At 61.9% G+C, this 113,656-nt stretch carries 111 protein-coding genes and 5 pseudogenes (2 of these 116 cut by a window edge); 61 read left to right on the forward strand and 55 right to left on the reverse strand.

Annotated elements, in window-relative coordinates; translation table 11 throughout:
* A pseudogene (locus CH285_RS03870) lies at positions 1-251 on the forward strand (amidase family protein) (its annotated part extends 676 nt beyond the left edge of the window); the annotation flags it as partial.
* Positions 252-1,464: 1,213 nt separating this feature from the next.
* Here CH285_RS03870 and CH285_RS28180 read toward each other — a convergent pair.
* The 6 genes and pseudogenes from CH285_RS28180 to CH285_RS03895 form a co-directional block, all read right to left on the reverse strand.
* A pseudogene (locus CH285_RS28180) lies at positions 1,465-1,572 on the reverse strand (transposase); the annotation flags it as partial.
* A 113-nt stretch (positions 1,573-1,685) separates the two neighbouring features.
* A complete protein-coding gene (locus CH285_RS03875; RefSeq protein ID WP_032371193.1) occupies positions 1,686-2,090 on the reverse strand; it encodes a YybH family protein in 405 nt (134 codons plus the stop codon).
* A 33-nt stretch (positions 2,091-2,123) separates the two neighbouring features.
* Positions 2,124-3,314, reverse strand: coding sequence for an acyl-CoA dehydrogenase family protein (locus CH285_RS03880; protein ID WP_080729340.1), 1,191 nt, complete (start codon positions 3,312-3,314; stop codon positions 2,124-2,126).
* A gap of 62 nt (positions 3,315-3,376) precedes the next feature.
* Positions 3,377-3,883 (reverse strand): flavin reductase family protein, encoded by a 507-nt coding sequence (locus CH285_RS03885; protein ID WP_032371191.1) that lies wholly within the window; start codon positions 3,881-3,883, stop codon positions 3,377-3,379.
* Between the two features lie 33 nt (positions 3,884-3,916).
* Positions 3,917-4,705: an SDR family NAD(P)-dependent oxidoreductase gene (locus tag CH285_RS03890; RefSeq protein WP_032371190.1), complete on the reverse strand. Its 789-nt coding sequence runs from the start codon at positions 4,703-4,705 to the stop codon at positions 3,917-3,919.
* 431 nt (positions 4,706-5,136) lie between these two features.
* Positions 5,137-6,336 carry a helix-turn-helix transcriptional regulator gene (locus tag CH285_RS03895; RefSeq protein ID WP_080731187.1) on the reverse strand — a complete coding sequence of 400 codons (1,200 nt, stop codon included), beginning with the start codon at positions 6,334-6,336 and terminating at the stop codon, positions 5,137-5,139.
* Positions 6,337-6,369: 33 nt separating this feature from the next.
* Between CH285_RS03895 and CH285_RS03900 the strand changes: the two genes are divergently transcribed.
* On the forward strand, positions 6,370-7,380 hold the full coding sequence (locus CH285_RS03900) for an LLM class flavin-dependent oxidoreductase (RefSeq protein ID WP_052066964.1): 1,011 nt from the start codon (positions 6,370-6,372) through the stop codon (positions 7,378-7,380).
* Positions 7,381-7,449: 69 nt separating this feature from the next.
* Here the strand turns inward: CH285_RS03900 and CH285_RS03905 are convergent, their stop codons facing one another.
* Positions 7,450-8,148: a GntR family transcriptional regulator gene (locus tag CH285_RS03905; RefSeq protein WP_032371188.1), complete on the reverse strand. Its 699-nt coding sequence runs from the start codon at positions 8,146-8,148 to the stop codon at positions 7,450-7,452.
* A 226-nt stretch (positions 8,149-8,374) separates the two neighbouring features.
* Here CH285_RS03905 and CH285_RS03910 point away from each other — a divergent pair, with 226 nt between their 5' ends.
* From CH285_RS03910 to CH285_RS03950, 9 genes are all read left to right on the forward strand, one after another.
* Positions 8,375-9,463, forward strand: coding sequence for a carbon-nitrogen hydrolase family protein (locus CH285_RS03910; RefSeq protein WP_052066981.1), 1,089 nt, complete (start codon positions 8,375-8,377; stop codon positions 9,461-9,463).
* A gap of 22 nt (positions 9,464-9,485) precedes the next feature.
* Positions 9,486-10,628 carry a cupin domain-containing protein gene (locus CH285_RS03915; protein WP_032371187.1) on the forward strand — a complete coding sequence of 381 codons (1,143 nt, stop codon included), beginning with the start codon at positions 9,486-9,488 and terminating at the stop codon, positions 10,626-10,628.
* A gap of 78 nt (positions 10,629-10,706) precedes the next feature.
* Positions 10,707-11,603: a fumarylacetoacetate hydrolase family protein gene (locus tag CH285_RS03920; RefSeq protein WP_032371186.1), complete on the forward strand. Its 897-nt coding sequence runs from the start codon at positions 10,707-10,709 to the stop codon at positions 11,601-11,603.
* 51 nt (positions 11,604-11,654) lie between these two features.
* Positions 11,655-12,407 carry a maleate cis-trans isomerase family protein gene (locus CH285_RS03925; protein WP_032371185.1) on the forward strand — a complete coding sequence of 251 codons (753 nt, stop codon included), beginning with the start codon at positions 11,655-11,657 and terminating at the stop codon, positions 12,405-12,407.
* 29 nt (positions 12,408-12,436) lie between these two features.
* On the forward strand, positions 12,437-13,234 hold the full coding sequence (locus CH285_RS03930) for a cyclase family protein (protein ID WP_032371184.1): 798 nt from the start codon (positions 12,437-12,439) through the stop codon (positions 13,232-13,234).
* Positions 13,231-13,866: a hypothetical protein gene (locus CH285_RS03935; protein WP_032371183.1), complete on the forward strand. Its 636-nt coding sequence runs from the start codon at positions 13,231-13,233 to the stop codon at positions 13,864-13,866. Before CH285_RS03930 ends, CH285_RS03935 begins: the two co-directional genes overlap by 4 nt.
* Before the next feature lie 16 nt (positions 13,867-13,882).
* Complete coding sequence (locus tag CH285_RS03940; RefSeq protein WP_032371531.1) at positions 13,883-15,529, forward strand: thiamine pyrophosphate-binding protein; 1,647 nt, start codon at positions 13,883-13,885, stop codon at positions 15,527-15,529.
* Positions 15,530-15,536: 7 nt separating this feature from the next.
* Complete coding sequence (locus tag CH285_RS03945) at positions 15,537-16,085, forward strand: flavodoxin family protein (RefSeq protein ID WP_052066963.1); 549 nt, start codon at positions 15,537-15,539, stop codon at positions 16,083-16,085.
* 57 nt (positions 16,086-16,142) lie between these two features.
* Entirely contained in the window at positions 16,143-17,186 is a 1,044-nt protein-coding gene (locus CH285_RS03950; protein ID WP_176458559.1) for a 3,4-dihydroxy-2-butanone-4-phosphate synthase, read from the forward strand.
* 92 nt (positions 17,187-17,278) lie between these two features.
* On the opposite strand, the gene CH285_RS03955 is transcribed toward CH285_RS03950, so the two are convergent.
* From CH285_RS03955 to CH285_RS03965, 3 genes are all read right to left on the reverse strand, one after another.
* On the reverse strand, positions 17,279-18,310 hold the full coding sequence (locus CH285_RS03955; RefSeq protein WP_032371182.1) for an ABC transporter permease: 1,032 nt from the start codon (positions 18,308-18,310) through the stop codon (positions 17,279-17,281).
* Positions 18,307-19,866, reverse strand: a complete 1,560-nt coding sequence (locus tag CH285_RS03960; RefSeq protein WP_052066979.1) for a sugar ABC transporter ATP-binding protein — start codon at positions 19,864-19,866, stop codon at positions 18,307-18,309. Before CH285_RS03960 ends, CH285_RS03955 begins: the two co-directional genes overlap by 4 nt.
* 103 nt (positions 19,867-19,969) lie before the next feature.
* Positions 19,970-20,989, reverse strand: a complete 1,020-nt coding sequence (locus CH285_RS03965) for a sugar ABC transporter substrate-binding protein (RefSeq protein ID WP_176458558.1) — start codon at positions 20,987-20,989, stop codon at positions 19,970-19,972.
* Between the two features lie 280 nt (positions 20,990-21,269).
* Here CH285_RS03965 and CH285_RS03970 point away from each other — a divergent pair, with 280 nt between their 5' ends.
* Together CH285_RS03970 and fmdA are read left to right on the forward strand one after the other, a co-directional pair.
* Positions 21,270-21,902: a DJ-1/PfpI family protein gene (locus CH285_RS03970; protein WP_052066960.1), complete on the forward strand. Its 633-nt coding sequence runs from the start codon at positions 21,270-21,272 to the stop codon at positions 21,900-21,902.
* Positions 21,903-22,454: 552 nt separating this feature from the next.
* The gene (gene fmdA / locus CH285_RS03980) at positions 22,455-23,711 is read left to right on the forward strand and encodes a formamidase (protein ID WP_032371180.1); all 1,257 of its coding nucleotides are present in this window, start codon (positions 22,455-22,457) and stop codon (positions 23,709-23,711) included.
* A gap of 61 nt (positions 23,712-23,772) precedes the next feature.
* Here fmdA and fgd read toward each other — a convergent pair whose 3' ends face one another.
* On the reverse strand, positions 23,773-24,786 hold the full coding sequence (fgd, locus tag CH285_RS03985; protein ID WP_094644619.1) for a glucose-6-phosphate dehydrogenase (coenzyme-F420): 1,014 nt from the start codon (positions 24,784-24,786) through the stop codon (positions 23,773-23,775).
* Between the two features lie 323 nt (positions 24,787-25,109).
* Here fgd and CH285_RS03990 point away from each other — a divergent pair, with 323 nt between their 5' ends.
* Positions 25,110-26,060, forward strand: coding sequence for a GlxA family transcriptional regulator (locus CH285_RS03990; protein ID WP_306436722.1), 951 nt, complete (start codon positions 25,110-25,112; stop codon positions 26,058-26,060).
* Positions 26,061-26,133: 73 nt separating this feature from the next.
* Here CH285_RS03990 and CH285_RS03995 read toward each other — a convergent pair whose 3' ends face one another.
* A complete protein-coding gene (locus tag CH285_RS03995) occupies positions 26,134-27,222 on the reverse strand; it encodes an SDR family oxidoreductase (RefSeq protein ID WP_141214987.1) in 1,089 nt (362 codons plus the stop codon).
* On the opposite strand from CH285_RS03995, the gene CH285_RS04000 reads away from it, so the two are divergent.
* The 6 genes and pseudogenes from CH285_RS04000 to CH285_RS28190 form a co-directional block, all read left to right on the forward strand.
* Positions 27,157-27,855 carry an SRPBCC family protein gene (locus tag CH285_RS04000; protein WP_373454717.1) on the forward strand — a complete coding sequence of 233 codons (699 nt, stop codon included), beginning with the start codon at positions 27,157-27,159 and terminating at the stop codon, positions 27,853-27,855. The two genes, CH285_RS03995 and CH285_RS04000, sit on opposite strands and share 66 nt — an antisense overlap.
* A gap of 5 nt (positions 27,856-27,860) precedes the next feature.
* Positions 27,861-28,378: pseudogene (locus CH285_RS28605) on the forward strand (aromatic-ring-hydroxylating dioxygenase subunit beta).
* Between the two features lie 14 nt (positions 28,379-28,392).
* Complete coding sequence (locus CH285_RS04010) at positions 28,393-28,668, forward strand: hypothetical protein (protein ID WP_255032498.1); 276 nt, start codon at positions 28,393-28,395, stop codon at positions 28,666-28,668.
* Entirely contained in the window at positions 28,665-29,453 is a 789-nt protein-coding gene (locus CH285_RS04015; RefSeq protein WP_052068921.1) for an SDR family oxidoreductase, read from the forward strand. Before CH285_RS04010 ends, CH285_RS04015 begins: the two co-directional genes overlap by 4 nt.
* Before the next feature lie 1,599 nt (positions 29,454-31,052).
* The gene (locus CH285_RS04020) at positions 31,053-31,226 is read left to right on the forward strand and encodes a transposase (RefSeq protein WP_080729332.1); all 174 of its coding nucleotides are present in this window, start codon (positions 31,053-31,055) and stop codon (positions 31,224-31,226) included.
* Positions 31,227-31,875: 649 nt separating this feature from the next.
* Positions 31,876-32,037, forward strand: a pseudogene (locus CH285_RS28190) (methionine synthase); the annotation flags it as partial.
* 102 nt (positions 32,038-32,139) lie between these two features.
* Here the strand turns inward: CH285_RS28190 and CH285_RS27735 are convergent.
* The 5 genes from CH285_RS27735 to CH285_RS04045 form a co-directional block, all read right to left on the reverse strand.
* The gene (locus CH285_RS27735; protein WP_155288487.1) at positions 32,140-32,280 is read right to left on the reverse strand and encodes a hypothetical protein; all 141 of its coding nucleotides are present in this window, start codon (positions 32,278-32,280) and stop codon (positions 32,140-32,142) included.
* Positions 32,281-32,328: 48 nt separating this feature from the next.
* The gene (locus CH285_RS28195) at positions 32,329-32,457 is read right to left on the reverse strand and encodes a hypothetical protein (protein WP_255032497.1); all 129 of its coding nucleotides are present in this window, start codon (positions 32,455-32,457) and stop codon (positions 32,329-32,331) included.
* A 257-nt stretch (positions 32,458-32,714) separates the two neighbouring features.
* Complete coding sequence (locus CH285_RS04035; protein WP_032371175.1) at positions 32,715-34,304, reverse strand: FAD-binding oxidoreductase; 1,590 nt, start codon at positions 34,302-34,304, stop codon at positions 32,715-32,717.
* A gap of 290 nt (positions 34,305-34,594) precedes the next feature.
* Positions 34,595-35,269, reverse strand: coding sequence for a DedA family protein (locus CH285_RS04040; protein ID WP_052068920.1), 675 nt, complete (start codon positions 35,267-35,269; stop codon positions 34,595-34,597).
* 2 nt (positions 35,270-35,271) lie between these two features.
* Positions 35,272-36,174, reverse strand: coding sequence for a phosphatase PAP2 family protein (locus CH285_RS04045; RefSeq protein ID WP_052068919.1), 903 nt, complete (start codon positions 36,172-36,174; stop codon positions 35,272-35,274).
* Positions 36,175-36,194: 20 nt separating this feature from the next.
* Between CH285_RS04045 and CH285_RS04050 the strand changes: the two genes are divergently transcribed.
* Positions 36,195-36,875 carry a response regulator transcription factor gene (locus CH285_RS04050; RefSeq protein WP_032371174.1) on the forward strand — a complete coding sequence of 227 codons (681 nt, stop codon included), beginning with the start codon at positions 36,195-36,197 and terminating at the stop codon, positions 36,873-36,875.
* 96 nt (positions 36,876-36,971) lie between these two features.
* On the opposite strand, the gene CH285_RS04055 is transcribed toward CH285_RS04050, so the two are convergent.
* From CH285_RS04055 to CH285_RS04065, 3 genes are all read right to left on the reverse strand, one after another.
* Positions 36,972-38,204 (reverse strand): phosphodiester glycosidase family protein, encoded by a 1,233-nt coding sequence (locus tag CH285_RS04055; RefSeq protein ID WP_032371173.1) that lies wholly within the window; start codon positions 38,202-38,204, stop codon positions 36,972-36,974.
* Between the two features lie 157 nt (positions 38,205-38,361).
* Positions 38,362-38,745 carry a hypothetical protein gene (locus tag CH285_RS04060; RefSeq protein WP_176458555.1) on the reverse strand — a complete coding sequence of 128 codons (384 nt, stop codon included), beginning with the start codon at positions 38,743-38,745 and terminating at the stop codon, positions 38,362-38,364.
* Between the two features lie 129 nt (positions 38,746-38,874).
* On the reverse strand, positions 38,875-39,111 hold the full coding sequence (locus CH285_RS04065) for a hypothetical protein (protein ID WP_032371172.1): 237 nt from the start codon (positions 39,109-39,111) through the stop codon (positions 38,875-38,877).
* Between the two features lie 169 nt (positions 39,112-39,280).
* On the opposite strand from CH285_RS04065, the gene CH285_RS04070 reads away from it, so the two are divergent.
* The 6 genes from CH285_RS04070 to CH285_RS04090 all read left to right on the forward strand — a co-directional run bounded on the left by CH285_RS04070 (position 39,281) and on the right by CH285_RS04090 (position 46,142).
* The gene (locus tag CH285_RS04070; protein WP_032371171.1) at positions 39,281-40,684 is read left to right on the forward strand and encodes a sensor histidine kinase; all 1,404 of its coding nucleotides are present in this window, start codon (positions 39,281-39,283) and stop codon (positions 40,682-40,684) included.
* A 214-nt stretch (positions 40,685-40,898) separates the two neighbouring features.
* Positions 40,899-41,645, forward strand: coding sequence for an ABC transporter permease (locus CH285_RS04075; RefSeq protein ID WP_032371170.1), 747 nt, complete (start codon positions 40,899-40,901; stop codon positions 41,643-41,645).
* An 81-nt stretch (positions 41,646-41,726) separates the two neighbouring features.
* On the forward strand, positions 41,727-42,977 hold the full coding sequence (locus CH285_RS04080) for a COG4705 family protein (RefSeq protein ID WP_032371518.1): 1,251 nt from the start codon (positions 41,727-41,729) through the stop codon (positions 42,975-42,977).
* A 375-nt stretch (positions 42,978-43,352) separates the two neighbouring features.
* Positions 43,353-43,847: a hypothetical protein gene (locus CH285_RS27740; RefSeq protein WP_176458547.1), complete on the forward strand. Its 495-nt coding sequence runs from the start codon at positions 43,353-43,355 to the stop codon at positions 43,845-43,847.
* Positions 43,772-44,227, forward strand: coding sequence for a hypothetical protein (locus CH285_RS04085; RefSeq protein WP_176458554.1), 456 nt, complete (start codon positions 43,772-43,774; stop codon positions 44,225-44,227). The genes CH285_RS27740 and CH285_RS04085 overlap by 76 nt, the downstream gene beginning before the upstream one ends.
* Before the next feature lie 739 nt (positions 44,228-44,966).
* Positions 44,967-46,142 carry a site-specific integrase gene (locus CH285_RS04090; RefSeq protein WP_094644529.1) on the forward strand — a complete coding sequence of 392 codons (1,176 nt, stop codon included), beginning with the start codon at positions 44,967-44,969 and terminating at the stop codon, positions 46,140-46,142.
* A 37-nt stretch (positions 46,143-46,179) separates the two neighbouring features.
* On the opposite strand, the gene CH285_RS04095 is transcribed toward CH285_RS04090, so the two are convergent.
* From CH285_RS04095 to CH285_RS04115, 5 genes are all read right to left on the reverse strand, one after another.
* Positions 46,180-47,154 (reverse strand): XRE family transcriptional regulator, encoded by a 975-nt coding sequence (locus tag CH285_RS04095; RefSeq protein ID WP_094644530.1) that lies wholly within the window; start codon positions 47,152-47,154, stop codon positions 46,180-46,182.
* Positions 47,151-47,744 carry a hypothetical protein gene (locus tag CH285_RS04100; protein ID WP_255032496.1) on the reverse strand — a complete coding sequence of 198 codons (594 nt, stop codon included), beginning with the start codon at positions 47,742-47,744 and terminating at the stop codon, positions 47,151-47,153. The genes CH285_RS04095 and CH285_RS04100 overlap by 4 nt, the downstream gene beginning before the upstream one ends.
* A gap of 230 nt (positions 47,745-47,974) precedes the next feature.
* A complete protein-coding gene (locus CH285_RS04105) occupies positions 47,975-48,319 on the reverse strand; it encodes a WhiB family transcriptional regulator (RefSeq protein WP_255032495.1) in 345 nt (114 codons plus the stop codon).
* A 46-nt stretch (positions 48,320-48,365) separates the two neighbouring features.
* Positions 48,366-49,007: an RraA family protein gene (locus CH285_RS04110; protein ID WP_094644532.1), complete on the reverse strand. Its 642-nt coding sequence runs from the start codon at positions 49,005-49,007 to the stop codon at positions 48,366-48,368.
* A gap of 26 nt (positions 49,008-49,033) precedes the next feature.
* Positions 49,034-49,402, reverse strand: a complete 369-nt coding sequence (locus CH285_RS04115) for an NAD(P)-dependent oxidoreductase (protein ID WP_094644533.1) — start codon at positions 49,400-49,402, stop codon at positions 49,034-49,036.
* Here CH285_RS04115 and CH285_RS04120 point away from each other — a divergent pair.
* Complete coding sequence (locus tag CH285_RS04120; protein ID WP_094644534.1) at positions 49,401-50,561, forward strand: IclR family transcriptional regulator domain-containing protein; 1,161 nt, start codon at positions 49,401-49,403, stop codon at positions 50,559-50,561. The genes CH285_RS04115 and CH285_RS04120 overlap by 2 nt on opposite strands.
* Positions 50,562-50,947: 386 nt before the next feature.
* Here the strand turns inward: CH285_RS04120 and CH285_RS04130 are convergent, their stop codons facing one another.
* From CH285_RS04130 to CH285_RS04160, 7 genes are read right to left on the reverse strand one after another with little or no spacing between them, the layout of a single operon-like run.
* The gene (locus tag CH285_RS04130) at positions 50,948-52,108 is read right to left on the reverse strand and encodes a thiolase family protein (RefSeq protein ID WP_094644536.1); all 1,161 of its coding nucleotides are present in this window, start codon (positions 52,106-52,108) and stop codon (positions 50,948-50,950) included.
* The gene (locus tag CH285_RS04135; RefSeq protein WP_094644537.1) at positions 52,108-52,551 is read right to left on the reverse strand and encodes a MaoC family dehydratase; all 444 of its coding nucleotides are present in this window, start codon (positions 52,549-52,551) and stop codon (positions 52,108-52,110) included. The genes CH285_RS04130 and CH285_RS04135 overlap by 1 nt, the downstream gene beginning before the upstream one ends.
* Complete coding sequence (locus CH285_RS04140) at positions 52,548-53,768, reverse strand: MFS transporter (RefSeq protein WP_094644538.1); 1,221 nt, start codon at positions 53,766-53,768, stop codon at positions 52,548-52,550. The genes CH285_RS04135 and CH285_RS04140 overlap by 4 nt, the downstream gene beginning before the upstream one ends.
* A gap of 28 nt (positions 53,769-53,796) precedes the next feature.
* Positions 53,797-55,209 (reverse strand): MFS transporter, encoded by a 1,413-nt coding sequence (locus CH285_RS04145; protein WP_094644539.1) that lies wholly within the window; start codon positions 55,207-55,209, stop codon positions 53,797-53,799.
* A 29-nt stretch (positions 55,210-55,238) separates the two neighbouring features.
* Entirely contained in the window at positions 55,239-55,682 is a 444-nt protein-coding gene (locus CH285_RS04150) for a Zn-ribbon domain-containing OB-fold protein (RefSeq protein WP_255032494.1), read from the reverse strand.
* Positions 55,679-56,845, reverse strand: coding sequence for a thiolase family protein (locus tag CH285_RS04155; RefSeq protein ID WP_094644540.1), 1,167 nt, complete (start codon positions 56,843-56,845; stop codon positions 55,679-55,681). Before CH285_RS04155 ends, CH285_RS04150 begins: the two co-directional genes overlap by 4 nt.
* Positions 56,842-58,800, reverse strand: a complete 1,959-nt coding sequence (locus CH285_RS04160; protein WP_255032493.1) for an AMP-binding protein — start codon at positions 58,798-58,800, stop codon at positions 56,842-56,844. The genes CH285_RS04155 and CH285_RS04160 overlap by 4 nt, the downstream gene beginning before the upstream one ends.
* 319 nt (positions 58,801-59,119) lie before the next feature.
* Between CH285_RS04160 and CH285_RS04165 the strand changes: the two genes are divergently transcribed.
* On the forward strand, positions 59,120-60,364 hold the full coding sequence (locus CH285_RS04165; RefSeq protein ID WP_176458553.1) for a PucR family transcriptional regulator: 1,245 nt from the start codon (positions 59,120-59,122) through the stop codon (positions 60,362-60,364).
* 1,384 nt (positions 60,365-61,748) lie between these two features.
* On the opposite strand, the gene CH285_RS28610 is transcribed toward CH285_RS04165, so the two are convergent.
* The 4 genes from CH285_RS28610 to CH285_RS04185 form a co-directional block, all read right to left on the reverse strand.
* A complete protein-coding gene (locus CH285_RS28610) occupies positions 61,749-62,051 on the reverse strand; it encodes a WhiB family transcriptional regulator (protein WP_094644542.1) in 303 nt (100 codons plus the stop codon).
* Positions 62,052-62,242: 191 nt separating this feature from the next.
* Positions 62,243-63,292, reverse strand: coding sequence for a 4-hydroxy-2-oxovalerate aldolase (gene dmpG, locus CH285_RS04175; protein WP_094644543.1), 1,050 nt, complete (start codon positions 63,290-63,292; stop codon positions 62,243-62,245).
* Positions 63,289-64,236, reverse strand: a complete 948-nt coding sequence (locus tag CH285_RS04180; protein WP_094644544.1) for an acetaldehyde dehydrogenase (acetylating) — start codon at positions 64,234-64,236, stop codon at positions 63,289-63,291. Before CH285_RS04180 ends, dmpG begins: the two co-directional genes overlap by 4 nt.
* Before the next feature lie 40 nt (positions 64,237-64,276).
* On the reverse strand, positions 64,277-65,068 hold the full coding sequence (locus CH285_RS04185; protein WP_094644545.1) for a 2-keto-4-pentenoate hydratase: 792 nt from the start codon (positions 65,066-65,068) through the stop codon (positions 64,277-64,279).
* A gap of 46 nt (positions 65,069-65,114) precedes the next feature.
* Here CH285_RS04185 and CH285_RS28780 point away from each other — a divergent pair, with 46 nt between their 5' ends.
* Together CH285_RS28780 and CH285_RS04195 are read left to right on the forward strand one after the other, a co-directional pair.
* Positions 65,115-65,864: an IclR family transcriptional regulator gene (locus tag CH285_RS28780; RefSeq protein ID WP_441347010.1), complete on the forward strand. Its 750-nt coding sequence runs from the start codon at positions 65,115-65,117 to the stop codon at positions 65,862-65,864.
* Between the two features lie 63 nt (positions 65,865-65,927).
* Entirely contained in the window at positions 65,928-66,494 is a 567-nt protein-coding gene (locus tag CH285_RS04195; RefSeq protein ID WP_094644546.1) for a winged helix DNA-binding protein, read from the forward strand.
* Here the strand turns inward: CH285_RS04195 and CH285_RS04200 are convergent.
* Positions 66,477-67,328: an alpha/beta fold hydrolase gene (locus CH285_RS04200; RefSeq protein ID WP_255032492.1), complete on the reverse strand. Its 852-nt coding sequence runs from the start codon at positions 67,326-67,328 to the stop codon at positions 66,477-66,479. The two genes, CH285_RS04195 and CH285_RS04200, sit on opposite strands and share 18 nt — an antisense overlap.
* A gap of 281 nt (positions 67,329-67,609) precedes the next feature.
* On the opposite strand from CH285_RS04200, the gene CH285_RS04205 reads away from it, so the two are divergent.
* From CH285_RS04205 to CH285_RS04240, 8 genes are all read left to right on the forward strand, one after another.
* Positions 67,610-68,401: an IclR family transcriptional regulator gene (locus CH285_RS04205; RefSeq protein WP_176458551.1), complete on the forward strand. Its 792-nt coding sequence runs from the start codon at positions 67,610-67,612 to the stop codon at positions 68,399-68,401.
* Positions 68,402-68,557: 156 nt separating this feature from the next.
* Entirely contained in the window at positions 68,558-69,541 is a 984-nt protein-coding gene (locus CH285_RS04210; RefSeq protein ID WP_094644548.1) for a VOC family protein, read from the forward strand.
* Between the two features lie 5 nt (positions 69,542-69,546).
* Entirely contained in the window at positions 69,547-70,767 is a 1,221-nt protein-coding gene (locus CH285_RS04215) for an NAD(P)/FAD-dependent oxidoreductase (protein ID WP_094644549.1), read from the forward strand.
* A 72-nt stretch (positions 70,768-70,839) separates the two neighbouring features.
* The gene (locus CH285_RS04220) at positions 70,840-72,138 is read left to right on the forward strand and encodes an aromatic ring-hydroxylating oxygenase subunit alpha (RefSeq protein WP_094644550.1); all 1,299 of its coding nucleotides are present in this window, start codon (positions 70,840-70,842) and stop codon (positions 72,136-72,138) included.
* A gap of 1 nt (position 72,139) precedes the next feature.
* Entirely contained in the window at positions 72,140-72,694 is a 555-nt protein-coding gene (locus tag CH285_RS04225; RefSeq protein ID WP_094644551.1) for an aromatic-ring-hydroxylating dioxygenase subunit beta, read from the forward strand.
* A 78-nt stretch (positions 72,695-72,772) separates the two neighbouring features.
* A complete protein-coding gene (locus CH285_RS04230; RefSeq protein WP_255032491.1) occupies positions 72,773-73,084 on the forward strand; it encodes a non-heme iron oxygenase ferredoxin subunit in 312 nt (103 codons plus the stop codon).
* Positions 73,085-73,151: 67 nt separating this feature from the next.
* The gene (locus tag CH285_RS04235) at positions 73,152-74,753 is read left to right on the forward strand and encodes an MFS transporter (RefSeq protein WP_176458550.1); all 1,602 of its coding nucleotides are present in this window, start codon (positions 73,152-73,154) and stop codon (positions 74,751-74,753) included.
* Between the two features lie 27 nt (positions 74,754-74,780).
* The gene (locus CH285_RS04240) at positions 74,781-75,650 is read left to right on the forward strand and encodes an alpha/beta fold hydrolase (protein ID WP_052066401.1); all 870 of its coding nucleotides are present in this window, start codon (positions 74,781-74,783) and stop codon (positions 75,648-75,650) included.
* An 823-nt stretch (positions 75,651-76,473) separates the two neighbouring features.
* On the opposite strand, the gene CH285_RS04245 is transcribed toward CH285_RS04240, so the two are convergent.
* Positions 76,474-77,835 carry an FAD-binding oxidoreductase gene (locus tag CH285_RS04245; protein WP_141214985.1) on the reverse strand — a complete coding sequence of 454 codons (1,362 nt, stop codon included), beginning with the start codon at positions 77,833-77,835 and terminating at the stop codon, positions 76,474-76,476.
* 435 nt (positions 77,836-78,270) lie between these two features.
* Between CH285_RS04245 and CH285_RS04250 the strand changes: the two genes are divergently transcribed.
* The 9 genes from CH285_RS04250 (at position 78,271) to CH285_RS04285 (ending at position 85,693) form a co-directional block, all read left to right on the forward strand.
* Positions 78,271-79,161 (forward strand): polysaccharide deacetylase family protein, encoded by an 891-nt coding sequence (locus CH285_RS04250; protein ID WP_176458549.1) that lies wholly within the window; start codon positions 78,271-78,273, stop codon positions 79,159-79,161.
* Positions 79,121-80,851: an NAD-dependent malic enzyme gene (locus CH285_RS04255; RefSeq protein WP_255032500.1), complete on the forward strand. Its 1,731-nt coding sequence runs from the start codon at positions 79,121-79,123 to the stop codon at positions 80,849-80,851. The genes CH285_RS04250 and CH285_RS04255 overlap by 41 nt, the downstream gene beginning before the upstream one ends.
* Positions 80,848-82,317 carry a class II fumarate hydratase gene (gene fumC, locus CH285_RS04260; protein WP_094644556.1) on the forward strand — a complete coding sequence of 490 codons (1,470 nt, stop codon included), beginning with the start codon at positions 80,848-80,850 and terminating at the stop codon, positions 82,315-82,317. Before CH285_RS04255 ends, fumC begins: the two co-directional genes overlap by 4 nt.
* A gap of 76 nt (positions 82,318-82,393) precedes the next feature.
* On the forward strand, positions 82,394-83,092 hold the full coding sequence (locus tag CH285_RS04265) for an SDR family oxidoreductase (RefSeq protein ID WP_255032490.1): 699 nt from the start codon (positions 82,394-82,396) through the stop codon (positions 83,090-83,092).
* Entirely contained in the window at positions 83,089-83,676 is a 588-nt protein-coding gene (locus CH285_RS04270; protein WP_094644558.1) for an ester cyclase, read from the forward strand. The genes CH285_RS04265 and CH285_RS04270 overlap by 4 nt, the downstream gene beginning before the upstream one ends.
* A 52-nt stretch (positions 83,677-83,728) precedes the next feature.
* Positions 83,729-83,917: a hypothetical protein gene (locus CH285_RS04275; RefSeq protein WP_094644559.1), complete on the forward strand. Its 189-nt coding sequence runs from the start codon at positions 83,729-83,731 to the stop codon at positions 83,915-83,917.
* 36 nt (positions 83,918-83,953) lie between these two features.
* Complete coding sequence (locus CH285_RS04280) at positions 83,954-84,838, forward strand: LysR family transcriptional regulator (protein WP_094644560.1); 885 nt, start codon at positions 83,954-83,956, stop codon at positions 84,836-84,838.
* Between the two features lie 32 nt (positions 84,839-84,870).
* Positions 84,871-85,035 carry a hypothetical protein gene (locus CH285_RS27745; protein WP_155290188.1) on the forward strand — a complete coding sequence of 55 codons (165 nt, stop codon included), beginning with the start codon at positions 84,871-84,873 and terminating at the stop codon, positions 85,033-85,035.
* Between the two features lie 10 nt (positions 85,036-85,045).
* Positions 85,046-85,693 carry a TetR/AcrR family transcriptional regulator gene (locus tag CH285_RS04285; protein WP_094644561.1) on the forward strand — a complete coding sequence of 216 codons (648 nt, stop codon included), beginning with the start codon at positions 85,046-85,048 and terminating at the stop codon, positions 85,691-85,693.
* Between the two features lie 8 nt (positions 85,694-85,701).
* Here CH285_RS04285 and CH285_RS04290 read toward each other — a convergent pair whose 3' ends face one another.
* On the reverse strand, positions 85,702-87,081 hold the full coding sequence (locus tag CH285_RS04290) for an alpha/beta hydrolase family protein (RefSeq protein ID WP_094644562.1): 1,380 nt from the start codon (positions 87,079-87,081) through the stop codon (positions 85,702-85,704).
* Positions 87,082-87,240: 159 nt separating this feature from the next.
* Here CH285_RS04290 and CH285_RS04295 point away from each other — a divergent pair, with 159 nt between their 5' ends.
* A complete protein-coding gene (locus tag CH285_RS04295) occupies positions 87,241-87,783 on the forward strand; it encodes a TetR/AcrR family transcriptional regulator (RefSeq protein WP_176458548.1) in 543 nt (180 codons plus the stop codon).
* A 21-nt stretch (positions 87,784-87,804) separates the two neighbouring features.
* Here the strand turns inward: CH285_RS04295 and CH285_RS04300 are convergent, their stop codons facing one another.
* Positions 87,805-88,551, reverse strand: a complete 747-nt coding sequence (locus CH285_RS04300; protein WP_373454718.1) for a ferredoxin reductase — start codon at positions 88,549-88,551, stop codon at positions 87,805-87,807.
* A gap of 7 nt (positions 88,552-88,558) precedes the next feature.
* On the reverse strand, positions 88,559-89,158 hold the full coding sequence (locus tag CH285_RS04305) for a sulfite oxidase-like oxidoreductase (RefSeq protein WP_094644565.1): 600 nt from the start codon (positions 89,156-89,158) through the stop codon (positions 88,559-88,561).
* 167 nt (positions 89,159-89,325) lie between these two features.
* Between CH285_RS04305 and CH285_RS04310 the strand changes: the two genes are divergently transcribed.
* Entirely contained in the window at positions 89,326-89,811 is a 486-nt protein-coding gene (locus CH285_RS04310; RefSeq protein ID WP_094698368.1) for a nucleoside deaminase, read from the forward strand.
* Between the two features lie 60 nt (positions 89,812-89,871).
* Positions 89,872-91,197 (forward strand): alpha/beta hydrolase, encoded by a 1,326-nt coding sequence (locus CH285_RS04315; RefSeq protein WP_141214984.1) that lies wholly within the window; start codon positions 89,872-89,874, stop codon positions 91,195-91,197.
* A 31-nt stretch (positions 91,198-91,228) separates the two neighbouring features.
* On the opposite strand, the gene CH285_RS04320 is transcribed toward CH285_RS04315, so the two are convergent.
* Positions 91,229-92,104 carry a helix-turn-helix transcriptional regulator gene (locus CH285_RS04320; RefSeq protein WP_094644567.1) on the reverse strand — a complete coding sequence of 292 codons (876 nt, stop codon included), beginning with the start codon at positions 92,102-92,104 and terminating at the stop codon, positions 91,229-91,231.
* Between the two features lie 101 nt (positions 92,105-92,205).
* Here CH285_RS04320 and CH285_RS04325 point away from each other — a divergent pair, with 101 nt between their 5' ends.
* Positions 92,206-92,901: an SDR family NAD(P)-dependent oxidoreductase gene (locus tag CH285_RS04325; protein ID WP_032383916.1), complete on the forward strand. Its 696-nt coding sequence runs from the start codon at positions 92,206-92,208 to the stop codon at positions 92,899-92,901.
* A gap of 21 nt (positions 92,902-92,922) precedes the next feature.
* Here CH285_RS04325 and CH285_RS04330 read toward each other — a convergent pair whose 3' ends face one another.
* Positions 92,923-94,368 carry an amidase gene (locus CH285_RS04330; protein ID WP_094644568.1) on the reverse strand — a complete coding sequence of 482 codons (1,446 nt, stop codon included), beginning with the start codon at positions 94,366-94,368 and terminating at the stop codon, positions 92,923-92,925.
* Between the two features lie 33 nt (positions 94,369-94,401).
* Positions 94,402-94,842 (reverse strand): DUF3237 family protein, encoded by a 441-nt coding sequence (locus CH285_RS04335; protein ID WP_094644569.1) that lies wholly within the window; start codon positions 94,840-94,842, stop codon positions 94,402-94,404.
* A gap of 157 nt (positions 94,843-94,999) precedes the next feature.
* Here CH285_RS04335 and CH285_RS04340 point away from each other — a divergent pair, with 157 nt between their 5' ends.
* From CH285_RS04340 to CH285_RS04350, 3 genes are all read left to right on the forward strand, one after another.
* Positions 95,000-95,674 (forward strand): TetR/AcrR family transcriptional regulator, encoded by a 675-nt coding sequence (locus CH285_RS04340; RefSeq protein WP_094644570.1) that lies wholly within the window; start codon positions 95,000-95,002, stop codon positions 95,672-95,674.
* Between the two features lie 56 nt (positions 95,675-95,730).
* Entirely contained in the window at positions 95,731-96,525 is a 795-nt protein-coding gene (locus CH285_RS04345; RefSeq protein ID WP_032388820.1) for an SDR family NAD(P)-dependent oxidoreductase, read from the forward strand.
* Between the two features lie 79 nt (positions 96,526-96,604).
* Positions 96,605-97,360: an alpha/beta fold hydrolase gene (locus CH285_RS04350; RefSeq protein ID WP_094644571.1), complete on the forward strand. Its 756-nt coding sequence runs from the start codon at positions 96,605-96,607 to the stop codon at positions 97,358-97,360.
* A 9-nt stretch (positions 97,361-97,369) separates the two neighbouring features.
* Here the strand turns inward: CH285_RS04350 and CH285_RS04355 are convergent, their stop codons facing one another.
* A complete protein-coding gene (locus tag CH285_RS04355; RefSeq protein WP_094644572.1) occupies positions 97,370-98,656 on the reverse strand; it encodes a competence/damage-inducible protein A in 1,287 nt (428 codons plus the stop codon).
* Between the two features lie 140 nt (positions 98,657-98,796).
* Here CH285_RS04355 and CH285_RS04360 point away from each other — a divergent pair, with 140 nt between their 5' ends.
* The gene (locus tag CH285_RS04360) at positions 98,797-99,204 is read left to right on the forward strand and encodes a DoxX family protein (RefSeq protein ID WP_032364793.1); all 408 of its coding nucleotides are present in this window, start codon (positions 98,797-98,799) and stop codon (positions 99,202-99,204) included.
* A gap of 30 nt (positions 99,205-99,234) precedes the next feature.
* On the opposite strand, the gene CH285_RS04365 is transcribed toward CH285_RS04360, so the two are convergent.
* The 5 genes from CH285_RS04365 to CH285_RS04385 all read right to left on the reverse strand — a co-directional run bounded on the left by CH285_RS04365 (position 99,235) and on the right by CH285_RS04385 (position 104,260).
* Positions 99,235-100,722, reverse strand: a complete 1,488-nt coding sequence (locus CH285_RS04365) for an FAD-dependent oxidoreductase (RefSeq protein ID WP_032368842.1) — start codon at positions 100,720-100,722, stop codon at positions 99,235-99,237.
* Positions 100,723-100,785: 63 nt separating this feature from the next.
* A complete protein-coding gene (locus tag CH285_RS04370; RefSeq protein WP_094644573.1) occupies positions 100,786-101,844 on the reverse strand; it encodes a GGDEF domain-containing protein in 1,059 nt (352 codons plus the stop codon).
* Between the two features lie 49 nt (positions 101,845-101,893).
* Complete coding sequence (locus CH285_RS04375; RefSeq protein ID WP_027496150.1) at positions 101,894-102,427, reverse strand: DUF6924 domain-containing protein; 534 nt, start codon at positions 102,425-102,427, stop codon at positions 101,894-101,896.
* 42 nt (positions 102,428-102,469) lie between these two features.
* Positions 102,470-103,420: an alpha/beta hydrolase gene (locus CH285_RS04380; RefSeq protein ID WP_027496151.1), complete on the reverse strand. Its 951-nt coding sequence runs from the start codon at positions 103,418-103,420 to the stop codon at positions 102,470-102,472.
* A gap of 45 nt (positions 103,421-103,465) precedes the next feature.
* Positions 103,466-104,260: an SDR family NAD(P)-dependent oxidoreductase gene (locus CH285_RS04385; RefSeq protein WP_027496152.1), complete on the reverse strand. Its 795-nt coding sequence runs from the start codon at positions 104,258-104,260 to the stop codon at positions 103,466-103,468.
* 79 nt (positions 104,261-104,339) lie between these two features.
* On the opposite strand from CH285_RS04385, the gene CH285_RS04390 reads away from it, so the two are divergent.
* On the forward strand, positions 104,340-104,906 hold the full coding sequence (locus tag CH285_RS04390; protein ID WP_094644574.1) for a TetR/AcrR family transcriptional regulator: 567 nt from the start codon (positions 104,340-104,342) through the stop codon (positions 104,904-104,906).
* A gap of 25 nt (positions 104,907-104,931) precedes the next feature.
* Here CH285_RS04390 and CH285_RS04395 read toward each other — a convergent pair whose 3' ends face one another.
* The 4 genes and pseudogenes from CH285_RS04395 to CH285_RS04410 all read right to left on the reverse strand — a co-directional run bounded on the left by CH285_RS04395 (position 104,932) and on the right by CH285_RS04410 (position 108,366).
* The gene (locus tag CH285_RS04395) at positions 104,932-105,405 is read right to left on the reverse strand and encodes a hypothetical protein (protein WP_094644575.1); all 474 of its coding nucleotides are present in this window, start codon (positions 105,403-105,405) and stop codon (positions 104,932-104,934) included.
* A gap of 41 nt (positions 105,406-105,446) precedes the next feature.
* Entirely contained in the window at positions 105,447-106,208 is a 762-nt protein-coding gene (locus CH285_RS04400; protein WP_255032499.1) for a hypothetical protein, read from the reverse strand.
* A 403-nt stretch (positions 106,209-106,611) separates the two neighbouring features.
* Positions 106,612-108,009, reverse strand: a pseudogene (locus CH285_RS04405) (LLM class flavin-dependent oxidoreductase); the annotation flags it as partial.
* 69 nt (positions 108,010-108,078) lie between these two features.
* Positions 108,079-108,366: a hypothetical protein gene (locus CH285_RS04410; protein ID WP_032368847.1), complete on the reverse strand. Its 288-nt coding sequence runs from the start codon at positions 108,364-108,366 to the stop codon at positions 108,079-108,081.
* Between the two features lie 172 nt (positions 108,367-108,538).
* Here CH285_RS04410 and CH285_RS04415 point away from each other — a divergent pair, with 172 nt between their 5' ends.
* The 4 genes from CH285_RS04415 (at position 108,539) to CH285_RS04430 (ending at position 113,067) form a co-directional block, all read left to right on the forward strand.
* Positions 108,539-109,198 carry a response regulator transcription factor gene (locus CH285_RS04415; protein ID WP_032368848.1) on the forward strand — a complete coding sequence of 220 codons (660 nt, stop codon included), beginning with the start codon at positions 108,539-108,541 and terminating at the stop codon, positions 109,196-109,198.
* A gap of 1 nt (position 109,199) precedes the next feature.
* Positions 109,200-110,615, forward strand: coding sequence for a sensor histidine kinase (locus CH285_RS04420; RefSeq protein WP_255032489.1), 1,416 nt, complete (start codon positions 109,200-109,202; stop codon positions 110,613-110,615).
* Positions 110,616-110,738: 123 nt separating this feature from the next.
* Positions 110,739-112,103 (forward strand): MFS transporter, encoded by a 1,365-nt coding sequence (locus CH285_RS04425; RefSeq protein ID WP_032372988.1) that lies wholly within the window; start codon positions 110,739-110,741, stop codon positions 112,101-112,103.
* 25 nt (positions 112,104-112,128) lie between these two features.
* Positions 112,129-113,067, forward strand: coding sequence for a TAXI family TRAP transporter solute-binding subunit (locus CH285_RS04430; RefSeq protein ID WP_052061684.1), 939 nt, complete (start codon positions 112,129-112,131; stop codon positions 113,065-113,067).
* A gap of 18 nt (positions 113,068-113,085) precedes the next feature.
* On the opposite strand, the gene araA is transcribed toward CH285_RS04430, so the two are convergent.
* Positions 113,086-113,656, reverse strand: the 3' end of a protein-coding gene (gene araA, locus CH285_RS04435) for an L-arabinose isomerase (RefSeq protein WP_176456999.1). Its footprint extends 914 nt past the window's final position; 571 of the gene's 1,485 nt are visible here — the last part of the coding sequence; its start codon lies off the right edge, out of view; it ends in the stop codon at positions 113,086-113,088.

A 113,656-nucleotide genomic window follows, 5' to 3' on the forward strand; every position in this document is an offset into this window, starting at 1 on the left:
TCCAGGACGATCCGGATTCCTCCAATGATCTGTGGCGCGAGCAGACCGCTGTCGAACTTCCAGCAGCCTCGGAAGTCCGACCACAGCGATACGACGAATTGGCACAGGAAGACTCGCTCGACGGACTGCGATTCGGTGTCCCGAAGATGTACATCGGTGAGGACCTCGGCGGCACGAACCCGATCACTGTTCGCCCGTCGATCCGCGCACTGTGGAACCAGGCGGCAGAGGACCTTCGAGCCAAGGGCGCGCCTGCGAAATAGTCGCCGCTGCGCCGTCGTCGACGCAACCCAGCGCTCGGTGATCTCGTCCGCGCAGGAGGGCGGCGGCAACTACCCGAGGAACGATTCTCGGGACACGTCCCTCGGGGGTAACGACTTTTCCGCGGACAGACCGAACAATTGGCTTCGTCGGTAACCCCTCGGCTTCGACTGCCCTTCCGAATATTCTGAAGGGGTGACGCTCTGGATCAAGAGATCGAGTGAACGGCTCGCCTCTGTTTCCCCGCTCGGATTATGTTCGATCTAAAAATTCTCCGGGCATTGTCAAGGTTTCTTCGGCGGAGCGCTCGCTACTGGCTCTGGTAAAAAGTGCGGCCGTTCGCTCAACTGACTGGCCTATCGTCTAGAAGGTCGAGTTGACGAACCGTGCAGTTCAGACTGTTGCGCAACAAACTTTCAGCCCATGCCCTGGCGCTGTCCTGTTTGGTCGTCAATTCCCAGGAAGCCGCCGTCAGCTATCCGTGACTAGGATCTCGTCACGGATGACGAGTGGCTCGGCCCAGGGCGGATCCTATGTAAGACGCATCGTCATCGGGCTCGCGTCATGTCTGCGAACCCTTCCCATTTGCACGCGCAGCATGCTGCATAGGCATTTGTCAGATGCTCACCTGTGCTCAGGGTGCGCCCCACGATCTCTGCAGTACACGCACCTCCGCAAGCCGGGCACTGCCTGGTGAAGAAGCCGCCCGGAATACCCAGGTATTCGTAGAACATTTTGCGATCCTTAAACCCCGACCCTATTTATCTCCTTCAGCGTCAGACCCCGTTGTGAGAAACCCTTCGCCTTACACCCTCTCGGGTTCGTCTACAGGGGCACTCATAGTAAGCACGTCGCCGTGGCGCTCCAGAAGGCGAATTCTGCGCCGCCGGAGTTTAGTTTGTTGTTGAACCTCGAAGCGCGTCCACATTCGACGATTATTGGTCCGAATCCGAGGCGAACTAAAAATACGCACACCGTATTCGAGTGGGAGCCAAAGCCCGGTGGCGATCGTGCAAACACTCGCGTGGTACCGCCGACGAAGAAACTTGATGGGAGCCCGTCTCCGGTACCGATCCATGTCGATCATCACCGCACCGCTGTCATCCTGCGTACTGGTCGCCTCGCGAGCTCGGAGGCACATCGGGGAGCCCTGTGCGGGAGTGCCGGGTCAGGTCCACCGCGTTGCGATAGACCATAGACGTTGATGGCCAGTTCACGGGCGACCTCGGCGATGGTGCGGCCGGAATCGATCACCCGGCGTGCGGCCTCGACCTTGTACTCGGTCGTGAGCGACCTGCGTTTACGGGACATGAAGACATCCTTCCAGCGGAACCTGTGGCCCTGCTAGCTCGGTGTTCACTATCCGGAGGGAACTTCACCGGGCTTGGCGCGGTAACGACGACTAACCCTGAACGTGGCGAATGCTAACCGTTTCCCGCCCACACACAATCAATGAAGAACCGCCAGGCGCCATCGACCCCGCGGTGCACGACATCTGCGCTACGGCCCTTGATTTCTAATGGGCGGCTGTCGGGGCCATCTGCCGTGATCGTGTAGTCGTGCAGGATGAGTGCGTAGTCACCGACCTGCTGGACCCACGTGACGACCCCTTCCACCGCCGGCGGCGGGTCTGTCATCGTGGTGATCAACTCGCGAATTTCTTCGGTACCTCGTGCCAACGTTCCCGGCTCGGGTGAGAAGGTGGCGTCCTCGTCGTACATCGTCATGAGCCCGGCGACGTCGCCGGCGTTGAGGTAGCCCGAATAGATCCGAACAACGTCGTGCGGAGTCGCTGCGGTCTCGTAGTTGCGGCTCGTCGTGTTTGTCATGTGCTCTCCTGTGGTCGGGGTATGCAAGTCGGCTCAGAAGTAAGGGTCGCGCGTGGGTGGCTCGAGGCCGAGCTCCAAGCGCCCGTAGAACTCACCGACGGTCTGGAAATTGAAGACGACATGAGTTGCGATTGCGTGCGCGTCTCGCCATGCACGTTGGATCGGATTGCTCACGTACATGCCGCGCGCCCCGGCCATTCGCTGCATCCGATCCAGTGCGCTGAGGATGACCTTGACCGAGTACACGTTGTCCCGTCGGCATTCGACGCGCGTCTTGAGGTCGAGATCGGCGGGGTTCAGTATTCGGCGTCCGGTGCGTTCGAGCAGCAGCTGCGCTGCGTCGAGCTCCACCGCGGTTTCGGTCAGCTCGGCCTGGGTGGCGGGATGTTCTGCTACTCCGGCACCAGTGACGCTCGAGGCACGGGATTTGGTCCATTCCCGAAGGTATTCATAGGCACCACGGGCCGCGCCCAGCGCAACATACGCGGCGTTGTAGGAAAAACCGGGGGCCAGGGGCACCTGATACAGGGTGCTCCCGAGGGATTCGACTCCCGGTCCGACGCCGTCGCGTGCCCATTCGAAGGGAATGACTCGATGTGTGGGTACGAAGGCGGCCTCGACGACTGTGTCATTGCTGCCGGACGCGGACAGTCCTACGTTGTGCCAGGTGTCCTCCCACGTGAAATCGCCCGGGGCGACGAGGAACATGTGCAGCTTGGGCGGTGTCTGGCCCTCTATGAAGGCACCGAGGATTGTCCATTCGTCGTGAATGATTCCGCTGCTCCACGGCCAGCGGCCGTTCAGTACATAGCCACCGTCGACTGCCTTTGCCTTACCCATCGGTGCAAAGATGCCGCCGATGCTCACGTCGGGGCCCTTCGACCAGACATCGGCCTGCGCCTGCTCAGGAAAATGGGACAGCAGCCACGCATGAGCACCGAGGAACGAGGCGAGCCACGCCGATGAGGTGCAGCCCTTGGCCAGCTCCATGCAGGTGTCGCTCACGGTCTCGAAGCCGAGCTCGTAACCGCCCCATTTGCGGGGGGTCATCACACGACCGAGTCCCGCAGCGACGATGTCGGCCATGGTCTCTGCGGAGACGTTCCGGTCCAGCTCCGCGGGGACCGCGCGTTCACGCAGAATTGGGGCCAGTGCCCGCGCTCGATCGACGAGTTCGTCGTGGGTTGCCATCGTTGCCGGGGCTTGAATATCCATCGTGGTCATGAAATCTCCTTATTCTAGAAAGTTCCTGTTGCTGGGGATATGCGGTGGTCGATGTGCGCCGACTACTTCTCTTGCGAAGCGTCGAACGTTCCGTATTTGCCACGGAAGAACACAAGGGGGTCAACCACCTCCGATACGCCCACGTCGAGGACGTCGGCCACAACGATGGTGTGATCACCCGCATCGTGTTCGTCGCGGACGGCGCACTCGACCCACGCCATCGCACTCTCGAGCGCCGGGCCTGTCGGCCTGTCGATCCAACCGATGTCGGCGAATCGATCGAGTCCTTTCTGGCTGAATCGTTTTGTCACAGCGGCATTCTCACGGCCCATGATGTTGATGCAGAACCTACCCGCGTCTCGGATGGCCGGCCACGTCGATGAACTGCGGCCGGGACACAGCAGGATCAACGGCGGGTCGAGCGATACCGAGGTGAACGAATTGGCTGCCATACCGATCGGACCGTCGCCACCGTGTGCTGTGACGATTGTGACGCCAGTTGCGAAGTGGCCGAGCACAGTTCGAAGACGGTCTGCTGTCAGAGCCGGTGCAGTGTGGATTGTGGTCATGGACTTCTCTCCTGGTGGCCGTGCACGAGTCGATCAACGAGCGAGGTAACCACCGTCGGCAACCCACGCCGCACCGGTGACGAACGATGCCTCGTCCGAGGCGAGAAAGACCGCCACAGCGGCGATTTCCTCCGGTCGAGCAACACGTCCGAGGGGAATTACCGCGTCCCCTGCGTGCCAGATTTCGTTCTCGACTTCCTGCGTCATGTCCGGAACGAAGTGTCGAAGCTGGTTCGTACGAGTGGTACCCGGAACGACCGAATTGACCCGGATGCCATCTCGGGCGTACCGAGTGGCCAACGACGTTGCCAGCTGCCGGCCCGCGGCCTTCGATGCGTTGTACGCGAAAGAGCTTTGAGAACCGTCTTTTTCGCTGTCGAACTCCTGTCCGACGAACGCCGATACCGAAGCCACGTTGACGATGGATCCGGATTTCTGAGCGATCATGGCCGGCAGCACGTGCTTGCAGGACAGGAATTGGCCGCGCACGTTGGTTTCCATGACGAGATCCCAGTCCTCCACGCTCGTCTGGGTGATGTCGCCGAAGAACATCATTCCGACATTGGTCACCAAAACATCGATGCGGCCCCAACTATCGAGTGCTGCGTCGGCAAGTGACTTTGCTACCAACTCTTCGGAGATGTTGCCGGCAATGGCGATGTGACCGTCGCCAGGCAAAGTCTTGATCAATTCGTCGAGATAAGAACGTCGCAAATCGTTCAAGACCAGTCTCGCCCCCTCGTCGGCAAGGCGACGCGCCACTGCGGCACCAATTCCGCTACCCGCACCAGTAATGATCGCTACCTGTGATTCAAATCTCATGTGTGTCAACCTATTCGAACCAGGCGCACCGTAGCTAGGCCTCGTCCGGGTGCTACATCCGCTCCCTCGAACGGGGGAATCCGAATCAAGGTGAGCGCCACGCTTCCGCCGCGAGTGATTGCTGATCTACCGATTCGAACGATCTTCTGCGTGAGGTCGTCCGAAGTGCACATGGCCGTCCGAGATACTTTTCTTGCTCGGTGCGCTGTCGTTCGTCTGAGGGTTGGTCACGGCGAAGAGTCTGCGTCGCATTACTATCCGACGGTTCGCAGGCCGACGACGGTGCCGTGGTCGGCCCGTCGCGGCGGACTTCTGTTGCGGACAGTCCCGCGGACCATATGGCCGCTGGGCGCATCCGCGACGGGGCGCGCCCGGGCGGAAGATCGGCGAATTTTCAGCCCTGACTTCGTAGGACGCATTCACGCCTCTTGTTACTTCATCCCCTGAAGAAAAACGAGGCGGACCAGATCGACGCGAGAGTTCACGCCAAGTTTGCGATAGACGGATTTGAGATACTGCTTCACGGTGTGCTGACTGATCGACAGTTTTTGAGCGATGTCGACGTCGTGTAGACCGTCGACCACCAGCGTGGCGACATCGAGTTCACGCCTACTCAGCAGGTGCGCGTAGACCTCGGGGATGTTGCACTGACCGTGCGTACGCAACCTCAACATGGTAATCGTCGTGCTGGGGTCGTCGTCGGCGAGGACGGACTGGACGGAGAGGTGCAGCTGACCCCGGTCCGACTCCGCTACGCGCACTTCGATAGCCGTGACACCGTCCTGCCGCGGCCGTTCGGTGAGCAAGTCGTCGAAGTGGGTGATGCCCAAGCGGCTCAGCGTGTCGAGCAGAGTTCTCGCCTGCCGGTTGTGATGACGCTGTCCTGTCTGGGCATCGGTCACCACTACTGCTTCGTCCACGAGTTCGAGCGCGCGGACGACCTGATCCCGATGCCGCTCCGCAGCGTCGCAGCGGCGCTGGCCGATCAGAGCAGTTCCCACGATGCGGCCGATGGCGGACGCAGCCGATCGCAACTTTTCGCGACCCTCCCAATGTCCGGTGCCGGCAAAGATGGCAATTCCTGAGATTTCGCCGGCGCACAGTACCGGTATCTGGAGGATGTAGTCGAAGCTGTGGAGGTGCAGAACTTGCTGATACAGGGCACTCGCCCGCCACTCCTCTTCGTTCATCAATTCGTGGTTGTCGACTGCCAGTTTGGTTTCGAGCACCCGCTGCAGGACGGGATCGAGATTGCGCCCGAATTCTTCGTACCGGCTGAGGAAAAAGTCACTCACCCCGTACATCGCGACGCCTTGTACAGATTGTGACTGTGGTTTGAGCAAGTACAAGGCTGCGGACGGCGCACCGATCACATCGCGGCCGAACTGCAGGAATCGGTTGCTGAGGTCCGCGGCGTCAGTTGCCTCGGACAGCGTTTCTGTGAGCGAGGCAAGCCAGCCCAGGGTTTCGTGAGCGTCAGTCATAGGAGCCCTTACTGAAGTCGATTCGGGCGGGTCGGGTGGGGAAATCGAACGATTACCTCCGTTCAGGGTGGACAGTCGAGGCTCATACTCTATGATTTGATCACATTGTCGCCTTCCGGCGAGTCTCTGCGATGTTGCAGAGTTCATCAGAAATGACCATAGAACCAGGGGGCTTCGAAAATGAAGCTTGGAGTTTTCTTACCATCTCGTGGACGTATCGCAACTCTTCCCGCACTGAAGGAGACCGCGCTGGCCGCTGAGCGCCTCGGTTACGAGTCGGTCTGGGTCGGCGACCACCTGAGTTACGGGGAGTCGCACGCCAATCACAGCCCTTCGTACCAGAAGGATCGGGCCGACAACGCCGAGATGAATTACTACGAAGGCCACACAACGCTCAGCTATCTGGCGGGACTCACCGAACGTGTGAAGCTGGGGATGGCAGTGCTGGCGGTTCCGATCCGCGATCCAAGGGTCTATGCAAAGGAAGCGTTGACCCTGCAAACACTGTCGGACGGCCGACTCGTCATCGGCTGCGGCATGGGCGATTACGTGGGGGATTTCGCGCTGACCGGCAGGTCCAAAAAGAACCGCGTCTCCATGACCGAGGAATATTTGGACTGCCTGAACTCCCTCCTTCAGGGAGGGGAAGTGAGCTTCGAGGGTGAAACCGTGAGCGTGGAGAAGGCGTACTTCTTCCCGAAGACCGCCAAAATTCCGTTGTTGTACGGAGGTGGCGTCAGGTTCGTGGGTGAGGGTGACGACCGTGAGTTTGCGCTCGCGGACAAAGCAATTCGACGCGCGGCCCAGTTCTGCGACGGCATGATGCCGTACGGACCTCCTGAGCTCGTTGTGCGGATTCAGGATACGGCGCGAGAGATCGCTGCGAACGAATTCGGCCGCTCCATGGAGCACGAAACGGTGGTCATGGGCCATCATGCTCTGGTGTATCGGACCGACGAGGCGGCGAACCAGGCGGCAGCTCCCTTCCGGGAGAATTCTGCAATCCCGTTCCACGAGACCGACATCATCGGCGGTGTAGAGACCGCCGCAGCGAAGCTCCAGAACTACGTCGACAGTGGAATCGATCACCTCATACTGATGTTCAGCGTCGCGACCGTCGAAGAGCAGCTGGAGATGATGGGCATCATCGCCGAGGAAGTCGTGCCGCTCCTGAAGCCGCGATCTTCCTGAAAGCTGTAGTCCCTCAATTCCATTTCCGCAGTGGTGCCGTTCGGTACCACTGCGGAGTGCTCGACAGCGTCAGTAATTGTGTTCGGCGAGCTTCTGCCGAATCTGCGCGGCAATCTTCGGGTTGACACCCTCGACGGTTGCCAACAGATGTTCCTGCAAGGCGTGGACGGCGGCGTCGGAGTCTCTGGCCGTGCACGCGGCCAGAATGGATTCGTGTTCTCGGCGGCGGATCGCAACCTCGGCCTCGTCGGAGAGCGAATGAGCTCGGTAGCGCTCACTGTTCTGCCACGTCGGACCGATCGATCGCATCAACCAGCTGAGGTCTGCTGCGCGGTAGATCGTGAAATGAAATCTCTCGTGTGCAATCCGCGCAGCATCGCGATCACCGAGTCGAAGGGCCAGCTGCTGGGCGTCCAGTGCATCCGACGCCTCCTTCGCTGCCGTCGCGTCGAGCGAGTGCGCGGCCTGCCGGACAAGAGTGCCCTCCAGCACGATTCGAGTGAAATAAGTATCGGCCAGATCCTCGTCGCTCAGCGGCCGAACGCGCGCTCCGCGGTGCCGCTCGACCTCGATGATGCCGGTCGCCTCCAAGTGTCTGATCGCCTCTCGGATAGGCATCATCGACATTCCGAGGTCGTCGGCCAGTTGCTGCAGACGCAGTGGACTTCCCGACGGAATTCGGCCGTCGAGGATGGCCCGGAGGATCGCATCTCGCGCTTGATCTGTGGTCGTCGTCCGTTCGGGGGCACTCAGTCCGTGCTTGCTCATGGAACACCTCTTACTCTCTCGTTGCTCATTGGTCGCTTCACCCGCCTAGCGATTCGCTGTACAGATTCGCGTCTTCTATCCAGAGAACCCCGAACAATTACATCAAATGCTATGACATCACATTCGGTGCCGATCGAGGCGTTGACAGCCAACGAGTTGCTGCTAGGATCGCCACATCAAACGATTTGATCATATAATAGGAAATGCTGATGGATTGGAGCCGATCTTGAGTGCCCAGGCCGTAGATCATCGCGCAGACGACGAGTTTCCCCGTTTTCGTGCGGCGGCGGTGCAGGCATCGCCTGTGTTCCTCGACCCGAACGCAACGGTCGACAAAGCCTGTTCTCTTATTCGCGAGGCCGCTGACAACGGTGCAACCCTCGTCGCATTTCCGGAGGTCTTCGTCGCCGGTTACCCCTACTGGAACTGGACCATGACACCGATTCAGGGGAGTCCCTGGTTCGAGAAGCTCTACCGAGCGTCGATCAAGATCGATGGGCCCGAGGTGGCCACCTTGTGTGCCGCAGCCAAGAACGCTCACGTCACCGTGGTTATCGGAGTCAACGAGCGACCAGCCGTGGGCGTCGGCACGCTGTACAACACCACCGTGACCATCTCCGACGACGGTGCGGTGCTGGGTGTTCACCGAAAGCTGGTGCCCACCTGGGCGGAGAAGCTCACCTGGGGGCAGGGTGACGGCAGCTCGCTGAAGGTGCACAAGACTGCGGTCGGACCACTCGGAGTTCTTGCCTGTGGCGAGAATACGAACACGCTGGCTCGCTTCGCACTGTTGGCACAGGGGGAGATGGTTCACGTCGCCGGCTACATCGCACTGCCGACCGCACCCGCCGACTACGACATGGTCGAGGCAATCAAGACCCGATCCGCTGCCCACGCCTTCGAGGGGAAAGTTTTCAATGTGGTGGCTTGTTCCACCATTTCCCGCGAGATTGTCGATGCCGTCGCCGGTACCGACGACGCCGCTCGGTCCATGTTGACCAGACGACATAGCGCGTTCAGCGGAATCTTCGGACCCGACGGACGATTGATGACAGAACCGCTCATTGATGACGAAGGAATCGTCTATGCAGACATCGACCTCGCAAAGTGCATACAGCCCAAGCAGATGCACGACATCATCGGACATTACAACCGTTTCGACATCTTCGACTTCCGCGTCGACACTCGCGTAAGGAGCGCGGTGTCGATTGCCGACGGCGGTGCCGACGCGCTGCGGCAGCCGGGTATCGGGGGTGCGACTAGCGCCGGTCGGCGTGACGAGAGCGACACCGCTCCGACAACACCACATCAGTGAATCGCGACAGGAGACCAATCGCATGACGACCAACGAAGCACGAGTAGACGGCGACGCGCTTGCCGACGACCAGATCGGTCGCGCTCGTGTGCAGCAAACCGACGAGCTGCGGCGGTTTTACGAGAGCCTCGAAGAATACGAAGCAGGCGCTCTCTGGACCGTCGCCAACGATATCGAGCCTTGGTTCCCGCAGCCGAAGGGCGTTCCCATGCTGTGGTCCTACAAGGCTTTACGACCGAAGCTGCTCGAGGCAGCAAGGTTGGTCACCGGAGATGACGCAGGCCGCCGTGTCATCTACATGGCCAACCCTGGCCTACGACACATCGCCGCTGCTGCCGGCCTGCTCTACACAGGTCTGCAGATCATGAACCCCGGCGAGTCCATGACCGCTCATCGGCATGCGGCCTCGGCGCTGCGGTTCGTCCAGGAGGGCGAAGGCGCGTGGACCATCGTCGACGGAGACAAGCTCGAGGTCGGACCGCGCGATTTTGCGATCACCCCGCGTGGCACCTGGCACGAGCACGGCAATGAATCGACCACGGATCCGGTCATCTGGCAGGACGGACTGGATATCCCCCTCACCAATGCGTTGGACACCAATTTCTATGCAGTGCACCCAGATCTACATCAGGTGCCGGGTAAGGAGGTCAACACCTCGTTGCTTCGATACGGCGCAGGCACGTTGCGACCTATCAATGCCCCCACGTGGACCCGTCGGTACTCTCCGCTGTTCGCCTACCCGTGGGAGAAGTCCTACGAATCCCTGCTGAACTTGGCGAAGATCGCCGACGGTAGCCCCATCGACGGACACGCTCTCGAGTTCGTCAACCCGGTGACCGGCGGATCGGTGATGCCAACGATGGGGGCGCAGATCCAGCTCCTCGATCCTGGATTCGAGGGAAGCGCACACCGCCACACCGGAAACGTCGTCTACACCGTCGCCAAGGGGGCCGGACACTCGATCATCCAGGGTAAGCGATTCGACTGGACCGAGAAGGATATCTTCGTCGTCCCGGCTTGGGCATGGCACGAGCACCACAACGCAAGCGCGACCGAAGACGTAGTTCTCTTCCAGTTCAACGACTTTCCTACAGTGAAGGCTCTTGACCTCTACACCGAAGAAACATACGACGCCAACAGCGGTCAGCAGTTCCTCGACTTCTGACCACGCCCCCCATATTTCCGGTCGCTTGCGCGTCGTGTGCAAACGGCTACCGAAACATGCTTATCAGAAAGTAGTCCTGTGAAGATCTTGTCTTACCGAATCGGCCGAGAATGCCCTCGATCCGGGGTGCTGATCGACGACGACCACGTCCTCGACATCGCGGAGATCGCTGCGGCCACACGTACCGCACTCCCCGACAGCGTCTTCGAGCTCATCGGCGATCCCGAAGCGTTGCACCGACTCAGTGGACTCGTCCAAACATCGCAGTATCCCGACTCTGCAGTCAAGGCGTTGCGGGATCTCACACTGACCGCGCCGATGCGGCCGGGTAAAGTAGTCGGCGTCGGACTCAATTACGTTGCACACGTTGCAGAGTCGAGCAGAACGCTGGATACCGACAAGGACAAGCCGACTCGACCGGTGTTGTTCTCGAAGCCCAGCACAGCGGTCATCGGGCACGGAGAACCTATCAGGCACGACGGCGATCTAACGGCTCAGCTCGACTGGGAGTGCGAACTCGCGGTCGTAATCGGAAAGCGTGCCAGCCGGGTTTCGGTCGGCGACGCCCTCGACCACGTCTTCGGGTATTCCATCGTCAACGACATCAGTGCGCGCGATCAGCGGCGTTCGGGCCAATGGTTCTTCTCCAAAGGTCAGGACAGTTACGCGCCTTTCGGACCGTGGATCGTCACGGCGGACGAGATCGATGATCCGCAGAATCTGGACTTCAGCCTGACAGTGAACGGCGAACAGAAGCAGAATTCCAACACGCGACACATGTTGTTCTCCATCGCCGAACTGATTGCGGACATCAGTTCCGGCGTAACGCTCGAGCCGGGTGACGTGATCGCCACCGGAAGCGCAGAGGGGGTCGGTGCAGCCCAGACGCCGCCGCAGTTCCTGCAGCCGGGTGACAACGTTGTACTCACGATCGATCGCATCGGCACCCTCGCCAACCCTGTCGTCGGAGTCTGACACCCGCCACGTCCGGGATCCACTAACAACACTCTCCCCGAGGACTATTGCATGACAACCACGTATCGCATCGGACAGATCGTACCCAGCTCCAACGTGACGATGGAAACAGAGATTCCCGCTATGTTTCGTGCTCGTGAAGCGATCCGACCCGAACGTTTCACCTTTCACTCCAGTCGAATGCGGATGACTCAGGTGACCAAAGAGCAGCTTGCGGCGATGGACGACGACTCAGGGCGGTGCGCCGTCGAACTCGTGGACGCCCGCGTGAACGTCATGGGCTACGCGTGCCTGGTTGCGATCATGAGCCGCGGTAGCGGCTACCACGAGGTCTCTCGCACCAAGCTCGAGAAGGTCGCCGTCGATCACGGAGTTCCGACACCCGTGGTCACCAGCGCCGGGGCCTTGGTAGAGGCGCTGCATGCGCTCGGGGCCAAGACGACATCCCTCATCGCTCCGTACATGGAGCCGCTGACTCGGGAAGTCGTCGCGTACATCGAGAACGAGGGAGTTCGTGTGCTGGACTATATCGCGCTCGAAATCCCGGACAACCTCGAGGTGGCGGCGCGTGATCCGCGAGCGCTGATCGACATAGTCAAGTCTCTCGATCACGCAGAGGCCGATGTTGTGGTGCTGTCGGCGTGTGTGCAGATGCCCTCGCTCGAAGCCGTGCAAGATGTCGAAGATGCAATCGGCAAACCCGTGATCACCGCGGCGATAGCTACGACGTGGCAGATGCTTCGTGCGCTCGGGCTGGAGACGCACGTGCCAGGGGCAGGATCCCTGCTGTCCGGTCGATACTGACAAACTCCAAGATCAGAGACGAGAACATTATGAGCGCACCAAGGCAATCAGGTCACGGGTCGATCGAAGACATGCTGGCGGCGCTGTCCGACGGCCGTCTGCGCGTGGTCGATCTGACCAACGAGTTGAGTTCCGAGACACCGACGCTGACGCTTCCTGAGCCGTTCTCGAACCTGATCGATTTCAGCCTCGAAGAGGTCAGCGCCTTCGACGACTCCGGTCCGTTGTGGCGACACAACAACATTCACACCGGGGAACACATAGGCACCCACCTCGACGCGCCGCGACATTGGATATCCAACCGCGACGGTGCAGGCGTCTCCGAGATCCCGGTCGGGCGGCTGGTGGGACCGGCTCAGGTCATCGACATCAGTGAGAAGGTGAAGTTGAATCCGGACTACCTGCTCGAAGTCGACGATCTGCTCGCCTGGGAAGCGGAACACGGACCACTGCTCCCCGGAAGTTGGCTACTGGTGCGTAGTGGGTGGGATGAATTCGCCCGCAACGAGGCAGCATTTCTGAACGTCAGCGAGGGCGTAAGCCACACACCGGGAATTTCCGCTGCCGCAGCGCGATGGTTGGCCGAGCAGTCGCCGATCGTCGGATACGGGGTGGAAACCGTCGGCATCGACGCAGGCAACGCTTTCGTGCTCGAGCCGCCGATGCCGGCACATCACTTCCTGCTGGAGGCGGACAAGTATGGTGTGACATCGTTGCAGAACCTCGCATCCCTTCCCGCGACCGGTGCCGCAGTCATCGTCAGCCCCCTCCCCATCGTCGGTGGAACTGGAAGCCCCGCAAGGGTATTGGCGATCATCGCTTCATGAAGATCTATCCGGTGATTCACGTTCACGATGTAGATGTGCACAGGGAGGTCGATATCGCGCGCCGTCACGACGTCGCCGGTGTCTTCCTGATCGATCACGACGAGGACGATGCGCGGTTGCTGAAAGCCGTTGCAGCCGTGACATACGCACACCCGGACTTCTTCGTCGGAGTCAACGTGATGCGAAGACCGCTGGCAGCCGCGATCGGCGTTCTCGAGGGCATGTTCGGCGACGAGCTTCCAGTCAGTGCCATCTGGACGGATTTCATTGATATCGACGGGCCACCTGCCCCGAAACACTGGCGTGGTCTGCATTTCGGCGGTGTTGCCTTCAAGCATCAGCCGCCGGTCGTCCTCGCCGATCTACCGGAGGTCGGTGCGGCGGCCCGTAATCGCGTGGACGTTGCTACGACGTCAGGGGAAGGAACGGGCAAAGCCGCCGACCCAGTTCGGCTTCGAGCACTTCGCGAGGGTCTTGCCGGTCGGCCTTTGGCGTTGGCCAGCGGGGTCACGCCGGACAACATCGTCGACTACCACGGTCTCGTCGATCACATACTCGTGGCGTCCGGAATAGCCGGCCCCAGTGGGATCGACGAGAACGAACTCGCTCGTTTGATGGCTTCAGTTGCATGATCAGAAAAGGAACAACGTGAACGTTGCACAGGCAATCGGAGTCGCACTCGGTCGCTTCGGGGTGCGCCGATCCTTCGGAGTCGTCGGAAGTGGAAATTTCCACTTCACGAACGGATTAGTCGACTCCGGCGTCGATTTCGTGGCCACGCGACACGAGGGTGGTGCGGCGACCATGGCCGATTCGTACTCGCGGATGACAGGAGAGGTCAGCGTTGTATCTCTGCACCAAGGGTGTGGCCTCACCAACGCCATGACAGGTCTGGGGGAAGCCGCGAAGAGCCGGACTCCCCTCGTCGTCGTCGTGGGCGAAGCTACTGACCCGGCATCGAACTTCCACGTCGACCAAGATGCGATGGTGCGCTCGGTGGGAGCGACAAGCATCCTCGTCCGAACAGCCGAGACAGCAGTCTCAGACACCCGTCGAGCGTATGTCACGGCACTCAACGGACGACGAACCGTCGTCCTCCGTATGCCTCTCGATGTTCAGGAGCACGACTTCGACGCATCCCTCCTCGATGACCTTCACCCGGTTCCGGTGCAACCACAACCCGTCGCCGCCGCCGAAGACATCGACGCCATGGCAACACTTCTCGTCGCAGCGCAGCGCCCGGTGTTCATCTGTGGACGCGGCGCGCGGGGCGAGTCGGCACGCGCGGCATTGACCGCGCTGGCCGAGACGACCGGGGCACTGCTCGCCGAGGGAGCAGTCGCCAAAGGGCTCTTCGCCGGCCAGAAGTGGGCCATCGACGTGTCCGGCGGATTTTCGTCACCGACCACTGCTGCACTCATTGCCGATGCCGATGTCGTAGTGGGATGGGGTTCGGCACTGAACAACTGGACCACCGGACACGGCACCCTGATCGGTCCTACAGCCACACTGATCCAGGTCGATCTGGAGGCCTCCGCACTCGGTCGACATCGTCCGATACGCCTAGGTGTGGTCGCAGATGTTGCGCGGACCGCTGAGGCGCTGAACCGACAGCTCGTCGCTGCGAATCATCGCAGCGTCGGCTATCGAACCGATGTTGTAGCCGAGGACATAGCGACCCGAATTCTCTGGCGGGACCACCCGTACGAGGACGTCGGTACTGCCGAGGCGATGGATCCCCGGACGTTGTCGATCGCTCTGGACGATGCCCTGCCCGCCGACCGCGTCATCGGTGTCGATTCGGGTAACTTCATGGGCTACCCAAGCATGTACCTTGCCGTGCCGAACGAACAGTGTTTCTCGTTCACCCAGGCGTTTCAATCGATCGGGCTCGGCTTGTCGACCGCCATCGGTGCAGCTCTCGCGCAGCCGGACCGTTTTCCGGTCGCGGCGTGCGGCGACGGCGGGTTTCTCATGGGTATCTCGGAGCTCGAAACGCTTGTCCGACTGGATATCAAGATGCTCGTCGTCGTATACAACGATCACGCTTACGGTGCCGAAGTTCATTTCTTCGGGCCGGACGGCTATCAGACGGATATCGTCACGTTCCCGGAGACCGATATTGCCTCCATCGCAACGGGATTCGGCTGCGATGCGATCACGGTTCGCACGCAGGAGGACCTGCGCGAGCTTGCGGCCCGGGTTTCGAGAGGGCTGGAGCGCCCCCTCGTCGTCGACGCAAAGGTCATCGGCTTCAGTTCCTGGTGGCATCGAGCAGCAATGCTCAACCACTGACGAGCACATGACCGATACCGAGGACACAATGGTGCGCGAGAACAACTCCGGCGAGATCCTCATCATCGTCGAATCACACTTCGGGAACACGGTGGCACTGGGCGAAGCGATGGCCGCTGCGTTGTGCGCCAACGGTGTGCACTGCGTAGTCCGGCTCGCCCACGAGGCCACCTCGACGCTGTCCGAAGGCGTCCATACGCTCGTGGTCGGCGCGCCCACCCACAACGGAATGCTGTCCACACCCGCCACCCGCAAGCGCGCGGCGGGTATCGGTGCCAAGGATTCGACTGATACACAGGGTGTCCGCGAATGGTTGGCCAAGGTCGAGCTCACTACGAAACCGGATATAATCCTGTTCGACACGGTCGAAAGTAGCTGGGGGGAAGCGCCTTCGGCAGCAGACGAAGCTTTCTTCCTGAGCGGCGTCCAACGGTACACGTCCGTCACACGAGGATTGTCCTTCTCTGTCGGGGGAGTAGCCGGTCCGTTGTGCTCTGGTGAGCTGGTTCGAGCCCGGAGCTGGGCGCTCGGTGGCTTTGCTGTGACTCGTCGATGACCTGATGCCGGCTGTACGGCGCTCGGTCGAAGAAGTGAAATGGAACGGGAGTCTGCCATGTTTCGTTCGGATGCTGCAGAGCGCGCGATAGTCGATATTGCCGCAGGCCGGCCAATTGTTCTGGCCGATGAAATAGGCGGTGAGTGGAGTGGAGATATTCTCTTCGCCGCAGAAAACTCCACCGCCAAGACAATGGCATTCACCGTCCGACATACCAGCGGTTTGGTGTGTGCAGCGACGCCGGGCGAGCTACTCGACCGGTTGAAGATTCCGCTGATGAGTTCTGCTGGTGGGCAATCCGCGTTCACCGTGTCATTCGATGCTGCTTCCGGCGTATCGACCGGAATCTCGGCAACCGACCGCGCTCGTACCGTGCGCGTGCTGGCAGACCCGAGTGCGACGGCAGAGGATTTTCATCGTCCGGGTCATGTAATGGCGCTGAGATCCTGCGCCGGTGGAGTTCTCGGCAAGCACGGCCGTGCAGAGGCGGCGGTGGATCTTGTTCGGTTGGCAGGGCTGGCTTCGGTCGGGGTCTTGGCCGAACTGGTCAATGACGACGGGACGGTGAAACGTGATGCGCAGCTGCGCGAATTCGCTCGAATGCAGAATCTGTCGGTAGTGTCGATCGCCTCCCTCGTCGAATTTCGTAGAAAAAGGGAAGTTCTGATCGATCGAGTGGCCGCAACCCGGCTGCCGACGCGCCATGGGCTATTCACGGTATTCGGGTACCGACGAGCGCATAGCGGAGATGAGATTGTCGCCCTGGTGAGAGGCTCTGTGGCGGGTCCTCGGTCGGTGGTCACCCGCATCCACCGCGAGTGCCCGGTCGGTGATGTGTTTCGAACAATCGGGTGCCGGTGCGCGGCAAATCTGGATGTCGACCTGGCCCGACTGGCTGCTGCTGATGCTGGTGTGCTGATCTACTTACGACGCTCAGGAGGCTCTGGAATCGGTGGGACGTGCCCGACAGTCGATGGAAGCGTCTGCGACGAAGTCGGTCAGATCCTCCGCGACCTCGGAGTGAGCGCGGTTGAGGTCGACGGTTCCAATGCCGCTGTCACCGTTCATTTGAGAGCCGCGGGGTTCGAGGTATTGCACTGACCCCATCGAAAACCCTCACCGGTAATACCGTTGCGCGTGAAGTTGTTGCTGTCCTTGTCCAACGATCATCGCCGAAAGGTGAAGTTGCCGCACTACTCAGCATTCACAATGCGGGTTTTACGACGACGCGGCCGCCATTGGACCTGGTCTGCCAGTACAGCAGCGAGCAGAATGACTCCGGTGATGATCTGCTGCCAGAACGTGGGGACATCGGACAGACTCAGTCCGTTTTGGAGCACCCCGATGAAGAGCACGCCCAACATTGAACCGCCGACGCCGCCGACTCCGCCGGCGAGGGCTGTTCCGCCGATGAGGATGGCGGCCACGGCATTGAGGGGGAGCGTGTTGTCAGGCGATGGCGTCGATGCACCAATTCTTCCTACTGCGATCACGGCAGCAAGGGCAGCCATTCCTCCTGCGACCGCGTACACGGTAATATGAGTCCGGGCGGTCCTGATGCCGGAAAGCTTTGCGGCCGTCATACTTCCACCGACTGCATAGACGTCACGACCGAAATAGGTTCTGTTCTGCACAAACGAGAACACCAAGAGTGCGCCGATCATGATGAATATCGGCATCGGTAGTCCGAAGAACTGATCGATTGCGATCAGGTTCACCGCGTCGGACTGCACGAACTGCGCCTTGGTTCCGGACCACAGGCTGACTACACCCGTCAAGGCCGTCATCGAGGCCAGCGTCACGACGAACACATTGAGACCGAAGTACCCGACCATAAGGCCGTTGGCCACCGCGCCGACGAGAGCGCCGAAGACAATTGTGAGGAGAATGGCAACGATTCCGGGCACTCCCTGATCGAGCGTCGTCGCCAGGAATACTCCGCAGAGCGCGACTACGGCACCGGAGGACAGGTCGATCCCGCCACTGATCTGAACCAGAGTGGCACCCAACGTGACCAGCCAAAGGACGGACATCGAGGTTGCGATATTGATGAGGTTGGTCTGATTGAGAAAATTGTCTTGATAGACCGACATGAAGACGATGAGAAGGACGAGCAGGATGAGGACGGGTCGAAACAACCGCGTCGTTGCCCATGCCTGGCTCAGAATATTGCTTGTCGCAGTCTCGTGTTCGGGCTTTACGGTGCGCTCGTCGGTGGTGCTCACAACTGTCCTCCTGCGGCTACGGTCGCGATAGCAACCTCGGTCATATCGTGGGATTCGAAGCGGCGGACAATCGCGCCGCGGTACATGACTACGATCTCGTCGCACAAATCGATGAGCTCGGGGACCTCGGACGAGGACACCAGCAGAGCGAGGCCGCCGTCGGCTGCGTCGCGTAGCGCCGCGTGCAGTTCGGCCTTGGCCGCCACGTCGACGCCGCGGGTCGGCTCGTCGAGTAGAAGAACTCTGGGTTGTGAGGCCAGCCATTTGGCGAAGAGGACCTTCTGTTGGTTTCCCCCGCTCAACGATCGCACCGGCATTGCCGCAGAGGCGAATCGGAGTGCGAAGGTTGCCACCGCGCGCGCGACCAGTCCGGATTCGGTTCGCCCTTTGATGATGTTCCAGCGGGCTGCGGAATGGGTGCTCACCATCGCGGCGTTCTCGGTGATGGACATCGACAGGACGAGGCCTTGTAGTTTGCGATCGGGTGGGACGTAACCGATCCCGGCAGCGATCGCCGTACGCGGTGAGCGTTTCCCGCTCTGAGTTCCGAGAATATTCAGGGCACCACCGGTGACGTCGCGACTACCGAAGATCACTTCGAGGAGCTCGCTTCGTCCCGACCCTTCCAACCCCGCAACTCCGATGATGCGTCCGTGGTGGAGTTCGAGATCGACTCCGCGCACGACCTCTGCGGAATCGACCCGGTCGAGCCGGACTGCTGCAGTGTGATTCGGGTTCGCGAATCGACGTCGGCCGCTGTCGGAATTCACCTTCGCCATCTCGGTCCCCACCATTGTTGCAACGAGAGAATCCGGAGTGAAGTGCGAAGTCGGACCGCTCGCGATCGTCAGGCCGTTCCGCATGACCGTCACGGCGGACGATATCTCGAACACTTCCGGTAGACGGTGCGAGACGAACACGATGCTGACCTCACTGTCCGCAAGGGTGCGCAGCGCCGTGAAGAGTTCCTTTACTTGACCTTCGGTCAGTGAGCTCGTCGGCTCGTCGAGAATCAAGATGCGGCTGTTCAAGGAGATGGCGCGCGCGATTTCCACCATCTGCTTCTGGTCGGGCCGCAACGTACCGACAATTTGCGCGGGATCGTAATGGATTCCGATCCTTGACATCACCTCGGTCGCACGACGGCGTGATTCCCGCCAATCCACCATTCCGTGGGTTCGCGCGAGGCGACCAAGAAGAATGTTCTCCGCGACCGTGAGGTGTTCGGCGACGGCAGTCTCCTGTGACACCATTGCGATTCCGTGTCTCACTGCATCGGCCGCATCATGAAACCGAAGGGGTCGGCCGTCGATGAGGATCTCGCCGGCGTCGGGTTGGATTTGGCCGGAAAGAACTCCGAGCATCGACGACTTTCCGCATCCGTTCTGTCCAATGAGGGTGTGAATTACCCCGGACCGTTCGACGACGAGTGAAGCGCCTCTGAGAGCAACTGAGCCTCCGTAAGATTTTTCGATGCCCCGGAGTTCGAGCAGCGGAACGCCGCCGCCCGTAGTACCGGACTCCGGTTGCTGAGTCGGTGCGAGTCCCGCCACCATCACCACGTCCTTCTTGTCGATCGTTGTCGATGCATATGGGCGTCAGTAATGTCTGGGGTAGACCGAGTGACCAGTGCGAAGAGCGTGGCGCGGGTGCATCGCTTCAGTCGAACCAGACGGCCTGGTCGAGATTATCGGCCGACACGATGTACGAGGGGACCACGATGTACGGCTCGATCGGTACACCCTGTTCGGTGACGGCTTTGTACGCGGCTATGGCGGACTGCTTTCCGATTGCCTCGAAGGGCGTGCGATATGCGATGTCGACGCGTCCCGCCTCGATTGCGTCGCCGGTAATAGATTGGCCGGCGCTAGGATTGATGACCATGGCGTCGGACCCCTGCGTTGCCACAGTCGTGCTGAGAGCAACCGATGACTGGTCATTATACGCGGCAATGACATCTACATTCGGATACTTCGTCAGAATCGTCGATGCTGCAGTGCTGTAACCGGAAGGCGTGTCGTCAGTGGAGTCGACATTGCCGAGGTACTCGAGTCCCATTTCTTCAGCCCAGAATTGTTCGCGCTCAACCAGATAAGAGAGCACTTTTACTGGGAGGCCGAGCCCCATGGTCGCGAAGCTGGCTCCTGGGGTCTCGTCGGCTACCGCCTTCACCGTTCGGTATGCGGAGTAGTCGAAGCCTTGGGATATCGATGCCACTGCGCCCGCAACGGTGTCCTCCGGCCCGGCCGATCCGATTACGGTGACGAACGGGATTCCTTTCTCTTTTGCCTGTGCGATCGACGGAGACAACGCTTCGGCGAATACCGGGCTACAGATGATCGCATCGACTCCTGCCGCCAACAGCTCGTTCATTTGGCTGACTTGCTTCTGTGGGTCCAGCTGCGCATCTTTCGGGACGAAGCTTCCACCGAGCGAGGTCACTTCTGCCTCGATCGCATCTTGTATCGCCACCAGCGACGGTTGAGCCGTACTGACACCGAGGTAACCCACGGTGAACGACGCGTTCGGTGTGATCGTCGGATCGGCGAGAGTCTGGAAACGTCCTGCATCGGGCCCCGTGTAGTCAGTCGGTACTTCGACCGAAAGCTTGCTGACCACCGAGGTTTTCGTTTCGCTGGCTGTGCCGTTGCTGCAGCCGATCAGCGCGGTGACCGCCACGGCTGAAACGGAGCAGATTCGCAACACTTTGCTCGTGATCATCATTCGTCCATTCGATGCGTAGGCAGTGGTGTTCGGGTAGTAGAGTGCGACTGTACTTGATCTTCGCATATTTGATCAAGTAATATCTCAAGGAGGTCAGTTTTACTCGACCGCCCCTCCTCAATGTCCCGATTCGAGGGAAAAGGGTCGTTGTGCAGTCAGGAGAGGTGTGCAAACCTGCGTTGCAGACGCACGCACCATTATCGCCCGTACCGGTCCACTGAAATTGGGAGTTCCTATGCAGATCGCGATTGTTCTCTACCCGGGTTTCACGGCACTCGATGTCGTCGGACCCTACGAAGTACTCAAGCTCATGCCCGACGCGGAGGTTCGCTTCGTGGCGCACGAGGAAGGCCCGGTGCTCGCCGATAGCGGCGCGCTGTCAATACTGGCAACAGGCACTTTCGCCGATGTCGAACGGCCGGATATCGTATTGGTGCCGGGGAGCTCGAATTCCACCACGGCCGCAATGGAGGACCCCGTCCTGCAGGAGTGGCTTGTCAAGGTGCACGAAACCACCACGTGGACAACGTCTGTGTGTACAGGAGCTCTTGTCATCGGTGCCGCAGGTATCCTCCGAGGACTTCCTGCTACGACGCATTGGACAGTGCAGGACCAGCTTGCAGATCTCGGAGCAGAGTCGCGACCGAACGATCGCATTGTTCGTGATGGAAAGGTCGCCACGGCAGCGGGAGTCTCGGCGGGAATAGACCTGGCGTTGTGGCTGGCCGGCGAAATTTGTGGGGAGGATCGAGCTCGGATGATCCAATTGGTGATCGAATACGACCCGCAACCACCGTTCGATTCCGGCCACCCGCGGAAGGTCACCGAAGACTTCATCAACAGAACGTTCGAGGCCATGGTGCCGTGATGGATCCTGCGAAATTGCGTCTTTTCCAGTGTCTCGGCGGTTGATGTCGGATTCCGGGTGCCCAGCGACCGAGGCCAAGGCGCTGAACGGGATTGGTTTGCCCAGGCCAGGCCCGACCAGGTCAGGGTCTCGGTAGCTTTCGGTGCAGCGGGTTGGTGCTGCTCGACCTCCTGGCTCCACCCCCTGGGAGTGAGCGAACGGTGGAGGGCGACTCTGCGGTAGCACGCGTTGCGTCATGCAAACGCATTTCTCGCGTGTTCCCGCGACCGAGCGCGGGCGCGCTTATTGTCCGCCGCGCGGAGGTGGAGCAGATATGGCAGGGGACCTCGAGTGGAATGTGGTTCATCGGATGCTGTTCTTCGGTTGGTTCGCATCCGCCTGAGCAGCGGAAGGTGTAGGTCGGCATAAGATCATTTTAGCGCGGGATGTATCGATGTGCACGACTCTTCCGGAGAGGTTCGAGACGTTTCGTAATTAAACAGGAACCTGGAAGATACACTGACGCAAAAGAATTAAACTAACGTGATACTGAACCGCGCAGCGAGGAGATCCATGCCCGAGCTTCTTTTTCCCCTGGATTCGTCCAAGAGTTTCACCGAACAAAAATTGGTAGGACACAACCGGTGGCACCCCGACATTCCCGCCGCTGTGACGGTCAAGCCCGGTGACAGTTTCCGAGCCCATTGCCGTGAGTGGTTCGACGGCGCGATCCGGAATGACGACTCGGCCGATGACATACGCAATGCCCCCCTCAACAACGTTCACACGTTGTCCGGTCCGTTCGCTATCGAAGGCGCTGAACCGGGAGACCTCCTGATCGTCGATATTCTCGATATAGGTCAGATACCGCAGGAGGATTCGGGTCCGCTCGCAGGACAGGGATGGGGTTACACCGGTATCTTCGCGAAGCGCAACGGCGGCGGCTTTCTGACCGATCAGTTCCCTGACGCGTACAAAGCCATCTGGGACTTTTCCGGTCAGCAGGCAACGTCGCGCCATGTGCCACACGTCCGGTTCACCGGCATGGTTCACCCGGGCTTGATGGGCACAGCGCCGTCTCACGGCCTGCTGGGAAGATGGAACACGCGCGAAGCGGTGTTGATTGCCACAGACCCCGACCGTGTTCCTCCACTGGCTCTGCCACCGGAACCGGACGGCGCGATCCTGGGATCGCTGACGGGTGCCGATTTTGCACGGGTCGCCGGCGAGGGGGCCCGTACTGCGCCGCCACGAGAGAATGGCGGGAACCAGGACATCAAGAATCTGACAAAGGGATCACGGATCTTCTATCCGGTCTTCGTTTCCGGTGCCAACCTGTCTTTCGGCGACCTCCATTTCTCCCAGGGTGACGGTGAGATCACATTCTGTGGGGCAATCGAGATGGGAGGCTTCATCGACCTCCGTGTCGACTTGATCAAAGGTGGAATGGAGACCTATGGGGTGAAAGAGAATGCCATTTTCATGCCAGGGAATACCGACCCGCTCTACTCTGAATGGATCGCTTTCTCCGGAACGTCGGTAACACTCGACGGAGAGCAGCGTTATCTGGACTCGGATCTTGCGTATCAGCGGGCGTGCCTTCATGCGATCGATTACTTGACGAAGTTCGGTTACAGTCCCGAGCAGGCCTACTTGCTTCTGGGATCTGCACCTATAGAAGGACGTCTGTCCGGGGTGGTCGACATTCCGAATTCATGCGCGACGGTCTATATTCCAACCGCAATTTTCGATTTCAGTCTGGAACCGACGTCTGCCGGTCCGATCCGAATCGATCCGGGGATGGGGGCACCCATGGCATCAGGCGATTGAACACTAGTCCAATAGCCCCCCGTGTCGCGTGGGCTCTTCGAGTACGCGACACGGGGTAGGTTCACGCCAGACGCCGTAGGCGCGGTTCGAGGTCAGCCTTGAATAGCTCCAAGAAGCGCCGTTGATCGTGGCCGGGCGCATGGAAGACCAGGTGGTTGAGCCCTGCGTTGATATACGGCTTGATCTTTTCGACTGCTTCGTCCGGGTCGGAAGCAACGATCCATCGCTTCGCGACCTGCTCGATCGGCAATGCGTCGGCGGCCTTCTCCATTTCTATGGGGTCCTCTATAGAATGTTTTTGCTCCGGGGTCAGCGATAGCGGTGCCCAAAACCTGGTGTTCTCCAACGCCGCCACCGAATCAGTGTCGTAGGAGATCTTGATTTCGATCATTCGGTCGATGCTGTCGGTCGATCGGCCCGTTTTTTCTGCTCCTTCCGCTACTGCAGGGATCAATTTTTCGGTATAAAGGCTCATACCTTTCCCTGATGTGCAGATGAACCCATCACCGCTACGGCCGGCGTAACGTGCGACGACGGGCCCGCCGGCCGCGATGTAGACGGGAACTCCACTGTCGGGAACATCGTAGATCGATGCCCCTTTTGTGCGGTAATAGTCGCCTTCGAAATCAACCCGACGCCCACCCCATAATTCACGCATCAGCGACACGGCCTCGCGTAATCGTGCAAATCGTTCTTTGAATTCGGGCCAATCACCGTCGAATCCGGCCGCAATTTCGTTCAGCGCTTCACCAGTACCGACACCCAAGAATATGCGGTCCGGGTACAGGCATGCCATTGTTGCAAACGCCTGTGCGATCACTGCAGGGTTGTATCGAAACGTCGGGGTCATCACGGACGTGCCCAATTGAAGGGTGCTTGTGCGTTCCCCCACGGCGGTCATCCATGCGATAGAGAACGGCGCGTGGCCACCTTCGTGACGCCACGGCTGAAAATGGTCACTTACCGTCGCGGAGTCCATATTCGAGGACTCCGCCAGCACGGCGAGCTCAATAAGTTCGCGCGGACCGAATTGCTCGGCCGAAGCCTTGAACCCTAATTTTAGTTCTCGTGTCACGCTCAACTCCAACTTTCAGAAATCACGTCAACATCCCGCTGCGCTCATCGCAGTATTGTTGTGCGTGTGGGGTTTTCTTTGATCCTAGAGCATCACGTTCTATTCTGATTGCTGTTCGCGCAGTGCGTCGCGTCGTTGAACCGCTCGATGGCTACCTTCGTGCCGGTCCGCGAAAACATCAGCCTCGTCAGAGTGCGCCCACATCGTGGCATGTCTGAAAACGAGGGTTACACACTTAAATAGACATAGTGCGCCGGTTCTGCAATCTTGGGGCAATGTACAACGAGCGTTTGGTGGTGATAGTGGTTTTCGATGGCGTCCAGATGCTCGACGCCATCGGGCCCGCGGAGGTGTTCGCCTCCGCGTCACGGCACAGTGGCTCGGGCACTTACCGCCTTCTGATCGCCTCCCTCGACGGTCTACCGGTCCGATCGGATTCGGGATTGCATCTCGGTGTAGACGTTGCCCTGGACTATGTCGGCGAGCCGGTGGACACCTTGATCGTGGCAGGTGGGCAGGGAGCGGTAGCTGCCGCCGCTTCACGCCAATTGCTCTCGACATTTGCGACGGTAAGTCGGCGGTCGCGTCGTGTTTGTTCGGTGTGCACGGGCGCATTCGTTCTTGCTGCAGGAGGGTGGCTGTCCGGGAAATCGGCGACTACGCACTGGTCGGCCACGCAGGCTTTAGCGCAACAGTTTCCCGATATCTCTGTTGAGCCCGACCGCATTTTTGTCCAGGACGGTGACGTCTTCACGTCCGGTGGCGTCAGTGCAGGGATGGATCTGGCTCTGACACTTGTCGAGACCGATCACGATGCACACGTCGCGCGAGCGGTCGCGCAGGAGTTGGTGCTGTTTCTGCAGCGACCGGGCGGACAATCGCAGTTTTCCGAACATCCGGTTCATCGAATTCCTGCGAAATCCCCGCTTCGGGCGGTCGTCGACACTGTGGTCGCGGAGCCGGCCGCCGATCACCGGCTGGTTCAGATGGCCGCGCGCGCCGGTGTTTCCGAACGTCACCTCACTCGGCTCTTCCGCCTCCATGCGGATATGACTCCAGCTGAGTTCGTGGAACGGGTACGGATCGGAGTCGCGCGCGAGCAGCTCGAACGGACCACACTCGGAATGAACACGGTGGCCACTCGTAGCGGGTTCGGAAGTAGCGAGACGCTACGACGAGCTTTTATCCGCACCCTTGGAGTACCCCCCTCGGAGTATCGGCAGCGTTTCAGCACCGCAGGCCTGATATCCGCTCGAACGAGACAAATCTCTTGAGTCGGAGGATCGGACGTCGGGCCGGGGCGGAGTTCCTGAGCATCGCAACCTGATAGCTATTCAGCACGATCGGCTAACGAAAAGGGACCTGTGCGTGACGTTCGGGTTCGGGTTGGGTTCGAAACTGGGAATCACGAGCGGCAAGTTGTTGTAGTAGTGCGTTCGATACACCCGGTAGCTGAAAATATTCATCGGCAGAGATTGGTGCAGCCCAATCACTTTCGTGGATATCACGTGAATGCACCATGGAACACCAGGCCGAAATCAGCTGCTTGTGTTCATCCGCAATAGCTTCGGACATTTCGATGAGTGTCTGCCATTGCTGGATCGTCACGCCGTGATGCGATCGATCGATCAGACCGACCGCACGAACGATGTCCACGAACCGCGTCGAGCTCGGTGGGCCGATGGTGCGGACGACGCCGGAGACAGGTGACTTCAGCGCCAGCTCCACGATCGCCGCTGTGACGTCGTCGACGCAACTGAGCGGCTCAGCGATATCGACGACAGGATAGAAGCCGGTGACCGCACACGCCCGCAAGACGGTCCACAGAGCGTCCTCGGTATTGACTGCACCCGCTTTTCGCGGACCAACCACCCGCCCAAGACGGATGATCGAGCTCGGCAAACCAGCGAGTCCTGCTTCGCGGACGATTTCCTCGGCAATAGCTTTGCTAGCCAAATATCCTGTCAGGTCCTGGCTTTCGATGAACTCGAGGGTTGTCCCATCAAAAGCGACGCCAATGGTGGAGATTTGGTGAAACACGGCCCCGCCGCTGTCACGGCACAGTGCAAGCATGTCGGATACCGCGACAGTATTGACCGGTCTTACGCTCGTGTAGGGCCGTAGAGGGCTCACTACCGCGGCGCAATTGGTTACGAAGGTCGCCTCAAGCGCAAGGACTGGTCGCTCGTCTCCGTTCGCATCGACTCGTACGAGGGCTTGATCTTTGGCACGCTCGACCCCGAATCGGAGTCGCTGGACGACTATCTCGGCGACTTCCGGTTCTACTTGGACCTTTATCTCAAGCACGGGGAACAGGGCTGCGAGGTACACGGTCCGCCAGACCATTGGCTTGCAAATACAGATTGGAAGATCTGTGCCGAAAACTTCGCAGGCGACGGATATCACACCCCTGTCGCGCATCAATGGGGTTTCCACCTCGGCTACTTCCCGTCCTCCGGGGCGACACACAGCCAGGGCTGGGCCGCGAGTGTGCCAGGGCGTGGGCACGGAGTTGGGTTGGGCCACAGTCCCAACTTCCCTCCGTTCGGGGGCTTTCCTCCTGAACTCGCCGAGGAGATGAAGGGTGTTTTCAGCCCTGAACAGACTGAGGTGTTCTCGAAGGTTCGGACCGCCGTCGGTACCGTATTTCCTAATCTGTCGTTCCTGATGCAGCCGTTCAGTTTGGTGCCGGGCGAGCCCGGTGTGCGATTCGTGACAATGCGCCTGTACCACCCTGTCGGACCGGGGCGAATGGAAATGTATTCGTGGTGCCTCGTCCCCAAGGGTGCATCACAGGAATACAAGGAAGCGGCATATCGCGCGTACACACTGGCTTTCGGCCAGGCCGGAACCTTCGAGCAGGACGATTTCGAGAATTGGGCAAAGGTGACGCGATCAGCGGCGTCAACGATGGTCAAGGATGTCGATTTCCCGTATTCGATGGGAATGGACAGCGTACCGGACCCGGACTTCCCCGGACCCGGTCGCGTCGTCACCCCGTACGTGAACGACACCAACTTCCGTAATCTATGGTCCCGCTGGGGCGACTACCTCGCGAAAGAGGTGTGACCGCGATGCCTAAGACAGAGTCGGTACCGCGCGAAATCGTCTGGGATATTCAAGAGTTTCTCTACCGAGAAGCTCTCGCTGTCGACGAGCGGCGTTTTCGCGACTGGTTGGCATACCTCACCGTCGACATCCGATATGAAGTTCCGGTCCGGGTAACGCGGGAAGCGTTGGCGGAATGGGAGTTATCCCCAACCTCGCGAATCTTCGACGACGACCGAGAGACGCTGGAAGTACGGGTCCGTCGCCTCGAAACCGATTTCGCTGGGCTGAGCAGCCCCCGTCACGAACACGCCACTACGTCACGAACGTTCTCGTCGACCACACCGAGGTTGAGGGTGAATATCTCGTCTCTTCGAACTGCTTGATATACCGCAGTCGCGGTGACGATCCCAATCCGAGTCTTTACTCGATGTTCCGCAAGGACACCGTTCGGCTCACGGAGGACGGATGGCGACTGGCACGCAGATGGGCGGCATTCGACCAAGCCCTGATCAATGCGCACAATCTCTCGATATTTATCTGACAGCGAGGTCTGAAATGAACGACGACGCACCCGAACCAATTTTCGAGAGTCCCGAAATCGGCGAAGTATCGGAATACCCGACGCACGGTAGATCCGAGGGTCCCATCGTCATCGCCAACGAGTTCGCGGACGTCGTCGTTCGGAAGGTCGCAACGAGGAACGGCGTACGGCTCGACATCTGGTCGCCGAGGCGGGGAACCAGAGTGCTGCTCGACGCGGTGGCGTTGGACTGCCTCAGTTTTCAAGAACCCAGCCTCATCTCCGGATTGTTGTCGAGGAAGCCGCAATGACCTCGGCGGACAACCGATTGACCGGCTGCAATATCCTGGTCCTCGGTGGCGGTTCGGGGATCGGTCGCGGCGCCGCAGAGGGCTACCGTAGAGCGGGCGCTCACGTGACCGTGGTGGAACGGTCGGCGCAGAACGCACGAAGGCTGTCCCAGGAAGCCGATGTCTCCGTCATCGTCGGCGATGCCACATCCCCCGCCGTAGTGGGGGATGCGATTCGATCGGTTGTGGAGTCGCGAGGGTCGATCGACAACCTGACCTGCTGCGTCGGAGTCTTCGACCACTACGCCTCGCTTCGCACTCTGACCGACCAGGAATTCGAGCAGGCCGCCGAAGAGATGTGGCGCGTGAACGTGCTGAGCACGCTCCACTCGGTCAAGCAGGCCTGGGCGTCGTTACAAGAGGCTGGGGGCTCGGTGACACTGACGTTGTCCGAGTCGGCCTTTCACCCCACCGGGGGCGGCGTCCTGTACGCCGCCTCGAAGTGGGCACTGCGTGGCGCGGTGTCCCATCTCGCTACCGATTTTGCACCCCGGGTGCGGGTGAACGGAGTCGCTCCCGGCGGTACGACGGGCACGGCGTTCTCCGGATTGCAAGCGCTCCGGCAGGACCACGTCACAGTTGACGCGGTCGAAGGCCGTGAGGAGCGAATCGCGGGAGGTTCGTTGATGGGTTTCGCAGCCACCCCGGACGATCACGCCGCGGCGTACGTCTATCTGGCCGATCCGGTAGGAGCCCGTGTGGTGACCGGAACAGTCATCAATTCCGATGGCGGGCACGGGCGGTGAAACCCGGACTCATGTGGATGCGGTTTCTGAAGCTTATGCGATTCGGGTCTTACTCGAGGCTGATCGACGCGCCTGAAACCATGCCACCCCCACTGAGCGCAATCTCAGGATGGGCGGTCGCCCATGGAGCCGTAGGTAGCTATGTATACGTTGCGCCACAGTAGGAACTACTTCGTCTGCATGGCGGGCAGGTCGTCGTGGCGTTCACGCCACCCTCTCGACTCAAATCGCTCTTGATGTGTTCCGCAACAATGAAATACGACTCGAAAGGACAATTTTTTGACCACGTCCAACGCTGCTACCGACACCGCACATGATCCACTCGTATCGATACCACCCATCGGTAATTTGAGTAGCCGACGCGACTCCGGACCGGAGGGAACACCATCTCTCCTAGGTTCTCAAATGCTTGAATTGGCACGCCGATGGGCACCCTACGGCGGCGTGGAAACGGGCCAGGCTCTCGTTGAGTTCGGGCTCGATAGACCCCAGTTTTATGCTCGGGTACAGCTTATCCGTGAGGAACTCGAGGGATGAGCCTGAATCGGAACTGTGCCGTGGCCGGTCACCCGCATAGAGATTGCCGGCCAGATAAGGGTTGGTTGAGTGGCACCAAGATTGGAAAGCACATCTGGTCGAGCGAGGGTATCACCGCATATCCGGATGGGTGGTCAAGCCATTCCCGGCATCCGGCGGTTTGAATCTGATGGCTTGAGATGGCCGCAGATACTGCGCTTCACGAGTAGCAGTTCCGCATACTGGAAGAGATGGAGCGAGGCCTTGAAGGGAGTGTGATTTGGTGTAATCGATATCCGATGATGCGTGGCATACCAAGCCAGGTACTACGTGAGGCGACGATGACCCGTCCTGCTGACCTAACAAAACAAAAATCCTCGACTCACCCTCGACTGGATTCCTGTCAACGTGTCGACGGTGTAGATCTAGGGTTCACTTACTCACGCGAACGAGGCCACAACGGCGCATCGGAGCAATGTCTCCTCCCATCGGCCAGAGCGCATGGAAAAAGCGTTTATCAACTAACGGCACCGTTGTCGCAGGTGAAAGGAGATATCTCCATCTAAAATTTTAGCTTTAAGTCGTTAAATTGCTGTAGGTCGGGGCGGGAGGTGAGAAGAATGCCCAAATATCAGTCGACCGGAATTCAAAGATTTCACAGGTGCTGCCCAGCCTGTGGTAAGCCATGTCTCGGAGAAACGGTGCGGCGAAGGCTATCCGCCAACGAGCACATCACAAACGACTACGCAGCATGTGCGTCCTGTACGTGGGAAGGATTTGCCGACATGACCCGTCCATGCAAGTTGCCATAACCTCGATTCTCTCGCTCACCGCACAAAGATCCGGCCAGGCGATGCAGGTCGGTCGTTCATCGACATCGGTTTACTCTTTCGCTCGGTCTACGGACACCCCAGGCCCGGCGAGCTACAGGCTGCTGACCCCTGATGCTGGATGCTATGACTTATGCGTCGACTTGGTGACCGAGTGAGACAGCGCTGTTCGGCTTACTTGAACTGTGCGGTTGCCCCCGTATAGTGGACACCGAGCTAGCAGGGCCATAGGTTCCGCAGGAAAGATGTCCTCGTGTCCCTCAAACGCAGGGAGTTCACGACCGAGCACAGAGTCGAGGCCGCACGTCGGCTGATCGATTCCGGCCGCACCATCCCCGAGGTCGCCCGTGAACTGGCTATCAACGAAGCATTGCTCGGACGCTGGGTCGCCGACGAACGCCGCCGTATCGAAGCCGCCGGCGTATGAGTGATCAGCCGCTGACCGCCGCGGAGCGCACCTAGTTCTCTCGGCTTAGCAAGCAGGTTTACGAGTAGGAGAAAGACATCGCGTTCTTAAAAAGTGTCCGCGTACTTCGCAGCAAATCAACAAAAAGTAGCAATCATGGACGACGCTTCCTACCTAGGTGACTGATACGTCGGAGCGCCGCGAAACGCTGTATGTGGATAGAAGATGGGTCCAATGGCATTCGATCGATCCAGACCGACAGTCATCGTAGGCGGCGGATGCTGCTGCGGCACTGCTGACAAGCATCTGGACATCGACCACGACGCCGAACTCGAGAGTTTGCGTCACCTGGTCGATGGTGTCGCTGACTTTCGGGTCACCGAGTGCGTTGGACCATGCGAACGATCGAACGTTGTCTTGGTTGCCCCATCGAGATACGGACATCGAACCGTTGGCAGACCAACGTGGCTCGGTTTCGTTCTGGGCGTAGGAATGAAGGAAGAGATTGCAGGTTGGCTCTGCAACGGAGGACCGGGGCTTGCCGAGATTCCGACGCCTCTTGCTTCGCACTGCTTCGAGCGGCGTCAAAAATAAGCTCAGGGTGCGGACTTCCCTACCGGTGTACCGCAGCGTCGCTGCGGTCAGTTGTTCCGCCGAGTCCGTCTAATAAGTCGCCGAAACTCTCAGTCGCGCAATTGCGTTCGTCGACGCAAACAAGCCCTACCTGAGTACCAATTGCGGTATGGCCCCACTCGCTCGACGCGTCGCGCGAGACAAGATGGTCGCGCTCGCAGCTGGCACGGAACTCCTGCGACGTCGGTTGTCGGAGTAATTTCCGTGATCCGGCCACATCCGAGTCCGGATGGCATCGGCGCTGTGGGTGCCTGTGCTGCTGTGGACGAACTGCTGGATTCGTGCGTCTCGTAAATAGCGCCTACACCACGGCGTAGGCTTTCTCCGCGTTGCCGTGGGACAGCCCGCGAGCGATGGTGTCCCGGGTCAACAGCCGCATCACGACGCCGGCCACGAGCACGAGGCCCTCGCTGACGGGCAGTGCCCAAATCAGGCCGGTCACGCCGAACTAGAGGCCGGCGAGGACGACGATCGGGATGACCACGACTCCTTAGGGCGTCGACGTGATCGTCGCCGGAAGTATTCGTCCGGTGGCCTCGAACAGCGAGGTGATGAGGCCGGCGAAGCCGTTCAAGACCATCGACAGAAATTGCGCCGTGATGATGGTGGCACCGAGCACAATCCGGTGCAGTACAACTGATGTCAGATTCGACTGCAATTCTGAATGTCATTACTGATCGGACTGCCCAGCCTGTTCGGCAGCTCGGAATGAGACCAATTCGAGTCGAGGTCTCGCAGTCGGCACCTGGCTTGTCCGACTCGATGTCGATGGCCGATCGTGTTATCGCGACTGACTCGAGTCCGCTCGACGTTCCTCCGAGCCGTGGAAGCGATCATCGGAGTGTTGTTCCGGAATGCGACGCGCACTTGATTCGATCAGGTGCGGGGGAGTTCGATCGACAAGTCGTGCCGGAACAGATTGCCGGGATCCCACGCCGCCTTGATCTCCTGCAGCCTCGAGTAGTTGTCCCCGTAGTACAGCGTGGACCACGGTACCCCCGAGGTGTTCCAGGCGGGATCTTTCAAGTCGGAGTCCGGATAGTTGATGTAAGCGCCGGCGTTGGCGTCGTTCGGTACCGGAACGCCGCCGGTGTCGGCGTAGATGTCGCGATACATGTTTCGTGACCACTCGACATGGGCGGCCTCGTCCGCGGGATTACGCCAGGCAGCGACGAAAACGACCTTCATGAACGAATTTCGGGTCGGCATCGCCGTCGCGTCTGCGGATCGGTCGTTGATTGCACCACCGGCAGGGAAGAGCTCGATCCCCGAGTCCAGGCTCTGAAAACGGGGGTCCGACAGATACCTGTGCAGGGTGCGCAGCTGCTCGTCGGTGTGTGCCCGACGCAAATTCGCACTCTTGTATTTGCCCGAGAACGGTGCCCGGCCACGGGGTGCCGACAATTGTGTCGAAACATCCATGAACGGTCCTTGCGAAGCGGGCACCGCGACCGGTGGTGGCCGCACACCCTCGCCCAGTGCGGCGACGAACTCGTCGAGCAGCGCGCGTGAGTTGGGCAGGTCGGCATCGAGCCGTGGGGTGAGCTGGCACAGGTGTGCGCTGGCGAAGAACTGCGCGTACAGGCTCGCGAACCTCGACCCCGGTTCGCTGTTGCGCTCGAAGAATCGCTGAAAATTACCGACGAACCGCACGAAAGCGTCTTCGCTGACCACGGGCAGTACGACCTGTGTGCTGAGAAGGTTCGCCGGAGGGGTCGGTAGGGCCAGTGTGGGATCCGACCCGTCCGCGTCGTGCGTGCGGAGGAGGTAGCGGGTCACGACCCCGAAGTTTCCTCCGCCGCCGCCCGTGTGCGCCCACCACAGATCCGTGTTCCGACCGTCGCGAGTTGCCAGGACGGACGAGGCACGGCCGTCGGCGTCGACGATGACAACTTCCACGCCGTAGATGTGGTCGACAACAGACCCGAAGGCGCGCGACAGGGGACCGAAGCCGCCTCCCGCGGCGTGGCCTCCCATGCCGACGCCCAGGCAACTTCCTCCGGGTAGCGACACACCCCAGCCTCGGTATAGCTGCTCGTACACTGTGCCCAGATCCGCTCCGGCCCCGACGGAGAAGGCGTTGTTTTCTGCATCGAACTCCACGGTTGTGAGCCGACTCAAATCGATGATGGCCTGAGTGGAGGCGTTGTCGACGAAGCTCTCGACGCAGTGTCCACCCGATCGGACGGCGATGCGCAGACCGCGCGCGACCGCTGTCTCGACCGCGGACACGGTCTCTTCGGTGTTGGTAGGCACGAAAAGAGTTTCGGGATTCGCGAGGAATCTCGGGTTGTAACCGCGCTGCAACAACCGCACGAATTCCGGGTCCGGAGGGCTCAATTGCGTGATGGTTGTCGACGCGACGAGCGGATCGGCGGACGCACCGAAGGGACGCAGGTTCGGCAGTGCACCACCGGCCAAGGCGGCTGCACCGAACAGCAGGTGGCGTCGCGTCAGTTTGGGCATCGCACGAGTGTACTTCCGACGCGTACGCAATCGGTCGTTGCTCGTCGTCAGTCGAACAGTAGATCGGCTGACGCAGGCACCGATCGGTCTGCGGTGCACGTATCCCTGTGCGCAGTCGCATGAACCTGGCAACAGCCCCGAGTGCAGCTATGTCGAGCGAGGTCATGAGTGTCACTTTTCTGTTTGACGTCGAGGCAGCAGGTGTAGATCGAGGACGTTCGACGGCGGACATGGCACCACAACGGTGCTCGAGTCGCCCGGTCTGTCGAGGTGCCCCGGTCATCCGTCGTTCAGTGCCGGGCGGCGGAACTGGTATCGGGGTCGGGGCGGTGCCCGGGTCGGGATGGTGTTCTGCCTGCTCTGGAACGGGAGCGCAGGTAGTCGACGGCGATCGGGAGTATCGACAGGACGACAACCCCGATGAGGATGACCTCGATGTGGTTGCGCACGAACGGGATTCCGCCGAGTAGGTAGCCGAGCGCAGGTACGCCGACACCCCATACGACGGCCCCGATGACGTTGTAGACGAAGAACGTTCGGTATCTCATGCCCGACGCCCCCGCCATGACGGGTGCGAGTGTCCGGACGACGGGAACGAACCTGGCGAGTACGACAGTGCGGGCACCGTAGGTGTCGAAGAACGACTGCGCGCGTGCTAGCTGTGCAGGGCCGAGCCGTTTGGCACCGGGGCGGTCGAAGACTGCAGGCCCGGCTGCGCGGCCGATCAGGTAGCCGCACTGATCGCCGAGTACGGCTGCGATCGGCGCGGACACTAGGATCACCCACAGTGGAACGAACGGATCGGCCTGCGCAACGAGCACTCCTGCGGTGAAGAGCAGAGAGTCGCCGGGGAGAAAGAACCCGATCAGTAGACCGGTCTCGACGAACAAGGCGACGAGCAGCCCGATCAACCCGAATGTCGCGACGAGGGTGCCCGGGTCGAGGACGCCGCCGGTCAATCCCATCGTCACAGCGAGATCCTGTTCATGAGCAGGCGAGGTGGCACCGCATCGGTGGCGCCGCCGGAGTCGAGCCGATGGAGTGCGTAGCTGCCGAGGGTGACCGCGCAGGCTGCGAGGAGCGCGCCGGCGAGAACGTCGGTGAGCCAGTGGACGCCGAGGTACATCCGTGTGCAGGCAACGGCAACGGTGAGAGCGACAGCAATCCCGAGGAGCAGTGTCCGTACCGCCCTCGATCGCCGCGTGCCTGCGAGGAGGGCGAGCATCAGTGACAGGGCAGCGGTCCCGGTGACGTGACCCGACGGGAAGGAGAAATCGGTTTCGAGCATCAACTGGATCGACTGCGGTGGCCGTTCGCGTCCGACGATCATCTTGACGATGGTGCACAGCATCGATGCCGAGGCGACGGTCGCCAGCAGCACCAGTGCAGGGCCGTAGCGTTTGGTTCTCCACACCAGAAGCACCGCGACCACGAGGCCCAACGCGGCGGTCTCGGCGGGGCCACCGGCTGTGGTGACGGCAAGGGCAAGATCATCGAGCGCGTGCGATCGGTGATCGACGAACCAAGTCGCGACAGGTGCGTCGGCCCGAGTCAGCCACCCGTTGCTGTGTACTGCGAAGGCGAGCACCACCACTGCGAACGCGAAGCCGAGCGTGCCGAAGATCGTCGCTCCGGCCCGGTCGGAGCGGACGCGGAGCATGATCCCGGCAGCGAGAAGGCCAACTGCGATCACCAGCCCGGCGATCTCGACGTCGGCGGTCGCGGCTTCGGTGAACACTTCGGTGGCCGTTGCGTGAACGGCGGACATCGATGAGGAGAGGAGCACGCCGATCAGTGTGCCGAGCAGCTCCTGAAGAACCGCTGAGAGCGGCTCGTCGGCGTCGGCGTGGGTCTGTTGTACTTGCGTCACATACACGGACGGAGCTGTCGATGCGGGTTCTGGTGGTCGAGGACGAAGTGCGCCTGGCGGAGATGGTCCGGCGCGGTCTGGTGGCCGACGGGTTCACCGTCGAGGTCGAGCACGACGGTGACAACGGGTTCCACAGTGCCGCGACCGGCGAGTTCGACGTTCTCGTTCTCGACATCATGCTGCCGGGCAGACACGGGTACGACATCGTGCGAGATCTCCGCGCTCAGGGCGTGTGGACGCCGATTCTGATGCTCTCGGCCAAGGACGGTGAATACGATCTGGCCGACGCTTTCGATCTCGGCGCGGACGACTATCTGGTCAAACCGTTTTCCTTCGTGGTCCTAGTTGCGCGCTTACGCGCGCTGGTCAGACGGGGCGCTCCCGAACGCCCCGCCGTGCTTGTTGCCGGCGATCTCGAGTTGGATCCCGCGCGTCACCGTGTCACCCGGGGCGGTACGGAACTGGCGCTGACCCCGCGTGAATACAGCGTGCTCGAGTTCCTGATGCGGCGCAGCGGCGTCGTGGTCACAAAATCCGAGATCGTCCGGTCGGTGTGGGACGTCAACTACGACGGGGACGAGAACATCGTCGAGGTCTACATCGGGTATCTCCGGAAGAAGGTCGATCAGCCCTTCGGGCGCAAGAGCATCGAGACGATCCGCGGGGTCGGGTATCGCCTGGCCGCCGGGGCGACCGACTGAGCACCTCGCCCTGCGGCACGTGCGTGGAACCTATCGTCACGTGCGACACCTACCGTCCCTCAACAGCTTTCGGCGTAGGGCAGCCGATGGTGGGCGTCACTTCGCGCCCGAGATGCTCGCGGCGGTGAATGTCGCCGGCTCCGCCCCGGTGGTGTCTGCTGCGGCCCACTGCTGAGTGGGCGTCGGTGTCGCGAGCGTGAGATAGAAGAAATCGCGTTGATCCGCTGCCAGGTATCGGTCGGGACGGTTCTGGACGGTCGGCACAATCGCTGTGGGCGTTAGGGTTCCAGTGGGGTCCACTGCCCACGAGTTGAATTCGGTCAGGCCACCGTGAATGTCGAGTTCCATCCCGGTCACCGCCCCCGCGTCCACCAGAGCCTGAGCCAGCGTGGGGAGGTCGACCTTCGACGCAGCGATGTAGACGAGGTCGCCGTTCGCGGTGGTCCCCAGTGCCGAGCGTTCGGTGTACTGCAGCTGATTCTTCGCGCTACCCCACCTGCTGTCGTCGTTCGAGTGCAACCCTGCCGCGATCGAGCCGTGGTCGACGATCAACGGCAAATTCTGCCGCACGGACACGATGTGTGGGTCCACGACTGCGCCGCCCGTCCAGTCGAGGACGCTCAGATGGCCCGTATCGTCCACCTCTGCCGAGGCTTCGCCGTTCTTCAAGGCCTTCAGTGCCACGCCGTTCGAGAAATACCCGCCGGCAAGATCGTTCATCTTCCATCCGGAATTGAATGCAGCCACCAGATTCGGCACCTCGGCGGCGGGGACCGATGCGGCGGTGTTGTCGTCGGCGCGGGGTTGGCTCGTACCGTCGACGAGGTGGGCGATCGTGGCGGTACCGGAGACGATCGCCACCCCGGCCACGGCGCTGCGGTGGGCCGGGTCGGGCTGAAAGTGCGAAATGTAGGCAACAGGAGCTCCATCTGCTCCCACGCGCCCAGGTGTCCATGTCGGAGTCGGCGATCCGGCAACTGTCGGCAGGACGGGAAGGGCGGCCAAAGACGTCACTGTACCGCCGGGAATGGCTGCAGCCGAGACGAATTGAGAAGGATCGGGTGAGGTGTCCGGCGGCGGGCTCGCGTACCGCCAGTTCTCGTACGCGTCCAATGCAGGGCCGCCGCCGTGGTCGCGGATCCACGACGAGGTCTTGTCGTTCCAGCTCGCATATCCCGGGGTCGCGAGTGCTCGCACATAGGACACCGAGGCAAGGGTGAACACGATCAGCGCGGCCACCGAGACCAGCTTCCAGATCGACACTTCGCGGGGTGAAATCTGTCGATCGGAGCTGTGCTCGGGAGGCGTCGGAAGGGTCGGTGCGAGCATGGGGTAGCTCCTGCCAGAAAGGATCCGAGGACCACTCGATCATGCGCGGACGACACTGAAGAAACGCTGAAACCTACTTGTGTGCAGCAGGGTTGAGATTCAGAGAGGGCAGCGCCCGTCGCTTGGAGCAGACGGGCGCTGCGGTGACGCGGTGGATCTACTGCCCCGGGGCGTCGGCGATATCACCGGGCTCGGGTAGGTCCACCGAACCGGGTGCGTCGGGGGTGTCTCCTGCTTCCGGCGCGTCGACTGCGTCCGGTGTATCTCCTGCTTCGGGAACGTCCACTGCGCCCGGTGCGTCCGGGGTGTCACCTGCTTCGGGAATGTCCACTGCGCCCGGTGCGTCCGGGGTGTCACCTGCTTCGGGTACATCGACCGCACCGGGTGCATCCGGTGTGTCGCCCGCTTCGGGAGTGTCGACGACGCTGTCGTGCGAGGCCGCGGAGTGTCCGAGGGTGTGGGCTGCGGCGATGCCGCCGCCGATGGATGCTCCGGCCAGCACGACGGCGGAGACCGCAACGATCTTGTTCTTGACGTTCACGAGGGTTCCTTCGGTTGTCGGATGCACGTGCCACTTGCGTGCGCTACAGCCCCGACTGTGCGCGGCTGGTCCTGAAGAATCCCTGTGGAGAGCTGAGAGAGTTCGGCGCAGCGGCCCGAACGTCGGCCCTTACACCCCTGGGAATCGGTTCCGCAGGGAATCGAGCTGGCGATGGAGGTCGTAGAGAATCCGGCGTTGTGTGCGCGCATCGTCGGCATACCAACGGCGCGAGGAGGTTCGGCCGACCTCCCAAGCCGTCCGAGACATGTGCTCGGCGCGTTCGATCCGCGCCGAAATAAGATCGATCTCGGCCTGCAACATGGTGACGAACGCGCGCGCCTGCTCGTCGTCGGCGTTGCCGGTCACCGACCGACCGCAGCCGCAGTGACCGCCAGGTCAGCTTCGGTCATCTGCAGCGGCACACGCGGATCCTCGCCGCGGGGGTGGTCATGGTCGTGGATTCTGACAGAGCGTTCCTGAAGCGATGCTGAAGACGGCAACGACCTTCAGGCCGCCGGGTAGCAGACTCAGAGGCATGAGTGCCTTCGTCGATGTTCTGCGGCCACGATCGTGGACGGTGCGCGTGCGATCCGCCGTGGCCTCCACACTGGTGCTGGCCGTGTGCCTGATCGCGGCCGGTGGTGCATTGTTGGGTGTCCTGTACAGCTCCCTCGAGTCCTCTGCTCGCACCGCCGCCACCGCCCGAGCTGTCCAGGTCAGCGAACAACTGGAAACCGATCTACCGGGACAGATCGACGAGTCGCTGCTGGCCACGGACGGACAGATCGGAATCCTCCAGGTCATCGACGCGGCCGGGGCGGTGCAGGCATCCTCGATTGCAGACGGCGGCCCGCCGCTGTCCACGGTCGAGATTGCGCCCACGGCCACACAGGACCTCGGGCGCATCGAACGGGACGAGACCGGCGACTTCTGGGTCACGGGTGTCGGTGCTGCGACGGCCGACGGGCCGGTGACAGTGCTGGTCGGTGCCGACCGCGAGCCGGTGGAAAAGGTGGTCACCACCGTCGCGATCCTGCTCGCGATCGTCGGTCCGGTGGTGGTCGCGCTCGTCGCCTTGGCGACCTATCGACTCGTCGGGGCAGCGCTGAGCCCCGTCGAGCGGATCCGCACCCGCGTGGCCTCGATCTCGAACAGTGATCTGGGAGAACGCATCCCGGTCCCAGAGACCCGGGACGAGATCGCGCGCCTGGCGGTGACCATGAACGAGATGTTGGCACGATTGAACGCCGGGCAACGAGCGCAGCAACGATTCGTCAGCGACGCCTCACACGAACTTCGAAGTCCGCTGTCGACGATCACCGCCGCTCTCGAACTCGCAGCGGCCAGGCCCGAGCTCATCGATGCGTCCCTGATCGATGAATCGTTGCTGCCCGAAGCGCGTCGAATGCGCCGGCTGATCGAAGATCTTCTACTGCTCGCACGCTCGGACGAGATGCAGACTCCGCACGGCACGGTCGATGTCGATCTCGACGACGTGTTGTACGAAGAAGGCAAACGGATCGAAGCCGTGACAGACCTCGATGTCGGGACGTCGATCGTCCCCGTTCGAGTGACCGGTGACCAACCGGCATTGGCGAGAATGGTGCGCAACGTCGTCGACAACGCTGTCCGGCACGCACGGACCCGGGTGGAACTGACCTGCACCGAGTCGGCAGGATCTGCAGTGATCACTATCGACGACGACGGGCCAGGGATCTCCGAGACCGAACGTGAGCGGGTGTTCGACCGGTTCATACGACTCGACGCCTCCCGCACCCGTGACGAGGGCGGTACCGGGTTGGGATTGGCGATCGTGGCCGGCACCGTCGCGGCACACGGTGGTTCGGTGACCGTCGGTCGATCGACCCTCGGTGGAGCACGCTTCCAGATCGCCATCCCGATGACCTCGCCCGACGCTTCCGACCATTTACATCCCTGATCGACAACACAGGCCGCGTGCGGTCTCGAACGACGTGATGGAGCACACGCACACTGCCGAAGACCGTGTTGAACTGGGCGGGGCCAGATCACCCCTGTGGTTGACGGTCACGTGAACGCCACCATGACCGTCCTCCGCTGAAAGATCGCCGAGACACGATCGCTGAGACAGATCGACGAGACACACGGGCTGGGTCACGCCACATACTTGACCGGTGAGTTCTTCCTTGGCCGAGCCTGGTCTGCCGCTCGTGGTTCTCTGCTGCGTGATGGTGACGCTCGCTGCGATCATCTATCGGGTCTCCTCGATCGGGCGAATGATCACCGCTCCCGCTGCTGCTCTGCGCGGGTTCGTTCAATTGGCCACGATTTCGCTGATTCTCGCTGCGGCGCTCGAGCATCTGTGGTCGTCGTTGCTGGTGCTGCTCATGATGTTCGGGGCCGCGGCGTTCACGCCGATCCGGCGTTCGGAGTCGGGGAGGTCCGGTATCTGGCTCATCGTTCCCCTGGCGGCGGGCATCGGGATCGTCGTGCCGTTGTGCTTGCTCACCGGTGTCGTTCCGGCGCAGGGCATCTCGATCGTGCCGGTCGGCGGAATCATCCTGGGCGGGACGATGACCGCAACATCGCTGTCCGCGCGCCGTGCACTGGCCGCGTTGACCGACAGGCACGGCGAAGTGGAGGCGGCACTGAGCCTGGGCATGACCGAACGTGACGCGCGCGTGGAGGTGGTGCGGCCCACCGCGAACGACGCGCTGCTGCCGGGCCTGGACCAGACACGGACGGTGGGGCTGGTGACACTTCCGGGTGCGTTCGTGGGCGTGCTGCTGGCCAGTGGTTCGGCCCTACAGGCGGGGGACGTACAGATTCTGGTGCTCACCGGGCTGCTGCTCGCGCAGACCGTCGCCGTCGCGCTGACCGTGGAACTCGTCGCGCGGGGATCGGTTCACCGGAGGCCGTAGACGGGTGGTTCGGCGAGGTTGGCGTACGCGGTGGGTGATCCTCAGCGGACCTTCAGCAACACCTGGGTACGGTCCCGGTTCATGAGCGATGTCACCGATTCCGAGCACCTGACGGCCCACCACCGGGCGCTGAGCAAGGTCCCCGAAATCACGGTCTGGTTCTGGGTCGTGAAGATCCTGTGCACCACAGTGGGGGAGAGTGTCGCGGACTGGGTGAACATGACCCTCGGTGTCGGACTGACCGCGACGGCGGGATTGTTCACCGCGATTCTCGTTGTGGTGCTTGCGGTTCAGATCTGGCTGTCGAGGTACGTGCCTGCCGTGTACTGGCTGACGGTGGTGGTGCTCAGTGTCACGGGAACGTTGTACACCGACATCCTAACCGACAGTCGTGGTGTTCCGTTGGCGGTGAGCATGTCGGTGTTCGCTGGGTTGTTGGCGGTGGTGTTCGGGGTGTGGTTCGTGCGGGAGCGGACTCTGTCGATCCACAGCATCGTGACCGTGCCCCGAGAGCTGTTCTACTGGTTGGCGATTCTGGTGACCTTCGCGCTCGGTACCGCGGCAGGCGATTGGACGCTGAGCATAACCGGATGGGGCCCGGGCACGTCGGTACTTCTGCCCGCCGGCCTGATCGTGGCGGTCGTCGTTGGATGGCGGCTCGGTGCGAACGCGGTGTTGGCGTTCTGGTTGGCCTACATTCTCACCCGTCCATTGGGTGCGAATCTCGGAGATTGGTTCGCCCAGCCCACCACCGAGCACGGTCTCGGGCTGGGCACATTCGTCACCAGCGTCGTGTTCCTAGTCGCGATTTTGGCCACGGTGCTGTACCTGACGAGAACGAAACGAGACGTGATCGGGAACCACCGCGTTGAGCCCGAACCGGTCGACACAGACACGCGCAGAGAGCGCACGATGCTGGTCTACTTCGCGGCAGTCGTGGTTGCCACCGCGGGACTGCTGTCGTGGGCGTCCGCGCAGCCACATACAGCGCCGGTAAGTGAGGCGGAGGGTTCGGGGGCTGCGATCACCGATCTCGCGCCGGGGGAGGCGATCGCACAGTTCCCGACTGAGCGCGTAGTCGAGCTCCGCTCGATCGTCGACGACACTGCCGCCGCCGTTCGGTCCGGTCAGCAGGACGAGGCGAACACTGCCGCGAAGAAGCTCGAAACGACCTGGGACGACGATCAACCCACGTTGCAGCCGCTCGATGCCGCGGGGTGGACCGCTCTCGACTCGCGTATCGATATCGTGCTCACCGCAATCCGCTCCAACACTCCCGACCCCGCCGCCGAGACCGCTGCACTGACGGACCTCGCAGCCGCCCTGCAGTGACGCAGCCACGCGTTGCGGTGCACCCGAGTGCTGTGACGACCGGCGATCATGACCTGGACCGACCGCAATGCCCGGCAGCCGCAGCCAGCTCAGCCGTACGGGTCACGCTGCGGCGCATGAACGAGGCGGTGGCGTTCGTACGTGAGACCGTGCTGCGGGCGCCGGCGACTGCAGTGTTCGTGGCCGCGATGTGGGCGGCAGGGTTTGCCACCGGGAGTGTGGGGCACGGTCCTGGGCGGCCGGTGCTGACTCAGGTCGGTGTCGGGAGCGAGTCCTTGCAGCAGGGCCGTGTGTGGACCCTGCTCTCGGCTGGTCTCTGGGCACCGAGTCTGGCCCACCTAGATCGTGGGGGTCGTCATGGTTTCCACGGTCTCGATGAGCACCTTGTGGCGATGGCGGGTGCGGGTGGTAATGATGACCTTGTTGATCACCCTGGTTCTGTTCGGTGGCCACCTGCAGGACGTCATCCGGCTCATGGCCGCGTCGACCGGGTTGCTTCTGGGACCTCTTCTGCTCGGCCGGGCTCCGCGGCGGCAACCGGTGGCAGGTACCCAACGCGAGGGTCGGTTGCTGGTTGCGCTCGTGGTGGCGGCCAGTGCGATCGGTCCCATCCTTGCGGCACTGCCTCCCAGTGCGATCGGCCCGTTCGCCGGCTTGAAAGATGTGTTCGGTGGATCCGAGGCCACGGTCGTTGACGTCCGGGCACTGTGCTCGGCGGGAGGGGACCCGCGGGAATGCCGGGAAGGTCTCGCTGCGTCCGGCTTTCCGGGTTCGGTCCCCCAATGCTGGCGATCATGCCGACCGTATTCGTGTTGGCGGTGGCGGACGGTCTGCGGCGTGGCCGGCGCGGAGCCTGGTGGACAGCAGTGACCGCCCAAGGCATCCTGATCTGGTTCGCCGTTCTGAACATGGTGTTGCGCTATATCGACAGTGTCACAACGGGTTCGGTGTTCTACGGCCTAGACGAGACCTCGCAGATCGCGAGGTCTGCCATACCGGTAGCGACCCCGATCGTGATCTTGGCGCTGCTGCTGTGGTCTCGGGGGTTGTTCAACGCGGCGGCGCCGCCTGGATCGTATCGGCGGTTCGGCTACGAGGCAGATCAAGGAGGTATCCGGGCAGCGAAATTTCCGCCGCACAATGTCAGTAGCGAAAACCTGCCCATCCGACGCCGAAATGCGCAAATAGGATCAGGCTCGCAGTTGCACTTTCCTGCTGACTCGAGGGTGATGCGGGTTCGCGCCGAATGATTCTCGCTGTCACCAGTCCGCACAGACCGTCGATCGTCAGGACGCTCTCCGTCCACCCGATACCGTAGCTGTCCGACACCGATCAGGACCGTCCGGTGTCGGAGGATCGGCGGCACTTCGGTGTCACGAGAGTGTCACAAGTCGGTACGTTCGGGCTTGGACTCGTTCGGACGGTGATGAACGAAAACTGTTGCAAACAAACAAATATTGAGTCCAAGAACGTTCACGTGAATCCATTTCTGGGGACTTAAAATCCGTCAAGTGTCGGTTCGAGTCCGACTGGGGGCACTGGAGTCCACATGGATCCACAATCTCGCTGTCGAGCAGCGTATTTCGTAGGTGGTCGTGGACTGCCGTAGACTGTGCTGTATCTGAATGGACAAGTGAGGCAGCGGATATTAATCCGCCTCGGGGCTCTCGTGGCCGTGCCTGTGGTTATATTTCTGCAGGTCAGGGCGTTTCACATCTTGGCTGAAATTCTCGGTGTCACAAGTCTGTCACAACTCGGTACAAACTGCGCCTTGGCGTACAGGGATTGCAATGAATGTAGTTGCTAGACTAAGTAATTCGAGATTTTTCAGCCGTATTGCAATGTGTCAAATGCTTCGAGCACACCGCGCCTGGCGACCTGGTCCGATTGGCGTTGTAAATTGCATTTTCCGCACCATCAGCGACAAATTGCCAGTTCAGCACAGTTTTGCTCTGCAAAGGCGTCGGTGACCTGCGCTACGCTGCTTGTATGGACTTTCGACCAGGCCGTGCACCTGCGGTCACCAACATTGTCGGCACTGCCAAGGTCGGTAGATCGTTGGCGGTCGAGCCGGAGATCCCGCCGGCCGTCGCGAAGCGGATCGCGGCCGCCGTGCAGTCCCCCCGTTCCGAGGGAACGCGAAAGACCTACGGGGCCGCGTGGAGACGCTTCACCGGCTGGTGCGAGACGAATGGTCACGTGACGCTTCCGGCGCACCCGATCACCGTCGCTGCCTACCTCGTCGACGCCGCCGACACCCGCACCGAAACGGGGGAGCGGGCCTACGCCGTCGCCACCTTCGGCACCTGGATCGCGGCGATCAACCACCAGCACCGCACTACCGGACACCTCTCACCGTCGGCGCACGAACTTGTCACCGCCACCCTGTCAGGGATACGGCGGGAGTACGCCGCGGCGGGGGACCGACCCCGCACCCCGCGAGATCCGTTGTTAGTCGACGACATCAAGATGCTCGTCTCGACAGCGCGGCAACGCTCTCCAAGTTGGGCCGACGAAGTTCTCGAACGCCGCGACTCGGCCATCCTGCTCCTCGGGTTCGCCGGTGCCTACCGCCGCAGTGAATTATCGGAGATGGTGTGCGGAGACGTCGTCGTGCACCGACACGACGGACTCCACATCCGATTAAGGAAGTCGAAGACCGACCAAGAAGGCAAGGGAGCAGTGAAAGCACTGCCGTACACCGAGTCTCACGAAACCTGCCCACCCTGTGCGTACGTTCGCTGGGTGCAGGTCGTCGCGGCATTCGATGTCGGTGACCGCCCTTCGGTGATCCGCCTGCTCCGCAAGCGAGAACCGTTCACCGACCACGTGTGCCGTGGGGGAGTACCCCGCACAGCCGCCCGTGCACCGCTACTTCGCGCGATTGCCAAGAATGGAAACCTGGGCAGCACCGCACTGTCCGGAGCGGCAATCCACCAGGTCATCCGCCGACGCGCCGAACATGCCGGCTTCGACCCCGCCTCGCTCGCCAAGCTCGGCGGGCACTCACTGCGCGCCGGGTTCGTCACCCAAGGCACCCGCAACGGTGCCGACGGCTCCGCCATCGCACGTCAGACCGGCCACGCCAGCCTTGACTCCGTCGAGGTGTACCGACGCGAACACGCACCACTCGTTGGAAACGCTGTCATGGACATCGGGCTTTAGCTCGATTCCGGGCTGCGTCTGTATCGCTTGCTCCGCGTCACACAGCGCGCAAGTGACTCCAATTCGTCAGCTGCTGTAGGTGTTTGGGATTCACTCCGAGCCGACTGGCGACGTTGCTGCTTCCGCCGTTCACTTCGATCAGACGGGGCAGGAGCGCGCCCACCACCGGCTCGAATCGTCCCGGTTCGTTCCTGCGCCACTTCGACATCTGAATCTGTAGCGCACGAAAGCGTGCATCATCGACGTAATCCAGCTCGTGTGCGCGGTAGATGATCGCAGCCGCGGACATACCCCAGTTACCTTTCAGATGAACGAAGTCCGACAGTTTGGGCCGGTCCGTCATGGCAGCGTCGAAGTCGTCTCGCGGAAACAGCAGTGCTCCAGCGAACTGGTTGGCCTCATTTTCGACCGCATCGTGCCTTCGGTCATGAACCATCAGGTGTGCACATTCATGGGCCAGACTGAAGCGAAAACGATCGCCTGGAACCATTGGATTCAAGCCGATGACCGGAACACCGTCCACCCACGCTGAGATGCCATCGAGACCCGTCAGGCCGGAGATCGGAACAAGGCAAATACCCGCCCGCTCAACTAATGCGGTCAGGTTACGAATGGGCCCGGATTCCTCCTGTCCCAGTATTCCACGAAGTTCTCGGGCCAGGTCTTCCAGCTCATCGTCACCAGCCGCCATGGTGTGGCGGTGCAACAGAACTGCGGGCGCTTTGTCGGTCACATTCAGAAGCTCTCGGAACACCTCACCAGCGAGACGAAGTAGCTCCTTCGCCCTTTTCTTTGCCGCCACCGCTGTCGAAGCACGTGCGCGATGAATGGGTTCGGACATGTCCGGTAGCAACAGCCGGTCGTCGCTGTACCCGAGGACCGCCAGATCCCCGTTAAAGCTTCGTCGACCGCTTTCGATGGCCGACACCATGGGTACTGAGATCCCAAGCATCTCAGCGAGATCGCTTTGATTCAGACCTTCGATATCTCTAAAAGATCGGAGCCGATTCACAACTGACCGGTCTCGCCAAGATCGGGGTTACCAAGATCATCGAACGGATCGTCCGTGCCTTGGTCGAACCTTGCAATCGCGCCGTCTTCACCATCGGGCGGAGTGGCCTCATCGAACGCCCAGAATCCGAGATACTCAAGGTCCCCGTAAGGTGCCAACCGTTTACGGCCGTCAACTGCCTTCGTCTCACAACCCCACAAGCTCATCCCCGTGGGCATGAATTTGTACGAAAGTAGGCTGGGCAGTGACACGGCATCACCGGCTGACACACGGAACAGCTCGAGTTGCATAGCCGGTGACACTGCAGCGTCGATGGCCATGGCCGATTTGCTGCGGATCAAACAGGACCAATGACTGTTGTCGTCAGTAACCTGGACACGGCCGGATTCCACGTATTCGGGGTTGAGCGAGTACCGGTCGGACCTATGCACCGCTGCTTGAACGGTCGAACGGAATCGATGCGCTTTATCGAGGGTAGTAGTCGGGAACCCGTGCTCAGCTGCAAACAACCGGGCATCGGCCGCTGTGTCCACGTATGCCGAAAGCATCATCCTTGCGAAGGGGTCGATATCGTCTCTGTCTGCCGCCACACGCAAATGATACATCACTAGTAGAATTTCTACGTGATATGAAGCAAGAGTGTTCTTGGTAACCCCACCGACTTCAGCGTCGCATGGCACTTAGAGTTGAGTCCCAGTCCTCGACGCAATGAACCGATGGGCACTGTCCGTTCCCATCGCGGCATCGGACTGAGCCGCCACCACCTCAGCTGCGCTGGCAGAATCGTCGGCCGCATCGCGGCCAAGTCGATTGCGCGCGGCTACGAGGTCTTTACCTTTCTGTACGGGCGCCGGGGTGGCCCCATGGTGTGTTTCAGTGCTTGACGGGTGGGCTCGGGCGCAGTGGGAGTGTCTTTCCATCGACTTCGTTCGGTGACGGTGAGCCCGCCCCAGATGCCGTACGGTTCCCGGCAGTCGAGCGCGTGCTGCAAGCAGCGCTCGATGACGGGGCACTGTGCGCATATGAGTTTGGCGTTGCGTTCGACCTCGGTCAGAGCAGAACCGCGAACGCCCCGCCGGGGAAAGAACATGGCGATCGGCATAGATCGGCACGCGGCGTCGATCTGCCACTCCCACTCTTCGTTTCGGGGCTGAGGCAACTGCACCGGAGGTAGGGGATTTCACACGGTTCGCTCCTTCGATCGAGCTGCGTCAGCGGGTGAGGGCGGCGCGAATGTCGGTGCGCATTCCCTGTTCGACGGCTTCCTGCTTTTCGGTCCGGCGGAGCGCTTCGGAGACATCGTCGCGCGCGATGACGACCAGTCCATCGGAGTCGCCGATGATGGCATCTCCTGGGTTGCACACGATACTGCCGCATGCGACGGGAAAGCCGACTTGACCGGGACCGTTCTTCCATGGTCCGGCGGGGCTGATTCCGCGGGCGAATACGGCCAGCTTCATCGCCGTCAATTCGTCGACGTCGCGGGTGGAGCCGTCGATGACCACGCCTGCGATTCCTTTCATCGTGCAGATCTCGCCGAGGATGTCGCCGAACACGGCTCGACTTGTCTCGCCGTGACCGTTGATGACCAGGACATCGCCGGGCTGTGCGTCATCGAGTGCGCGGTGGATGGCGAGGTTGTCGCCTTCTCGGGCCAGAATCGGCAGTACGGTACCGGCCAGTTTCAGGCCTGGGGTGACGAGTTCGATCTGAGCCGAGAGCAGGCCCATGCGCTTCTGCGCGTCCCCGATCAACGCGACGGGGTACTCGGCGAGGGCGGCGATGGCGTCATGAGATGCGCGCTTCCAGTTCGGCGCGATGTCGATGTTCGATGCGTCCGCTTGAATGAACATTGTTCTCCTGGAGAGTAATTGGGGGGTTAGCGATCGGCGGTGACGGCACTCGGTAGATCATTGACGGCGTGTGCAGGTGTGCGGTTCGAGAGCACTTGACGGATGCACTCGACCGCTCCGTACCCCGCAGCCTCAAAGGCTTTGTCCGTTTGGCCGGCGACGTGCGGTGTGATGATGAGGTTGGGCAGTGTGTCGAGTTGTTCGGCGAGCGCGGTATATGGCAGTGGGTCTTTCATGTCGATGGATTCGCCGCTGAGGACATCGAGCGCAGCTCCGCCGAGGTGGCCGTCGGCGAGGACGGTGGCCAGGGCAGCTTCGTCGATCAATCCACCGCGGGAGGTGTTGATCAGGAATGCGCCCGGTCGCATTCGCCGCAGCGCAGATTCGTCGATCATGTGCGCTGTCGAACCAGGCACGGCCCTGCCGTTGCATGCCGGTGCGACAGGCCGCGCTCTCCTCTCTGCGATGAATGGCGATATCCCGAGCGGCCTCGAACTGGACCGCTTCACAGTGGACACGATCACCGACCGGGCGACGTTGCAAGGATGTGTCGAGCGCGATCGCCGCAATGGCTACGTGTTGAGCATCGGGCAGCACTTCGTCCAGGCGGCGGGGTTGTCGGCACCCTTCGTGTTCGGCGGCCTACCCGCCGCGGTCACGATCACTCGCCCGCGCACCGAGACCACTGAGCACGATCTCGGTGAGCTCATTCCCCTCGTTCGCGGTGCCGCCGATCGGCTCGGACGACTGGGCGACCCACCCCTCGCCATGAACTCGACCCCGCACCCCGGGCACAGCACCGACGTATCCGATGGCGGGACGGCAGTGGACCGACTGCTACGTCTCACCGTCGCGTTGGCCCGCCACCCCGGAGGCCTCCCGACCGGTGGCCGGGCTCTCGGCCGAGTAATCCGAGCCAATCCGTCCACCGCGACGAAGTTGCAGATCATCGCCCTGCACTCAGGTCTCGCAACCAAAACTGCGGACACCTTGATCGTCGGGCCGACGTTGATGCGATGGTCGGCATCACTGGGCAGGGCAGCTACCGCCGCAGAACTCGTGCGGCCTGCCGTAGAGGCTCTGTCCGAAGAAACAGGCGAAACGGTCGGGCTCATCGAACTCGACCACCAATCGTGCACAGCCAGGCAGACCTTGGTCGTCCAGGGAAGTCAACAGATGCACTACTGGATGGCCACGGACACCGACATCCCACTGCATGCCGGCGCGTCGGGAAAAGCCATCCTCGCTCACCTCGGATCGGAGGTCCTCAGGCAGCTTCCGCTGGTGAGATACACCGCCAATACCGACGTGAACCCCGCCTCGATCGAGCGCGAATTGGCCACCATCCGAACCCGAGGATGGGCGGTCGGCGACGGCGAACGAATCCCCGATGCATACGGAATCGCAGCACCCATCTTCACCGATGGACAGATCACAGGTTCGATCACCGTCACGATCCCCAAGCTTCGTCTCGACTACGTCGACGTGCCGGAGATATCAGCCGCGGTCGTCCGTACCGCGGACCAGGTCTCACGCATCCTGTCCTTGACGTAACAGGACCTACGGAGATCAGACCGGTCTGGATCGACCAGCACAACGACGACGCGTGAAGCTGATCGATTCGACCGACAACATGTGTCGTAGACGTCGCGATTCTGGGGCCCGACTACTTCTGCGCAGGCGGCTGGACGCGACACCAGACTCCGAGCACGAGCGGATCGTCGCATTCAAGGTGTTCAGCTACTCCGGGATGATCGCGCGCAGCCGCAGTGAGATCGACTGGGCCCGAGACGGTCTCGATCTCATAGACCGCCTCGGGCGTAATAGCGAATAGTTACGCGCCCTGCTCGAACAGTCAGTCGCGCAGCGCAGTATTAGGTACGCAGGGTAGAACGACGCCACGTGTTCGCCACCCACGCAGGGGCGACTGAGTATTGCGATCACTCGGCCCTGATCAGAAGAGCTTGACCTTGGCCGCCCCCGCCGCAGATTGCGGCGATGCCGTACTCGACGTCCTGTCGGCGCATTTCCATCGACAGACTCATGATCATGCGGAAACCGGACGCGCCCAGCGGATGTCCGAGAGCAACGGCACCTCCGTTGGGATTGACGTAGTCGAGATCAAGGGCGAGTTCGCGAGCCGATGCCAGAACGACGCCTGCGAACGCCTCGTTGATCTCCCACAGTCCGATGTCGGCAATCGACAAGCCGTTACGCTCGAGTAGTTGGCGTGCAGCATTCGCAGGCTTGAGGTGCAGCGACACATCAGGCCCGGCAACGGTTGCCCGATCGACGATCTCGACGATCGGGGCCACCCCGAGCGACTTCGCTCGGTCGCGGGACATCAGTACACCAGCGGCCCCTGCGTCGGACATCTGCGATGCGTTGCCCGCGGTGATCGTGCCGCCGGATGTGAAGGCTGCAGACAGTCGCGACAGTCCGGCAATACTGCTGGTCGGTCTGATTCCCTCGTCGGTTTTCAGTACGTCGGTGAGCGCTGTGATCTCGTCGGCGAACCTGCCGGTGCTCGTGGCCCGGTCGGCTCGACGATGACTTTCTACAGAGAATTCGTCCTGGTCGGCTCGGCTGATTGTCAGCTCACGGTTTGCTTGATCGGAGATCTCACCCATCCCTGAATTGCTGACGGCGCACCACAATCCGTCTCGGACCAAGAGGTCGACCGATTCGGTGTCACCCACTTTCGGGGCGGATCGTTGACGAATCCCGTGCATCGCCTGGCTCATGGATTCGAATCCACCGACCACGGCACAATCGATTTCACCGGCGCGAACCAGCGATGCGGCCATTCCTGTCGCTGTCATGGAGGCCAGGCAGACGTCGTTAATAGTCGTTCCCGGCACGGTGGTGGGTACGCCCCCTCTGATGGCGGCAACTCGTGCCGGGTTCTGCCCGCTGCCTGCTTGAACGACATTGCCGAGAAAGGTGTGGTCTGGCACGACAGCGCCCTGAAACGGAGCGAGAGCGCTGTGGACTGCCGCACCGCCCAGGTCGAGCGCGCTCAGGTGAGCGAGCCCGCCGCCGAACTTTCCGACTGCGGTACGAGCAGTCGAGACGAGTACCGGACTACGGTCGTCGGACATCACTTTTCCCCGGGAGTCAAGCTCATCGTGTAGCACACGGCCGTACCGTCCAGCACGACCGTTCCATCTCCCCGGGTGACGGTGGTCTTCAATTCGGTTATCGGTTTGTCGGATCGGGCCGAGGTGACTTCGACCCGTCCCGTGATGGTGTCGCCCGGTCTGACAGGCGCTTTGAAGGCCCAGTTGACGTTCAAGAACACCGTTCCGGGGCCGGGCAACTCCTCGGCAACAACTGCGTTCAGAATCGCGCTGGTAATTCCGCCCTGCACCACTATCTCGCCGAACCGAGATGCCTCGGCCGCAGCCTCGTCGTAGTGCAACGGGTTGCGGTCACCGCTGATCTCGGTGAACAGCTCGATGTCGCCCCCGCCGACGGTCCGGGTCAGCTCGGCGGTGTCTCCGACGGACAGTGTCCGACGGGTGCTAGTAGGTGATGTATTCATGATGGTGCTCCTAGGGTGTTGTGAGTGCGAGCGCGTAATGCCCACATTGCGATGGCTCCGATTGCGGGGCCGGGTGCGAGCAGCCAGAAAGCGAACTGCCAACCGACCACTGCGGCCAGTACCGGTACGAACTGAATGGTGACCACGGTGAGGAGAAATCCGATGGCTGTCTGAGCGGTCAGTGCGGTGCCGATGAAGCGTGAATCGGCGGTTTCGCTGAGTGTCGTAGAGAAGACGCCTGAGTCCGCGATGACCGAGGCGCCCCAGACAAACAAGAACACGACAAGCACCGGGGTGGTAGCGGTGAAGAAGAACGGCGAAAGGAGGCAGCAGCTTCCGCTGATCGCCAGGGCGATCACCGCGGCGAAGGACCGTCCGAATCGGTCGGAGGCCCACCCCCCGACCAGACAACCGATGACACCGGCGATTCCGATGGCACCGAAGGCAATCAATCCTGTCGCGCCGGTGCTGTCGCCTCTCTGTTCGCGACCGGACAGGATGAAGAGCGAGATCCAAGTCCAGAGGGCGTAGAGCTCCCACATGTGGCCCAAGTACCCGAGATTGGCGAGCCTGGGACCGCGTTCGCGGAACATGGCAAGTGCGTAGCGCGGATTGGGCGTGATCGGTCGGGTATCCAGGGATGGACCAGCCGCAATAGAAGTTATAGCGATGGCCGCGGCGATCAGGGTCAAGCCCGATGCAACACCCATGACCGCTCGCCACGGCAAGGGCCCGAAACTGCCGATGAGATGGGGGAGTGCCGATCCCAGCGTCAGGGCACCGAGTAGAACCCCGAACGACTTACCCCGGTTCGACGAGTCGGACCACGACGCCATGAGCTTCATTCCCACCGGGTAGATCCCTGCAAGAAAGAAACCGGTAAGAAAACGCAGCGGGATCGCGGCTGCGAGCCCGCTCACCTGCCAGGCCAGAATCGCCGTACATGCACCGGCCGCCAGGGCACTTGCAGCCAGAAGCCGCTGGGGCGCGATCCTATCTGCCAGGTTCAGAACGGTGGAAGTGATTGCTCCGACGACGAACCCGATCTGGACGGATGCGGTGAGCCAGACAGCTGCAGACTCACCTATGTTCCATTCGGTTCTCAGCGTGGGTACGACGGCGGTAGCCGAAAACCACACGCAGAGGCCGAGAACCTGTACCAGCGCGATCAGCGCACGTTGACGGTTCGATCCGACCGGGGTCGTCGTCGTGAGCATTGTGCTCCCTCGAGTCCGTGTGCGCTTCTCAGTGCCCGTGGGTTGCAACGGGTGCGTCGGACCGTTCGGCCGTCGGTGAGTTCAGTGAGTTCGGCACGCTCGTCATGTGTGTGGAGCCCGACGAGTCCGATGACTTGATCAACCGGTTCCCGCGATGGGTTTCCGGTGAGAAGAACGTTGCGACAATGGTGATCACACTGAGTCCGACCATGTAGAGGGCGACGGGCCACGGACGGTTGTCCGCCAGTCCGAGGAGTAGAACGGCGAGCACCGGAGAAAGTCCTCCCGCGAGCAACGACGCGATCTGATATCCCAGCGACGCTCCCGTGTACCGCAATTCGGGCTCGAAGAGCTCGGACATGAACGCGGCCTGCGGTCCGTACATGAGGTCGTGGAACACGAGTCCGATAATGATCGAACCCCAGATGAGCAGTGAGCTTTTGGTGTCCATCAAGAGGAAGAACGGGAACGCGAACAACGCCGAGAGCACTGCGCCGATCATGTAGATGCGTCGACGTCCGTATTCGTCCGACAGGCGTCCGGAGAGCAGGATTGTGAACATACTTATGCCCGACGCCAGCAAGACACCGATCAATGCCGTGGATCGGGGAAGGTCGAGGACTGTCGTGACGTAGGTGAGCGCGAACACCGTGATGATGTAGAAGATTGCGTTCTGCGACATCTTGATACCGACGGCCAGTAGCACCTGCCTCCACTGTGTGCGCAGGACCTCGACGATGGGGAACTTGGCAATGCTTCCCTCGTCCTTGGCTTTCTGAAAGTCGGGTGTTTCCTCCATCTTCAACCGGATGACCAGGCCGATGATGATGAGCGCGGACGAGGCCAGGAACCCGACCCTCCAGCCCCACGCCATGAACGCAGCATCGGACAGAGTCACGGTCAGGGTGATGAAGACTCCGTTGGCCAGAAGCAGCCCGGCCGGAACGCCGGCTTGCGGCCATGCACCGAACAATCCACGCCGCGTGGGTGGCGCGTGTTCGACGGCCACGAGAACGGCTCCACCCCACTCACCACCGACGCCGAAGCCCTGAATGATGCGAAGGACCAGAAGCAGGATGGGTGCCCATACTCCGACTGCGGTGAACGTGGGTAGGAAACCGATGAGCGTGGTGGCAACACCCATGATCATTAACGACATGACCAGCATTGCTTTGCGGCCGATTCGGTCACCGTAGTGGCCCATGACGATTCCGCCGAGCGGCCGCGCGATGAAGCCGGCCGAGTAGGTCAGCAACGCGAGCAGGGTCCCGGTGAGCGGGGAGTAGGAGGGAAAGAACAGTTGCGGGAAAACGAGTGCTGCGGCGGTACCGTAGAGGTAGAAGTCGTACCACTCGATGGTAGTTCCGATGAAACTCCCCATCCGGGCACGTCGTTCTATCGACGTACGGTCGGCAGGAGATCCGATTGTGTTGGTGGACATGGCACTTCCGTTCTGGTTAGGCGAACGTTTCAGGCTTCGATCTTGAATTGAAGCGCTGGCTGCTCGGTCGCTGCGGGGGCCAGGGCAACCCGCTGTCCGACCCGTACGTCACCGGGCTCGGATCCGACGATGTTCGTCATGAGGCGCGGTCCTTCGTCGAGTTCGACCAGCGCCAGGATGTAGGGGCTTTCCGCTTTCCATGCGGGATGGCCGGGAATACCGACGACGGTGAACGTCCATACTGTGCCGGTACCACGGGCCTTCACCCAGTCGATGTCTTCCGACCAGCAGGTCCTGCACATCCGTGCCGGATAGTGCTGATAGGTATGGCAGGTACCGCACTGCTGGATCAACAACGTCCCGTCCTCGGCAGCGGCCCAGTACGTTCGAGTCAACTCGGTGACCACCGGGCCCGGCTTCGGTGTCGTCGTCGTCTGCGTCGGCATGGTCTGTGTCGTCGTGGTCTGCGTCATGTGCTCACTCCTGCGAGGACGAGCGCGACTTCCTCGCTCATGGTGGCACCGTTGCCGGTGACCAGAGCCACTTCGGCACCGTCTATCTGTCGGTCTCCCGCTTCCCGCCTCAGCTGGCGAACGGCTTCGATGATGTGGGTCATGCCACCTGCCAGGTCCGCTTGGCCGCAGCCGAGTTGGCCACCCTGGGTGTTGACCGGCAACGTGCTTCGATGCGAGAAGTCGTGCTCGGCGACCCAATTGCCTCCCTCGCCTTTGGCGCATACCCCGGCGTCCTCGGCGGTGATGGCAACGACGATGGAATAGCAGTCGTAGATCGAGAGAAAGTCCAGATCCGATGCTGTGACGCCGGCTGTGCGGTAGGCGTGTTCGATGGCAGGGGCGAGCGGCGACGTCGTCAGGCGCGGGGCCTGGCTCAGCGCACGATGTGTCACTTTCTCACCCGCGCCCAGCAGGTAGACGGGCGGATGGGGTGAAGCGCTCGCTCGATCAGCGGAGGTGACGACGAATGCTGCGCCGCCGCCGCACGGCATGACCACCTCGAACAGATGCAGCGGTGACATCACCATCGGCGAGGAGAGTACGTCGTCGACCGTCAACGGTTTTCCGTGGAAAACCGCGTCGGGGTTGAGCTGTGCGTTGGCTCGTTCCTTGGCTGCAACATGAGCAAGTTGTTCTGCGGTGGTGCCGAATTCGGCCATGTGTCGCTGCGCGATCATCGCGTAAGCTTGGTTCGCGCCGCTCGCGCCGTAGGGCACGTCGAACTCTCGAATCGGATTTCGGTTGGGCGAGCGCGGCACGTTGAGCGGGTCCCGGGTGTTGCCGAGAACACACAACACCGTGGTGCACATGCCGGCTTCGATGGCAGCTGCAGCGCGCCAGAGCATTCCGGCTCCGGTAGCACCGCCGAGGTCGACAATGTCCGCGAAGTCGGGTTGTAGACCGAGATATTCGGCGACGGTCGCTGGTACATGCTGTGGGGTTTCACCGACCTGAGGGCCGCACATCACTCCGTCGATGTCCGACGGGGTCAACCCCGCGTCCAAAACGGCTAGCCGGGCTGCGCGAGCAAGCATTTCCAGCGTCGTAACTCCGAATGTCGTTCGCTCCGGGGGTAATTCGGCGATACCGACGACCGCCGCACGTTCTTGCCGGGGTCTCACGCCAACCCTCGGATCATGTCCAGTGACGATGCGTCGTCGATCGATGAGGTGTCGCCGGAACCGTTTCCGGTGTAGACCGCTTTGATGACTCGGCGCAGAATTTTCCCGCTTCGGGTCTTGGGTAGTACACCCACAATGTGCACGTGTTTCGGGGTGAGCGGCTTTCCCAGTTGCACTGCCACTTTGGTTCGTATGGAGTCGGCGAGCGCGGCGTCCGATTCCGGGTCCGTGTCGTTGACACGGGCGAATACAACCAGCGCTTCGCCTTTGATGGCGTCGGGAACACCGATTGCGGCCGATTCGATCACGCGAGGGTCTGAATTGACGACGGACTCGACTTCGGCAGGCCCTAGACGCTTTCCGGCAATCTTTAGTGTGTCATCGCTGCGGCCGCGCACGAACCACACATTGTTCTCGTCGACTTCGACCCAGTCTCCGTGGTACCAGACCCCTGGCCAGCGATCCCAGTAGGTCGAGAAATAGCGCTCCGGGTTCCCCCAGAACGTCAGCGGCATGCCGGGCGATGGGCGCCGGAGCGCGAGTTCACCGAGACCCACCCCAAGTCCGACACCATCCGAATCGACGATGTCAGCGCCCATACCGGGCAACGGTCCAGCGAATCCGCAGGGGTGGATCGGTTCGGCCGTGGTGTTGGAGAGGATCGCTCCGGATACCTCCGTACCGCCGCTGTAGTTGATGATCGGGATCTGTCGTCGACCTGCGATGGTGTATAGCCACTCGTAGGCGTCAGGGGTCCATGCTTCTCCGCTCGATGCGAGCACGCGAAGATCTCCGGTCTCGATGTGCGTATCGTCCCTGCCCATCAGGGAGCGGACAAGGGTGGGGGAGATGCCCATCATCGTGACGCCCAGTTCGCGCACCATGTTCCAGATCCGGTCTGTGTCAGGCCAATCCGGTGTACCGGCATAGAGGGCGACCGCACTGCCTGCGATGAGCCCGCCGAAGATCACGATCGGGCTCATGATCCAGCCGGGGTCGGTGATCCAGGTCGACACGTCGCCTTCACCGACGTCGAAGCTGAAGGCCGCATCGCTGCCTGCTTTCACTGCGAATCCCGCGTGGCCGAGAACTACACCCTTGGGGGCGCCTGTCGTACCGGAGGTGAAGGCGATGAACAATGGGTGGTCGGTCGGTGTCAGCGCGGTGGCCAGTGGGACAGCGGGTTGGCTGTTGCCCAGGTCCTCCCACGCGATTTGCCCAGGTAGCGTGGATCGGTCCACACCGTCGATCAGCGACACCACGATGGTAGTGCGGAGAGTGTCGATGTGCCCGAGAGCCGAAATCAGATCCTCAGTGACCCGCACGTCTCTGCCGCGGCGGGTGAATCCATTCGAGAGAATATGGGCCTTTGCGCCCGCGATCGTCAACCGGTCGATCACTGCGGAGGTGCCGAATCCGGAAAAGATCGGAACGGAGATGGCCCCGATCTTTGCGCAGGCGAGCTGCGCAACGGCTGCCTCTCGCACCATCGGCAATTGGATTCCGACGGTGTCGCCGAATCCGATTCCAGCGGAGAGAAACCCAGTAGCGACACGGTCCACCTCGAGAGCGAGTTCCCCGAATGTCCAACTGCCCGTGGTGCCGTCTTCCAGTTCCCACAGCAGCGCTGTCTGGGCTGATCTGCCTGCACGAACCCACCGGTCGACGGCGTTGTCTGCCATGTTCAAGGCGCCGCCGGTAAACCAGGACGTCCTGTGGGGTGTGTCGAGTTGGTCGAGGACGCGGGTCGGTGGTGTCTGCCAGTCCAGCTTCAGCCAGTCTGCGACTGCTCCCCAAAACCATGCCGGATCCTCGAAAGCTTTGGCACGAAGGTCGGTCAGATCGGTGCAACCGACGGTCGACGCGAAGTTCAGGATGCGGCTTCGTCCGAGCTCTTCGGGACCGGGATTCCAGAGCAAGGATTCGGCCTCGGTCACCGATGTAGTGGCGGTCATATGACTCCTCGTTGGACGTAACAGCTCAGGTATGTCGGTCTGAGGAGACGGTACGAGTGATGAGCGCCACATATCGCTATCAGTTTCCGCGATCTTTCCCGCTGAACTCTGCGGTTTACGCAAACGTGGTGTTAGGCCGCCTCAGTGCGTTCCGGCTGCGTAGGCGCATATGTAACGAGTTTCTCGGGTACTGAGCGGGGGCCTGCGGTATGACGTCATGCCCGTGTTGCGCTATCAGCAAAGAGATCTCTCGAAACGGGCCCGCGATACCTCGGTGGCGGTACACGATGGGGTACGCAGAACCGAACGGAGGAAGCACGTGAATGTTGATGTCGGCATCGGTGGGCCGGGGCTCGACGTCACCACGGTGGAATTGGTCGAGTATTTGCAGGCTCGATCGGAGGAGATAGGTTTCATGCTTGCGCGCCGGTACCGCGAAGAGATCGTAGAGTACCGATCACTCCCGGAAGGCTTCATCGAACAGGATGTAGCAGTTGTCGCGCGGCGCAATTTCGAGGACGTACTCTCGGGCTTGTCGCCGACCGATCCCACTTTCGAGGTGCACCTGCAGTCCTTCCGGGACAGCGCCGTCAGGCGGTTCCAGCAGGGTGTGCCGATTCATGCGCTGCTGCAGGCATATCGATTGTGGGGGCATACGGTGTGGGAGCAGGTCGTGGATGCACCCACGACCCGGAGTCATCCGGCCGCGGCGCTGGTGATTGCGGGACGGATCATGAAGCATGTCGATCTCGTGTCGACAACGGTTGCGCAGGCCTATCTGCAGAAGGCTTCCGGCATGATTCACGACCTTGAACTGGTTCGCCGTGATCTGGTCGAGGCGTTGGTGACTGGTAACGCGTCCGAGCGCATCGACAACTATGCGCCGCTGTTCAGACTGGAGCGCGCCGCCCGATACTTCGTTATCCTGTTGCGGCACAACGCCCGATCCGGTGGCCCGGCAATGTCGTTGCCGTTGCGGACCCAGCTCGACGAGGTGGAGCGATACATCACCGCTGCCGTACCCGGCCACTCGATCGTCTGCATTCGAGGTGACGAGATTGTCGCCGTATGTCCGGTGCTGGGGGAATTTCCAGAGGGGCAGCGTCCCATCATGGACGGTCTCGCGGCGCTGGTACCGGGTTTCACGATGGGTGTGGGTCGTACGTACGACTCACTGGTCTCGGCCACCAGGTCCTACGTTGACGCACAAGACGCGGTCTTGTCGGCGGTGGCGACACCCGCCGGGCCGGGTCGACGACGGGCTTACCTATTTACGGACGCTCTGCTGGATCATGTGGTTCGTTCGAGCCAGTACAACAGCGACCTGAGCCAGGAAGCGCTGGATCCGCTGCGCAGATACGACGAAGCACACCGATCCGAACTCATTCCCACTCTCAGAGCCTATATAGATTCCGGTTTCAGTCTTGCTCAGTCGGCGCAGAATCAAAACATTCAACCCAACACGGTCAAGTACCGGCTGCAACGAATTCATTCGTTGACAGGACACGACCCATTCGATCCGCATGACATTATCCTCTTCGGTCTCGCCCTGCTATGTCGATGAAAGGTAGGTTTTTGCAAGTGTCAGCCTAGAGTTTGACCGGGCGCTCGATACATAGTAGGTCTTCGGTCATCAAAGCTGTTGTAAAAGTGAATGTCTCGAATTTACTGGTAACCCTGCATATCAGAACTGGTCGTATTGCTCAGCATCCCGCAAGCTGACGTATAAAAGCGCTAGGGTCGTCTCCGTGGCCGGAGATACTGAACCTGCTTTGCAGAACTCGGGAATCGTGGAGGTCGATCATGATCAATTCGTTGTAACGAACGTCGTGGCGGACCGTCATCCCCCTGCATTGGTAGGCCTCGCCTTGGTCGTGTGGACTGCCTTGCCGACCGAGTAGTCCGGCGCAATCTGGTTCTTAACACTGATCGCGGGTACGGAAACTGCCCTTGTCGTCGGGGCCATTGCGTGCGGTGTTGCCAGTTTGGTAATTTTCGCCCTGCGGCCGTTGATCGCGACGGGCGAGGCTGGAACAGTTCGCGATTCGAGGTGATCCGCGAGATCTGGGCAGAGCTTGTGTCCTGAACCCGACAGCGGCGGCGGGCATGTCGAGGTGCGCACCGGACCATGGAATATCCGGCTGTAAGGGTCAAGGGACAACCGAGCAGCGGTTACAAGCCTTTACGAACACGGCCGAGCGAGCGCGATCAATCGCATCGCACGGCAGGCAATAGTTGCCATATCTCAAGCAGATCTGGACCAGCCAACAACAACGGACCGACTCGGCCTGGTTCAATCCGGACTGAACTTGGTGGCGACGGGATTTTCCACCGCGAGATCCTCGATGCGCTCGAGTACGATCCTGCCCCTCCATTCTCGAGCGGGTCGCCACGCACCGCAAATTCAGACCTTGTGCAATTTATTCAAGGTTCTGTCGACCCAATGAACAACGCAATCGCTGCACATTTCGGTACTACGCAAGTTTTCTGACAGCGATGAGTTGACTCGCGCACCGCCGCGTACTGGGGAACTGATCGGGTGTCGAATGCGGCCACGTCTTCGTATGGCTACTACGGCCCCGCTACGGGATGCCGGATGCGCTTGTCGAAGCGAAGGAGTTGCCGTGTCGGGTGTAGTCAGAAGTCGAGGATCAGACGTCGGTCAATACCGCCGCGGCACGTCGTTGAAAGTAGAAGGCACCGTCGATGCAGCGGAGACCGTGCACGTTGACTCAGTCTGTTTCTGCACTCCGGACAATCAACCTGGGCACAGGCCTCGACTGCAGTTCGCGTGCGGTCTCATCGGACCAACCATGTACGCATTCCGAAAGCAGGTTCGACGAGCGGAATCCACGTCCACCCTGGCAGGAGTCGGTGAGCGCTCGCGGGGCGATAATGCTCGAACGTTTCTAGGTTGGCACCGATCATCGGTACAGTAGCCGCTTAACTCAAGATGCAATCGCACGGGACCATGCAGTCACCGGCTCCGACCGTGGTGCTAGCTTTCGCCGCTCGGCACTTGTGAACCCGCCCCATATTCCGTGTTTTTCTCGACATTCGAGCGAATATTGTAGGCACCGTTCAACAACAGGGCACTGCTTGCAGATTAGCTTGGCATTACGTTCCACTGCGGCCAGCTCGTGTCCCCGCAGATTAGTCGAGGGGAAGAACATACCAATCGGCATGGAACGGCATGCACCCCGGAGTTGCCACTCCCATTCCTCAGCGCGGGGTTGAGGTAAGTGCACCATATGAGGGTCGTCTCGCACCACTATAAACCTCTTTCTCGAATGTTCCGCGTTGACAGCCAATTTATGATCATGGACAACCAGATTGTTGTTGTCGCCCTACGACGTCCTCCGTAGGGACGCGATCCCTCAGCCGTCGCAGGCGGTCCTGCCTCGGCGGGTTCACTGCCAAGGACTCCGCCCATACGCCCGCGTCACACCCTCTGTGCGGTGAGATCGAGCGCGATATCGGTGATCAGATCCTCCTGTCCACCGACCAATCCGCGTTCGCCAACAGCGAGTAGGATCGCGCGGGTATCGAGTCCGTACTGCTTCGCTGCAGCCTCTGCGTGGCGGAGGAAGCTGGAGTACACCCCGGCGTATCCGAGGGTCAGTGTCTCGCGGTCGACCTGAACAGGCCTGTCCTGCAACGGGCGAACGATGTCGTCGGCCGCGTCCTGCAACCCGAACAAATCACAATTATGCTTCCACCCGTGCAGGTCGGCGACGGCGATGAATGGCTCGATCGGGCAGTTACCTGCTCCGGCACCATGACCGGCGAGAGATGCGTCGACGCGGGTCACTCCCTCTTCCACTGCCACAACAGAATTGGCGACCGACAGCGACAGATTCTGGTGAGCGTGGATACCGATCTGGGTATCTGCGTCCAGGACATCCCGGTAGGCGCGCACACGGTCGCGGACACCGTTCATTGTCAATCGACCGCCCGAGTCGGTGACGTACACGCAGTGCGCGCCGTACGATTCCATCAACTTCGCCTGTGCAGCAAGCTGTTCGGGCCCCGCAAGATGGGACATCATCAAAAATCCCGACACATCCATACCGAGTTCGCGGGCTTTGCCGATGTGCTGGGCGGAGACGTCGGCTTCGGTGCAGTGCGTCGCCACTCGGACCGAAGTGACACCGAGCTTGAACGCATGCTCGAGCTCTTTCAGCGTCCCGACTCCCGGAAGGAGCAACGTGGTGAGTTTGGCGCGGTGCACCACCGAGGCTGCAGCTTCGATCCACTCCCAGTCGGTGTTGCTGCCCGGCCCGTAAGTCAGGCTGTGGCCGGCCAACCCGTCACCGTGAGTGACCTCGATGGCGTCCACACCTGCACTGTCGAGGGCACTGGCGATGCGAGCGACATTGTCGGGACTGATGCGATGCCGCATGGCGTGCATGCCGTCGCGGAGGGTGACGTCCTGGATGTACAGGGCGGCACCGTCTGTCGCGTTCGGGCGAGTAGTTGTCGTTTCGGTCATCGTGCCGCCTCCAAGGACTTGTTCTCTGCGATCTTTTCGGCAACCTGTAAGGCGGCCGAGGTCATGATGTCGAGGTTCCCGGCATAAGCGGGGAGGTAGTGCGCGGCACCTTCGACCTCGAGGAACACCGAGACCTTCCACAGGCCAGGCCCCTTGTCGACGCCGCCGGTCAAGGTGGCGACGGATTCGGCGTCGTCGAGTTGGGTGAATTGCACTTCCTGCTTGAGCCGGTAGCCGGGGACATAGGCCGAGACCTTGGCGACCATGTCCAGAACGGATCGGCGAATGGCGTCCTGATCCGGGTTCGATACCAGTGCGAGAACCGTGTCGCGCATGATCAGCGGCGGCTCGGCCGGATTGAGGACGATGATGGCTTTGCCGCGGGCGGCACCGCCGACCTTTTCGATTGCCTCGGAGGTGGTTTCGGTGAACTCGTCGATGTTTGCGCGGGTGCCGGGACCCGCCGACTTCGAGGCGATCGAGGCGACGATCTCGGCGTAGTGCACGGGCGTCACGGCCGAGATCGCGGCGACGATCGGGATGGTCGCCTGTCCACCGCAGGTCACCATGTTCACATCGGGCGCACCGAGGTGCTCCTCGAGGTTGACCGCGGGCACGACGTACGGTCCGATCGCGGCAGGAGTGAGGTCGATCAGCCTCTTGTTGTAGGGCCGCAGGGCTTCTTCGTTCGCGACATGCGCTTTGGCGGAGGTCGAGTCGAAGATGATGTCGATGTCGGCGAACTGGGGGTGATCGATCAGGCCCTGCACTCCCGAGTCCACGGTGCTGATCCCCAAACGGCGCGCCCGGGCGAGACCGTCGGAGGCAGGGTCGATTCCGACGAGCACAGCAATTTCGACGCTCTTGGCTACGCGTGTGAGTTTGATGACGAGGTCGGTGCCGATGTTGCCGGATCCGATCACCGCTACTTTGGTCTTGCTCATGATGTCCTTCAATTTTTGTTCGATTTTCGAATCGAGCAGGTCAGGCTGTGAATGTCGATGAAACGCTGCCAATTCCGGATATCGACGCCGTGTAGGTCGAGCCAGGGGCCACAGCAACCATGGGGCCCAGGGCACCAGAGAGGATCACTTCACCGGCACGCAGCGGTGATCCGTAGGACAAGCTGGTGTTGGCCAACCACACCAAGGCGGCCCAGGGGCTTCCGAGGCAGTCCGAGCCTTTGCCGGCGGAAACCTGTTCACCGTCTGCGGTCATGGTCATGGTGACCTCGGCGAGGTCGGGTGCGTCGGCGCGAGAGATGCTCTCGCCCAGGACGTAGAGCCCGGATGATGCGTTGTCGGCGACGGTGTCGGCCAAGCTGATATCCCAGCCCGCGATCCGGCTGTCCACTATCTCGAACGAGGCAAACACCTGTTCCACGAACTGCGGTGCCTGCTCCGCCGTGATCGGCTCGTCGATGTCCGAGGACAAGATGAACGCGATCTCGGCTTCGATGCGTGGCTGCAGCAGTCGGCCAGAATCGACCGGGCTGTCACCGGAGACGTCGAAATCGTCGAGCAGGACACCGAAATCGGGCTGATCGACCCCTAGCTGCTTCTGCACAGCGGGCGAGGTCAGCCCGATCTTTCGGCCGACGACGGTGCGACCGGCTGCGAGGAGTGCGTCGATGTTGCGTGATTGGATACGGTAGGCGGCGTCGATATCCTCGCGTCCGATGAGATCACGGACCGGAGCGCACGGTGTGCTCGTGCTGGCGGCATCGGCGAGTCGGTCGGAAAGTTTCTCGATCACACTGTCTTTCACAATGGTCATGGGGGAAATCTAGGCAGGTTTCCTGAAACCATCTAGGATCTATCCCGTGATCCGGGACGACTCACGCCAGAATCCGTCGATATTGGAGAAAGCGGCCCTCGTCTTGGAAGCATTTCCTGGAGGAACGACTCTGACTCTGGCGGACGTGAGCACTCGCACCGGGCTGCCTCGCTCCACTGCTCACAGACTGCTCGTCGAGCTGTCCCGCCTCGGATGGCTGACCAGAACAGCGAACTCGTTCGAGCTTGGTATGCCTTTATTCGAACTTGGAGAACGAGTTTCCGTGAAGCACCGGTTACGTTCTACTGCAATGCCGTTCATGCAGGACTTGTTCGCGGTGACGGGTCAGACTGTGCATCTCGCAGTGCGTGACGCACACGAGGTGGTCTACATCGAGAAACTCCACGGACACCTTCCCGCGGATCTCCCGTCCCGCATCGGCGGACGACTCCCGCTCACCTGCACTGGAGTGGGGAAAGCGCTGCTGGCATTCGAGACGAGAGACTTGCAGGAGGCAGTACTCGACGTGCCGCTCCGTCGCTACACGCCGCACTCGGTGACGGATCCCCGAGTGATGAGACGGCAGCTCGACGAGATCCGCCGCATCGGGGTCGCAATCGAGCGGGAGGAGGCGGCGGAGGGGAAATGCTGTGTTGCCTCACCGGTTGTTGTGTCGGGTTCAGTTGTAGCGGCGATTTCGGTATCTGTTCCAGCTCGTCAATTCCGGTCCGCGCACCTTGCCCCAGCAGTCAGAACGGCGGCGCTTGCGCTCGGGCGCAAACTGTCGCGGCCTTGAGCCCGTATCGTGAGCGCGGCGGCTGTTGCTGTACCCCGGACACGATGGATCAAAGGAGCCGAAATGGGCGCGGAATTCGTGACACCCGAGTCGACGTGGCATCTGGCAACTTCAGTCGACGACACACTGGTGACAGCGTTCGAGTTTGCCATGATCCAGGCGTTCGAGGCATTCCAGCGGTCCGTCGTGCAAATCCAGCGCATCGTAGGAGATGTGAATATCCAGTTCGGCGAGGGAGTCCTTCTTCATATCGTTCGGATGCAGGAGCGCCCGAAAGACGCGACTACCATCGCACGGCTGATGAATCGCGATGACTTACAGAACGTGCTGTACGGCCTGCGGAAATTGGGGTCATTAGGCTTGGTTCGCAAGGTCCGTGTCGGCGCTACCACGCTGTTCGAGATTACCGACGACGGTATCGATGCGACTGACCGCTATGCCAAGCTTCGACGAGAGATCATCGTCTCGGGCATGGCCGACATCGTCGATGTGCAGGAAAGAATGCGCCGGACCACCGAGCTGCTGCATTCGCTGACTGGGCACTATGACACAGCAGCACGAGAAGTAGCAGCTATGGACCCTGCCCGCCTATTCGGTACCCGAGACCATTCATCACGTGGGCGCGAGTAGAAACGGCAGCACCGTGGCCAGATATGCGTCAGGACGCTCGAAGGGTGGCCAGTGGCCACATCGATTGAGAATGACAAGGTCAGCGGTGGTGAGATATCCAGTCAACAGCAACGCCTGCTCCACCGGTACGAGTCGGTCGTGACGACCGTGAACAATGAGTGTGGGCACATCGATCTTGTGGAGATCGCCGAGATTGCTGTGAGGTGCCGGTGTACTCGCGTTCATCGCGTCGGCATGTGCCGGTTCCCGGAGACGTAGTAAGTACATTTCCTGTACCAACTCTTCGCTGATGTGTTCTGGGTCGAAGACGAGAGCTCGTAAGAGTCGTCGAATGGCGTCGCGATCCGGACCTCCGCCCTGATTTTCGGTCCAAAGCCTCATTCCTTCGCTGGGGAATGGCGACAGAGCGTAAGGGTCGCCACCCGACGACGCATGGCACGACCCGAGGACAAGCTTGTTCACCCGATCAGGTTGTGCGAGCGCCATATCGATTGCGACGGTGGCCCCCATCGATACACCCAAGTGCGAGGCCACGCCTATACCCAGGTTGTCCATGATCGCGAATGCGTTACGGGCACATACATCGTGGAACGGTTCGTGGAAGACTTTCGGGCTGCTACGCCCGAAGTTCGGGTGGTCGATCACGATGCAGCGGAAGTGCGCGGACAGCGCACTGAGTACGCGACTGTAGGTCAGCCACGCTGTGGTGCCGGGTAGCGGACCGAAAGCTTGGCTCATGATCAGCGGGGGCCCTGTACCGACATCGTGAAAGCAAACCTCGTCGTCTCCCACGTTCAAGGTGCGCCGCCAGGACCTATCGTTTTCGATCATCATTCCTCGGCCATCAGGAGCCCGACTGAGAGTCAGCGGACTGCGGTGTTGCCACAGTGCTCCAGATCAGAACTGCGCGCGAACTTCGTTCTACTGACCGAGACAAAGCAGCGGTGAGCGCCCTGAGCATCTCCATTCAGCCGGGGATTGAAATTCAATCGATATTCAAGTACAACTGAGTCAGTGACATGCGTCACTCCATGCAGCGATCAGGCTTCCGGTACCGCCGTCGGCGGACACGCCGGCTTCGCACGATGCGGAAAGTTCGAGAGGAGTTCGCCGGCATGACCGAACCGACTTCGGCCCAGAAGGATGCGGTAAACCCAGCAACGATGATCGGTCGAGTAGCGCGGGTATTGGACGGATTCATCGGGACCTCCTACGAGGAGCAGCGCCTGACCGACATCGCACGTCGCTCGGGACTGCCCAAGGCCACGGTTTCTCGTATCGTCACAGAGTTGGTGGACCAACATTTCCTCGAACGTAGCGGGACTTCGATCCGGCTGGGAGTGCGATTCTTCGAACTAGGCCAGCACGCCGTCCGCCCCCAAGAACTGCGCCGGTTGGCGATGGCGCGAATGATACACCTGCGCAACAAGACCGGTCGCACCGTGCACCTGGCAGTTCTGGACGGTTCTGATGTCATCTACCTTGCGGTCGTCGATGGACCAGACCCCCTGCCGCTTGCTTCTCGCGTCGGAGGACGCCTACCCGCTCATGCAACGGCAGTGGGTAAAGCATTACTCGCATGCGCCGAACCGCACGTCGTCGACGGGCTTCTCGCCACGAACCCGAGGCTATTGGGCCCGCGAACGATAGTCGACGCCGACGCCATGCAGTCGGAACTGGCCGGAATTCGCCGAGACGGCGTCGCATTCGAACGAGAAGAATCGGGGCCAGGCATTGCTTGTGTAGCGGCTCCGGTTCACCTCGGCGGCGGTCGCGTAATTGCGGCGCTTTCGGTCAGTGCTCGCTCCGAACACGCAATACCACTCGGGCTGTCCCACGCAGTTCGAACAACCGCGGATGCTGTGGGGCGGGATGCCGCGCTGAGCCCGGTATTTCGAACGTGCTGATCATGAGTGCGAAGTACGACGTCGCGATCGGAAAATACTGAATTCAACTGCAAAGCAGAGCATTTGAGACCTTGAATTCGGAAATCGCAGTTTCATTCACCGAGACGACTCTTGTTCTCACCCGCAGGCCGTGACAACGTTTCTGTGACATGGGTCATGGCACCGCCGCCGAATGCATGCCCCCATTCTCACACTCGCACAACGCGGGCACTCGCTTACGCAACCAAGCCCAGGCTGCAGAACCACACTTGGAACGGAGATCTGATGAGCGACATTTCAGCGCTCGGATACCTTGGCTTTACCACTACCGACCTGCCCGGTTGGCGGACCTTCGCCAATGACATGTTGGGACTCGAAGTTGTCGATTTGGACAACGGCGACGTGGCACTGAGAACCGACGAACGCGCGTGGCGGATACGCGTCCACGCCGCCGATACGGACTCACACGCCTTCACCGGATGGGAACTGCCCGATGCCGAGGCCCTCGAACGACTCTTGATCCGCTTGGATGCCCATGGCGTCACATGGCATGAAGACACAGAACTCGCCACCGACAGGGGAGTCCTTCGCCTGCTGAGATGTCAAGATCCCGACGGTAACGAACTCGAATTCTTTTACGGTTCCCGTTCCGCCTCAGACCGTTTCGTCTCACCCCTCGGACACCGATTCGTCACCGGCAGTCAGGGACTCGGGCACATCGTGCTCTACGTCCAGGACGAACATGTTGCTCGCGACTTCTATCTGAACGTTTTGGGATTCTCGCTGAGCGACATGGTCATCATGTCGCCGGACATCCGTGTGTACTTCACCCGCGTGAACGCTCGCCACCACAGCTTGGCCTTCGGTCATGTGCCCGGAAGCACTGAACGCTTCGCCCATCTCATGCTGCAAATCGATGACTTCGACGCAATCGGAGCCGCGTATGACAAGGCTCTAGGTGGATCCGCCGACATCACCCAGACTCTCGGCCGTCACACAAACGACCGTATGCTCTCTTTCTACATGAGGACCCCGTCGGGTTTCGAGATCGAATTCGGTACCGATGGTGTTGCCGTCGAGAATGATTCGTGGAGCGTGTCGACCTATGACCGACCGAGCATCTGGGGGCACGAGGTCCTCGCTGCCGGCCCCGCGATCTGATTCCCATGAAATCCATTGGAATAGTCGGCGCCGGACTGGCCGGCGTCACATTGGCACAAAGTCTGCGAAATAACGGTTACGACGGCAGCATTCACCTGTTCGGTGCGGAGCCCGAGATTCCGTACGATCGACCGCCTCTCTCCAAAGCGTACTTAGTCGGAGACGCCGATCGGTCATCCCTGACGCTGCACGAACCGTCGTTCTACGAAGACAACGACATCGATCTACGAACCGACTGCGTCGTCGATGCCATCGAACCAGCTCGGACCGGAATCCGCCTCGCCACCGGACATCGTGTCGCACTCGATTTCGTGGCGCTCGCGACCGGGGGCCGACCGCGGCCCTTACCGATCGAGGGGGCGACGCTGGATGGGGTGGCATATCTACGCACCCTCGCCGATGCGGACAAGCTGAGGCACCGCCTCCGCACGGCGACTTCGATCGTTGTCGTCGGTGGTGGCTTCATCGGTTCCGAAATCGCAGCTACGGCGAAGTCGCTGGGTAAGGAGGTGACGATTGTAGAGCAGGCACCGAGGCTCCTACCCCGCGTTGTCCCCTCCGACATCAGCGATGTTCTCGAAGAAGTGCACCGAAACAATGGGGTTCGTGTGTTGTGCCGGCGGCACATCCAAAGAATGATCGGCGACTCCCATGTTCGAGCTGTCGAGCTGTCCGGCGACCTCACTATCGCCGCAGATCTGGTTGTAGTCGGAATCGGCATGCTTCCCAACGACGAATTGGCGCAGGAAGCGGGATTGACTTGTGCGCAGGGGATTTCGGTGGATCCGTTCGGCATCACATCCATACCTCAGATTGCTGCGATCGGTGACGTGGCACTTCGCCACGATGCCCGTCTCGGGCGACCTGTCCGGTCCGAACACTGGAGGGGCGCGCAGACTCAGGCGACCCGACTCGCCGAGACCTTGATGGGTGGCCATCCGAGCACTCTCGATGTCCCATGGTCGTGGTCCCACCAGTACGACCATGACATCCAAGTCACGGGTGACTGCGTCGGTGCAGAGCAAACCATCATCAGAGGAGATCGGCAGGGGGCTCAATTCTGTGCGCTGTATCTGCGCGACCGAAAGGTGGTCGGTGCCTTCGGCCTCAACGCCGGCCGCGACATACGTGGAGCCATGCGCCTGATCGAGACCGGCGCCGAGCCTGCACTCGGCGATCTGGCGGACACGACCACGGATCTACGAAGGATGGCTTCGGTCGCCTGACCCGCCATATCTCGACGACGTCACTCTTCACTTCACCCCTTTCGATACCCGTTCACTTGGAAAGGCTCAGTAATGAAATATGGCACCAAAGATTTCGAGTCGATGGTCGACTGGAAAGAAGGGCTGATCAGTCCTCAACTGTTCATCGACGAAGACATTTACAAGGCCGAGCAAGAAAAGCTCTTCGGCCGAGCGTGGCTGTTTCTCGCACATGACTCCATGATCCCCAAGGCCAACGATTTCTTCACAACCTACATGGGGGGTGACCCCGTGCTGGTGACCAGACGAGCGGATGGGAGTGTCGGTGCGTACCTCAACGCGTGTCGGCACCGAGGTATGAGAGTTTGCCGAGCAGAGGACGGTAACGCGAAATTCTTCACCTGTACCTATCACGGGTGGGCCTACGACACGAGCGGGAAGCTCGTCAACGTCCCCAACCTCGATGATGCGTACTACTCGGAGCTGGACACGGCCGAAAACGGCCTCGTGCCGGTGGCAAAGGTGGAAAACTATCGCGGCTTCATTTTCGGCACTTTCGACGAGACCGCCCCGCCCCTGACGGATTACCTCGGTGACATGAAGTTCTTCATCGACGGGCTGACCGATCATGCCGAAGACGGCATCGAGGTCCTGCCCGGCGTGATCAAGTGGACAATCCACAGCAACTGGAAACTAGCCGCCGAACAATTCGCCGGCGACGGCTACCACGCGGTGACGACACACGCCTCGTCGATCATGCAGATGCGAGAGACTATCGATCCGGTCGGCGGCGGACAGGCCAGCTTCCCGGAAGGCCATGGCGTCTCCTACATGTTCAACGAGAACGCGCGCTTCGGGAACGACGCCCTCGGAGCCTATTTCGAGAACCGCACCCGTGTCGGCAATGAGCGTGTGGGCGAGCGCATCCAACTGACCGGTAACTTCAATGTATTTCCGAATCTGTCAGGACTATTAAACGGCAACGATATTCGAGTGTGGCATCCGAAAGGTCCAAACTCTTTCGAGGTGTGGAAGTTCTGCATTGTCGACAAGAACGCTAGTGAAGAAGTCCGAAAGGAACTGCAGCGTACGTCGGGAATGACGGAAGGAGCGGCCGGGGTTGTCGAGGTCGACGACGGCGAGAACTGGGATCTCATCGGACGACAGTTGGCTCAAGGGACGCAGGTGCGAAAGATCGCGTGGAACTATCGCATGGGACTCGGCCATGAAGAACACACTCACAACGACTTCCCTGGCCGACTGGGGTCGCGCTACTTCGGAGAAGGGCCTCAGCGTGCATTCTATCGCAGATGGGTCGAGTACATGACAAGTGAGCAGTGGCCGCACGTCCAAGGCGATGCGACAACCGCTGCAGTGTCGAAGGAGGCGTGAGATGACGACCGAGAGCACCTTGAGCCCAGCGGCCCGACTCACCGCACAAATGATGCTGCAGTACCAGGTAGAACAGTTCCTTTACCATGAGGCGGCCCTTCTGGACCGATGGGACTGGGACGGCTGGTTTGCCCTCCTGGCGGACGACCTGCATTACTACATGCCGGTCCGAACCAGCCGACTACGTCGACAATCGCGACCCGATGACGAGCCACGAGGTGCTTACCTCGCACACTACGACGACGATCTGACACGCATGCGATTTCGGATCCAACAACGGAAGACCGGACAGAACTGGGCAGAAGAACCGCCGTCTCGTGCCCGCCATCTCATCAGCAACGTTCGCGTCGACGTCGCCGCCGGCGGCGACGATGAGATCGGCGTCGACTCGAACTTCATCGTGTACCGAAACCGGATGGACATCGAAGAAGATCTGTGGGCAGGGGAGCGGAAAGATATTTTGAGACGTACCGCGGAAGGCTTCCAAATTGTCAGTCGGACAGTTCTTTTGGAGCAAAACGTGGTTCTTTCAAAAAACCTGAGTGTGTTCTTCTGACCAACCAGACATGATTCGACCAACGTGCAATTGCCGCCTGATCATGACGACGGCCGCTGTCGAGAGAGTAGAACTGCTGTGAATAAAATACGGCTGTGCGCCGTCGGTGACCTGACCGAAGGTAATGTTGTGAACGCATCGTCGGACCCTCCCATTGCGGTGTATCTCATAGAGGGGCAGATATACGCGACATCCAATCTGTGCAGTCACGGGAACTCGCTTCTGTCCGACGGCTATGTGGACGGCGATCGTATCGAGTGTGCCCTGCATCTCGCTCAATTCTGCATAAAGACCGGAAAGGTCGCAGCTCCGCCGGCCACCACGTCCGTCGCTGTGTACCCGGTCGAAGTGGTGGATGGGGTCGTCTACACGAAAGCCCCTTCGTCGTGACAGTCCGTACGCACGACTCCGCTCAGTCACGCGAGCCGGTTTGTCGCACTACACGAAACTGGTCTTGATGGAGGGCATCGAGGACAGCCAAGCGGAATACCCACCGCCGAGACGACGTGCGGCAATCCTAGCGGTGCTCACGACGAACCTGGTGATCGTGTTCGCGGCAAATTCGACACTCTTCGTAGCACTTCCCGCAATGAGCCGGGCACTCGATGCGAACAGCATGCAAACGCAATGGATAGTTGCGGCTTATTCACTGTTCTTGGCAGCATTCATTCTTGTCGGAGGCCAATTGGCTCGTAGATTTGGATCGCGGGCAACCATGGCCGCAGGACTGGTCCTGTTTCTTATCGCATCACCGATCGCAGCTTTCGCAAGTGGCGCAGTTCTCACCATCACCGCTCGTTGCGTCATGGGTCTCGGTGGCGCACTCATCATGCCTGGGACACTCGAGACGGTAATGGTGGTGTTCCCACCCGAGAGGCGGGCTGCAGCGATAGCCGTTTGGACGAGCTTCACAGGGCTGGCGGGTGGGCTGGGGCCGATTGTCAGCGGCGTCGTCGTCGCGAAGTTCTGGCCCGGTTCGGTCTTTCTCATTTTGATTCCATTGGTACTGGCGTCGCTCGTAGCGGCCTTCGTGTTGATACCGAACCCGCGTCGACACGGAACGGGTCGCTTGGACTGGAGCGGCACCGCGTTGTCGCTCTTCGCTATTGGACTGCTCGTTTTCAGCTTGATCAATGCGCAAACCGTCGGATGGCTCACACAGCAAACTGTCGTGGGGATTTTCGCTTCACTTGCCCTCCTGATCGCGTTCCTCTTCAGAGAAAGTACGGCCAATAGTCCTCTTTTGAATCTTCGATTGTTCTCGGATCGTCGCTTCAGTACAGGATTCGGTATTATGCTCCTCATATTTATCGGATATTATGGCGTACTCTACGTCAGCCTCTCATGGCTCCAGGTAGCGCTCGAATACTCGCCGCTCGAGTCTGCATTGGCATGGCTTCCATATGCACTCGTCGTCATGTGTTTTACCCCGATTCAGCCGAGAATCACCAGAAGCATCGGTGCCCGATGGACAGCAGCCGGTGCGACCGGACTGTGCGGCGGAGGCTTCGGACTGTTCACGATTGCGGACCCTCGGTCTGGCTACGTCGCCTTCGGTGCATCGGTGGTTCTGTTTTCTCTCGGTATGGCACTGATCGTACCGTTGACCACCAGCTTCATCATGGCAGCATCAGCGGCCATTCCTGACGGAACCGGGGGTGCTGCGATGACCAATATTTCTCGCGATCTGGGAAATGCACTGGGTGTAGCCATACTCGGCAGTCTCGCTACGACGGGGTACCTTTCCGCGGTCGACCCCAACGATGGTGACCTACCATCGGGCGTCGGAGCCAGCACGCCGATCGAAGCCCTGGCCCAGGCCAGGGCTGCCATGATGGGCGACTCGGAGGATTCGACTGTGCGGGTCATCCAAGATGCCTACACGTCAGGCCTGCACCTGGTGGCCATCGTAGCAGCGGCAGTCTGTTTCGCGGCTTCGGCATTAATCGCCATCCTGTTGCGTCCGAACGGTATTCGCAATATGGGACTCGGTACGGATGCACCGTTGACCCTAGGCAAATTCGACCCCACGCACACCGGGCCGCCCAATGAAGGATGAAATTGTCGTGAAAGGAAGATCGATACAATGACTGAAAATCAGACACTTACTGGTCGTCTCACATACAGCAACACTGAGAAGAGTGTCATCATCGATGGGCGTCGGATTCACTTTCATCAAGCAGGTACCGAGCACGAGCGCACCGTGGTTTTTTTACATGGCGGTGGACTGGGTGCGAGCGGTTGGTTCAACTTCCATCGAAATATCGAGCCGTTCTCGGATAAATTCCATGTCGTGCTGGTCGACATGCCGAATTATGGCACCTCGGACTCTGTAGTCATACAGGATGAAGATGTGGCTCGTTTCGATGCGGATGTTCTCTCCAAGTTGCTCGACCATTTGGGCGTTGCCCGTGCCTCGATTGTCGGCAACTCGAAAGGTGGCATGGATGCCATTGCCTTCTCTGTGCACCACAACGACCAGCTCGACACACTTGTCCTGATGGGCAGTCACACCGGGCCATCGATATTCGACCCGATGCCTGCCACCGGGACTACGCTGTTATTCGACTTGTTTCAGCATCCCACCAGGGAAAAGATGGCTCAAATGCTTCGGCTGTTCTTCTTCGATCAGACTAACGTTGACGATGCCTTCATCGATGTTCGATGGGATAGTGCCATGGATGCCGACAAGCGGGGTCACCGAAGGGCAATTCTCGATAGTCGTCCTGTCAATGTCGACTACACCTCCAGGCTTTCCGAAGTTCCGAATCCGGTACTGGTCCTTCACGGTGCCCATGATCGCTTCGCAGCGTTCGACAGCAGTGCATCGTTGATGCGCCATTACCCGAACAGTGAGCTTCATGTATATCGAAACTGTGGACACTGGGTTCAGTACGAATTGGCTGATGAATTCAACCAACTGACGATGCAGTGGCTAGGCATCCATACAGTGTGACAGCATGGCCTTTCAAGGCTGTATGTGAAGGGTTCATGACAAATTTGAGATACCATCGTTACGCAAATTTGAGCAATAGTTCCAATGTCGAATGTATGGGTTAAGTCGGTTTCGTTTTCACACGTTCGCGCAAACCAGCATTGCGTGGCGATGCTCTCCTTCCGCTCGATACTGTGAGTGTCCGTGGCTGATCAGGACTGTCCGGTGCCGGTGGAGCGGGTGCAGATCGGTGTCACGAGAGTGTCACAAGTCGGTACGCGCGAATGGGACTGCCCGGACGATTATGCACGAAAATCTTCACAGACCAACAAATCTAGAGTCCTATACAGTTCAGGTGGATCCACCTCTAGGGACCCAAGATTTCGCATGGTGTCGGTTCGAGTCCGACTGGGGGCACCAGCGTCCATATGGATCCAGATTTCTGAACCGGGACAGTGCTTCGGGTGATAGCGAGGACTTTAGTGGCCTCCCACAGATCTGAGGACACGACCGAGACAGCGCATTTCAGATCCGCGCGGGATGTAGGTCCTTCGTCGTCGCGTCTGCGCATTCGTGCAGCTCAGGGTCGGTCTTCGCATTGGACGATCATCTCGACGGGTGGCTCGCTGTCACGATTCTGTCGCAACTCGATCTGGCTGAGCTGACTAACCTTGCCGACTCTCGCGATATTTCGGTTCGGTGATAGAAATGATTGTGCCGAAACAGTTTCCACATGCATTTCGGCCCAAACGCTCAAGAGCAACGCCCTGGCGAAGCATTCTCGGAAGTCGCCAAGGTGGATAGGATTCGGCACCGTCCCCTTCTGCTGTCTACACGCCAGCAGCTACCACCGGGCAGACGGGGCGAACACGCCAGCGGGATCGACCGCGTGTCGGACCGCCTCCAGTCGCTCCGATTCGGTTGCGCTCCACCCAGCGCATACCAGATCCATCGACCCTGTACCGGCGAGATTGAGGAAGGAGCGACCGGCCGACTCGGCCGTGAAACGAGACAGGAGATCATCGAGTACACCTGGTAGCTCTGCCGCGATGGCCGGCTCGGCAACCCCGATCAGATAGAGACAGAATGCGGCGCCACGTCCGCCCACCGAGCCGGGGGATCGCGGCGACCGATCCAGGGCCCCTCCCATCAATCGTAATTCCACTGTGGCGACGGGCAGGTCGGCGGCGGACAGGACCGCGTCGATCGTTGCTTCGGTCATGGTCGACAACAGCAACCCGCGCTCGATCACCGGCAACGGTTCGACCGGGTCCATGTGAATCGAGGCCAACGCGGTCATCGGCATGGTGGCTACCGTGTCGATGATGGGTTCGGCAATCGAGCGCATCGGCGCGAGTAGCTCCTGGCCGCGTTCGGCGGATCCGACGTAGGCGTACCGCAGGTGTAGGACGGTGCGGCCCCGAAGTTCTGCCGGGAGGGCGGGGTCCGGCGGTAAATGCAGGAGCGCGATCGATGTCGAGACGGATTCCGGCACAGCCTGTACCCAGGTCCGCCATGCGTGCAGAACCGCGGGGGCGTCTGCGAGATCGAAGAAGATGCCGCCGCCGAACACGGTGTGCATCGGCAGCAGATCGATCACCATTTCGGTCACGATGCCGAACCCGCCGCCACCCCCGCCCCGCAGTGCCCAGAACAATTCGCCGTCCGTCTGTTCGTCGACCACAGTCACTCCTCCTGCAGCAGTGATGATCCGGAACGAGCGCACCAGGTCGGCGGCGAATCCGATGGTTCGACCCAGCGGGCTGAGCCCACCGCCGAGGGTGTACCCGACTGCGCCCGCAGCGGTCGATGACCCGGACGGTGCGCCGAGATGGAACACCGCGGCGGCGTCGAGTACCTGCTGCCACCGGACGCCGGCGCCGACGGTCGCGGTGCGCGCACCGGCATCGATGTGTACATCGCTCAACCGTCGGGTGGAGATCATGATCGAGGTGTCGTCGCTCGCGCGGGCACCGTGGCCGGTGGCTTTGACGGCCACCCCGTAGCCGGCGGCTGCGGCGACTCGGACTGCCGCCGCGACGTCGTCGGCGTCGGCGGCGACAACGACCGCGGCCGGTGAATGAGACACGGCGACATTGAATCCGGCCACTTCCCCGTCGTATTCCGCGGCGCCCGGGCCCCACACCGACCCCCGGGTGGCGCGGTCCAACAGGTCGAGGGTCGAGGCGGTGTCGGCGGATGTCATGTGTTCCTTTTCGGTCGTGTGGGTTCGGTGTCGAGCCGTCACCTTTCGTTGTACCGCAACATGTTCGACAGGTGAGAACCGTCGGATGTGAACAGTCGCCGCGAACTAGACCATGTAGGCATCGCACCGCTGCGGGTGTGTACATGCCGTTCAGCGACATCACGCCGTCTCTGGCCAGCACAAATCAAAGGCACGGGGTCGGCAGCGGACGCCGCTGGGACCACCGACCGACAGGAGATGCCATTCGCAGAGTCGATGGGCAAGCGAGGAAAAACGACGGGTTCGTCAGCCGACATCGTCACCCGCTTACAGCCATCGACATCCCGAATGGCAGCAAACCGAAATATCGATGCCGCGACGGGACTTCTATCGGGATGCTCAGAGCTGTACCGATCGTCGAACAACACTTACAGATTTCGAGAACAGGACGCGACCATGACGACACACTTCTGGCCCGACGGAGCGCGATTGGCGGTCACCGTCTCGATGCAGTTCGAGGCAGGCGGGCAACCGATCAGCGGCGCCGGCGGACCCATCACCGAGCCGATACTGCCCGGATACCCCGACCTGGGTCAGAACAGCTTCTACGAATACGGTGCCCGCGAAGGCGTGCCCAGAATCTTGGACCTGCTGGACAAGCATTCCATTCCCATGACCTCGTTCATGATCGGCGACGCGGTACGGCGGCACCCGGACATCGCGGCCGAGATCGTGGCCCGCGGGCACGAGGCGGGCGCACACGGACGGCGATGGGAGCGGCAGTACCAACTTTCCCGCGCCGACGAAGCCGCATGGATCGCGGACAGCGTCACCGCAATCGAAGAGGTCACCGGAACACGGCCCACCGGGTACAACAATTACTGGATCCGCCCCGGCATCAACACGTTGGAAATACTGCAGGAGCAGGGTTTTCGCTATCACATCGATGATCTGTCTGCGGACGAGCCATTCCTGCAACGAATCAACGGCGAGCCGTTCGCGACGGTGCCGTACTCGGTACACCTCAACGACATCGCCAGCTTCGACTTCCCCGGCTTTTCCCCGGCCGACTACGAGCAGCAGCTTGTCGACGAGTTCGACCAGCTGTATGCCGAAGGCGCACAGCGGCGCACGATGATGGTCATCGGCCTCCACGACCGACTCTCGGGCCACGCCTCCCGAGTGCGGGTACTCGACCGAGTCTTCACCCGCCTCCGCGAGCGCGGCGACGTCTGGTGGGCCCGCAAGGACCAGATCGCGCAGTGGACGCTCGATCACCCGGACACCGCGACCTGGGTCGACCGCGATCCGGCACCGATCAGCGGGCTCCCCGGCCGCAGCCACTGACCACCGACACCAAGGAACTTCGCCAATGGACCAAGGACAACAGATTCTCTGCGACGCTCATCTCAACCGGGGCACCGCATTCACCACCGAACAACGACACGCACTCGGATTGACGGGGCGCTTGCCTGCGTCGATCGAATCCCTGGACGAGCAGGCCGCGCGGTCGTATGAGCAGCTGGCCGAGCAACCCGACGACCTCGCCAAGTACGTGTACCTCAATGCATTACACGATCGGAACGAGATCGTGTACTTCCGCCTTCTCACGGACCACCTCGCCGAATTGCTACCCGTGGTCTACGACCCGACCATCGGCGACGCCATCGAACAGTGGAGCCAGGAGTATAGGAGATCGCGTGCGCTGTATCTTTCCATCGACCACATCGACGACGTCCGCGCGTCGTTCCAGACACTGGGCCTCGGCCCAGACGATGTCGACCTCATCGTGTGTTCCGACGCCGAGGAGATCTTGGGTATCGGCGACTGGGGCGTCAACGGCACCGATATCGCGGTCGGCAAACTCGCGATCTACACCGCCGCTGCGGGCATCGATCCAGCCCGTGTCATTGCCGTCAATCTCGATGTGGGAACGGACAACCGAGCGTTGCTCGACGACCCCGCCTACCTCGGCAACCGGCACGAACGAGTCCGCGGCACGAAGTACGACGAGCTGATCGAGACCTACCTCGAGGTCGCGAGCGAGTTGTTCCCGAATGCCGTGCTGCATTTCGAGGATTTCGGGCCGTCGAATGCCCGGCGGATCCTGACCGAGCATGGTGAGAAGTACCGGATCTTCAACGACGACATGCAGGGCACCGGTGCCATCGTCATGGCCGCCGTGATGTCGGGTATGAAGGTCACCGGCCAGAATTTCGCCGACCAACGGCTCGTCGTGTTCGGCGCGGGTACCGCGGGAACGGGTATGGCCGATCAGATTTCGGCGGCCATGGTCGCCGACGGCCTCACGCCCGAGCAGGCGCGATCACGGGTGTGGTTGATCGACATCAACGGGCTGATCACCGACGACATGACCGCGCTTCCCGATTACCAGCAGCCCTATGCGAGGCCGGCCGGGGAGATGTCCGGCGGCGGCAAGGGGATGGACCTGTTGTCCGTCGTCGAGGCGGTGCGCCCCACCATCCTCATCGGAACCTCCACCGTCGCAGGGGCGTTCACCGAGGAGGTGGTCCGTGCCCTGTGCGCGGGGGTGAAGCGCCCAATCCTGCTCCCTCTGTCCAACCCGACGAGTCGCATCGAGGTCTCGCCGCGCGATGCCGTCGTGTGGTCCGACGGTGCTGCGCTGGTGGCGACTGGGATTCCGGCCGATCCGGTGGAACACGGCGGCGTCACGTACCAGATCGGGCAGGGCAACAACGCCCTGCTCTATCCCGGACTCGGCTTGGGCATCATCGTCTCCGGTGCGTCGCGGGTCACCGACGCAATGCTCCTCGCGGCCGCGAACGCCGTGGCCGGACAGGTCGATGTCAGTGCGGCAGGTGCCTCGCTGCTCCCGCCGGTGGAGGACCTGCGCGCGTCGTCGGCGATCGTCGCTGCCGCCGTGGCCCGCGCCGCAGCGGAGGAGGGCGTCGCTACCAACATCCACCATGACGTCGACGCTGCTGTGCACGAGGCGATGTGGATTCCCGAGTACGGACCCTTCGATGTCGCGAACTACCGCGAGGCCGCCCGATGAGCAACCACGGTGACCCGTCGACCCCCGAGCCCCTGAATGTGCCCATCGGGATCGATGCGACCGGTACGCGCAGCGAAAGCGATTCGATGGGCAGCATCGACGTACCGGCCGACAAGTATTGGGGCGCGCAGACGCAACGGTCGCTGCAACACTTCTCCATCGGCGACGACCGCATGCCGAAGGCGGTGTATCACGCGTACGGGCACGTCAAGAAGGCGGCAGCGATCGTCAACGGAGACGCCGGGCGATTGGAGACATGCCGGCGCGACCTTATCGTGAGGGTGGCCGACGAGGTCATCGACGGGTGCCTCGACGAACATTTCCCGCTGTTCGTGTGGCAGACCGGTTCGGGCACCCAATCGAACATGAACGTCAACGAGGTCATCGGCAACCGCTGCATTCAGCTCACCGGCGGGGAACTGGGATCGAAGACGCCGATACATCCCAACGACCACGTCAACATGGGGCAGTCGAGCAACGACACGTTCCCCACTGCGATGCACATCGCGACCGTCGCGGTCATCACCGATCGCCTGCTGCCGGCAGCGAATTCATTGCTGCGGGCGGTGCAGGAGAAGGCGCATGCGTGGCGCGGGGTGATCAAGATCGGACGAACGCACCTCGAGGACGCCGTCCCGCTCACTGTCGGGCAGGAGTGGTCCGGGTACGCAGCGCAATTGCACCAGGCACTGGCCCGCGTGAACACCGGCGTGAGCGGCCTGTATCCCCTCGCGATCGGCGGCACCGCAGTCGGAACCGGGATGAACGCACCCAACGGGTTCGGCGCAGACGTGGCCGCGCAGATAGCCGCGCAGACCGGTCGCCCGTATGTGTCGGCGGAGAACAAGTTCGCCGCTCTCGGCGGGCTCGACGCGATGGTCGCCGCGAGCGCGGCACTGCGCTCGTTGGCCGTCGTGCTGATGAAGATCGCCAACGACATCCGCTGGTCGGCCTCGGGGCCGAGAGCCGGACTCGGCGAACTGATCTTGCCCGCCAACGAGCCCGGCAGTTCCATCATGCCCGGCAAGGTGAATCCCACTCAGTGCGAGGCAATGGTGATGGTGTGCATTCAGGTGCTTGCCGAAGACACCGCCGTGGCGTTCGCCGGTTCGCAGGGCAACTTCGAGCTCAACGCGATGCGCCCGATCATCATCGACAACGTGCTCCACTCGGCCACGATCCTCGGCGACATGTGCGCGAAGTTCACCGAATACTGCATCGACGGAATCGAACTGAACCGCAACACCATCGCGGGGTACGTCGACCGGTCACTGATGCTCGTCACCGCGCTGTCTCCCGTGATCGGGTACGAGAAGGCAGCTGCGATCGCGCACCGGGCTCTGGCCGACGACAGCACGCTACGCGACGCTGCTCTGGCCACCGGGTTCGTCGACGGCGACGACTTCGATCGGATCGTCGACCCGACAAACATGACTGGCATCGATATTATCGATAGCAAACAGTGAAAGTATCGATTGTTCGACGGTTAGATCCTTGCTTCACTGAATTATGAACACACACCACAACGAAAGGACCTCCTCGATGCGCGTACTACTGGTCAGCGGAACCTCGGGAATCGGCCGGTCGATCGCGTCGGCCGTGCTCGATGACGGCGGCGAAGTCATCCTCGCTGGACGACACCGCGATGCACTCGATGCTGCAGTCGCAGAACTGGGTCCGGGGGCGAGTGCGGTGACGATCGACCTCGGGGACGAAGTGTCCATCACGCAGGCAGCGGCAGAAATCGGTCCGGTCGACCACATCGTCAGTCTCGCAGCAGATCACGCCAACGGCCCGGTCGCGGAACTGGACGCCGATGCCATACGAAACGCGTTCGACGCCAAAGTGATCGGTCCGATCCTGTTGGCCAAGCACCTCGCGCCGCAGGTTCGCGAGGGGGGTTCGTTCCTGTTCTTCTCCGGCGTCGCCGCCTGGAAACCTGCGCCCGGCCTGTCGGTGATGGCAACCACGAACGGGGCGGTGGCGTTCCTGACCGAGGCGCTCGCGGTCGAACTCGCACCGATCCGCGTCAACGCTCTGTCGCCCGGGATCGTGGATTCAGGGGCCTGGGACTCGATGGGAGAGGGGAAGGACGCCCTGTTCTCTGACACGGCGCGCACCAACCCTGCCCGCAGAGTCGGCCGACCGTCCGACATCGCCAGCGCTGCAATGTCTTTGCTGACGAACACCTTCGTCACCGGCGTCACCCTGCACGTCGACGGGGGAGGACGGTTGGCATGAAACTCCACACGGCAATGGCTGCCCTGATGGCCGTGACACTGCCACTGGTGGCGTGTTCCACCAGTGCAACGCGCAGCGACGCGACGACCAGTGACCGGCCTCTAGTGGAGTCTGCGGCCGACCTGGTCGCACCGGGAACGGTGAACGTCGGCGATGCCCCGGTCACAGACCGAACCCGCGAAGTCGTCCGTATCGCGCAGACGCTGTACACGTTCTGGAACACCGGCGACACCGCCTACCTCGACCGAGCAGTGGACCCCACCTTCGTCGACAACACGCTGCCGCCAGGACGCCCGCAGGGCCCGGCCGGACCCGTCGCTGCGTCGAACACGTTCCGCGCTGCAGTACCCGACCTGACGTGCGAACTCGCCGATCTGTACATCACCGGTGACACCTTCACCGCACGGTTGATCTTTCGAGGTCATTTCACCGGCACCTACGACGGCCGTACCGGAACCGGGCAACCGATCGACTTCGGAGCGATCGACATCCAGCACGTCGGCGATGCTCGCATCGACGCGGACTGGCACCTCGAAGACAACCTCACCTTCCTCCAACAAGCCGGGCTCGTCGCGGTCGGGTGACCGCCCGAGCAGCCCCTTGCACAACACTTCTCACCGATAGGAGCCGACACACATGAACATCGACCCGAGGATCAGAATGGCCGCAGGCATCATCATGGCCGTCATCTCGTACGTCGTCGCCGTCACGAACTTCATCGACGGAGACATCCGATCCGGCATCATCCTCACGCTGATCGGCATCTTCTTCAGCACAGTGCTGGTGCAGACGACAAGCCGCTACCTGAAGAGAGACTCCAGCTAGCGATGCCGAACTCTCTACGTCGCATACCCTCGACCGATGCCGACTCTGCGAGCCCTCGAATGCTTCGTCGCCGTCGTGGACGCCGGTTCCGTCACCGCCGGGGCAGCGCAGCTGCATCTCTCGCAGCCTGCGTTGTCTCATCAGTTGGCGTCGTTGGAAACGGAAATCGGCACCCCGCTGCTGGAACGGCTTCCGCGCGGGGTGCGGCCGACCCCGACCGGTCGCGCGTTGCTCGACGACGCGCGAGCCACACTGTCGGCTGCCGACCGCATCGTGCGGACGGGACGGGCGTTGGCGGAAGGACGCGAAGGCCGGATGAGACTGGCGTGCGCAGAAAGCATGACCGTCCCGCTACTCGCGCCCACCCTTCGAAAGTGGACGAGAAAGTATCCCCACATCGGACTGGACCTGACCGAGTTCACCAGCGCGGACGCGATGGCGGACGCACTGTCGAACGGTGACATCGACCTCGCGGTCGGTCCGGCGTCGACGCAGTTCACCGGCGTCACCCACCAGATCGGAACGGAAGACGTCGTCGTGGTCATTCCGGAGGGGCTCGATCTCGCCGACAAGCCTGCCATTTCATGGGCCGACCTCGCAGACAGGCCGATCGTGCACTATCACCCGTCGAACGGTCTACGCGGGTGGTTCGACTCCGTCGCGACAGCCCACGGCGTCGAGCTCGATGCTGTCACTCATACCCGAAATGCCACCACGGCAGCCCAACTTGCTCACGCGGGCCTAGGAATCGCACTCGTCCCGACCACCGCACTTCCCGCGCGGTTCGCCGGCATCGTCACACCGCTGCGGCCACCGCTGCAGCGAAGGGTAGTCGTGATGGTCGGAACGCAGACAGACGCACTGACCCGCCGGTTCGTCGACGACCTGGTCGCGCGGGGAATGGGTGCGCGGCGCCACTGACCACACCACATCGAAGACGTAGAAGGACAACCATGACCATCGAAGCCCCGAGACACTCCACCGACACCGCCCCCCACCGGCTTGCCGAGACCTTCCATCGGTCGCTCACCACGAAAGACTGGCCGCTGCTCCGCAGCATCATGACCGCCGAGGTGACATGGTCGCTGCCGGGCGAGAACGCCATCTACCGGTGGTAGCGTCGTCGTCATGACGCTGTCGGCGACCAGCACGCACCGCCGGAAGGATCCGCAGTCCAGGCGTCGGGAGCTCGCAGAGGTGGCCGGGAGGCTGGCGATGTCGGAGGGGTTGGGGCAGCTGACGGCCAAAAAAGTTGCCGACGAGGTCAAGGTGTATCCCGGCCTTGTCAACCACTACTTCAAAACCTCGGACGGGCTGATCGCTGCCGGGTTCGCGGCAGCGGTGGAGGGCCGTCGCTCGCAGCGAGTCGGTGCTGCAGCCGATTCCGCCGATGCACTCGACCGTCTCAGAATCTTCCTGGACGAAGCGACGGACCCGAGCCACGATGAATATGCGCTGCTGTGGCTCGACGCTTGGCGTGAGAGCACCCGCCGCCCGGCACTGCAGCAGGAGGTCGTGAGCCAGATGGAAGTCGATATCGACACCCTGATCAGAATTCTCGAATCCGGTTGCGAACAGGGCCGTTTCGCGCCGCTGGACTGCGCTTCGACTGCGATGCGCATCCTCGCCCCCATCGACGGAACCTTCGCGCAGAGTGCCGTCAGAACAGCGTTGTCGGAGACCTCTGCCATCAACTACCCGATCGCGACGGACATGGTCTTGCGGCACACCGAGCTCGAATTAGGGCTTGCGCCTGGAACTTTGGTCTCCAGCTGACCCGGTCGTCATAACGAATCGGATGTTCGCGGCGTCGTGTCGTTCCGGTTCGCGTTCGACGCATCGACCAGATTCTCTCGGAGAAAGCGGGTCGACAACGCCGACCAGTGTTCGGCGTTGCCCATTGCGCAGTGGTCGTCGTCGGCGTACAACACCAGTTGGGCGTTCGGTGCGTCGACGGCGAGTTCGATCGAGTCACGGGTGCTGGCCAACGTGTCTGCAGCTCCATTGATCACCAGCAGTGGGATGTCGATATCCCGGTAGCGATGCCGTAGGGACATCTTCGAGGTCTTGCGCACCAAGTCCAGGATTCCGGTCGCGCCGAGTGTGCGGATGAGCGTCGATATCATCACCTCGGGCATCCCGATCGAGTTGATCGCACCGAAACTGCGGTGAGTCAGCGGACCGTTGGACACCGCCACTTTCAATCGCGGATCCGACGCGGCCATGCGTGCGGACCAGTATCCGCCGAAACTGAAGCCCATCATGCCGATTCGGTCCGCATCGATGCGCGCATCGGCTGCAAGGAAGTCGATCACTGCCGAGTACACGTTCTCGGACGCAGCTGTCATGGGGTCGTCGTACGAGTAGGTTCCGGGCATTTCCATGACGAACGTGCCCAGTCCTGCATCCCGTTGCGCCAGTAGGGGTAGCAATGTTTCGGCAATGGTCCCTTCCAGACCGTTCGTAACCAGGACTGTCGGAATGTGTTTCGCGTTCAGCGGTAGCGCGAGAATTCCGTGTACCCGGTCGGAGGTACCGGGCAGGGCGATGTCGACCACCTCCACGACGTACCCCATAACCGGTGCGAGAGCGAGCAACAGCGACTCCGACAATCGAGTCGACCTGCGATAGGCGTCCTGGCGTCGCGGCGTCCCACCCGGCCATGCGGCGACGAAGTAGTACACCAGCGCCTTGATCAATCCGTCGACAGCGATGGCCGCGTCGGATGCGTCGGGATGCTCGGCGATGAATCGTGCGGTCGCGTGTGGATCGGCGACCGTTCCGCGGTCGGCGAGGATCGACGCCGCTGGGGCGAGTGCGCCGCCCAATTCGGACAGTACCGCGCCGGTCGGAGCCTCTGTGTCGAGCAGCCGTGAACTCACGGGCGCACGCAACCGTGACAGGGCCGCATCGGCGCGTTCGAGGTGCTCGGTGGCGAAAGTCGACCAGTAGGAAACCCACCTGTCGTCCTCGAAGGAGCGGCATCGAGCCAACTGGCCGCGGAACTCGTCATCGGGTATGCCGCCGAGGTGGGTGAAACGGTCCACGAACAGACGAGGCAGAAACGGCGCGACACCGCCTCTGCGCGAGGCCCTTTCGGTGGTGTGGGTCAGTGCTCTCGCGCTGACTGTTGCCCTCTTTCGCCATTCGATCAACGATGCCATCGTGTAGCTCCCCGTCCCTTAACGCAGATCAATCTGCTTTAGACGCACGGTAGGGTGCTCGATCGGTAAATGCAAGACTTTCTGCTTTAGCCTTGGGGTGTGGAGCAGACACCTACCCATCCTGAAATACGGCGGCGACCCGGCGGTCGAGCTGCACAGGTGACAGAAGCTGTCCACGAGGCAGTGCTCGCCGCCGTCGTGGAGGTCGGTGTCGACAAGGTCGGCATTCCTGATATCAGTCGACGGGCCGGAGTGCGTGACACCACGATCTACCGGCGGTGGGGGACACGCGAGAACCTGATTCTCGACGTCATGTTCACCGGGAGTGAGCGGATTCTTGGGCTGCCTGACACGGGCGCGCTGAAGGACGACTTGATTGCATTCGCTACTGCGCTCGACGGATATCTCGCATCTGCACTGGGGCAGGGCCTCATTCGAGTGCTCGCCTCGATCGCCGACTCGCCTGCCACCGCAGAAGCACGCACTACGTTCTGGTCGCAACGGTTGCGGTCCGTACAGGTGATCATCCATCGCGCGGTCGAGCGTTCCGAGGTGCCAGCTGATGTCGATGCCGGCCTCGCGATCGAGCTAATGATCTCACCGATTCACTTCCGTCATCTGCTGACCCGGCAACCATGCGACCGCGAGTTCATCGATAGCCTGGTGAATGCCGTGATGGCTTACTGCGGGGTGGCGCCGTGAGCGCCGCTGATTCGGGGGGTCTCAGCTCGGTCCGAAACGCTCCGTACGAATGTTCCCAGCCGAGTGACCCCGCGCTACCAGCATGTCCGCCACCGTGTCGACGAAGCTCGTGGGCCCGCAGATGTAGCAGCGCGGCTCGAATTCCGCCGGCCATCCGTGAGCGTCGATGTCTTCCAACGTGATCCGACCGAGTGGCCGTGCGCTCCCGGCAGGAGCACGCCGCGTGTGGATCATGGTGACGTCCACTCCCGCCGGCGGGTGAGCCCACTCGTCCGCGAAATAGACCTCCGCGGGTTCGCGCACGGAGTACAGCACCCGGAAGGGCACCCGTCCGCCCGTCGCGGACGCCTGTGCGCGAACCATGGCGCGGAGCGGGACGATGCCGGAACCGCCACCCACCAACAGAATCGGGGGAGACGGGGTCTCCGACGGTTGGGACGGCCGCCAGACGAACCATCGGCCCACCGGCCCTCGGATTTCGATGCGATCGCCGACCTCGACGGACTCGACCAAATAGGGCGACACCTCGCCGTCCGCGACGTTCTGTACGGCGATCTCGATACGCGTCGTGCCGTCGGGTGCCGAGGCCAAGGAATAGCTGCGCTGTGCGCTGTAGCCGTCCTCGGCGGTGAGCTTGACGTCTACGTGTTGCCCGGCGAGATGGCCGGGCCAACCGTCGACGTCGAGAACAAGGGTGGACGCGGTGGGTGTCTCACGCCGCACGGCCGCAGCCGTGGCAACGAGCCAGGGTTTCGCCCCGGCCGTCACGGCCACGTCAGTCGCCCTGGTAGCGCTGCTCGCGCCACGGGTCTCCGTAGTCGTGGTACCCACCGCGCTCCCAGAAACCTTGTTCGTTCTCCAGGGTGAGCTCGATGCGTGAGATCCACTTCGCCGATTTCCAGAAGTACAGATGAGGAACGAGAAGCCGTGCCGGACCACCGTGTTCGCGAGCCAAGGGAGCGCCGTCGAATTCGGTGACCAGCCAGGCCTTCCCGTCCCTGAGATCTTCGAGGGGGAGATTGGTGGTGTAACCGTCGAAGCCGTGCACCACGACGTACCTGGCATCGGTGTCGAGACCGTCCAGCAGACCGTCCAGGCTCACGCCCTTCCACGTGGTGTCGAGCTTCGACCACTTGGTGACGCAGTGAATGTCGACGGTCGGAGTCTCGTGCGGAAGTGCCGCGAATTCGTCCCAGGTCCAACTGCGAGTGTCGCCCCGTTCGGTGGTGACCGAGAACGACCACGTGTCGGTCGCGACCACGGGCGCAGGCCCGATCGCGAGGACGGGAAAGTCCTTGGTCAGATACTGACCGGGGGGAGTGCGCCCGTCGTCGCCGCGTCGTCGGCCCACGAAGCCCTTCGAGATCAGTGCCATGGTGAAGAATTGTGCGCTCGTTGTCGCGAGTCTGACAAGTCGGGTGACGGTGTCGGCTACCTGCGCTTCGGCGGGAGCACGTGGGATCGATGCGGAGTTCGCCGTGCTTCGTACCGGTACGGTCGAGGTGTGGACACTACTATCGTCGACGCACCATGTGGTGCGGCATGAGTATTTCCGCCGACGACCGTGCATTGGCGCGTGCTGTGGATCTGGCGGCGGCCGCAGTGAGTACGGGCAACGATCCGTTCGGTTCGGTGCTGGTGTCGGGCAGCGGTGAAGTGCTTGCGGAGGACCGCAATCGCGTCGGCGATCGACACGATCCCACCCAGCACCCCGAGATCGCTCTGTCACGGTGGGCTGCGACCAATCTGAACCCCAGTGAGCGACGATCGTCGACGGTATACACCTCCGGTGAGCACTGTGCGATGTGCGCGGCGAGCCACGGAATTGTCGGGCTCGGACGTATCGTCTACGCCACCTCGACAGCCCAATTGCTTACGTGGCTGGAAGAATTCGGTGCTGCGCCGCTCGCGATCACGCCGCTCACCATCACACAGGTCGTGCCGGGAGCAGTGGTCGACGGGCCGGTCGCCGAGTTCAGCGACGCTGTCCGTGACCTGCACAGGCAACGTCACACGTCCACGGCGTAGCTAAGGGTGAGCAAAATTTTCGAAGGCCGGCGAACGAGAACGTCGACATCGGCACTCGTGATGACCGGTGGTATCGGTGTTGCACTCGCGTGGCTCCAGTGTCTTCTGATCCGTCAGCAGTTCGCGGTGGGATTGTGGGTCATCGTGGTGGCCGTCGTGGCCACCTGTCTCGTCGCGTCCGATGCCAGAAAGCATGTAGCCGTAGGAACTTCGCTCGGTGCAGTGACCGTGGTCGCTCAGGTCGCCTGGTTGGTGACGCCCTTTCACGCGCTGTGGGTCGTGAGCGCAACCGCGGGGACTGCGCTCGGGTTCTTTCTGCTCGGATCGGCGTGGGCGGGCTCCTCGGATGGCACTCGCCGGGTGGTTCTCGCCGTACCCGCCGGCCTCGCTGCCTCGATTGCGTTGGTGGTTTCCGCAGTGACGATCACTACGGCCGCCAGTCCGGCGCCGCTGGTTCGAGCGCTGCAGTCCTTGGGGCAGAGCAATTCCTTCGTTTCTGCCGCGCCGACAGCGACGTCGGTAGTGAACGGGGCAGGTCGCACCAGTGACATCGAATACGGCTCGACGCTTCCCAATTCGTTTCTCGACATCTACATCGCCGACAACGATCCGTCGGTCAGCCGTCCCACGTACGTCATGGTGCACGGCGGGGGATGGATAGCGGGGGACAAGGCCGACGGTGATTCCGAACTCGGGACGGACAACCCGTACTTCGCGTCGGGGGCGGGCCCCGTACTCGACGCCGGTTTCAACCTGGTGTCGGTGAATTATGCGTTCGCACCGGAATACCGTTTTCCCACACAGACGATCCAGCTGGGTGAGGCTCTGCAGTTCTTGGAAACGAACGCCGACCGATACGGCTTGGACATGAGCCGCGTCGTGCTCGCCGGAAGCAGCGCGGGTGGTCAGATCGTGGGTAGCTACGCCAATGTTCGGACCAACCCCGACTACGCACGTGCGCTGGGCATCGAACCCACGATGGATCGAAGCGCTTTGAAGGCCTTGGTGTTCGACAGTGCGGTACTCGATGTGGGGAGGGCCGGCTCACCGCAATCTCCGAGTCCGTCGAACGGCTTTCTGTACGACATCGGTGCACGCAGCTACCTCGACACCACCGATGCCGATTGGCTGGCGCGCGCAAACGTCACGAAGAACGCCACCTCCGACTTCCCGCCGAGCTTCATCGCCGACGGAAACACCGGCACCTTCCCCGATCAGGCGGCCGAACTGAGCGCGAAGCTGGACAGAATGGGCGTCGCCAATCGCTTGAATCTGTACAGCAAGAACGAGGGGACCCTCGAGCATGCATTCATGACCACGGGCTCGCAGTGGACCGACGAGTACAACCGGCTCAGGATCGAGTTCCTCCGCGGCATCGTCGGATAGCAGAGCAGTCGCTGACGCACTCGACTGGCCGCTACTGCACTGGCAACCGCAGCTGGTCGACGGACCCGGAAACGGCGGCCAACCGGAGTTTCGTGTCGTCATCCGATCCGGGGGCGGCTGTCATGATGACGATTTTCAGCTCCGCGTCTCCGTCGGTGAGTACGTCGCAATCGACGGTAATCGGTCCGACCGTCGGATGGTGGACCACTTTGTGATCCTCGCGATGTGAACCGACAGCACCGACCGACCACAGAGACTCGAATTCTGAACTGCCGGTGCGTAATTCTTCGATCAGGCCCCTCAGTCTCGAGTCTCGGGGAAACCGTCCAGTGGCTCGCCGAAGGTCGGACACCACGGCAGCTCGGACTGCTGCGTCGCCGCCGGACGGCGTCACCGGCCAGGCGGACATTCCGGGCGTGTCCGCGCCGACAGGGAAACAGTCACGAGCGAAGTTGCGCTTCGAGGGTGAGACGGACGACGGATCACCGACCAGCGCAGCCCAACTCCGGTTCCACCAGAGCAGTTGCCAATCGGCGGCGAAGACGGCAACCGCACCCTCGTCGAGTCGGCCGACAACCCGCCTGACCCCAGGCGGGATGTGGTCGGAGATAGTCCCGTCGACCGGCGGAATGTGGCCGGCCAAGCGGTAGAGATGGTCTCGCTCGGGAAGAGTCAGCTGGAGAGCCCGCGCCAAGGACGACACCACTTGCACCGACGGTGTCGTCGCTCGTCCCTGTTCGAGCCGCACGACGTAGTCCACGGAGATGCCCGCGAGATCGGCGAGGTCCTCGCGTCGGAGCCCCGTGGCCCGTCGAGATCGTCCGGTCGTCAGTCCGACAGCATCGGGTGAGAGTCGATCACGCCACGATCTGATCGTCGCGCCGAGTCCGTCCGTTGTCGAGGTCACGACTCCATTGTCACTCTTCGGGCGGGTGTGAGGGTGGTACCGATTGTCCTACCGTCCAGGCGTGCCTGGAACACACGCCGGTCGACCTGAACACTGGGGCCATGACCATCACATTCATCACCGGAGCAAACAAGGGCCTCGGTTACGAAACCGCGCGCCGACTGATCGAACAGGGCCACACCGTGATCCTCGGAGCACGTGACGCCGAGCGGGGTAGGAATGCTGCAGCAGCGTTGGGCGCTCGGTTCGTTCGGATCGACGTCACCGATGCCGAATCCGTCGCATCGGCAGCTGCGGACGTACAACGGCAGGAGGGGGTTGTCGACGTACTGATCAACAACGCGGGCGTTCCCGGACCGCACAGCGCCATCGAAGAACTGACCGCCGAGGATGTGCAGTCGGTACTCGATGTCAACGTCCTCGGAATCGTCCGCACCACAACAGCATTCCTTCCACTACTGCGCCGCTCCACCGATCCCGTCATCGTCAATGTCAGCAGTGGAATGGGTTCGTTCGCGGCGACACACGATCCGTCTCGCGTCGAATCCAGCGTGATTGCTCCGGCCTACACCGCGTCGAAGTCGGCTGTCACGATGTTGACGACGCAGTATGCCAAGGGCCTGAGCGACATTCGCATCAATGCCGCCGATCCGGGCTACACCGCAACCGAATTCAACGGAAACAGCGGGCCGCAGACCGTCACCGAGGGGACCGACGCCATCGTGCAGCTCGCCACCGAAGGGCCCGGCCACGGATCCGGGCGGTTCATCGACCGCCACGGAACCGTCAGCTGGTGACCTGTTCCGTGGCAGTCGGAGTCAGCCGATCACGTTCTGCAGGTCCATCCCCGCCGGCTTCTTCAGCGGAGTGAACGTTCCGACGCTCTGCTCGACGGCTCGGGCCGCCGCGAGTGCGATGTGGTCGCCGTTGCGCGGAGCGATCAACTGAACGCCGGACGGGATGCCGTCCGAGTCGAGCCCGGTGGGCACGGCGACCGAGGGCAGGCCGAGGAGGTTGACCGTCACCAGTAACCGGTGATCACGCCACAGTTGCGTGGTCGCTTCGGGACCGGACAAGTCGTAGCCGACGGCAGTCATCCGCCGCGCCGAGACCGGGCCCAACACGATCGGGTACTGGGCGTGGAACCTCTCCCACGCTGCCGAAATCAGCACACGCTGACCCCACGCAGCCTTGTACTCGGCGATCGACTCGTAGACCTCGGTCTCCGAGGAGTTGTCGAGGAAATACTGCGTTGCGCCCGCGCCGAGGGGCTCGGCACCGCTGTCGGGTTGGAAATTGCCGACGAACTCGGTGACCGAGAGTCGACGCCACAGCACTGCAGCTTCCTCGATCATGGGTGCCTCGGCCTCGACGACCTCCCACCCCGCAGCGGTCAGAGCATCGGCAGCTACCGAGATTGCTTCGGCCACTTGCGGATCCACACCCCAGCCGGCGGGATCGCGCGTGACGGCGACGCGACGTACGCCGTCGTAGGTGGTCGGGTGAGGAATCGAGGACGCCATCGGATCCAGGCCGTCCGACCCGTGCATCAGCGAGAAGGCGGTGTCCAGGTCGTCGACCCGGCGAGCGATCGGTCCGTTCACTGCGAAGAACTGTTCCGTCAGGGGCCAGGCCTCGACGGGTGAGGGTGCAGGCACTCGGCCCGCCGACGGTCGCAGTGCGCAGATACCGGCAGCGTAGGCGGGCAATCGTAGAGATCCGCCGTAGTCGTTGCCGAGTCCGATGACGGACATGCCGGTGGCCACGGCGACGCTGTCTCCGCCGCTGGAGCCGCCGGCGACTCGGTCACGATCCCATGGGTTGTAGGTCCGCCCGAAGAGTTCGTTGTCGGTGTCCCAACGCAATCCGGTGTCGGGCATGTTTCCCCGGCCGATCGGGATCGCGCCTGCTTCCATCAGCCGTCGGACCATTGTCGAATCCGACGTCGGAATCGCATCCGCGAGGAAGGTCCAGCCTTGCGTCGACGCAGACCACGTCAGGTCGATGTTCTCCTTCACGGAGATCGGTACCCCGGCGAGCTCACCGACATCCTCACCGTCGGCGATTCGGCGATCGATGGTGTCGGCGAGTGCGCGTGCGCGGTCGTGGAATACGACGGTGAGAGCGCCGAGGTGACCGTTGACTTCGGAGATGCGGTCCAGGTGCGCGTCGATCACCTCGCGTGCGGTCACTGCGCGAGTACGAACGAGTCGGGCGATCTCGCGGGCACCGAGCGTCCAGAGAACGGGGTGTGCCTGAGTCATGTTGTGCCTCCTGTGGAGTGGGACGGGGAGTGATCAGGCCAGAACTTCGAAGACGTCGATCGTGGTGCCGGTTGCGTGGGATGTCGCGCGGCCCACGAACACCGAACGCGTGAGCCACTGAAGTCGTGGTGACGTCGTCCGAAATCGGGGAGTGGACTGGAAGTAGCCCATCTCTTCGCCGGACTCACCGGGGAGGTGACGGACTATCCCGAGGTTGACCACGTCGACGATGTCGTCCTGATCGGTACGAATCAGGTATCGCGCTTCGACCAGGTAGGCGTCGTCCGCGCGAGTCAGGGACCAGTCACCACCGCCGGGAATGATGGTTCCGGAAACATCGCCTTCGATGGTTCCGCCGGTGATGGGAATGAACTCGAGCAGCTCGGTGGCTCGTTGTTCGAGGGGTAGGTAGGGGCCGGTGTCGGCGACGATGCGGAATGTGAATCGCAGCTCGGGTGCCGTGGGGGCGTCCATGGCTCGTCCTGTCTCGTGTCGTATCTTTTTGATGTTGCAGTGACTATGGTCATAGTCAAGGTGATAGTCAATAGCATTCACTAAGGAAAATCGCGTTAGAGCGAGACGGAAACACGTCCAAACGCGCTCGATGCGTCGGACGCGAAGGGATGTGCCGATGAGTTCGGACGTACGCAAGCGTCGCAAGAGGGGATCGCTGTCGCAGGAGGAAATCGTTGCCGCGGCATTGCGAATTCTCGATACCGAGGGCGAGCCGTCGTTGAAATTCTCGCGACTGGGTGACGAGTTGAAGGCGTCCCCGACGGCGGTGTACCGACACTTCGCAAGTCGCCACGACCTGCTCACCGCAGTGGCCGATCATCTCGACGAGCTGTCTCTGGACGGCTACGAGCCGACCGACGACTGGCGCGCGGATCTCGAAGATCTCGCGTGGCGTGCGTGGCGAACGACGACGGCGCACCCGGCGGCGGCCGCTGCCACGTTCTTCCTGATAACCAACGGACCGAACGAACTCAGGGCCGTCGAATGGGTTCTTCGGGCGATGCACATGGCCGGTTTGCGAGGCCGTGCCGCGGTGATCCAGTATCAGGTCTTCGCGAATCTGGTTCTCGGTTCGGTCAGTGCCGAGGGCGCTCGGCTCAGTGCGTCGGACCCGCGCGAAGTGGAGGAAGGGTGGGTCCAGGTCTACGCCCCGAAGCATCCCGAGAAGTTCCCGTATGCGGAGCAAGCCAAAGCCGAACTGGCACGGATGAATTACGAAGAGGTGTTCGCCAAGCAGATCGAGATGTACCTCGACGCGCTCGAGGCTCTTGCTTCGAGGGACCGAGAGTAGGTCTTTCCCCCCGGGGTTTCATCGTTCGCTCGTTCGATTGTGGAGGTGCTCGACTCATGGTTTCGACTGGGGCCCAGATCGATAGGCCCGTAGCGGTGGTGACGGGTGCAGGCGGCCCCGACGGTATCGGGTTCGCCTGCGCACGAGCATTGGCGGCAACACACTCGCTCGTCATCGCTGCGACGTCGTCGCGGATCGAGCTCCGTGTTGCGGAGTTGACTGCTACCGGTGCGCAGGTGATCGGCTTCGTCGGCGATCTCACCGACTCGTCGACCGCGAAGCGACTGGTGAACGACGCAGTCGAACACTTCGGCCGGGTGGACGTATTGGTGAACAACGCGGGCATGACCGCAACAACGGGCAGCGAAGAACAGACCCCGGCCGAGCTCACCTCGGACGATCAGTGGCACGCGGCAATTTCACGCAACCTCGACACGAACTTCTTCGTCACCCGCGCCGCGCTCGAGCCCATGGCGGAGCAGCGGTTCGGACGAATCGTGAACGTAGGGTCGGTATCCGGCTCGGTGATGGCCTACGGAGGAGATGCCTCGTACCACGCTGCCAAGGCGGCATTGGTGGGTTTGACGCGGTCGATAGCGATCGACAACGCGCATCGCGGAATCACTGCCAATATCGTTGCGCCAGGCTGGATCGCGACGGGATCGGCAACCGAACACGAAAACGCAATGGGAGCGGCCAGCCCGCTGGGGCGTTCCGGAAGGCCCGACGAAGTCGCGGCACTCGTCGCATTCCTCGCATCCGCATCGGCGTCGTACATTACCGGCCAGGTCCTCGTTGTCGACGGCGGTAACTCCATCGCCGAAGAGCGAGGCCGCGGCACGCACGCGTGACCACTCGAACCCCAACGTCGAGTAGCGGATACTCGACGGCGACGCGGAGCTGGCACCCTCGACGAAACGAGAGAAATCAATGAGCACCAAACCTCCACTTCTGTTGCTGCACGGAGTGACGATGTCGGCTCGAGCGTGGGACACCGTCGCACCGTTTCTAGAGAAGAACTATGACCTCGTCGTCCCCACTGCAGCGGGGCACCGCGGTGGACGTCGTCTCGATCACGCGAGTATCGGTGCTCTGACCGATGTGACAGAACAGCTGCTCGATGATCGTGGTCTCGACACCGTGCACATCGCGGGCAATTCGATGGGAGGGTGGATGGGTATCGAGCTCGCTCGCAGAGGCCGGGCCCGGTCGGTGTGCGCGCTCTCGCCCGCCGGTTTCTGGGAGCCCGACGCCGATCCGGGTAAGAGTCGGGCGACGTTGATCCGAACCAAGAAGCTGGCCGACGCCACCAGCTCGCTGATGCCGCCGCTGATGCGGTTCGGGTTCGTTCGCCAGCTCGCCATGCGTGATATTGCGTTGCGCGGCAAGCAGATGACGCACCAGCAGGCTGCCGCATCGTTCGAAGACCTCGTCGGATGCGATGCGGCTCACGACCTGTTGAACACCCGCGAGAGCGTGGCACCGTTCGCCGAAATGCCGTGCCCTGTCACCGTGGCGTGGTCGAGTGGAGACCGCATCTTCCCGCCCGAACATTTCGTCCCTGCGGCCCGTCAGCGGCTACCCGGGGCGCATTTCGTCACGCTGGCAAACGTCGGCCATGTGCCGATGATCGACGATGCGGCACTGGTGGCGAAGACGATCGAGGAGTCCATCGTCGGTCGTTGACCACAAGAATCAGATCGTCGGCTCCAGGGCGTCGGCGAGCATGTGCATCGCTGCGGTGGTGGAAAGCGAACGCACACTTGCCCTGTCACCGGGCAGTCGAAGTGTCCGGGTGACGGTCGGCTGATCGCGGACGGCAATCGCGAAGCACACGGTGCCGACGGGCTTGAGTTCGGTGCCACCGCCGGGGCCTGCGATGCCACTGGTCGAGACAGCGATGTCGACGCCGACCCGGTTCAGCGCGCCCTCCGCCATCAGTGCAGCCACCGGTTCGCTCACGGCTCCGTGCTGGTCGATGACCTCGGCTGGAACACCGAGAAGTTCGGTCTTCGCTTCGTTTGCATACGACACCACCGCGCCGATCACATATGCCGACGACCCGGCACGGTCGGTGAGACGCGCGGCGATCATGCCGCCCGTGCACGATTCTGCCGTTGCGATGCGACGGCCCGTCAAGCGACTCGCCACGATGTCGTCGATCGTGGATCCGTCGGTCGAAAAGACCTGTGCTGCATAGTGTTTTTCGATGAGTGCTGCGACGTCGGCGTATGCGGCCGCCGCTGATTCTGGATAGCGCGTCACCATTTCGAGTTCACCGAGACGCAGGCAGGTGGTGATCTCGAGGTCGCCGAATCCCGCTACCTCGCGCTCCGCTGTTCGTAAGGTCGCCGCGAGGTCGGCCTCCGACAGACCGTACGCGCGGATGGTGTCCTGGCGAACCGCGGCACTCCTGGCCAACACTCGCGAGACCGGCGCTGTCTGCACAGCTTCGGGCCACATGGCCTGTAGTTCGCGCGGTGGGCCCGGCAGAATCAGAACCGCAGGCAGCATCCCGGAGTCACTCGCTGGTATCGCGACGCCGGGAGCAGTGCCGGTCGGCGAAATGGACTGCGCGCCTTCCGGAACCATGGCTTGTTTGCGGATGCCCGCGAGAAGGGGCTCCGAATCGGGCGAGGAACTCAGGCGACTCCGCCAACGCTGCACGATCTGCTGGATGCGCTGCTCCAGTTCGACGTCGAGCTGGAGTTCTCGACCGTACAACGCGGCAACGGTCGCGACCGTGAGATCGTCGGCGGTCGGCCCCAACCCGCCAGTGGTGACGATGAGGTCCATACGCTGATCGGCGAGGAAGCGAAGTTGTGCGGTGAGATCATCGGGCCTGTCCCCGCACACAGTGATGTGGGCGACGTCGACGCCCAGTTCCAACAGTCGCTGGGCGACCCATGGGCCGTTCCTGTCGGACACCCGACCCGAAAGAACCTCGGTTCCCGTGACCACAACACCTGCTCGCACTGACATTCTTCGACTTTACTGTCACCGGGTTCGAGTGGACTCGCGACGGTGGCTCGATCGACACCGAATCCGGGGCCGCGGTGAGTTTCCGTACCGACGGCAGTCGATACCGGCGACATCGTGCATCTCGAACATCGGAGAACATCATGACCACGACGACCACTCCTGCAACCACGTCACGTACCGCTGCGCGCGTCGGCTGGGTCCTCACCGGCCTGCTGGCGCTGTTTCTGATCTTCGATATCGTCGGCAAACTGCTGAATGTGCAGCAGGTGAAAGACGCGACGGTGGAATTGGGGCTGCGCGACGAGATGACGCCCGTCATCGGCGTCGTGCTACTGGTGTGCTTGGTGCTGTACGTGGTGCCGCGCACCGCATTTCTGGGTGCCGTTCTCCTGACCGGCTATCTCGGTGGTGCCGTTCTCACCAACTGGCGGGTCGACAAGCCGCTCTTCAGTACGGTCCTGTTCGCGGTCTACGTCGGAATTCTTGCATGGGGTGCGCTGTACCTACGGGATCCGAAGGTGCGTCAGGTCATGCCGATAGTGCGGTAGTGAGACGCCTCCTGCCCACACATGTGAGGGTCAGGACAACGGATTCAGACCCGACGTGACGGGACCCTCCAACACGGAGCCGTCGGCAGCGAAACGCGAACCGTGCAGCGGGCAGTCCCAGGACTTCTCGGCATCGTTCCACGCCACGATGCCGCCGAGGTGCGGGCACACCGCAGACACGCGGTGGGTGACGCCGTCGACGGTACAGACAGCCTTCGGTGCGATGCCGGGCTCGACGTGGCCCTTACCCTCGACCAGTGGGGTTTTCGAGCCCCCGGTGATCGGCTTCGCCCATCCTTTCGTCATGTTCAGTCCCACGTTGGCATTGATACGGATCGCGTCGACGATGCCGGTGAGTTGGCGCAGATTCCAGCTGTCGTACGCGCCGGCCCAGTCGGTTCGACCGCCGAACGCCCGCTGTGCAAGAACGAGCGCGGACGCCGCGGCGTTCGTCATTCCCCATTTGTCGTACCCGGTGGCGACCCAGATGCGATCGTCGCCGGGCAGCAGTGGTCCGGCGTACGGCAGCGCGTCGATCGACCCGTAATCCTGCGCAGACCATCTGTATCGTCGTCGGGCCCCGGGGAAGTTCTCTGCGGTCCATTCGTCGAGGTCGTTCACCTGTGCCTGCGGAGAAGACTCGCGCCCGACGACGTGATCGTTTCCACCGATGAGGAGTAGATCGCCGGCCGGGGTGGGCGCATACCGGATCGATCGGCTGGGGGAGTCGGCCGAGAGGTACATTCCGCGTGGAACGTCGCCGTCGATCTCGTACGCGGCGGCATACGACCGCATCGGTTCCATTCGAGCGAAGAATGCACCACGATCGAGAATGGGTGTGCCAGTGGCCAAGACGACCCGCGACCCGCGGAGTGGACCCTGATCCGTCTTGACGTCGACGTGACGAAGCCTTCGTCTCACACCGAGTGCTCGGGTGCCTTCGGTGATGTCCGCACCCGCGCTCGAGGCGTCCTCGGCCAAGGCAATGAGGGCGTCCATCGGATCGAATTGAGCTTGGTCCGGAACAGACACGGCACCGGCGACATCGAAGGGAAGTTCGGTGTCGGTGCCGTAGGAGGCGTTCAGTCCGGCACCGAGAGCGACGCGCAATTCATCGCGAACGGCGGTGAGACCGGAGCTGGTCGTGGCGTACGTGTACGCCGTCTCGCGTTGGACCGCTATACCCCGCTCCCCGCAGTATTCGAGCAGCCATTGCTGCCCAGCAGTGTTGCCCTGCACGTAACGTCGCACCTGCTGTTGCGAATGTTTCGACGCTATCGACGACAGCTTCGTGCCCTGCAGAACACTGATCTTGGCTGTCGTGTTTCCCGTCGCGACGGCACCGATCGTGCGGGCTTCGAGCACCGCGACGCGTTCTCCGGCTCGTGCGAACAGCAGGGCGGTGACCAAACCTGTGAGTCCGGCCCCGATGACCACGGTGTCGTACTTCTGTCTGAAATCGATCGCGCGGTAGGGCGTGCGGTCGGGTCGGTCGAGCCAGAGTGAGTTGGGCGGCATACAACCGAGTTCCCGCCTTCGTCGTCGCGAAACCCGGCAAAACCAGATCGCCGTACGCCGTCGTCAGTGAACGATATCGCCGGGCGGACGCGCAAGAGCGACGCAATTGCGGCCGTTGCGTTTCGCGCGATACAAAGCCTCGTCGGCGGCGGCGAGTGTTCGGTCGAACACGGTGCAGGTGGAGCGTGGATCCACCTGTGGCAGTGCGGCACCGACGCTGACGGTGATCGGGATGTCGTCCGCGACGTTATGGACGGCCTGTCGAAGGCGCTCGGCGAATTCGCCGAGCGTCGGCGTCGGATCCGGGACGAGGACGACGAATTCGTCGCCGCCCAGTCGTGAGACCGTCGCGTGTCGGCCGGCGCTCATGGTCAATCGCATTGCCGTCAGCCTCAACGCGACATCGCCCGCGGAGTGGCCGTGGTGGTCGTTGACGGCTTTGAAGTGGTCGATATCGATCAGCAACAAGGCCGGACGAACGGGGTCGTTGCCGACGCCGACTGCTCTGGCTTCCAGGCCGCGCCGGTTCAGCACTCCGGTCAGTGGGTCGGTCATCGCGTCGGACAGATGAACCCGAGAGGAGTGCAGTACTGCTCGTGAGAACGCAGACAGCAGCGTGACAGCGCCGTTGATCACCGTGATGGCCACCACGACTCGGAGGACGACCGATACGGCGTCGGTAGGGGTCTTCGCCAGCGCTGAATATCCGAGTACGAGCATGTACACCGTGCTCCACACGACGTGGAACCAGATCACTTTCGGTCGAGCGAAGTGCGCGGCGTACGCACCGACCAGTGCGAGAAGCATCGCACCCTGAAGCGCTGCAAGAGGATCAGCGTAGGTTGCCGTCACCACGGTGACACCGAGTTCGCAATACACGACGAACCAGTTGTTGACGGGTGCGCGGCGAGACCACCAGTCCATCCCGAATTCGGCTTTGCTCATGATCCGGGCGACGGGAATCGTGCTGATGCACACGGCGTAGGTCAGTGCGGTGCCGAGTCCTTCGGTGGGGCCGTCCTGCGTGAACGTGGTGCCGATGCCGAGCAACCCGAACAGCAGAGTCTGAACGACGACCCCCGTCCGCAGCAGCGGGTCGGGTGTCTCGTCGTTCGCCCGCATGCCGGCCGGTCGCTCGGTGGGCGCACGTCTTGCCGGTGAGTCCCGATGTCTACCCACCGAAACCGTCTCGTGTCATGTCCGATCGCCAGCGCAGACTGGCTCGGACTGCCTCCCCGACACGGTCGGCGAGGTCGGCGGCGAGTGGCTCGGAGTGGTGAAACGTAGGCGCCTGTTTCGGTTTCGGCAACCGGGCCGGTTCGAGCTTCGGTGCATGCCCGTCGATGCCCAACCGGAAGGCACTGTCCGGAGCCATCCGAGTCGAGGGTATGCGTTCGGCGTTGCGCGGAACCGCCGAACAGTCGATGGTGAGCAGCGTTCGATCCGGGCGCGCGAACGTCTGCTTGTCGGCAAGCGCGACATACAGTCCGTCGTTCGCCTCGGCGCGCGTCGCCAGTCGTGCGACGACCCGTCGAATGCGCTGCTGGCACTGTGTTCGGTCCGACGACACGACCAGCTCGGCACCCGGGACGGAAGATCGTGTGCTGCGCGCCGACTCCGTCAAGGACGTCCAGATTGCGTCGTCGTCCTCACCGAAATATGTTCGCAACAGCCAGAGTTCGGAGCTGCTCGCGCCGTCGGGCATGGTGATCCAATCCGAGAACTGTGGGGTGCACCGAACGTGCGGTCAGGCGGAGGGGACAGCCCGGAGTTGCACGGGCACAGTATCGGCGAGGAAGGTCAGCTGATCTCCGATCACCGAGGAGAACAGCGGCTCCACGTACGGGTCGAAATGACCGCCTTCGTAGGTTCGAACCGTCGCACCGCGAACTTTCGCCGCGGCGCGTTGTGCGACGGATGCCGGGGTCACTGTGTCTTCGGACGCAATCTGCACCAAAGTGGGGCAGTCGATACGTGACATCGTTCTCCCGGGGGAGTAGCGCCAGATCTTCAGAAGGATTCGTGCAGCGACGGTTTCGGGGTAGTCGCCGTCGGACAGTCCGGACTCGAGGACGAGACGGTCACGCCCCTTCATCGCGTCGGGCGAGACCATCACGGCTCGTTGGCCGGGTAGTCCGACGCTGTCGACGTAGCGCGGCGATCGGCCGAGGGCAGCGCGCACAGCGTCGGACATGGCGGCCGGTGCCAGCCGCACAGCCTGTCGCAATCCGGTTGCGCGAACGGCAGCAATGCCGTCGATGTGGGGTACCTGGGCGATGACGGCCGCGAATCGAACCCCGTTGCCCGCCAACGTCAGTACGTGGCCACCGGCGAACGACGTCCCCCAGCCGACGACCCGATTGTCGTCGACTCCGTCCAATGAGCGAGCGAAGTCGACTGCGTTTCGCCAGTCGGTGAGCTGTTCGTTCACGTCCAACAGCTGGCGCGGTTCGCCCTCGCTGTCCCCGAAGAACCGGTAGTCGAAGACGCACACCACGTAACCGGCCGCGACGAAACGCTCCGCGTAGGCGTACAGGCGCATGGCTCGGGGACTGCCGAACCCGTGGGCCATGACAATCACCGGCAGACGGTCGGAGGCCGGGCTGCTCGGCCGGAAAACCGTAGCAGCGCAACGAACTCCGTTCGAGTGGAATGACGTCTCGGTACGGGTGAAACCGGTGTGGTCGTCGGTGATCATGCGATTGTTCCTCTGTTCAGCAAAGACTGTATGGATCGAAACTCGTTACTTGAAGGGATTGAGTGTCCTGCCGAGGTAGTACCCGATACGAGTTGGAATCGGCTTGGCCGCAACAGCAGTTACTTTGTTGACCAGTCCGGGCACGCACACCGGTGTGCCGTTCTCGACCGCGCGCCATCCTTCGCGAACGACGTCCTCGGGGTTCTGCCACAGCATCGCCGGAAGTTTCGAAACCGCAGCTTCCCTGGTCCCCATGACGTCGTGGAACTCGCTGTGGGTGAAGCCCGGGCAGAGCGCGGTGACGTGAATGCCGTGGGGACGCAGCTCCATGTCGAGTGACTGCGACATGTCGAGTACGTAGGACTTGATGCCGGTGTACAGCAGACTGGCTGCGGGGGGAAGTAGGGCCGCCAGCGACGAGAGGTTGACGATGCGCCCGTATCCCCGCTCTTTCATGCCAGGGACAGTGAGGTGAGCAAGTTCGGTCACCGCCGTGATCATCACCTGGATCTCCGCGGCCAGCGACTCGAATGGAGCGTCGGCGAACTTCGAATTCCCGGACATTCCAGCATTGTTGACGAGTATGTCGATGTCGACACCCAGGGCTCGCGTGCGCTCCATGATCGCGCGGGGAGCGTCGCGATCGGCCAGGTCGGCTGCCACCACGTCGCACCGCACGCTGTGGCGCGTGGTGAGCTCGTCTGCCAGTGCAGTCAACCGATCCTCGCGACGGGCTACCAGAACGAGGTTGTGTCCCTCGGCGGCGAGGTGACGGGCGAAGGCCGTGCCGATGCCTGCGGATGCGCCGGTGATCAGGGCTGTGCGTCCGGTGTTCGACATCTGCTACGTCTCCATCTCTTGAACGGTCATCAAGAACGGTAGCAGTGTCTTGAATGGCATTCAAGATAAACTCCGGGACATGCCCAAGAATCGCGGACTGCACGACAGGGAGAGCAAGCGCGACGACATCGTCGCCGCTGCCCGCGAGATGTTCATATCCGACGGATTCGAGCGCGCATCGATCAGCCGTCTGGCGAAAGCTGTCGGGATCACCCCGAACACCGTGTACTGGTACTTCGACGACAAGGACGACATCCTGGTCGCAGTGCTGACCGCCATCGCGGCCGAGGACGCGGCCGATTATGCGACCGTCGCGGATCGATCCCTGGCCGACCGTTTGGTCTGGCTCGTGGAGCAACTGCAGAGGGTGGGCCCTCTGGTATCGACGGTGCACGACCGAGTTACCAAGTCGGCAGCAATCGAGCACTGGCACAACGGTTTCCACCACTTCGCGGAATCGTTGTTCGCTTCCGATATCGAGAAGGCAGGCCTTTACGGATCCGAGGCCGATGCGATGCTGCGCATCGGGACGTTCGTCGTGGAGGGATTGCTGACGCACGCCCCGGCTCCGGAGGTCGTCCGTTCGGTGATCGATCGATTGGTCGCGACCATACCGCCTGTTTCGCGTACCAGCTCTACCGAATGACTCTGGTGCGTTGCGGATCTCGTGGTCAGTCGGTCAGCAGCCCGATCTCGGCAACAGTCAGGTCGGTCCGCGGGTCCCGCCACACGGCCGTTCCGTCGCGCACCACCGGCAGGAGCAGTCGCTTCTCCTGGATCGGCCACTGGATGAACGGGTAATAGCCTGCGAGTTCGCCCTGCACCGAGTCGGCAACGACGACCGTGGCCTCGGCGAGCGTTTGATCGATATGCAACGCGCCGAACGAGAAGCCCCGGAACTGCTCGAGGGCGGGCGTCCGGTGATGCAGGACGGGTTCGAGCCCGGCATGGCAGTGCCCGGTCTCCATCAGTGCGATCGTCCATTCCGACCGCTCGATGTGCTGTTCGCTGCCGTGCTTGCGGCAGTACAGATCACGCCCCACGGCACCGCACGCGTCGACGATCCGAGTGGGTGCGCCGTGACCGGAGTCCGGGACGAACGGAAGACGCCACTCCTCGACGCATTCGAAAGCCTGCCATTCCATCGCTTCAGGCTGGCATACGAGCGCGCTGGGGCGGTACCGAATTATGTTCGGCCACCCCGCACGAACATGCTGTCGTCCATAGCTTCGTCGACGGCGAGGATCGTCACGTCGATGTCGCAGTCATCGGTCGGACCGTCCGTGGTCGGACCGACGTAGACACAGATTCCGGTCTGTACGTCGAGTCTCACGGATACCGGCGGCCCGGGAACCCAGTGCCCGGTATCGAAGTCGTAGTACCCGCTCAGTAATGCGCAGCATTCGCATCGGGCGTCGTACTCCGGAGTGGTGCAGACGATGGCCTCCCACGCTTGCCGCCCGCCGTGCTCGACTACCTCGACCTCGGATACGTCGGTGCCTGTCGCGGCGGACGAATGGTCGTGCGGTGAACGAGTGAGTTCGATCGGGTTGAGCATCGCGATCCACTGGTAGTTCTCGTAGAACGGATCGTCCCAGTCCACGAACCACGAATCCGTTTCCGATGGTAACGCCGACACCAGCCCATCGGCGTCGAACACCGGTGTCGTATCCGATGCCCACAGTGCACTGGGACGGTCGGCATCGGCTCCGTTCGAGTACACAGCTGCCCTCCCGTCGAACGGGATTGCCGCGGAGGATAATTCGACGACTTCACCAGCGGCGTTCTCCACGCGAAGATAACCCGGGCATCGAATCCATGCGTGCACCGGAGATGTGTGACCGGCGCGCACGAATGCGAGCTCGACAGTTCTCCACCGCCACGGAGACGACTGTGCCAATCGACGGAACTGTTCGACGGACGGGGTGACAATCATGTCTTCGATCATGTCAGCCACGTCCAGTCATTTCTGGTATGAGCAGAATCCAGTTGCTGACGTTCGTGGATCAGACCGTCAACAGGGATTTGACTGCGAGCAGGTCCACCTGACGGATGGTCGGCGGCTCGGCCAGAAGCTCCTGCTGACGTTCGCGAAGCGACTTCACGATGCTGCCGTGCAGGTGGTCTTGGCGTCCGTCCTCGTCGGGGAACGTGTCGTAGATCGCGAACGTGTTCTCGCTCAACTTGATTGCATACCAGGTTGTGGTGCCCGGCTCGTCGAGTGCGTGGGCGTGCATCTCGGTGAGCCAGTTTTCCAGGGCGTCTGCCGTGTCGGGTTTGGCGGTGAGGGTGACCAGGAGTCCGACATTGCGGGGTGCGACACGAATGGTCGTCGGCGGGGCCGGACGGGGACCCGTCGTCGCGGCGGGCCGAAAGGCCGCGCCGGGATGGTCGTCGCGCAGACGGGGCTGCCCCAGCACCAGTTCACGCAGGGAGGTGGGTTCGGTGCGGTTGGTGTCGGGAATCAATCCACGGCGACGGAGTTCGGGGGTGATCAATTCTCCGAAGTCGCGAAACGTTTCGAAGTTGGTGACGCGAGCGATGTTGAAGCCATCGACATCGGCGATCTCGATCCACTCCTCGAAGTGATCGACGATCGTCTTCGGTGAGCCCACGATGCTCGCGCTCATGCCGCCCACGCACAGCCACTCCGCCAGTTTGCGTGGTGTCCATACCAATTCGCTGTCGACCCGAGTGAGCATGTCGCTGAACGCACGGATGCCGTCGCCTCGGAACTGGTCCAACGGCTTGTCGGGGTCGGCTCCCGAGAGATCGACTCCGGTCCATCCGCCCCACAGTGCCAGAGCGGCGTCGACCTGGGCGTGCTTCTGAACCTGCAGCAGTTTCTCGTGCGCGGCCTCGTCGGTCTCGGCGACGATGGGGGTGAGCATCATGATGATCTTCAGGCTTCGCGGATCGCGTCCCTGCTCGGCGGCCAACATGCGGTACTGGTCGACGATGGGGCGAACGTCGTGCGGGTTGACTCCGACGAGGAAGACCGCTTCGGCGTGCTTGGCGGCGAACTTGCGCCCCCGGGCCGACGCCCCGGCCTGGAACAGGAACGGCGTGCGTTGCGGGGACGGTTCGCCCAGATGCGCACCGGGAACGGTGAAGTACTTACCGGCATGGTCGATGTCGTGCACCTTGGACGGCTCGGTGTAGACGCCACGAGCTCGGTCGCGCACCACCGCGTCCTCTTCCCACGAGCCCTCCCACAGCTTGTAGCAGACCTCCATGAACTCGTCGGCGATCTCGTACCGTTCGTCGTGCGAGATCTGCTGCGTCAGGCCGAGATTGACTGCTGCGCTCTGCTGGTAGGACGTCACGACGTTCCACGCCACACGGCCTTTGGTGAGGTGATCGAGTGTCGTCATGGTCTTGGCGAACTTGTACGGCAGCTCGTAGGTGGACGAGACCGTCGCACCGTAACTCAGCGTCTTCGTCGCCGCGGCCATGGCCGAGATCGTCAACAGCGGATCGGCTACGGGCGCCTGCGCAGCGGTACGCAGTGCGGCGTCTCGGTTGCCGCCGTACACGTCGTAGAACCCCAGGACGTCGGCCAGGAAGAGGATGTCGAAACCCGCCGCCTCCAGCGTCTGGGCCAATTCCACCCAGTACTCGATGTCGGTGTAGCGGTGAGTCTGGTCATCGGCGTCGGTCCACATGCCGGGGTTCTGGTGCACCACGCACGCCATGTCGAAAGCACTCAGTACCAGCTGCTTGCGTGCGGTGTCGGGCCCTGCGTTCATGTTCGGCTCTTTCGATCAGCGGGTTGGAGTACTGGGGTGAACCTGCTGCTCATCGCAGGTCGGTCGACATCAGACCTTAGAGGCGAGCACGTCGAACGACTGCACCGACGGCGCGTGCGCGAGTAGGTCGTCGGACAGTCGGGTGAGCACCGGATGCCCGTCCTGGCCGAGGGGTGGCTGACTCTCGGACGAACCGAAGATCCCGAACTCGGTGTTGGTGATCCGATACGCGTACCACGTCGCGGTCTGCGGATCCCGCGCCACCGATCCGAGTGCTTCGCCCAGGATCGCGGCGACCTCGTCCTGCTTTCCCTCTCGTGCGACCAGGTGGATCAGAGTTCCGTTGTTGAGCGCCATGCGGTGCGACTGTCCTCACTGTTGGGCAGACCGACGTCCACCACGAATCGAGCATCGTTACCGAAGCTAACCCGTCCGAGTCCGTGCAGCGACGGTTCGAATCACCCTGATTCGAAGCCTGGCCAACGGTCGCCGAGCGTGCGAGAGCGGATGGTGGCCTAATCTCGAGGCGATGCGAATAGCGGTGGTGGAGGACGACGACGGCGTCGGCGACGCGTTGGTGGATGCGCTGACCGAGGTGGGGCACGACCCTGTCCGGATGCGCCGCGGTGCCGACCTGCTGCTCGGGTACCACGGCATGGGTGTCGTTCTCCTCGATCTCGGCTTACCCGACATGGACGGCCTCGAGGCGCTTCGTAAGCTGCGGACCCTGAGTTCGGTGCCCGTGGTGGTGCTCACCGCGCGGGACGACGAGCGGTCGGTGGTCCGAGCTCTGCGCGCGGGCGCGGACGACTACGTCGTCAAGCCCGCTCGATTGGGGGAGTTGCACGCGAGGCTGGAAGTGGCGGCGCGGCGTCGGAGCGCAACGAGTGATGCGGCGGTGGATCGGCTCGAGTTGGGCGACGTGGTCGTCGATCTCGTCGGGCGCAGCGTCGAAGTCGACGGGCGAGACATCGGGCTGACCACCAAAGAGTTCGACCTGCTCGCGCACCTGGCGACTCGGCGTGGTGAAGCGGTGAGCCGCGAACAGCTGATGGATGCGATCTGGGGCGATGCGTACGTGGCGATCTCGCGATCGCTCGACGTGCACATGACGACGTTGCGTGCCAAGCTCGGCCGACCCGGGACCATCGCCACGATCCGCGGCTTCGGCTACCGCTGGGACAGCTGACGTGCGGCGCCGGGTTCTCGTGGTGCTGATGGTCTACTCCGCCGTCGTCGTTCTCGCGCTGTCGGTTCCGCTGGGATTGTTGCTGGGTCGCGAACGCGCCCAACGATTCGGCGAGAATCGAGCTGCCGCTGCAACGTACTTCGCGGAACTGAGCTCCCGAGAGGACGAGTCGGGTGATTCTCGAATCCGAGAGTCGCTGCAGCGCTACAACGATCTGTACGGCGAGGGGATCGTGGTGGTCGACCGCACCGGAGCGGTCCGTGCTGCATCGGGTCTGGATACGACGCGCACGGACGTTCAACAGGCGGTGGCCGGTGCCCTGCGCAATCAACGCGGTGGCCTTCCGTCGAGTGTGACGCCGTGGTCGCCGTCGTCGGTACTGGTGGCAGCACCGATCGGTGGGGGAACGCAGGTCGACGGTGCCGTGGTGATTGCAGCCTCCACCGACGCGGCCCGCCGGGATGTGGCGATCGGGTGGGCGGTGATCGCTGTCGGTGCGCTGCTGATCTTGGCCACGGTGGCGCTGATCGCTGCTGCGTTGTCGCGCTGGGTCGTTCGTCCACTGACGTCGTTGTCGATGCGAGTCCAATCGTTCGGCGACGCCTTTCACGATCGCCGGCCTCTCGACGACTCGCCACGTCTCGAGTCGGACGCACACGTCGGTCCGCCCGAGGTTCGAGCGCTCTCGCGTGCGTTCGACGCGATGGCGGACGATGTGGAGAACGCGACCGCTGCGCAGCGCCGTCTGGTGGCCGACACCGCTCACGCGTTGCGTAACCCGCTGGCGGCATTACGGATTCGACTGGACGTGTTGGGAATGCGGGTGCCCGAATCGGTCGCCGAAGCGCACCAGCGAACGACACTGGAGGTCGATCGGCTCGACTCCGTCGTCGAGGATCTTCTCGTTCTCGCTGCTGCCGAGACGCCGGTCCTGCATCGCGAGACCGCGTGCGACGTACTGTTCGTGCTCACCGACAGAGTCCGATTCTGGTCGAGCGCACTGACAGTGGCCGGGCTGACCGTCCATGTCGCGGATCCCGACCCGGGAGCCGATCACACTGCTGCGGTACCGGAGGAAGACCTGGTGCGCATGCTCGACGCGATCCTGAGCAACGCGACCAAGTACGCCGGTTCGGGAGCGGATGTCGACATCGACTGCCGAGCCGGCGACAATCACGTCGTGGTGTCGATCACCGACACCGGCCCGGGTGTATCCGCTGCCGAATTACCGATGATCGCGGACCGGTTCTTTCGGGCATCTAGTGCTCACGGGACCGGAACGGGGCTCGGCCTGGCAATAGTCGCGGCCCTGATCGAACGAGTGGGAGGACGCCTCGAGGTCGACGCTCATCGACCGTCCGGTTTGATCGTCCGAATGCTGCTCCCGCGTCACGGCTCGAGCGGGTCCTTGTCCTAAGGGAGTGTTAGGAAACGCGAAACAGCTTGGTTCTCGCTGTGCTGGGGGTCACAGTAGAAGGACTTCGGTTGCCGTCACGCGTTCGGCGACCCACCCGCAAGCTATCTGTGGAAGGACCTGCCCATGGCCAACGAGGCCACTTCGACCGCTGGTTCGTCTCGTGCGAACCCGCCGGTCTCGTCTCCCGCAGCCACCCGCCGCGCCGTCTACAACACACTGCGTGGGTCGTCGGGCAACCTCGTCGAGTGGTACGACGTGTACGTCTACACCGTCTTCGCGACGTATTTCGAGAATCAGTTCTTCGATTCGGCGGACAAGAATTCGACCATCTACGTCTACGGGATCTTCGCGGTCACGTTCCTGATGCGTCCGGTCGGTTCGTGGTTCTTCGGACGCTACGCAGACCGAAACGGTCGCCGAGCTGCACTGACATTCAGTGTCTCGCTGATGGCGGCCTGCTCGATGGTCATCGCGTTCACCCCCGGCCGGGAGAGCATCGGTGTATGGGCCGCGGTCATTCTGATTCTGTGCCGTCTGGTGCAGGGCTTCGCCACCGGTGGTGAGTACGGAGCGTCGGCGACATACATGTCCGAGGCCGCCACTCGTGAGCGTCGCGGATTCTTCTCCTCGTTCCAGTACGTCACGCTGATCGGTGGCCACGTTCTGGCGCAGGTCACGCTGCTGCTCATGCAGGTCTTCTTCGAGCGGGAGCAGATCGAGGACTTCGGTTGGCGCATAGCGTTCTTCATCGGTGGCGTCGCCGCAGTGGTTGTCTTCTGGCTGCGCCGCAGCATGGACGAGTCCCTGACGAAGGATCAGCTCGAGGCAGTTCGTAGTGGTGCCGATCAGGCGTCCGGATCTCTCAAGGAATTGGTCGGAAAGCATTGGCGCGCTCTGCTGATCTGTTTCATGGTGACCGCCGGTGGCACCATCGCGTTCTACACCTACAGCGTCAACGCACCCTCGATGATCAAGGCAGCGTACGAGGACCGCGGAATGACCGGGACCTGGATCAACCTGTTCGGGCTGATCTTCCTGATGTTGCTGCAGCCCATCGGCGGCTTGATCAGTGACAAGGTGGGACGCAAGCCTCTGCTGGTCTTCTTCGGCGTCGGTGGCGTGCTCTACACCTACGTGCTCATAACGTATCTGCCGTCGGCGACGTCGGTGGTGCAGTCACTGGCGCTGGTCTGCGTCGGCTACGTCATCCTCACCGGCTACACCTCGATCAACGCGATCGTCAAAGCCGAATTGTTCCCCTCGCACATCCGCGCCTTGGGAGTCGGCCTCGGTTACGCGCTGGCGAACTCCGCGTTCGGTGGTACCGCTCCGTTGATCTACCAGGCCGCGAAGAACGGTGGGCACGTCGGGTGGTTCATTCTGTACGTGACCGTCGTCATCGGTATCTCGCTCCTGGTGTACATCTTCGTGCTGCGGAACAAGACCGAGACCGTCCTCGACAGGGAGCAGGGCAAGGCCTTCGCGTGACCTGTGACGACTTACAGTGAGTGACATGCTCCGGCCCGCTGCGTTGTTCTCCCGAAGAACAGCTCTGCGGGCCGGTGTCGTGTCGCTGACCGCGGTGGCCATGGGAGCCTGTGCCACGGACCCGCCGATGCAACTGCGCCTGGCGGCGGGCGAGGTGGGCGGCTTCTTCTGGGAGTTCTCCGGCTTGCTGTCCGACGCGGCTGCCGGACTGTCGGAGGTCGAGGTAGTGCCGCTCACGACATCCGGTTCTCTCGACAACCTCGACGCGTTGATCTCCGGTCGTGCCGAACTGGCGATGACGCTGATCGACGCCGCATACAGCCACCCGAGTACCGACCTGGCCGCGGTCGGATGTGTCTACGAGAACTACTTTCAGGTCGCTGTGCGGGCCGATTCGACCATCCTCGCAGCGAGCGATCTACGGGGACGACGAGTGAGTACCGGCGCGCCCGGATCGGGGGCGACGGTTCTCTCGCATCGGATCCTCGACGCGGCCGGCGTCTCGGGACCGGATGCAGTTCGTGAAGTTCAATTGTCGATGAAGGCGGCAGCGACCGCGTTGTCCGACAACGAGATCGACGCTGTGATGTGGGCGGGTGGATTGCCGACCCCGGCTTTCGCCGACCCGAGTAGCGAGATCCGGTTGCTCGAATTGGGCAGTCTAGTTCCGAACCTGCGTCGGGCGTTCGGCACCGCGTACGAGGCGGTCCCGGTTCCGGCGAACGTGTACGGCTCGCACCCGGGGGTGACGACCGTCGGAATCCCGAATCTGCTGTTGGCCCACCCCGATGTGCCGAACCGAGTTGTCGCCGCACTGGTGAGCGTTCTGCTCGACCGATCGTCGGCCCTGGTCCCCGGGCAAGCGATCGGCAGCCAATTTCTCGACGCACGCTCACTGGTCATGACGGGCGGTATTCCTCTGCACCCCGGGGCCGAAGAGGAATACCGCGCTCGACACGGTTAGACGGCGGGCACTACCAGCTCACAACCTCGCTGCGAGTCGGTGGTACGCCGCGTTCCATCGGAGAGTCTGCTGGAACCCACGCGTCGTGGTGCCGGAATCGATGGCGAGCAGCTCGACACCGATCATGTCCGAGAATGCCTCCAGCACAGGCAGACCGATGGCGGTACTCAACACCGTGTGGTGGGGTGCGCCTGCGGTCAACCACGATTCGGCCGACACCGACAGTGAGGGCTGCGGTTCCCACACTGCGCATGCCACGGGTAGTTTCGGCAGCGCCTCGTCGGGCTCGACCACGTCGATCACGTTGGCCGTCAATCGGAATCGCTCACCGACGTCGGACAGTCCGACGACGACGCCATGCCCCGGATCGGCCGTGAATCGCAGCCGCACCGGATCCTCGCGGCCGCCGATCGAGAGTGGATGAATTTCCAGTGTCGGACGAGACGTCGTGATGGACGGGCACACCTCCAGCATGTGTGCACCGAGGATCTTCTCCTCACCGGGGACGAGGTGGTAGGTGTAGTCCTCCATGAAGGACGTACCGCCCTCCAGTCCCTCGGCCATGACCTTCATGCCGCGCAACAACATC

Source organism: Rhodococcus sp. 05-2256-B1, assembly GCF_002258465.1.
In the GTDB taxonomy this organism is placed as follows: domain Bacteria; phylum Actinomycetota; class Actinomycetes; order Mycobacteriales; family Mycobacteriaceae; genus Rhodococcoides; species Rhodococcoides fascians.

What these genes read in the sequence shown, in the direction of transcription:
- CH285_RS03875 (WP_032371193.1), bottom strand. Translation starts at nt 2,090, where the DNA reads ATGACAAACACGACGAGCCGCAACTACGAGACCGCAGCGACTCCGCAC.
- CH285_RS03880 (WP_080729340.1), bottom strand. Translation starts at nt 3,314, where the DNA reads ATGACCACGATGGATATTCAAGCCCCGGCAACGATGGCAACCCACGAC.
- CH285_RS03885 (WP_032371191.1), bottom strand. Translation starts at nt 3,883, where the DNA reads ATGACCACAATCCACACTGCACCGGCTCTGACAGCAGACCGTCTTCGA.
- CH285_RS03890 (WP_032371190.1), bottom strand. Translation starts at nt 4,705, where the DNA reads ATGAGATTTGAATCACAGGTAGCGATCATTACTGGTGCGGGTAGCGGA.
- CH285_RS03895 (WP_080731187.1), bottom strand. Translation starts at nt 6,336, where the DNA reads ATGAACTCTGCAACATCGCAGAGACTCGCCGGAAGGCGACAATGTGAT.
- CH285_RS03900 (WP_052066964.1), top strand. Translation starts at nt 6,370, where the DNA reads ATGAAGCTTGGAGTTTTCTTACCATCTCGTGGACGTATCGCAACTCTT.
- CH285_RS03905 (WP_032371188.1), bottom strand. Translation starts at nt 8,148, where the DNA reads ATGAGCAAGCACGGACTGAGTGCCCCCGAACGGACGACGACCACAGAT.
- CH285_RS03915 (WP_032371187.1), top strand. Translation starts at nt 9,486, where the DNA reads ATGACGACCAACGAAGCACGAGTAGACGGCGACGCGCTTGCCGACGAC.
- CH285_RS03925 (WP_032371185.1), top strand. Translation starts at nt 11,655, where the DNA reads ATGACAACCACGTATCGCATCGGACAGATCGTACCCAGCTCCAACGTG.
- CH285_RS03930 (WP_032371184.1), top strand. Translation starts at nt 12,437, where the DNA reads ATGAGCGCACCAAGGCAATCAGGTCACGGGTCGATCGAAGACATGCTG.
- CH285_RS03935 (WP_032371183.1), top strand. Translation starts at nt 13,231, where the DNA reads ATGAAGATCTATCCGGTGATTCACGTTCACGATGTAGATGTGCACAGG.
- CH285_RS03945 (WP_052066963.1), top strand. Translation starts at nt 15,537, where the DNA reads ATGACCGATACCGAGGACACAATGGTGCGCGAGAACAACTCCGGCGAG.
- CH285_RS03950 (WP_176458559.1), top strand. Translation starts at nt 16,143, where the DNA reads ATGTTTCGTTCGGATGCTGCAGAGCGCGCGATAGTCGATATTGCCGCA.
- CH285_RS03960 (WP_052066979.1), bottom strand. Translation starts at nt 19,866, where the DNA reads ATGGTGGCGGGACTCGCACCGACTCAGCAACCGGAGTCCGGTACTACG.
- CH285_RS03970 (WP_052066960.1), top strand. Translation starts at nt 21,270, where the DNA reads ATGCAGATCGCGATTGTTCTCTACCCGGGTTTCACGGCACTCGATGTC.
- fmdA (WP_032371180.1), top strand. Translation starts at nt 22,455, where the DNA reads ATGCCCGAGCTTCTTTTTCCCCTGGATTCGTCCAAGAGTTTCACCGAA.
- CH285_RS03990 (WP_306436722.1), top strand. Translation starts at nt 25,110, where the DNA reads ATGCTCGACGCCATCGGGCCCGCGGAGGTGTTCGCCTCCGCGTCACGG.
- CH285_RS04010 (WP_255032498.1), top strand. Translation starts at nt 28,393, where the DNA reads ATGAACGACGACGCACCCGAACCAATTTTCGAGAGTCCCGAAATCGGC.
- CH285_RS04015 (WP_052068921.1), top strand. Translation starts at nt 28,665, where the DNA reads ATGACCTCGGCGGACAACCGATTGACCGGCTGCAATATCCTGGTCCTC.
- CH285_RS04035 (WP_032371175.1), bottom strand. Translation starts at nt 34,304, where the DNA reads ATGCCCAAACTGACGCGACGCCACCTGCTGTTCGGTGCAGCCGCCTTG.
- CH285_RS04040 (WP_052068920.1), bottom strand. Translation starts at nt 35,269, where the DNA reads ATGGGATTGACCGGCGGCGTCCTCGACCCGGGCACCCTCGTCGCGACA.
- CH285_RS04050 (WP_032371174.1), top strand. Translation starts at nt 36,195, where the DNA reads ATGCGGGTTCTGGTGGTCGAGGACGAAGTGCGCCTGGCGGAGATGGTC.
- CH285_RS04055 (WP_032371173.1), bottom strand. Translation starts at nt 38,204, where the DNA reads ATGCTCGCACCGACCCTTCCGACGCCTCCCGAGCACAGCTCCGATCGA.
- CH285_RS04070 (WP_032371171.1), top strand. Translation starts at nt 39,281, where the DNA reads ATGAGTGCCTTCGTCGATGTTCTGCGGCCACGATCGTGGACGGTGCGC.
- CH285_RS04080 (WP_032371518.1), top strand. Translation starts at nt 41,727, where the DNA reads ATGAGCGATGTCACCGATTCCGAGCACCTGACGGCCCACCACCGGGCG.
- CH285_RS27740 (WP_176458547.1), top strand. Translation starts at nt 43,353, where the DNA reads ATGAGCACCTTGTGGCGATGGCGGGTGCGGGTGGTAATGATGACCTTG.
- CH285_RS04085 (WP_176458554.1), top strand. Translation starts at nt 43,772, where the DNA reads ATGCCGACCGTATTCGTGTTGGCGGTGGCGGACGGTCTGCGGCGTGGC.
- CH285_RS04090 (WP_094644529.1), top strand. Translation starts at nt 44,967, where the DNA reads ATGGACTTTCGACCAGGCCGTGCACCTGCGGTCACCAACATTGTCGGC.
- CH285_RS04110 (WP_094644532.1), bottom strand. Translation starts at nt 49,007, where the DNA reads ATGTTCATTCAAGCGGACGCATCGAACATCGACATCGCGCCGAACTGG.
- CH285_RS04120 (WP_094644534.1), top strand. Translation starts at nt 49,401, where the DNA reads ATGTGCGCTGTCGAACCAGGCACGGCCCTGCCGTTGCATGCCGGTGCG.
- CH285_RS04115 (WP_094644533.1), bottom strand. Translation starts at nt 49,402, where the DNA reads ATGATCGACGAATCTGCGCTGCGGCGAATGCGACCGGGCGCATTCCTG.
- CH285_RS04130 (WP_094644536.1), bottom strand. Translation starts at nt 52,108, where the DNA reads ATGTCCGACGACCGTAGTCCGGTACTCGTCTCGACTGCTCGTACCGCA.
- CH285_RS04135 (WP_094644537.1), bottom strand. Translation starts at nt 52,551, where the DNA reads ATGAATACATCACCTACTAGCACCCGTCGGACACTGTCCGTCGGAGAC.
- CH285_RS04140 (WP_094644538.1), bottom strand. Translation starts at nt 53,768, where the DNA reads ATGCTCACGACGACGACCCCGGTCGGATCGAACCGTCAACGTGCGCTG.
- CH285_RS04145 (WP_094644539.1), bottom strand. Translation starts at nt 55,209, where the DNA reads ATGTCCACCAACACAATCGGATCTCCTGCCGACCGTACGTCGATAGAA.
- CH285_RS04150 (WP_255032494.1), bottom strand. Translation starts at nt 55,682, where the DNA reads ATGACGCAGACCACGACGACACAGACCATGCCGACGCAGACGACGACG.
- CH285_RS04160 (WP_255032493.1), bottom strand. Translation starts at nt 58,800, where the DNA reads ATGACCGCCACTACATCGGTGACCGAGGCCGAATCCTTGCTCTGGAAT.
- CH285_RS28610 (WP_094644542.1), bottom strand. Translation starts at nt 62,051, where the DNA reads ATGGTGCACTTACCTCAACCCCGCGCTGAGGAATGGGAGTGGCAACTC.
- dmpG (WP_094644543.1), bottom strand. Translation starts at nt 63,292, where the DNA reads ATGACCGAAACGACAACTACTCGCCCGAACGCGACAGACGGTGCCGCC.
- CH285_RS04180 (WP_094644544.1), bottom strand. Translation starts at nt 64,236, where the DNA reads ATGAGCAAGACCAAAGTAGCGGTGATCGGATCCGGCAACATCGGCACC.
- CH285_RS04185 (WP_094644545.1), bottom strand. Translation starts at nt 65,068, where the DNA reads ATGACCATTGTGAAAGACAGTGTGATCGAGAAACTTTCCGACCGACTC.
- CH285_RS04195 (WP_094644546.1), top strand. Translation starts at nt 65,928, where the DNA reads ATGGGCGCGGAATTCGTGACACCCGAGTCGACGTGGCATCTGGCAACT.
- CH285_RS04200 (WP_255032492.1), bottom strand. Translation starts at nt 67,328, where the DNA reads ATGATGATCGAAAACGATAGGTCCTGGCGGCGCACCTTGAACGTGGGA.
- CH285_RS04205 (WP_176458551.1), top strand. Translation starts at nt 67,610, where the DNA reads ATGACCGAACCGACTTCGGCCCAGAAGGATGCGGTAAACCCAGCAACG.
- CH285_RS04210 (WP_094644548.1), top strand. Translation starts at nt 68,558, where the DNA reads ATGGCACCGCCGCCGAATGCATGCCCCCATTCTCACACTCGCACAACG.
- CH285_RS04215 (WP_094644549.1), top strand. Translation starts at nt 69,547, where the DNA reads ATGAAATCCATTGGAATAGTCGGCGCCGGACTGGCCGGCGTCACATTG.
- CH285_RS04220 (WP_094644550.1), top strand. Translation starts at nt 70,840, where the DNA reads ATGAAATATGGCACCAAAGATTTCGAGTCGATGGTCGACTGGAAAGAA.
- CH285_RS04225 (WP_094644551.1), top strand. Translation starts at nt 72,140, where the DNA reads ATGACGACCGAGAGCACCTTGAGCCCAGCGGCCCGACTCACCGCACAA.
- CH285_RS04235 (WP_176458550.1), top strand. Translation starts at nt 73,152, where the DNA reads ATGGAGGGCATCGAGGACAGCCAAGCGGAATACCCACCGCCGAGACGA.
- CH285_RS04240 (WP_052066401.1), top strand. Translation starts at nt 74,781, where the DNA reads ATGACTGAAAATCAGACACTTACTGGTCGTCTCACATACAGCAACACT.
- CH285_RS04245 (WP_141214985.1), bottom strand. Translation starts at nt 77,835, where the DNA reads ATGACATCCGCCGACACCGCCTCGACCCTCGACCTGTTGGACCGCGCC.
- CH285_RS04250 (WP_176458549.1), top strand. Translation starts at nt 78,271, where the DNA reads ATGACGACACACTTCTGGCCCGACGGAGCGCGATTGGCGGTCACCGTC.
- fumC (WP_094644556.1), top strand. Translation starts at nt 80,848, where the DNA reads ATGAGCAACCACGGTGACCCGTCGACCCCCGAGCCCCTGAATGTGCCC.
- CH285_RS04265 (WP_255032490.1), top strand. Translation starts at nt 82,394, where the DNA reads ATGCGCGTACTACTGGTCAGCGGAACCTCGGGAATCGGCCGGTCGATC.
- CH285_RS04270 (WP_094644558.1), top strand. Translation starts at nt 83,089, where the DNA reads ATGAAACTCCACACGGCAATGGCTGCCCTGATGGCCGTGACACTGCCA.
- CH285_RS04275 (WP_094644559.1), top strand. Translation starts at nt 83,729, where the DNA reads ATGAACATCGACCCGAGGATCAGAATGGCCGCAGGCATCATCATGGCC.
- CH285_RS04280 (WP_094644560.1), top strand. Translation starts at nt 83,954, where the DNA reads ATGCCGACTCTGCGAGCCCTCGAATGCTTCGTCGCCGTCGTGGACGCC.
- CH285_RS27745 (WP_155290188.1), top strand. Translation starts at nt 84,871, where the DNA reads ATGACCATCGAAGCCCCGAGACACTCCACCGACACCGCCCCCCACCGG.
- CH285_RS04285 (WP_094644561.1), top strand. Translation starts at nt 85,046, where the DNA reads ATGACGCTGTCGGCGACCAGCACGCACCGCCGGAAGGATCCGCAGTCC.
- CH285_RS04290 (WP_094644562.1), bottom strand. Translation starts at nt 87,081, where the DNA reads ATGGCATCGTTGATCGAATGGCGAAAGAGGGCAACAGTCAGCGCGAGA.
- CH285_RS04305 (WP_094644565.1), bottom strand. Translation starts at nt 89,158, where the DNA reads ATGGCACTGATCTCGAAGGGCTTCGTGGGCCGACGACGCGGCGACGAC.
- CH285_RS04310 (WP_094698368.1), top strand. Translation starts at nt 89,326, where the DNA reads ATGAGTATTTCCGCCGACGACCGTGCATTGGCGCGTGCTGTGGATCTG.
- CH285_RS04315 (WP_141214984.1), top strand. Translation starts at nt 89,872, where the DNA reads ATGACCGGTGGTATCGGTGTTGCACTCGCGTGGCTCCAGTGTCTTCTG.
- CH285_RS04325 (WP_032383916.1), top strand. Translation starts at nt 92,206, where the DNA reads ATGACCATCACATTCATCACCGGAGCAAACAAGGGCCTCGGTTACGAA.
- CH285_RS04330 (WP_094644568.1), bottom strand. Translation starts at nt 94,368, where the DNA reads ATGACTCAGGCACACCCCGTTCTCTGGACGCTCGGTGCCCGCGAGATC.
- CH285_RS04335 (WP_094644569.1), bottom strand. Translation starts at nt 94,842, where the DNA reads ATGGACGCCCCCACGGCACCCGAGCTGCGATTCACATTCCGCATCGTC.
- CH285_RS04340 (WP_094644570.1), top strand. Translation starts at nt 95,000, where the DNA reads ATGAGTTCGGACGTACGCAAGCGTCGCAAGAGGGGATCGCTGTCGCAG.
- CH285_RS04345 (WP_032388820.1), top strand. Translation starts at nt 95,731, where the DNA reads ATGGTTTCGACTGGGGCCCAGATCGATAGGCCCGTAGCGGTGGTGACG.
- CH285_RS04350 (WP_094644571.1), top strand. Translation starts at nt 96,605, where the DNA reads ATGAGCACCAAACCTCCACTTCTGTTGCTGCACGGAGTGACGATGTCG.
- CH285_RS04355 (WP_094644572.1), bottom strand. Translation starts at nt 98,656, where the DNA reads ATGTCAGTGCGAGCAGGTGTTGTGGTCACGGGAACCGAGGTTCTTTCG.
- CH285_RS04360 (WP_032364793.1), top strand. Translation starts at nt 98,797, where the DNA reads ATGACCACGACGACCACTCCTGCAACCACGTCACGTACCGCTGCGCGC.
- CH285_RS04365 (WP_032368842.1), bottom strand. Translation starts at nt 100,722, where the DNA reads ATGCCGCCCAACTCACTCTGGCTCGACCGACCCGACCGCACGCCCTAC.
- CH285_RS04370 (WP_094644573.1), bottom strand. Translation starts at nt 101,844, where the DNA reads ATGCGGGCGAACGACGAGACACCCGACCCGCTGCTGCGGACGGGGGTC.
- CH285_RS04375 (WP_027496150.1), bottom strand. Translation starts at nt 102,427, where the DNA reads ATGCCCGACGGCGCGAGCAGCTCCGAACTCTGGCTGTTGCGAACATAT.
- CH285_RS04380 (WP_027496151.1), bottom strand. Translation starts at nt 103,420, where the DNA reads ATGATCACCGACGACCACACCGGTTTCACCCGTACCGAGACGTCATTC.
- CH285_RS04385 (WP_027496152.1), bottom strand. Translation starts at nt 104,260, where the DNA reads ATGTCGAACACCGGACGCACAGCCCTGATCACCGGCGCATCCGCAGGC.
- CH285_RS04390 (WP_094644574.1), top strand. Translation starts at nt 104,340, where the DNA reads ATGCCCAAGAATCGCGGACTGCACGACAGGGAGAGCAAGCGCGACGAC.
- CH285_RS04395 (WP_094644575.1), bottom strand. Translation starts at nt 105,405, where the DNA reads ATGGAATGGCAGGCTTTCGAATGCGTCGAGGAGTGGCGTCTTCCGTTC.
- CH285_RS04400 (WP_255032499.1), bottom strand. Translation starts at nt 106,208, where the DNA reads ATGATCGAAGACATGATTGTCACCCCGTCCGTCGAACAGTTCCGTCGA.
- CH285_RS04410 (WP_032368847.1), bottom strand. Translation starts at nt 108,366, where the DNA reads ATGGCGCTCAACAACGGAACTCTGATCCACCTGGTCGCACGAGAGGGA.
- CH285_RS04415 (WP_032368848.1), top strand. Translation starts at nt 108,539, where the DNA reads ATGCGAATAGCGGTGGTGGAGGACGACGACGGCGTCGGCGACGCGTTG.
- CH285_RS04425 (WP_032372988.1), top strand. Translation starts at nt 110,739, where the DNA reads ATGGCCAACGAGGCCACTTCGACCGCTGGTTCGTCTCGTGCGAACCCG.
- CH285_RS04430 (WP_052061684.1), top strand. Translation starts at nt 112,129, where the DNA reads ATGCTCCGGCCCGCTGCGTTGTTCTCCCGAAGAACAGCTCTGCGGGCC.